Below are 115343 nucleotides of genomic sequence, written 5' to 3'. Positions count from 1 at the left end.
GACTGCGGGCCTCGCTGGCGCTGGTGCTGGGGCTGGGGCTGTGCGGGGTTCCGTATTCGGGGCCGGATGTGGGCGGGTTCGACGGCTCACCGTCGCCGGAGTTGTATCTGCGGTGGTTCCAGCTGGGTGCGTATCTGCCGTTGTTCCGTACCCATGCGGCGATCGACGCGGGACGACGGGAGCCGTGGGAGTTCGGACCGCAGGTGCTCGATCATGCGCGGGCCGCGCTGGAGGAGCGGGAGCGGCTTCACCCGTACTTCGTGACGCTGGCGCAGCTGGCCCGGCTGACCGGTGCGCCGTATGTGCGACCGGTCTGGTGGGGTGCGCCCGGGGAGCGGGCATTGCGGGAGTGCGAGGACGCGTTCTTGCTGGGTGATGCCTTGCTGGTGGCGCCGGTGCTGGAACGTGGCGCCGATCGCCGGGCCGTGCGGTTGCCGCGGGGGCGTTGGTACGACACGGCGACGGGTGAGGTGTACGAGGGGCCGGGGCAGGTGTTGCTCGATGCGCCGTTGTCGCGGGTGCCTGTGTTGGCGCGGGCGGGTTCGGTGCTGCCGGTGCGGGGAGCGGACGGCGGTGTGGAACTGGAGGTGTGGGCTCCGGCCGCGGGGCGCAGTGGGGGCGGTCTGGTGGTCCGGGATGTGGGTGACGGCTGGGAGCGGGCGGAGGTCGAGCGGTATACGTCGCGGCTGGTGGACGGGGAGGTTCGGGTGGCGCGGGAGGGCGGGGAGGGGCCGGTGGACCACCCCGTGCGTGTGCGGGGGTTGTAGGCCGGGTCGTGGTGTGCGGAGGGGCCGTCGGGCCGGTCAGTGGTAGCCGCCTTCGAACCACGTGCGGGCGGCCCGGGTATGCAGGGGGAAGGCGAGCTCGGTGGGTGTGCGGAGCAGCTGGAAGCCGGAGGTCTCGTCGGTCGGCCCGGAGAGCGGGAGGCCGGCCGCGGGGCGTTCCGGAAGCAGGCCGAAGAGGAGTAGGTGGCCGTCCGCGGCGCTGAGGGCATCGGCGAGGCGGACGTCCCGTTCGTCGGCCTCGATGCCGGTCTCCTCGTGGAGTTCACGTACGACGGCGTGTTTCCAGTCCTCGTCGTGGTCGATGAAGCCGCCGGGGAGGGCGAGACCACCGCGGTGGGGCGGGATGGTGCGGGTGATGACGACGAGTCCGGCGCCGTCCCGGTCGGTGACGGGGAGCAGAGCCACTGCGACCGGCAGCGGGTTGCGGTAGGTGGTATCGCCGCAGACGGTGCAGGTGCGGGGCCAGGCTGTGGGGGACACCGAGGCGACGTACGGCGCTCCGCAGGTGCCGCAGTGGGAGTCCTTGACCGGCTTGTCGGGGTTGCTCATGGGCGCAGACACGCGCGGACTGTATCCGATCGCCTGCCGGCCTCCCCCACATTGTTGAATTATGTGCTCATGACAAGTCTCGCTTCCGCTCTCCGTGTCCTGGCAGCCGCTGCCGCCACCCTGCTCGCCGTCACCGCCGCCGCCCCCGTGGCGCAGGCGAAGCCCGAGCCGAAGGCCCCCGAGGAGTTCGTCGCCCTGCGTTCGGTGGACCCGACGATCATCCAGGAGATGCGCTACCCCACCGCACACAACTTCATGGGCGTTCCGGTGGACGGCTACCGCCAGCCGCTCTGCATCCTGACCCGGCCGGCGGCCCGTGCCCTGCACCACGCACAGACCCGGCTGCTGAAGCAGGGCTATTCGCTGAAGGTGTACGACTGCTACCGGCCACAGCGGGCGGTCGACCACTTCGTACGGTGGGCGAAGGATCTCGACGACGAGACCATGAAGGGCGAGTTCTACCCCCGGGTCGACAAGACGCGGCTGTTCGCCGACGGTTACATCGCGGAGAAGTCCGGGCACAGCCGCGGCAGCACAGTGGACCTGACGCTGGTGAAACTGCCCGCCGCACCGACCGGACCGTACCTGCCGGGCCAGAAGCCGGTGCCCTGTTATGCACCCGAGGCCGACCGCTTCCCGGACAATTCCGTGGACATGGGCACGGGATTCGACTGCTTCGACACGCTCTCGCACACCGATGACCCGCGCATCCAGGGAACTCAGCGCGCCAATCGGCAGTTCCTGAAGAAGACACTCACCGACGCCGGGTTTGTGAATCTGGCCGAGGAATGGTGGCACTACACCTTCAAGCCCGAGCTGTTCCCGGACACCTACTTCGACTTCCCGGTGGCCAGGAGGTCCGTCGCGGGGCACTGACGGGAGCGCGGAGAACGGGCGGCCGGGACCACCCCCGTGGGTTCCGGCCGCCCGTTCTTCTTCTCGGACGTGGATCGGCCGTTTCCGGTTGCCGCTCAAGCCATTACGGTGCCCGTATGTCACAACAGACGTTCGATTCATACGAAGAGTTCTGGCCGTACTACGTCGCGATGCACTCCAGGGCCGCCACCCGCTGGGTCCATCTGACGGGCACCCTCACCGGTCTCGCGGTCACCGCGTACGGCCTGGCACGGGGGCGCAAGAGGTACGCGGCCGCACTGCCGCTGATCGGGTACGGGACCGCCTGGCCCGCGCACTTCCTGATCGAGAAGAACAATCCGGCCACCTTTGGGCATCCCGCCTGGTCACTGCGTGGCGATGTACAGATGATCCGGATGATGCTGGCGGGCCGCGATCGGGAGCTGGCAGAGACCGCCGCCAAGTGGCTCGCCGACAACCGCTGACCGTGGCACACTTCTGACGCTCCGTCAGATTTTGTTGCCGGGGAGGGGTTTTGCCACAGACGCGCACACCAATGGTGGCCGGATGGTTCACCGGGGACGGCACCGACCACGAATTCCGGCTGCTGGGCACCCGCTGTTCTGCCTGCTCGTCGGTCTTCTTCCCGCGTCAGGACGTCTTCTGCCGCAATCCGCGGTGCGCGGGCGGTGAGCTGGCCGAAGTGCCGCCCTCCCGGCGCGGCACGGTCTGGTCGTACACGGACGGCCGCTACCGGCCACCTGCCCCCTACCTCTCCGACCCCGACGTGCCCTGGAAGCCGTACACGCTGGTGGCCGTCGAGCTGGCGGCCGAGCGCATGGTGATCCTTGGCCAGACCGCACCGGGGGTGGGCGTCGCGGATCTGGCGGTCGGCATGACCGTCGAGGTGGCGCCGGGCGTGCTGAGCGGGGGCGCCGCCGCCGGAACCGATTCGGCCCCGGTGTGGACGACCTGGCACTGGCGACCGGTGCCGTCCCAGGGCCCCGGCGGGGCCCTGGGCGGTGCGGCATGACCGGAGAGGTGGCCGTCCTCGGCGCCGGGATGCATCCGTGGGGCAAGTGGGGGCGCAGCTTCGTGGAGTACGGCACGGTGGCGGCCCGGACGGCACTCGGTGACGCGGGGATCGGCTGGCAGGACGTGCAGTCGGTGGTCGGCGCGGACACCGTGCGCGGCGGCTACCCGGGCTATGTGGCCGGTGCGACATTCGCGCAGGCACTCGGCTGGCAGGGGGCTAGGGTCGCCAGCGTGTACGCGGCATGTGCGTCGGGTGCCCAGGCGATCAACACCGCCAGGGCGCAGATCCTCGCCGGTCTGGCGGAGGTGGTGCTCGTGGTGGGCGCGGACGCCGCGCCCAAGGGGTTCTTCGCCCCGGCGGGCGGCGACCGGCCGGACGACCCCGACTGGCTGCGCTTCCGGGTGCTCGGCGCGACGAACCCCGCGTACTTCGCGTTGTACGCCCGCCGACGCATGGCCGTTATCCCGGTCAATCCGAGCGGCGGACTCGCCTCCTTCGGGGAGGCCGTGCCCGCGCAGGCCATCGCCCAGGTCTGCGAGCTGACCTGGCAGCTGCCCGGCACTGCGGACCGACGGCAGGTTCCGGGCGCGCGGGTCGGGATCACGGCGAATCAAGGGCTGTTCGGCCATGGTTCCGCAGTCGTCGCGGTCCGCTGAGCGCTTTCCCGGCCGTTTTGCAGTGCGTGACGGTCCGTACCACACCTGTCGTGAACAGCGCTTGCTGTCGACAGCCTTGACGACCCATCACACAGGGTGAAAAATCCTTGCCCAGTCAGACAACAACGCGCGGCCCGTACCCCGGTCGGCGGGGGTGCGGGCCGCGTTCCCGGCGCTGTGTCGGCCGATGGGCCTACGTCGTTGCGCGCTCGCGGGGACGCTCCGCACGGGCCACTGCGTGCTCGACGACCGCCACCAGTACGTCCCGTGCGGAGGAGCGGTCGCGTGCGTCGCAGATGAGCACCGGCACCTCCGGGTCGAGGTCCAGCGCCGCCTGCACCGTCTCGGTGGGGAACTTGTCGGCTCCCTCGAAGCAGTTGACGGCGACAGCGAACGGAATCGCGCGGCGCTCGAAGTAGTCGACCGCCGCGAAGCAGCCCTCCAGCCGCCGGGTGTCCGCGAGCACGACCGCTCCCAGCGCGCCCTGGGCGAGTTCGTCCCACAGGAACCAGAAACGGTCCTGCCCCGGGGTGCCGAAGAGGTACAGCACCAGGTCCTCGCGGAGTGTGATCCGGCCGAAGTCCATGGCCACGGTCGTGGTGGTCTTCGCCTCCACGCCCGCCAGGTCGTCGACCGGGCGGCCCGCCTCGCTGAGTCTCTCCTCCGTACGCAGCGGCCTGATCTCGCTGACCGCGCCGACCAGAGTCGTCTTGCCCACTCCGAAGCCGCCCGCCACCAGGATTTTCAGGGTAACGGGCTCAACGGGCCGCCTGTTGCGGCTAGAGCGCCCGAAGGCCATTGATCACCTCGCGAAGAATGTTCACGTCCGGCAGCTCGGCCGGCGGAACGGGACGGGTTACGTGCACCAGCTCGTCCTCGACGAGATCACCGACCAGCACCCGGACCACCCCGACGGGGAGATCGAGGCCGGCCGCGAGTTCGGCGATCGACTGGGGCATGCCACTGCAGAGTTCGACGATCTCCACATGTTCCGGGGAGAGCGTCTGGTCCCGGCCGGGATCGTCGGCCGCGGGTTCCGGGACGACGATCGCGATCAGGTCGAGCCGATGACGGGAGGCGCTGCTGGTACGGCCCCGGGTCATCGCGTACGGACGGACCACAGGGCCCGCTTCGGCGTCGTACCAGCGCGATGCCTGCGGGTCCGTGGGCGTTGCCGGAGATCTGGAGGAGTCAGCACTCATGCCGTCCACTCACCCCCCGGCGGTCAGACCGGTCGTCCGGGGTGCGTTGGCCAGGTGGGCGCCGACGCGCTTGACCATCAGCGTCATCTCGTACGCCACCTGGCCGACGTCGGAGTCGGCGTCGGCCAGCACGGCGAGACAGCTGCCGTCACCGGCCGCGGTGACGAAGAGGAACGCCTCGTCGAGTTCGACGACGGTCTGGCGGACCCGGCCCGCGTCGAAGTGGCGTCCCACGCCCTTGGCGAGGCTGTGGAATCCGGAGGCGACGGCCGCCAGATGTTCGCTGTCCTCGCGGGTCAGGTCCTTGGACGTGCCGGTGGCGAGGCCGTCGCTGGAGAGCACCAGCGCCTTGTGGATGCTGGCGACGCGGTCGACGAGTTCGTCGAGCAGCCAGTTGAGCTGGCCTGAGCCCTGGCGTGCGGCATTGGGTGCTGCGGCGTTCGGTGCGGTCATCGACCGTCCCCTCCCGGAGTGGTTCCTTGTGCTGTTTCACCGGGACCGGTCACGTCCTCGGCGTTCTGCCGACGGCCGCGCTGCCAGCCGCGTTGGAGCGAAGCCATGCGGCTGCGTACCTCGTCCGCATCGCGCTCGAAGTCCTGAGACGGTTCCGCTGCTGCCGGCTCCGCATCGCGGCCGCCGGAGACTTCGCGAAGCTGCGGGGCGAGGCTGGCCTGCCGGATGCGTCGGGGCAGACCACCCACGGTCTCCCGGGCCGCGCTCGGCGCTGTCGGAGGCGCGGGCTCAGGAGGTGTGGCCGGCTCGGCGGGTTTCCGGAAGCCGGTGGGCTGCCGGGGTTCGGTGGGGTGCCGCGGCTCGGTGGGTCTGCCGGTGTCGACGGCGGAGGGCCACGGGACGACGCCCGGCGGCCTGATCCCGGCGTCGCTGGAGGCACTGCCGGTTTCGGCCGGACCGGGTGAGGAGCCGTGCTCGGCGGTTGCGGGGTGGGTGCGGCCCGCCTCGTCGACCCGGCGTCCGTTGTCGGCGACCAGGGTCGGCGGTTTGCGGCGGGGCAGCGGAACCGGGCCGCCGGGGCGCATCGCCCGTACAACGGCCGCGGACTCCCCTGCCTGGTCGGACGCCTGCTCGTGCTGTTCGCGGTCGCCGTCGCGCCGGGGGTCGCGTGCACGGAAGATGCCGCCGCGTTCACTCTCGGTGTCGTCGATGTCGGAAGCGTCGCCCAGCAGAGGGTCGATCAGGGGATCGAGTACGGGGTCGTTCTCGAAGCCCAGCGCTCCGACGGGTCCCTCCAGCTCGACGGGCCCGTCCAGGAGGGCCGGGTCCACGAGACCGGTGGGGACGGGGGCGAGGCCGGAGGGCCTCCCGGCGGCGCGGCGGTCCGGCACGCCGTCCCTACGACCCTTGTCGCTGCCCGGCCTTTGGCCGGCTGCCCTTCCGCCGCTGCCGATCGCCTTCTCGGACCGGCGGTCGAGGCGGAAGCCGGTGCCGTGCGTCTCCGGGGCGTCGGTGAGCAGCGCCCCCGGGATGAAGACGACGGCGGTCGTGCCACCGTACGGAGAGGTCTGCAGTGAGACACGGACGTTCTGCCGCTGCGCGAGGCGGCTGACCACGAAGAGACCGAGCCGGTCGGTGTCGGAGAGTTCGAACTCAGGGGTCTCGGCGAGTCTCAGGTTGGCGTCGAGGAGGACGTCGGGAGCCATGCCGAGACCGCGGTCGTGGATTTCGAGCGTGAAGCCGTTGGAGACGCGTTCGCCGTGCACCTGGACCCCGGTGTGCGGCGGCGAGAACACGGTGGCGTTCTCCAGGAGTTCGGCGATCAGATGGGTGAGGTCGGCGACGGCGGGCCCGCCGACACCGATGCGGGGCAGTCGGCGGACCTCGATCCGCTCGTAATCCTCGACCTCGGCGACCGCTGCCCGTACCACGTCCATCAGCTGGATCGGCTTGCGCCACTGACGGGACGGTGCGGCACCGGAGAGGATCACCAGGCCCTCGGCATGGCGCCGCATGCGGGTGGTCAGGTGGTCGAGGCGGAAGAGGTCCGCGAGTTCATCGGTGTTCTCGGTGCGGCGCTCCATGGTGTCAAGGAGCGTCAACTGCCGGTGCAACAGGACCTGGTTGCGGCGGGCGAGATTGACGAAGACCTCGGAGACCCCGCGGCGCATGTCCGCCTGCTTGACCGCGGCTTCGACGGCGGCCCGTTGCAGGGTGTTGAGGGCCTGGCCGACCTGGCCGATCTCGTCCCGTTCGTACTGGAGGTGCGGTGCCTCGGTCTCGACATCGACCTGTTCACCCGCGGCGAGCCGGCGCATCACGCTCGGCAGCCGTACGCCGGAGACCTCATGGGCGTCCTTGCGGAGCCGGGAGAGGTCACGGATCAGCTCGCGGCCGATGCGTACGGAGACGAACACCGAGGCGAGCAGGGCGATGAATCCGAGGACGCCCGCGACCCCGGCCTTGATCAGGACGCTGTAGCCGGCGGGCTTGCCGCGGTCCTGGAAACGGTTGTTCATCTCGGTGGAGTCGTTGGCCAGCCGGTCCAGGACCGGCGGGGCCACCTCCTGCCAGCGCTCGGCGTCGACCGCTCGCGGGTCCTGGGTGGGACCGCCGCTGATGAGGGTGTTCTCCGCGGTCCTCAGCGCTTCGCTGTCCGGGCTCGACCAGTACTGCTCCACGCGTTGGCGCTCCGACGAGGGCAGCATCTCGCCATTTATCTCGTAGAGCAGCTTGCGATTGGCGACGAGGTCGGAGACCTGGCGCAGTTCGGAAGCGGTCAGCCGTCCGGCGATGAGTGACGAGGCGACCAGAGCGTCTTCGCGGGAGAGCATTTCGCGGGCTCGCGAGATGCCCACGAGTGCGCGGACCTGCTTGTCCATCGACACGTTCTCCATCGTGCGGAGGCCGGTCAGAAAGCGGTAGCAGGGGTCTATGAGACGGTCGTAGAACTCCATCGCCTTGAGGCGGTCGATGGTGCGTTTCTCGACCGAATCGCGGAGTGCGCCCAAGCCCTCGACCGTGCCGAGGACCGCGTTCAGCTGGGATTCGTCCTCGGGCCGCAATGCATCGCGGATGTCCTTCTGCCGTGCGCTGTCCCTGACATCCGCCACGACACGGTCGGTGGCTGCTCGTTGGCGCTCCAGCAGGGGCAGAGCATCGGAGGCCCTGGGGTCGGCAAGGAAGACAAGGGTCTGACGACGCTCGTCCTGAATGGCACGGACTGTGCCCTCCAGAGGATGACCGACCTTCTCCACGATGGTGCTCGCACTCATCAGGTGGCCGGCCTCGCGCCCCGTCAGGAAAGTGGCGAAACCCCAGAGTCCCGTGAGGGAGACGAGCGGCACCAGCAGCAACGCCACGATCTTCCTGCGGATGGACTTCCCGCGAAAGCGCATGGCCTCCTCCAGCCCGGCCCCACGGGGCGGTGGTCGTGTTCCGTCAATAAACGGCGCGAGCCTACTACCGACAGAGAGACAACTCGAAGGGATGTCCGGACGATTTTCAGCCGCACTCCCCGGCGTTGATCATGGGTTGTCCCGGTATTCCGGGCAATGAAATTCGCGAAAGCGGCAGAAGAGACCTGTCAGAGCATCACACTGTTCGGCAGGGCAGTTGGCTGGAATTCTTCGTTCGGTGACGGGTCGAGGGAATCCTCACAGCTGGTCACTCGTCTCTCTGTACGGGTCAGGGGAACATGGGAAGCGCTCAGGGCAGGACGGTCCGGTCCGCTCGCGTAGAAGCGGCGCATGCCGGGCAGCAACCCTGAGGTCGGACAGCGGTGGGGAGTTGAGAGTCCTTGGATACGGAAGAGCGTCGGAGTCCGGTGTCGTCGGCACCGGCGGCGACGGCGGTCTCGGCGGCGACCGGCGGGGCGAAGATCCCGCGCCAGCAGCACCGGCAGCTCTGGGTGGAAGAGCCTGCGATACGACGGCGGATGCCGGACCCGGTCCGTAAGGCTGCCGTGCGTGCCGTGCTCATCATGTCGCTGACGATCATCCAGGCCATGGTGGCGTTCCTGTGCACGCTGGCAGGGTCCTGGCTTGCCTTTCCGATGGTGCTGAGCAGTGTGGGCAGCACAGTGGTTACGACCTGGTCGGTGCTGGATGTCTGGGTCACCCGGCAGGTCTGGAATCAGCGCAACGGCGTGGTGTCCGTACCGAGCAGTTCGGCGCGGCAGTTGCGCCGTGAGCGGCGCAGAGCCCGGCGGGCGGCGCGGACCGCGCAGCGGGACGATGCGCGGATACGCCGCCGGGGCGCGGGCCGCCTCTCGCGGGCCTGAGCGCCGCCCGGCCTCCCATGGATCGAGCCGGGCTCTCGCGGCCTGCGGCCGCGTCGGCTCCCTACTCGTCGTTCTGCTCGTCGTCCCTACTCGTCGGACGGGCCCTGAGCAGGAACCCGGGCGGTGTCGGGCGGTGTCATGGCACGCTTGAACATGCGGGTGGCGGTGATCTCGCCGTGCACCGTCTCGCCGTTCGGGTCCTGCTGCGGCAGCCCGGGGCGAAGGTGCTCCTCCACGCTGATGTACTTCAGCCCGGCCCGCAGGTCCGCGTCATTGCGCAACCGGATGACCAACGGGAATTCAGCGAGCGCCGTGGTGTCGAAGAGTCCGGTCGTGTAGAGCAGTTGTACGCCGAGGGCGTCCGACACCGCTCGCTGGAGCTCCAGCAGATAGGTGGCGTTGGCCCGACCGATGGGGTTGTCCAGGAACAGCGTGCCCGCGTGCCGGTGCTGATGGCGGTCGCGGCCCCGGTCGTTGCTGCGCAGTGCGGCCATCGTGCAGTACAGGGCGATGGCGGCGGTGAGCAGCTGACCGCCGGAGAAGACGTCACCCATCTGTCCGACCGGGACGCGTTCGGCACGGAGCACCGCGTCCGGCTTGAGGATCTCCACGGCAATGCCCTTGGGCTCCAGCGCCGCCTGCACACCGCGCAGCAGGAGGGACATGCCGTCCCTGCGCAGATCGGAGTTCTTCTTCAGGGCGGCGCGGGTGGCCTCGTCGATGACCTCGCCGAGGCGCTCGGTGAGCGTCGCCTGATCGGGTTCCTCGAAGCGGATCCGGAGGAACTCCTGGCCTGACCACTCCCCCAGTCCTTCGGGGAGCTGGGAGAGCCGCTGGGCGGAGCGGAGGGTGGTGAGCGCGGACTCCACGAGGCCGCGCAGCCGGTCGACGATGGAGTCGCGGTTGCGCTCCAACTGGGCCAGCTCGTCGGTGAGGACACGGAGCCGGGGTGCGAAGGCGGCGGCCCACTTCTCGGCGTGCTCGGGCAGTGCCGCAGCCGGCAGTTCGCGGATCTGCTGGCGGGCGGGGGTGCGGACCTGTTCGTAGCGGGTGGAGTTGGCGTGCCGTACGAGGACGTCGCTCGCTTCCCGTACGGCGCTCTCCGAGGCGGACAGGTCAGCGGCGCAGCCGCGCAGTGAACGGCGAGCCTCTGCGGCGGACTGCCGGGCCTCATCGAGGCTGCCCGGGTACGGCTCGGGGGTCTCGGTGTCGTCGTCCGCGCCGTGATCTCTGAGGAGGTCGCGCAGAAGTGCCGCGGTCTCATCGAAGCCGCCTGCGGAGTCCTCGGCGGTGCGGTGGGCGTACAGCAGCTCGGCGTGGGCGGCGCGGGCGGTGTCCAGGGTTGCGGTGGCGGATGCCAGTTCGGCCGTGGCGGTACGCAGGAGGGCCTGGGCCTGCTCGGCGTCGGCGGGGACCAGCTCGTCGGGGAGTTCGGTGTGATGGGTCTCGCCGTCGACCGGGGCCAGGCGCTCGGCCTCTCCCCGCAGCCGGCCCAGCTGCTCGCTCGCGGTGGAGGCCCTGGTTTCCAGGAGCTGGACCAGGGATTCGGCGCGGGCGGCGGCTGCCTGCCTGGAGGGGCCGTCGGCGCCGTCGGTGCCTTCGAGAAGCTGGGCGGCCCGGGTGCGGACCTTGTTGGTGAGCCGGTCCAGCTCGGCAAGGGCGGCACTCTCGTCGCTCTCCGCGCGGGCCTGTTCGGCGCGCAGGTCGGCGCCGACGCCTACCTTCTCGTACAGCTGGGATGCGGCTCGGTAGGCCTCCCGCAGCGCGGGAAGCGCGGGGCGTGGGGTGTCGCCCTCGGGCTCCGGGAGGTGCTCGGGGGCACCTGCGATCTCGGCACGTTCGGCACGCAGGGCGCGGGCGGTGCGGCGGGCGTCGTCGGCGGCGCGCTGAGCGGCCCTGCGGTCTTCGTCGGCGGCGCGGGCCCGCTCCAGGCAGACGGTGGCGCGGGCCTCGGACTCGGCTGCTTCGTCGATCAGATCACGCAGTTTCGCCTGCCAGCCCGCGCGTTCGCGGAGTCGGTGGGCGAGGCCCGCGAGGGCGTCGGCGGCGCGACGGGCGCGCTGGGCGGCCTCCTGGCGTTCATCGCGGACGCGGGCGGTGTCCGCGGCGGCCTCGTCGGCCTCGGCACGCACGGTCCGGGCTTCGGCGAGTGCGGCCTCTGCCGCCTCGGCGGCCGAACGGGCGGTGCGGGCTGCTTCGGCGAGCTCGGCGAGCATGCCGGGCGGGCAGTCGGCGCGCCAGGAGCCGATGCGGGCAGCGAGGGAGCGGTCGGCGGTGAGGCGGGCCGCGAGGGTGCGGATGTCCTCGTCGCGGGCGGCGGCCCTGCTCCTGAGAGCCTGCCGCTCCTCGTCGGCCGCGTGTTCGTCGTGCATCGCCGGGTTCGGCGGAACGAGGAACACCCCTTCCGTGCTCTCGGCCGAGCCCGTGCCGGTGGCCGGGACGGGGGCGAGGAGCGCGGCGGCGGTGCCTACAGCGACGGCGGAGCGCGGCAGAAGGGCGGCGCCGCTCAGGACGTCGCGGGCGCGGGCATGCGAGTCGGGGTCGGTGATGACCACGCCGTCGACAAGTTCGGGACGAGCGGCGAGTACAGCCGCGTGGTCGGCGGGGTCGACGGCCTGGGCGAGGTATCGCCAGCCGGGAAGGGCGGGGATACCGTGCTCGCCGAGGTATTCGACGGTGGCCAGGACATCTGGGCCGGGCGGCAGCAGTCCGCCGTCGCCGAGTGCGCCGAGGATGCGGGAGTCGTCGGCGGCCGCGGTGCGCAGTTCGAAGAGGCGGCGCTCGGCGGAGGCGATGCCCTGGTCGAGCAGCTCCCGCAGTTCGTCGGCGCTGCGGTCCAGCTCCTGGGCGGTGAGCGGCTGTTCGTGGGCGGCGGGCTGTTCGGCAGTGACGGTGTGCGTGGCGTGGGCGGTCCGGTCCGGCCGGCCTGTCTGGCCTTCTTGACCCGCCTGGCCTGCCTGTTCCTGGTGCCGGTCCTGGGGGTCCTGACTGTGCGGGGCGTCCGGGTCCGTCTCCGTTGCGGCCGCTCCGCGGCGGGGCCGGGGCACGCCTGTGCCGTGCGTGGCGGGCAGGCCCAGCAGGTCGGCCAGACGGTGGTCGGCGGCGATCGACTCGGCGGCCCTGAGCTCGGCCTCGTGCGACTGATCCGCGGCCTGTGCGGCATCTGCGGCGCGCGCCGCGGTGAGTTCGGCACGGCTCTCGGCGGCTGCGGCTTCCCTGGCCAGGTCGGCCGCCGAGCGGGCGGCCTCCCTGGCGGTGTCCCATGCGGCGACGGCGGACTGCTCGGCGTCGCTCGCGGCGAGTGCGGCGCGCGCCGGATCGGCGTCCGGCGCGGTGTTGTCGAGCCAGCCGGCCCGTACCGCCTCTGCCGTCTCCTGCTCGACCTCGGCAAGGCGCTGGCGCAGATGTCCGGCCTCGCTGCGGGCGCGCTGGGCCTCGGTGGCTGCGGTGGTGGCATCGCGATGGGCGGTCTCGCCCGCCGTCTGGAGGGTGTCGGAGCGCTCCTCCTCCTCGTTGGCCAGGGTCTCGCCGGCCTCCGCCGCGGTGTGCAGGGCCCGTACGAGATCGGCGGCGGCCTCGGCGCGGGCGGCGAGCGCAGGCGCGGCGTCGCGCTCCGCCTCGCGGATGGCCACGGCTACACGTGCGGAGCGGTCGGCGGCGGCGCGGTGTCGCAGTACGGCCTCGGCAGCCTGCCAGGCGGAGTGCAGGGTGCGGGCGTCGACCAGTTCGCGGCGCTGGGCGGCAGCGCGCTTCTCCGCCGCGGTCAGGGCCAGGGAGGCGTGCCGGTAGGCCAGTTCGGCCGCAATCAGGGCGCTGCGGCTGCGGGCCTCCTCGGCGGTGGTGACGGTGTGCGCGGCGCCCGTCACCTGCTGGGCGAGCTCGGCGGTCCGGCCGCGCTCCTGGCCGGCGCGGGCGGAGAGCCTGCGGGCGAGCATACGGGTGCGGCGCTCGGCGCCCGCGTGGATGTCCCGGGTGCGGGACCGGGTGCCCGCGGCCTCGACGATCCGGCCGAGCAGATCGACCGAGCCCGCGGTGAAGTCGCGCTCCGCGGTCAGCTCGGCTCGGCGGCCAAGCTTGTTGCCGAAGCCGCTCACCAGGTCGGCGAGCCCGTCCGTGTCACGAGTGTCCGTGACGGCGCGGAGTAGGAGATCGGTGAAGTCGGAGTCCTTCTTGACCGCGAAGAGGCCGGCCGCCTCGCCCTCGTCAGCGTTCATCTCGCGCTGGTAGCGGAAGAGTTCGGGGTCGAGACCGAGGTCACCGAGGTGCTCGTTCCAGCGGTCGTGGATCTCTTCCCAGTGCACATCGAGGTGTTGGTAGAACTTGCCCGCCTCGGTCAGGGCGTCGCGGAAGCCCTTCATCGTGCGCCGGCGGCCCTGCGCGCCGGAGACGCCTTCGACGGGGCGGTGCACGGAGGTGGCCTCGGCGACCGGCAGGGAGTCCAGGCTGAGACCGGGCCCGGGGCGGAAGGAGTACCAGGCCTCCGCGAACTTCCGCGGGTCGTTGGAGACCTGCCGTCCACGCCACTCGCTGACCTTGCCGACGACGACGCACTCGCCGGTGAGGGTGTGCTGCCACTCCAGGGCGACATGACCGCAGTCGTCGGCGAGCAGGAACTTGCGCAGTACGCCGGAGCTGGCGCCGCCGAGGGTGTTGCGGTGGCCGGGCAGCATCACCGAGAAGATCAGCTTCAGCAGCACCGACTTGCCGCCGCCGTTCTCCAGGAAGAGCACACCGGCAGGGGCGGGGCGGCGCGGCGGGCCGACCGGCTCCTCCTCGAAGAACTCCGCCTGTGCCGGGGCGGGGTTGGGCACGGGATCGCCCACTCCACGCAGGTCAAGCACGGTGTCGGCATAGCGCGCACCGGCAGGCCCGATGGAGTAGAGGCGGACCCGGGACAGCTCGTACATGGCGGCGGACTCTCGTCGTTCAGGCAGCGGGGGGAGACGGCGGTGATGGGGCGGGCCGGTCAGGCGTGGAAGGGCAGACCGGCGTCGGCGACCAGCTCCAGGTCGTCGGGGTCGGGCGGCGGCAGCAGTGTCGCCGTTCCGTCGGTCACCGGTACGACTCCGAGTTCCAGCAGTTCGGCCATGGCGGCGCTACCGGCCATGTCGCGGACCTGGAGTTGGTAGCGGGCGGTGGTACGGAAGGCGCCTCCGGCGTCGTCCCCGGTGCGCTGGAGGAAGCCGGAGTCGGTGAGGAAGGCGACGGCCTTGCCGACGATGCCGGTGGTGGAGCCGGCCAGCCTTCGGGCGTCCTTCGTGGCTCCGGTGGAGCTGCGGCGGGCGTAGATCCGCCAGGCCGCCTCCAGTCCGGGGGCGTCGGTGGCCGGGTCGGTGTTGTCGCCGTGCTCCTCGGCGCGCTCCTCCAGGCGGTGGCACGCCTGGCGTACGAACGAGTCGACGCCGTTGACGGTGATCCGGCCGATGTACGCGTCGTCGGCGAGGTCCTCGGGGCGGGGGAAGGCCATCGCGGCGACGGCGAGGTGCGCGAGCCCGTGCAGGAAGCGGTCGGCGGAGTCGGACGAGGCGCGGCGGGCGTAGTCGCCCATGCGGACGGCGAAGACCGAGTCCTCACCGGCGGTCACGGCCATGCCGGCGCGGGTGGACACTTCCAGGACGACCAGGCCGAGTCCGGTCGCCACTGCGTCGGCGAGCCGGGCGAAAGTGGGCTCCTCCCGGTAGCGGCGGAGCAGTTCGGCGTATTCGGCGTCGCGTGCGGGCAGCAGTTTGGGCTGCAGCCCGAAGGCGACGAGCCGGGCGGCGTCGGCTGCGTCGGCCGGGGTGACGGGTGCGGTGGCGGCTGTGGGCCCTGCCGGGTCGGCGGGCGTCTGGCTCTCGGTCGCGTACGCGGCGGTCGGCTCGCTCCACGCGTCGGCATGCTGTGCGCGGTGGTCGCTCACGACTGTCGCTCCTCGATGCGGAATCTCTTCGGTACGGGGTGGACTGCGCCGGTTCTCGCGGCATCCGTCCTGGGCGGCGCGGTCCTGCCCGCGCACACCGCGTGGGCGGGGGCAGGCCGGCGACGTCCATGGCCGACGTGCGCCGACCGGGCCGGCGCGGCATGTGCCTCACGGGGCGCGCCGCTCATGACGCCTCGGAGCGGTCCGCGGCCATTCCGGCCGCGTCCAGCAGGGCCGTACCCACTATCAGGTCCGCACCGCCGAACTCCGGGTCGTCGAGCTGTGTCCCGTCGTCGACGGAGAACAACAGGCGCTGCTCGCCCTGCCGGTAGGCGGTGCCGACCGGCGGACTCGCGGCGTGCACCGCGAGCAGAGCGACCAGATAGGGCAGTTCGGGATCGCGGCGCCGGGCCTCCGCGAGGAGCCCGGAGAGCCGGCGCGGGGCGTCGTGCTCCAGGTCGAGGAGTTCCATGGCGCTCGCGAGCTGCTCCTCGCTGAACCTGCTGTCGTCCGGGGTGGCGATCAGATCGGGTTCGGGCATTTCGGCGCCCAGGTGTTCCCGCTCCAGGGGCGGGGTGAGCAGCATGTCGACGAGGTCGCCCACCCGTACCGAGGTAGGCGTGCGCAGCCCGGTGCCGTGGGCGAAGAACGCGTCCGTGACGCGGATCGCCTGTTCGACGGGGAGCGGCAGCAGCGGGGCGACCAGCTGACCGTAGAGATCGAGGCCTGTGCGGGCCGTGGGGGTGGCGAACGCCTGCCGGTCCTGTTCGGCGCGGAAGAGCGGTCCGGCTTCCAGCAGGCGGGACTGCAACTGGGTGTGGCGGCGGATGCAGTCCTTGACGATGTCGACGAGCTCGGCGGCGCGCCGCTTGTGCTCGGGCTCCTCGGCCTCGTCACGCGCCTTGCGGATATTGGTGAGGATCGCGTTCTCGTGGCGGTAGCGGTCGGCGACGTGATCAAGCGCTTCGGCGATCATGTCGGGTACCGCGTTGAGCCAGTCGACGGCCCGGACGTTGCGCCGGGTGGCCTCCAGCGTCTTGCGGAGGGTCTCCGCGTACTGCACGGTGCGGTAGCGGGCCTGCTCGGCGGCGAGCTGTGCGTCCGCCAGGCGGCCCCGGCTGATGAGGACCTCCAGCTTCACCTCGGCGGCGATCTGAGCGCTGGTGACGTCCGTGTCGAGGGCGCCGACCAGAACGTTGACCGCCTCGTCGGTGGCCCGGAGATAGACGGTGCCGCCGTATCCCGGGACCTCTTCGATCAGCTTGAAGTCATAATCTCGGCGGACATACACCCCATCGGAGCCGAAAGTGCCGTACACCGCACGGAATCCGCGGTCGACGCTGCCGACATTGATCAGGTTCTCCAGCACCCATCGGGCGACCCGCTCGTGCTCGGCGGCCGGGCGGCGCGGGGCCTGCGCGGCGACGCGGGGAAGCAGTCTGGTCACTATCTGGTCGTGATCGGCACCCGTATCGAAGTCCATGTTGAGGGTGACGTGGTCGATTGCGGCGAGTGCGACCTCGGCCATCGCGTAGACGGTGTACTCGCCGGCCAGATTCGCCTTGCGCACATCGAGGTCGTGCAGTGGCGCCGTGCAGGCGAGCGCGCGCAGCCGCCGCGAGAGCCCCTCGTCGGCGGCCGGGCCCGGGGCAGGCCGCGGCCCCGCGCTGAGCTGGGGCGCAGCGTTGTCCGTGTAGGCAGGCGAAGTCACGCTGCACAGATTAGGTCCTCACACTGACAACGGTCGAAACGGCGCAGAAGCGACCCCTTGCCCGGAGCCGGCCGGCGCCGACTTCACAGCCGTTCCCCGGCGCGTTCCGGGCGGTCGTTGCGGCCCGGCTCCGGGGCTCCGTAGCCCCCGCCGCCCGGTGTGCGGAGCACGAGTACGTCCCCCCGCTCCAGCTCGGCCGTGTCACAGCCGCGCAGTGGTGTGACCGCCCCGCCGTCGGAGCGCTCGATGTGCTGCTCACCCAGCGCGCCGGGTTCACCGCCCGCCATGCCGTACGGCCGGACCCGGCGGTGGCCGGAGAGCAGCGCCAGGGTCACGGGTTCGAGGAAGCGGATTCTCCGCTCCACACCGCAGCCGCCGTGCCAACGCCCCGCACCCCCGCTGCCGTCCCGTACCCGGAAGCTCTCCAGCAGCACGGGGTAGCGCCATTCGAGGACTTCGGGGTCGGTGAGGCGGGAGTTGGTCATATGGGTCTGTACGGCGTCGACGCCGTCGAAGCCGTCGCCCGCGCCCGAGCCGCTCGCCACGGTCTCGTAGTACTGGACCCGTTCGTTGCCGAAAGTGAGGTTGTTCATGGTGCCCGACCCTTCGGCCTGGATACCGAGCGCCGCGTACAGAGCACCGGTGACGGCCTGGGACGTCTCCACGTTTCCCGCCACGGTGGCCGCCGGATGGACGGGGGACAGCATGGAGCCCTCCGGAATTCTGACCTCCAGGGGCTTGAGGCAGCCACTGTTGAGCGGGATGTCGTCCGCGACCAGGGTCCGGAAGACGTACAGGACCGCCGCCATCACCACGGATTTCGGTGCGTTGAAGTTACCCGGCTGCTGCGGTGAGGTGCCGGTGAAGTCGACGACTGCGCTGCGGGTGGCCTTGTCCACGGTGAGGGTGACCTCGATGACCGCGCCGTTGTCGGTCTCGTAGCGGTAGGCGCCGTCGTGCAGTTCGGCGATGATCCGGCGGACGGACTCCTCTGCGTTGTCCTGTACGTGTCCCATGTACGCGGCTACGGCCTCGGACCCGAACTGTTCGACCATGCGCCGGAGTTCGGCGATCCCCTTCTCATTGGCGGCGATCTGGGCGCGCAGATCGGCGATGTTGGTGTCCGGGTCGCGGGAGGGGTACGCGGCGGTGGTGAGCAGCTCGCGCGTCTCGGCCTCGCGGAGTCTGCCGTCCCGTACCAGCAGCCAGTTGTCGAACAGCACTCCTTCCTCGTGGATGGTGCGGCTGAAGGCGGGCATGGAGCCGGGGGTGATGCCGCCGATCTCGGCGTGGTGTCCACGTGAGGCCACAAGGAAGCGCAGCTGCGGCTTCTCACCACTGGTCTCGTCGAACACGGGTGTCACAACGGTCACATCGGGCAGATGCGTGCCCCCGTGGTACGGATCGTTGATGGCGTATACATCGCCCGGCCGCATCACGCCACTGTTGCGCCTCAGCACCTCTTTGATCGACTCCCCCATCGAACCGAGGTGCACGGGAATGTGCGGGGCATTGGCGATCAGATTGCCGTCCGCGTCGAAGAGGGCGCAGGAGAAGTCGAGCCGCTCCTTGATGTTGACGGAGTGGGCCGTGTTCTCCAGGCGCACGCCCATCTGTTCGGCGATCGACATGAAGAGGTTGTTGAAGACCTCCAGCATGACGGGGTCGACCCGGGTACCGACGGCCGTGCGGTCCGGGCGCGGGCTGACCCTGGTGAGCAGCAGATGGCCGGTGCCGGCGAGAGCGGCCTGCCAGCCCGGGGCGACGACAGTGGTGGCATCCGCCTCTGCGATCACGGCAGGGCCGGTCACGGTGTCCGCAGGGTGTAGTTCCTCGCGCCGGTGGAGCGGGGTGTCCTGCCATCGGCCGCCGGCGAACATCCTTACGGTGTCGTGCGGTTGAGGTTCTGCGCTCTCATGGGGTGTGCGGTCGGCCGGGCGCGGTTCGTGCTGTCCCGCCGTTCCGATCGCCTCGACCGACACCGCCTCGACGACCAGGGGTTTGTCCATGGTGAACGCGTAGCGTGCGCGGTGCTCCTCGGTGAACGCCTCGGCCATGGCGGGTGCGCTGTCCAGGCCGACGGGCAGGCTCGAGTCCGTACCGGCGTAGCGCAGGAGCACGCGGGCGTGCGTGCTGATCGCGCTGTCGGGGATGGCGTCGGCGCGCAGTTCGGCGCGAGTGCGGGCGGCGAGTTCGTCGCAGAGTTCGCCCAGCGCGGTACGGGTCGCCTCGTTCAGTTCCGCCTCGACGGACTGTTCACGCATCGCGGTGGCGTCGGCGAGACCGATGCCGTACGCGGAGAGCACGCCGGCCAGGGGCGGTACGAGGACCGTGTCGATGCCCAGGGCGTCGGCAACGGCGCAGACGTGCTGGCCTCCGGCGCCGCCGAAGCCGGTCAGGGCGTAGCGGGTGATGTCGTGTCCGCGCTGCACGGAGATCTTCTTGACCGCGTTCGCCATGTTGAGCACGGCGATCTCCAGGAACCCGGCGGCGACCTCGGCCGCCGTGCGCCGCATTCCGGTGGCGCGCGCCACGTCCTCGGCAAGCGCGTCGAAGCGCTCACGGACGAGATCCGCGTCAAGTGGAAGGTTGCCGTCCGGTCCGAAGACGGCCGGGAAGTGCGCGGACTGGACCCGGCCGAGCATCACATTGGCGTCGGTGACGGTCAGCGGCCCGCCGCGGCGGTAGCAGGCCGGGCCGGGGATCGCGCCCGCCGAGTCCGGGCCGACGCGGTAGCGCTGGCCGTCGAAGTGCAGGACGGAGCCGCCGCCGGCGGCGACGGTGTGGATGTTCATCATGGGGGCGCGCATCCGCACACCGGCCACCTGAGTGCCCAGTTCGCGCTCGAACTCGCCCGCGTAGTGCGACACATCGGTGGAGGTGCCGCCCATGTCGAAGCCGATGACCCGGTCGAATCCGGCCTGTCCGGACGTACGGGCCATGCCGACCACGCCACCGGCGGGGCCGGAGAGCACCGCGTCCTTGCCCCGGAAGTGGGAGGCTTCGCGCAGCCCGCCGTTGGACTGCATGAACATCAGCCGGATGCCGTCGAGTTCGCGGGCGACCTCGTCGACGTACCGGCGCAGGATCGGCGAGAGATAGGCGTCGACGACGGTGGTGTCGCCGCGTGGTACGAGCTTTATCAGCGCGCTCACCTCGTGCGAGCAGCTCACCTGGGTGAAGCCGGCCTCGCGGGCTGCGGCGGCCACGGCGCTCTCGTGTCCGGGGTGGCGGTAGCCGTGCATCAGGACGACCGCCGCGCTGCGCAGTCCGTCGGCCCGGGCCGCCATCAGTCGCTCGGCCACCGCATCCCGGTCGAGCGGTGTGACGACCCGGCCCTGGGCATCGATCCGCTCGGGGACCTCGATCACCCGCTCGTACACGGCCTCGGGCAGCAGGATGCGGCGGTCGAAGAGTCTCGGCCGGTTCTGGTACGCGATGCGCAGCGCGTCGCGGAAGCCTTCCGTGATGACCAGGACGGTCCGCTCACCGCGCCGCTCCAGCAGGGCGTTGGTGGCGACCGTCGTGCCGATCTTCACCGTGCCGACCCGGTCGGCGGGGACCGGGCCGGTGGGGCCGAGGCCCAGCAGCGACCGGATTCCGGCCACGGCGGCGTCGCGATAGCGGTCCGGGTCGTGGGAGAGCAGCTTGCGGGTGACCAGGTGCCCATCGGGATCCCGGCCCACGACGTCGGTAAATGTCCCGCCACGGTCGATCCAGAAATCCCAGCGTCCGGTCATCCCTCCATACTGACTCGCGGCACGGACAACGTCCCGGACGGCACGGCCTGTTCCCCGCCGGCCGGCGCACCGGCCGGCTGTACGGCGGCCAGCGCGCTCCGCAGCGCCGCCTCGGTCGACGCAGTGGAAGCGTGCGGCCCCGGGATGCCTGACAGCACCGACGCCCCCTTCATGTCCGTACCCCCGCAACCCCTCCCCGGTCCGGCACATCGTGCGCGGCCAGGAACGCGGCCACCGAGCGGTCCCAGCCGAAGAGCTCGGCCCGCTGCCTCGCCTCGGCGCGACGCCCGTCCTGCGGGCGCCCGAGCAGCTCCCGTACCGCGGCGGCGAACGCCTCACCCGTGTCCGCGGCGGCCACTCCGGCACCGCCGATCACCTCCGGCAGCGCGGAACTCGCGCTCGCCACCACCGGGGTGCCGCAGGCCAGTGCCTCCAGGGCCGACAGGCCGAACGTCTCGGCGGGTCCGGGCGCCAGGCAGATGTCGGCCGCCGCCTGCAGATCCGCCAGAGTCTCCCGGTCCCGCACATGGCCCAGGAATTCGACCGGCAGCCGCTGCGCCCGAGCTCTGCCCTCCAGGCCCGCACGCAGTGGCCCGTCGCCCGCGACGACCAGCGCCGCGCGCACCCCCCGACGCCGCAGCTCGGCAATCGTCTCCAGGGCCCGGCCGGGGCGTTTCTCGACCGAGAGCCGCGAGCACAGCAGAAGCAGCACGTCCCGGCCGTGCAGGTGCCGGGCGCGCAGCACCGTACTGCGCCGGTGGGGGCGGCAGCGCCGCAGGTCCACGCCGAGCGGGGCGCGCACCACATTGCGGGCGCCGATGCGCAGGAACTCGCGCTCCGCCCATTGCGTGGTGCACACGATCCGCGTGTACGCGTGGGCGCTGCGCGCGTTGAGGCGGTCGGCCGTACGTCCGGCCGCGCCGGCCGGGACGCCCCAGGTGCGCAGCACCCCGTCGGCCGTCTCGTGGGAGACCATCACGGCGGGCACCCTGGCACGGCGCGCCCACTCCCCCGTCCATCGCAGCGTGGTCCGGTCGGAGACCTCAAGACGGTCGGGCCGCAGCGTTTCCAGGAGGTGGCGGAGGCTGCGCCGGCCTGCCAGTACGCGGTAGCCTCCGCTGCCCGGCAGGACCGGCCCGGGGAGCGTGATCACCCTCCCCTGCTCCGTACGCTCGTCGCTCCGTGTGTCGCCGGGAACGATGAGCACCGGCTCGTGCCCGGCCGCGAGATAGCCGCGGCCGAGTTCGTCAAGGGCGGTACGCAGTCCGCCCGACGACGGGGTGATGAAGTTCGCCAGCCGGACGATGACCGTCCGCTGTTCGCAGTCGGTCATGCCGCCACCGCCGTCCGGTCGCGCAGCACCTCGTCGTAGTGGTCCAGGAGTTGATCACCCACGGCCTGCCACGTCCGGCCCTCGACCGTGGCCCGGCCGGTGGCGCCGTAGGCCGCCGCGAGCGCGGGGTCCGCGGCGAGTGCGCCGACTGCCGCCGCCACGGCACCGGTGTCGAGCGGCGGGACCAGCAGCCCGGTCCGCCCGTGGTCGACGAGGTCGAGCGGTCCGCCCGCCGCCGGGGCGATCACGGGTACTCCGGAGGCCATGGCCTCCTGCACCGTCTGGCAGAACGTCTCGTACGGCCCTGTGTGCACGAACATGTCGAGCGAGGCGCAGAACCGGGCGAGGTCGTCCCCTGTCCTGCGGCCGAGGAAGACCGCGCCGGGCAGGGCGGTCCGCAGCGATGCATCACTGGGGCCGTCCCCGACGACCACGACCCGGACCCCGGGTATCGCGCAGGCCCCGGCGAGGAGTTCGACGTGTTTCTCCGGGGCGAGCCGTCCGACGTACCCGACGATCCGCTCCCTGCCGGGGGCGAGACGGCGGCGCAGTGCCTCGTCCCGCAGTCCGGGCCGAAATCGTGCGGTGTCGACGCCGCGTGGCCACAGCCGTACCCGGGGCACGCCGTGTTCGATGAGGTCGCGGACGGCGGCGGTGGACGGGGCGAGCGTGCGGTCGGCGGCGCTGTGCACGGCGCGCATCCGGCGCCAGGCGGTGTTCTCGCCGGTGCCGAGATACGTGCGTGCGTAGCCGGCCAGGTCGGTCTGGTAGACGGCCACGGTCGGCAGCCCGAGCCTGGTCGCGGCTGCCATGCCCCGTGCGCCGAGCACGAAGGGTCCTGCCAGATGGACGAGTTCGGCGCGGTGCGCGGTGAGGGCGGCCGTCAGCCGCCGGCTCGGAAGTGCCACCCGGACCTGGGGATAGCCGGGCAGGGGAAGTGAGGGGACCCGCACCACGGGGCACGGTGCGTCGGCTTCGAAGGCGTCGGAGTGGTCCGAACGGGATGTGGTCGTCGCGCCGGCCGTGGCCGGGGCGACGACGAGCGGGTCGTGGCCGCGGCCGGCGAGATGCCGGGCCGTCTGCAGGGTGCAGTGGGCCACGCCGTTGATATCGGGCGGGAAGGACTCGGTGACGATGACGACACGCATACCTGTGTTGTCGCCACGCCGGACGTGTCCGGGCCGACTTGGATCTTTCCGCCCGGGGAACGTCCCATGAGCGTTTGAGCCGAGCGCGCCCCCGACGCGCTGCTCGCCCGTTCGCACCGCGCGCCCCCGACGCGCGCCGCTGTGCGTACTCCGGTCAGACCGCTGGGGTGTCGGGCCCGATCCTGCTGCGTACCGCTGTCTGCACCTCGGCCTCCTCGGCCGGGTCCGCGGCGAGTCGGCGCAGTCGCTCGGCGACCCTGATGTCGCCGGTCTCGGCGTGGAGTGCGGCGACTTCGCGGGTGGTCTCCTCGCAGTCCCACAGGCATTCGACGGCGAATCCGGTGGCGAAGGAGGGGTCGGTCACGGCCAGTGCGCGGGCCGCTCGGCCGCGCAGGTGCGAGGAGGACGTCTCCCGGTAGACGTGGCGCAGTACGGGGGCCGCACAGGCGATGCCCAGCCTGCCCGTGCCGTCGACGAGGGTCCACAGGCGTGGTGCGTCCGGGCCTTCGCCCCGCACGGCCTCGCGGAGTGCTCCGAGGACCAGTGAGGCGTCCTGGGCACCGCCCCGGCAGGCGAGCACACCGGCCGCGGAGGCGCCGAGCGCGTCGGGCCGTCGGGCCCAGCGCCTGGCGCGCTCCACCGCCGCGTCGCCGCACATCCGCTCGAAGGCGGCGACAGCCGCGTCGGCGACGGTGCGCGAGGCGCCGACCGCCGCGATCTCGATCAGGTCGAGCACGGCAGGATCCCTGGCCTCGGCCAGAAAGTGCAGGGCGGCGCAGCGTGCGCCTTCCGGGCCGCTGCGGGCGGCCTCGGTGATCGTGGACCGGTCCTCGGGTCCGGCGACGGCGGTGAGGCAGCGGGCGGCCGGGACATGGAGGATGCTGCCGCGTTCGAGTCCCTGCTGGGCCCAGTCGAGGACGGCCTGGACGCTCCAGCCGGGGCGGGGGCCGCCGGGCCGCATCTGCCGCTGCCAGCGGTCGAAGGAGCCCTGTTCGGAGGCGGCCCTGACCCTGGCGCCGACCTCTTCGCGCGGGTCGTCCGCCCAGAGCCGCCAGGGGCGGGGTTCAAAGGCGTCCCGTACGGCGGCGGCCAGCTCGGCGGCGCCCTCCTCGGTGGCCGGGAACCGGCCGAGCACGGGTACGGCGAGGGCTCGGAGCCCTGCGTCGTCGTCACGCAGGGCGAGCTCGTCGAGGGCCCAGGCCCAGTTGGCCCCGGTCGCGGCGTACCGCCGCAGCAGGGCCAGGGCGTCGTCCCGTCCGTACGAGGCGAGGTGGCCGAGCACGGCGAGAGCCAGCCCGGTGCGTGAGTCGTCGGTGTCGAGGTGGTCGTCGGGATCGCACAGATGGCGCTCGATCTCTTCGATACCGCCGTCGAGGTCGAGATACAGGCGTGCGTAGTAGAGCGAGCGGTTCTCCACCTGCCAGTCGTGACGCGGATCGCTCAGGACGCAGTGGTTGAGAGCCGCCAGGGCCTCGGGGCGTGGTGCGGCGAGCGCGTGGAGCGTGCCGTCGCCACGGCCCCTCTGCAGCAGGCCGAGCAGGGTGCCGCTCGGCGCTATGAACGGATCAAACATGGAAAAAGCCTCACATCAAGCTGTCGACGCAACCGGGACTGTGCAGTTCCAAGTGCCGGGTGGGGCACTACGCCGCGCAGCAACATGATCGGCCGACCGCCGTCTTCTGCTTGGTGTAGACCATCTTCCTCTGCCTCTCGTCGGTGGCCCGAACCGGGCCCGCGACGTCATGATGACCCAGCCATTTCGCCACCGCGACCACATTTACGGCGTACCCGGTCAGCGGGAGCCGAAGAGTTCCAGCAGGTCGGCCTTACCGAACATGCGTGCAGTGTCCAGTGCGGAGGGTGTTCCGGCCGCCGGGTCGGCCCCTGCTGCGAGCAGCGCCTCGATCACCGCGTCCTCGCCCTTGAAAACGGCTCCGGCGAGCGGTGTCTGTCCGCGGTCGTTGGCCCGGTCCGGGTCGGCGCCACGGCCGACGAGGGCGGTGACCGTGGCGGTGTGCCCGTGATAGGCGGCAAGCATCAGCAGCGAATCGCCCCGGTCATTGGTGAGGTTCGCGGGAACACCCGCGTCGACGTAGGCCACGAGCGCTTCGGTCCCACCGCGGCGGGCCAGATCGAAGACCTTCGTCGCCAGCTCGACCACCTCGGGATCGGGGGTTTCGCTCATCGGACGGACCGCCTTCCATCAACCGTTTTCACACTGTCGACCTGCTGGGGCGTACGGCGTCGGGGCCGTACGAGTGAATCGACAGAGTACTGCTCAACCGCGCACATGACCCGGTCCACCCATGTCCAGAGATCACGTCCGGTGACGGCCGGAACAGCGCGTGACATCAAGGTTTCCGTCCTGTCGGCACTCCCACATGGGCCAATCAGGTGAAAATACAGACTTTTCACCCACATGCAGCTTTTATCGTATAGATACTTCCGGTGAACCTGGAAGGACTCATGGTGACTGTCCCCTAACCAGGAGAACCTCTCATGATCCTGTCCATGTCAGGCGTAGTCATCCTCGGCATCATCGTCTTTCTGTTCTTCAGGAAGGACGGCCTCAAGGCATCGCACGCCGTCGTCACTGCCATGTTCGGCTTCTATCTGGCAGGCACCGCCATCGCACCGAGCATCACCGCGGGCGGCGCGAGTCTCGCCGGCCTCTTGGGCGGGATCAAGTTCTGACCCTCCGCCACCACTCCCACCCCGTCAGGAGACCGACGTGGCCCGGCGACCACTCCCCCGCATTCTGAGCAGCGGCAGCGCCTCGATCACTCGCAGTCGCGAGTTCGCGCGCACGGCCGCCGACAACGCCACCGACGTCCTCCATCCGCTGATCATGATCACTCGTGGTCTGCGACTGCTGGCCGGAGCCGGACGGCAGAAGTGGGCCGCGACGCCCAAGGACAAGCGTGGTCCGACGCTGTTCTCCGTCGCGGCCTGCGTATTCGTGGTCGCGCTCATCCCGTACGGGTCCGTGCTCGCCCTGGTCACGGTGATGGGCGCAGCCGCATGGAAGGGCCGGGAGCGGACTCCCGCGAAGACCGGCCCCGACGAGGCGCAGACCGGGCGGTTGCGGTCCCTGTACGAGGCACTCGTGCCGTACTTCTCCGTGGCCGACGACCCAAGTCCGCTGTTCGCCCACGGCGGCGACTGGGACAAGGTCTTCAGCGGTTACGAGTTCGACGGCAACGGGCGCCTGACACGTCTCCAGGTGACGTATCCCGCTTACTTCACCGACGGCGAAGCCGCCTCCCGCATCCGGATCGAGCAGCTGCTCCACGCAAAGTCGGGCCGTGGCCGCGAGTACCACTTCGCCTGGGACGAGGAGGGCAATCGGCTCGTCATGACCGTGCTCGACGCCCTGCCCACCTCGATCGGGGCCCAGCGCTTCGTCACCGCCCCCGGCGAGACCGTGCTGGGTTTCACCGACGGCGACGCGGTGCAGCGCACCGTTCCGGTGAACGACGGCGACCAGACCCGTGACGCACCCCCGGTCGTCTGGCGGACCGGCGCCCGCTCCACCGAGCCGCATCTGCTGGTCGTCGGACAGCCCGGCAGCGGTACCACCACGCTGATGCGCTCCATCGCCCTGCAGGCGCTCCAGCACGGCGACATCCTGATCATCGAAGGCAGCGGAACCGGTGAGTACGCCTGCATGACCGGGCGCGACGGCGTACTGGCGGTGGAGTGCGGCCTGGCCGGCGCGCTGGCGGCCCTGGAGTGGGCAGCCCACGAGACGGAGCGACGGCTGATCGCGGCGAACCGGGCCCGGCAGTCCGGCCACCCCGCCCCCGACGACATCAAGCGCCCGCTCTGGATCCTGCTGGACCGGCCCAGCGTCCTCGGCCACCTGGCGGCCGCCGACGGCAAGCCCGACCCCCAGGAGCTGCTCCAGGTGCCGCTGCGGCACGGCAGGGCGGCCAACGTCACCGTCGTCATGGCAGATCAGTTCGACAGCCTGGACACCCTCGGCGAGACCGTACGGACCCACACCAGAGCCCGGGCCGTGCTCGGCCACTGTTCCCGCGACCAGGTCGAGTCGGTGCTCGGCACGGAGCCGCACACAACGCCGACACCGGACGTCCCGCCCGGCCGGGGGTACGCGCGGCTCGGCACCGGTCCCGTACTGCGGCTTCAGGTCCCGGCCACACCTGATCCGTACGACGAGGCGACCAGCGAGGCGCAGCGGCAGGCGGTCCTCGGTCTGCTCCCCGGGCTGCAGGCGCCGGCCGAGGAGACCGCACCGGTCGGGGCGAGCGTCCCTGACCCGGCGACGCCGCGCACCGTGACAGCGGCCGTGGCCGTGGCCGTGGAGAGCATGGTGGTCGGCGACTGAACGGACGGCACAGGGCTGCTCAGGCGACGAACGTCCGCGGCGCCTCCACTCCCGCGACCGCCCCCGAACCCACCAGCTGCGCCGCCGCCGCGAGCCGTACCGCCGCTTCGTCCGCGACCGGCCCGGCGACCGTGAACGGCAGCCGTACGTACCCCTCGAAGGCGCCGTCGACACCGAACCGGGGGCCGGAGGGAACGCGTACGCCGACCCGCTCCCCCGCCACAGCGAGCCGGGAGCCGGAGAGACCGCCGGTACGCACCCAGAGGGTCAGACCACCGCGCGGAACCGAGAACTCCCAGTCCGGCAGCTCCCGGCGGACCGCGGCGACGAGCGAGTCCCGGTTCTCCCGCGCCTGTTCGCGCCTGACCTGCACGGCCTGCTCCCAGCCGCCGGTACGCATCAGCCAGTTGACGGCGATCTGCTCAAGGACGGGCGTCCCCATGTCGGCGTAGGCGCGGGCGGCCACCAGGCTGCGGATCACATCCGGGGCGGCGCGCACCCAGCCGATCCGCATGCCGGCCCAGAAGGCCTTGCTCGCCGATCCGACGGTGAGCACGGTGGAGCCCGCCGGATCGAAGGCGCAGACCCGGCGCGGCATCTGCACATCGGCGTCGAGATACAGCTCGTTCATGGTCTCGTCGACGACCAGGACCGTACCGGCGGAGCGGGCGGCTTCCACCAGGTCACGGCGCCGGTCCTCGTCGGCCAGCGCACCGGTGGGGTTGTGGAAGTCGGCGACGACGTAGGCGAGCCGCGGCGCCGCGTCCCGCAGTACCTGCCGCCACCGGTTCATGTCCCAGCCGCCGAGCCCCTCCTCCATCGCCACCGGCACCAGCCGGGCGCCCGCCTCCCGCATCAGCTGCAGGATGTTGGCGTAGCTCGGGGACTCCACCGCGATCCGTTCGCCGCGGCCCGCGAAGAGGTGGCAGATCGCGTCGATCGCGCCCATCGCCCCGGTGGTGACCATGATCTGTTCGGGCATGGTCGGGATGCCGCGCTCGGTGTAGCGGTCGGCGATCATCTGCCGCAGCGCGGGCAGACCGGCCGGGTAGTCGCCGTGGGTGTGGGCGTACGGTGCCAGCTCCTCCAGGGCGCCCTGGACCGCCCGGGTCAGCCACGGTTCAGGAGCGGGCAGCGAGGCGCAGCCCAGGTCGATCATCGAACCGAGCGACTCCGGGGGAAGCGGTTCCAGACCGCGTGCGGGCAGCGGATTGCCCGCGGGCACGGCGGTCCAGCTGCCGGCACCCCGGCGGGACTCCAGGAACCCCTCGGTCCGCAGGGCCTCGTACGCGGCGGCGACGGTGGTACGGCTGACGGACAGGGCGAGCGCCAGTTCACGCTCGGAGGGGAGCCGGGCGGCCACCGGCACCCGGCCTTCGAGGACAAGCAGACGGACTCCGTCGGCCAGCGCACGATAGGCGGGCGGCCTGCGGGCACCCGGGCCGGCGGGCCGGGGCTGTTGGGCCTGGAGCTGCCGGGCGAGCTGTGCCGCACCGACTGCCGAAGTCCACTGCGCCATGAAAATCAGTCCACCTTCCTCGGATTGGCCATAGTTGGCAGCCAATCCCCTGCCACAGAGTGACATGCGGCAGTCCACTACCACCACTCCAGGGGGCACTTCTTGTCCATCACCCCTGTCCCTCGCGGGACGCACCTCACTCGAAGGCTGATTCAGCTGTACGTCGGCCTTGCGCTGTACGGGGCGAGCTCGGCGCTCCTGGTCCGCGCCGGTCTCGGCCTCGAACCCTGGGGGGTGCTGCACCAGGGACTCGCCGAGCGCACCGGACTGTCCATCGGGGTCGTCTCGATCATCGTCGGCGCCGCCGTTCTCCTGCTGTGGATACCGATCAGACAGCGTCCCGGCCTCGGCACCGTCTCCAATGTCTTCGCCATCGGCGTCGCCATGGACGGCACGCTGGCCCTCGTGCCCGATGTGCACGGCCTCGCCGCGCAGATCGCCGTGATGGTCGCCGGCATCGTGGTCAACGGTGTCGCGACGGGGCTGTACATCGCGGCGCAGTTCGGCCCGGGACCGCGCGACGGGCTCATGACCGGCCTGCATCTGCGTACCGGCCGCTCCATCCGGCTCGTGCGCACTCTGATCGAGGTGGCAGTCGTGGTGACCGGCTTCGTGCTCGGCGGCTCGCTCGGCGCGGGCACGGTGCTCTACGCCCTGGCCATCGGCCCGCTCGCCCAGTTCTTCCTGCGCTTCTTCGCGATCGGCGCGAAGCCGGCAACAGCGGCCGCCGCCGGGTCCGATGACGAGGCCGCCGTCGCATCCGAGTCGGACGGCGTCGACACCACCGTCACCGCCCGGATAACGGAGCAGGCCATACTGCCGCAGTGACCTCCGCACGCCACCCCTATCTGGACCATCCCGCGACGATCCCCTTCGCCCATCGAGGCGGTGCCGCGGACGGGATCGAGAACACCACGGCCGCGTTCCGCCGGGCCGCCGATGCCGGGTACCGCTACTTCGAGACCGATGTGCACACCACGGCGGACGGCCGTCTGGTGGCCTTCCACGACGCCACTCTGGACCGGGTGACGGACGCCCGGGGCCGGATAGCCGAGCTGGCATGGAGCGAGGTGCGGCAGGCCAGAGTGGCGGGCAGGGAGCCGCTGCCGCTGTTCGAGGAGCTGCTGGAGACGTTCCCCGAAGCCCGCTGGAACGTCGACATCAAGGCCGAGTCCGCCCTGGTCCCACTGGTCGAGCTGATCCGCCGGGCGGATGCCTGGGACCGGGTGTGCGTCGGCTCGTTCTCGGAGACCCGGGTCGCCAGGGCCCACCGTCTCGCCGGGCCCCGGCTCGCCACCTCCTACGGCGTCCGCGGCGTGCTGGGCCTGCGGCTGCGCTCGTACGGAATTCCGGCGGCGCTGCGGGCCGGCGCGGTGTGCGCGCAGGTACCGGAGAGCCAGAACGGCGTCCGGGTGGTCGACCGGCGCTTCGTACGCGAGGCACACGCACGCGGACTCCAGGTGCACGTCTGGACGGTGAACGAACCCGAGCGGATGGCAGCGCTCCTCGATCTCGGTGTGGATGGCATCATGACCGATCACATCGAGACGCTGCGTACGGTGCTGAGCGAGCGGGGGGCCTGGGCCTGACGCCGGCCGTGCGAGGTCTCCACGGGGAGAGACGAGGGGGTGCGGGTTGAGCGCCGAGACCGCGGACACCGCTGAGCCGACTGGACTCACGACGGGTTCCGCCGATGCCGCGAGCCGCAGACGTGAACAACACGGCTGGTATTTCTACGACTTCGCCTGCTCCGTCTATTCGACGAGCGTCCTGACGGTATTCCTCGGCCCCTATCTGACGTCGGTCGCCAAGGCGGCCGCCGACGCCGACGGTTTCGTGCATCCGCTCGGCATACCGGTGCGCGCAGGTTCGCTGTTCGCCTACGCGGTCTCCGTGTCCGTCGTGGTCGCGGTGATCGTCATGCCGGTCGTGGGCGCCGCCGCGGACCGTACGGGGCGGAAGAAGCCGCTGCTGGCGGCCGCCGCCTATGTGGGGGCCGCCGCGACCACCGGCATGTTCTTCCTGGACGGCCACCGCTATCTGCTGGGCGCGTTCCTGCTGATCGTGGCGAACGCCTCGATCTCGGTGTCGATGGTGCTCTACAACGCCTACCTGCCTCAGATCGCCGGACCGGACGAACGGGACGCGGTCTCGTCGCGCGGCTGGGCGTTCGGATACACCTCGGGTGCACTCGTCCTCATCCTGAATCTGGTCCTGTACACGGGCCACGACTCCTTCGGCCTCTCCGAGTCCGACGCGGTGCGGATCTGTCTCGCATCGGCGGGCGTCTGGTGGGGCGCCTTCACCGTCGTACCACTGCGACGGCTGCGCGACCGGCGGGTGACGCCGGGCGGCGAGGGGGCGGTCGGCTCGGGGTGGCGGCAGCTGATGGCCACCCTGCGCGACATGCGCCGCCATCCTCTGACGCTCTCCTTCCTGCTGGCGTACCTCGTCTACAACGACGGCGTGCAGACGGTGATCTCCCAGGCCTCGGTATACGGCTCCGAGGAGCTGGGCCTCGACCAGACGACGCTGATCACGGCCGTGCTGCTGGTGCAGGTGCTCGCGGTGGCCGGAGCGCTGGGGATGGGCCGACTGGCGCGGGTGTACGGCGCGAAGCGCACGATCCTGGGCTCACTCGTCGTCTGGACGCTGATTCTCGTCGCCGGCTATTTCCTGCCCGCCGACACGCCGGTCTTCTTCTATCTGCTGGCCTCGGCGATCGGTCTGGTGCTCGGCGGCAGCCAGGCGCTGTCGCGCTCGCTGTTCTCCCATCTGGTGCCGCACGGCAAGGAGGCCGAGTACTTCTCCGCGTACGAGATGAGCGACCGCGGACTGAGCTGGCTTGGGCCACTGGTGTTCGGTCTCGCGTATCAGCTGACCGGGAGCTATCGGGATGCGATCATCTCGTTGGTGATCTTCTTCGTGGTCGGTTCCGTACTGCTCGCGAGGGTGCCGATCCGACAGGCCGTGGCGGCTGCGGGGAATCCCGTTCCGGAACGGATTTAGACGTTGAAGTGAAAGGCCGGTAGTGTACGCCTTTGGCCTGCCCGGAGGACCGTTACTGCGAGCGGAAGAAGCCAAACCGTTGGGTGACAACTTCCGCCAGATGTGACAAACCGGGCATTGGCGGGTACTTGGACCCTGGGAAACCTGATAAAGCAGCGGCACGACGGGCGACGCATGACCGGCAACGGGAATCTTTACCGCCGACCGAACGTTGACCGGATGACGACGACAGCGACACCTGTCCTGTGGGCGACAAGCCCGGGAGGCACGATTCATGAGTGAGCGAGCTCTCCGCGGCACGCGACTCGTGGTTACCAGCTACGAGACGGACCGCGGCATCGATCTGGCCCCGCGCCAGGCGGTGGAGTACGCATGCGAGAACGGACATCGATTTGAGATGCCGTTCTCGGTAGAGGCGGAAATTCCGCCGGAGTGGGAGTGCAAGGCGTGCGGCGCCATGGCACTCCTGGTGGACGGGGATGGCCCCGAGGAGAAGAAGGGCAAGCCTGCGCGTACGCACTGGGACATGCTCATGGAGCGGCGCACACGCGAGGAGCTGGAGGAGGTGCTGGCCGAGAGGCTGGCGGTTCTGCGCTCCGGAGCCATGAACATCGCCGTGCATCCGCGGGACAGCAGGAAGTCTGCCTGACCGCGTAACACCGCAATACGACAGAGCCGCGGGCTGTGACACACCGAGCGTGTGTCACAGCCCGCGGCTCTGTCGCGTCACGGTCCGGTATCAGGGGGTCAGCGGCGGCCGGGGGCCCTCGTCGGGGCGGGAACCCGGCTGTGTGCCTTCCTGGCGGATGACCTCACCCTGCACGATCTTTCCGTCCGGCCGGTGAATACGGGCCTGCTGGAAGGCGTCGGAGAGGCCGCCGGAGTTCGCGGCGCGCATGCGGCGCTCCAGCGACCGCTCCGCGTACCGGCCCGTCATCGAACGGACCGGCGGCACGAGCAGCAGAAGCCCCGCCACGTCCGAGATGATCCCCGGAATCATCAGCAGCAGCCCGGCCAGCATCAGGAAGCCGTTGCCCTTGCCGCCCGAGGGTGCGGCCTGCGGAGCGGCGGCCCCGGGCTGCCCCGGCATCTGCTGGAGCGTCTCGGTGAGATTGCGGAAGGCCCGGCGGCCGGCCCGCTTCATCACCGCGGCCCCGAGCACGATCCCCGCCACCAGGAGCAGCAGCACGGTGAACCCGCCCGCTGTATCGGCCACGACGGTGAGCAGCCAGATCTCCAGCACCGCCCAGGCGGCGATGGCGAGGGGGACGAAGGTACGGGCGCGTGAGCGCCTGGGGGCGGTCTGGGGCGGTGTGCCGGTCGTCATGGTCCCCAGTGTGCCCGTACAGGCGTCCGATCGGCGTATGGGGGTGATCACGAGCGGCGGACCGACGCCCGCCGCCTTCGGTGGCTCAGGTCGCCTTGCGGCCGAGGACCCGGTTCGTACGGGAGGTGACACCCCAGGAGGTGACCCGCCAGAGCGCCTCGACCAGGATGTCGCGGCTCATCTTCGAGTCGCCGATCTCGCGGTCCACGAAGGTGATGGGGACCTCGACGACGTGATACCCGGCGTCGATGGCGCGACGGGCCAGGTCGACCTGGAAGCAGTAGCCCTGCGAGGCGACCTGGTCGAGGCCGATGCCCTCCAGGGTCTCGGCGCGGAAAGCCCGGTAGCCACCCGTGACGTCCCTGGTCCGCAGCCCGAGGAGGAGCCGGGAGTACGTACTGCCGCCGCGGGAGATCATTTCCCTGGACTTGGGCCAGTTGACCACCCGCCCGCCCGGCACCCAGCGGGAACCGAGCACCAGGTCGGCACCCTTGAGCGCGGTGAGCAGACGGGGCAGCTCCTCGGGCTGGTGGGAGCCGTCGGCGTCCATCTCCACGAGCACGCCGTAACCGTGCTCGATGCCCCAGCGGAAGCCCGCGAGATAGGCCGCGCCCAGCCCTTCCTTGCCCTTGCGGTGCAGCACCTGGACCTGGTCATCGGCCGAGGCGAGCTCGTCGGCGATCTTGCCGGTGCCGTCAGGGCTGTTGTCGTCGGCGACAAGGATGTCGGCTTCCGGCACAGCGGCGCGCACCCGGCTCACGATCGGCTTGATGTTCTCGGCCTCGTTGTAGGTCGGAATGATCACCAAGGTTCTGCCGAGCGGGCCGTATCGCCTCTGACCGCCGTCGTTCACTTACTGCCCCTTAAGTCCGTACGCAGGTGCACACCATATCCAGCGGGCGGGGGCCCGATACCGACGCGGTCGGGCGGGAGCGGACACCGCCACGGACAGAAGGAGGGAAGTACGGACAGACCCCCTGACGGGAACCCGACGGGAACTACGGATGGGGGCCCAGCGCCCTTCGGGCCGACCTGGGACCCGCTGGCTGCGGGTCGACCTAGAGCCGTTGTCTACTGAACGTCCGGGCCCCACCCGGGTCGCACCTACCGTCCGGCTGAAACCTCCCCTCGCCCCCGAGGCGCGGGCGCTGAACCTGGCTGTCAGTGGTGGTGCGCCGGTGCGGCACAGCACCCCATGACCCAGCGGCGTTCGACGACTGCGTGGAGGTTTAACCGGTCGGACGTCCTGTGGTGGACTCGGCCGAACCTACCGGCCGATGGGCGCGTTCTGTCAATAGGTGCCTGACCTGCAATGTTTACGGAACTTGCCTGGTCAGTAGCGAAGATCCGCAGGTCGCGGCGGAGCGGGGACGTCTTCGATCGGCGGTACGAAATGTCCGGACGTCACTCGTTCGGCCGTACGTAGACATTTTGTCCGAAGACCGCGGTGCTCAGGCAGACCGGGAGCTCGGCACCCGGGGTGAGGTCCGGCAGGCCGGGCGTTCCCGACCTCGGGTCGGTCGACCAGCGGGCGACCCGGTCGTCCGGGGCCTGGACCACCAGGTCAGCGGTGCGCCAGATCGCATAGTCGGCCGGGGCGCCGGGTACCAGGATCCCCGCGTCGTCGCGGCCGACGGCCCGCCAGCCGCCCCTGGTGTGGGCGGTGAAGCCGGCCCGTACGGAGATCCGGTGCTCGGGCGTGCGATGGAATGCGGCGGCCCGTACGGTCCCCCACGGGTCCAACGGGGTCACGGGGCTGTCCGAGCCGAAGGCCAGGGGCACACCGGCCCGCAGGAGCGCCGCGTACGGGTTGAGGGTCCTGGCCCGCTCGGCGCCGAGCCGATGCGCGTACATGCCCTCCTCGCCGCCCCAGGCCGCGTCGAAGGCAGGCTGTACGGAAGCGGTCAGACCCAGCTCCGCGAAGGCGGCGACGGTCTCGGGGGTGAGCATCTCGGCATGCTCGATACGGTGCCGGGCGGCCCGGATCCGGGCCAGGCCGAGCGTCTCGGAGGCGGCCCGGACGCCCTCCACCACGGCGGAGACCGCCGCGTCGCCGATGGCGTGGAAGCCGGCCTGCAGCCCGGCCTCGGTGCAGGCGGTGACATGGGCGGCGATCCGCGCCGCGTCCAGGTGGGCGGTGCCCGTGTGTCCGGGCGGACCGTCGGCGTACGGCTCGTGCAGGCAGGCGGTGTGCGAGCCGAGCGAGCCGTCGACGAAGAGGTCCCCGGCGGCGCCGATCGCACCGAGTTCCCGGATGCGGCGGGCGTCCTTCTCGTCGCCGACCTGCTCGGCCCAGTAGCCGAAGACCCGTGGACCGCTCTCCGTCGCGGCGAGCTTGAGCAGCGCGACGAAGTCCTCCTCGTCGGAGATGTCCGGGCCGCCGCACTCGTGGACGGTACCGATGCCGAGCGACGCGGCGCGGCGCAGAGCGGCGCGCTGGGCGTCGGCGCGCTGCTGCGGCGAGACGGCGCCGTGGGCCGCGGAGCGCACCGCGTGGTGGGCGGCGCCGGTCAGCGGGGCGTCGGGGTGGTACCCGGTCAGTCGGGTGACGCCCGGGACCAGATCGAGCAGGGCGGTGGTGACGACCGCGGAGTGCACATCGATACGGGGCAGGTACACCGGCCGTCCGCCGGCGGCCGCGTCGAGCTCGCCGCGCGACGGCGGGCGTTGATCCGGCCAGCGTGTGGCGTCCCAGCCGTGGCCGAGGACGACCCGGTCCGCGGGGTGCGCCGCCCCGTACGCGCGCAGGAGACCGAGCGCCTCGTCGAGGGTCCGGGCACCGGAGAGGTCGAGGCCGGTGAGGGCCAGGCCGGTCGATGTGGTGTGGACGTGGGCATCGGTGAACGCGGGGGTGACCAGCGCACCTTCGAGGTCGATCACTTCGTCGACGCCGCTCGCGAAGGCGTCGGCGGCCCCTTCCGAGCCCACCCAGGCGACATGGCCGCGTTCGACCACCATGGCGGTGGCGAAGGGGTCGGCGGGGCTGTGGACGTCTCCACCGCGCAGCAGCACGGTGCGGTGTTCGCTCTGGGGGGCGGTGCTCTCGGTCATGGGACCAGTCTCGCGCCTGCCCGGACCCGTGCGTTCCGCGGCCCCCTCAGATCTGCGGGGGCCGGGCCTCGTACGGCGTGGAGAGTACGACGGTGGTCCGGGTGGAGACACCGGCCAGCGAGCGGATCCGGGTGAGCAGGTGTTCCAGCTCCAGCGGGGTCGCGACACGCACCTTGAGGATGTAGTTCTCGTCACCCGCGACGCTGTGACACGCCTCCAGCTCAGGGACGCCCGCGAGCCGCTCCGCGATGTCGTCCGGCGCGCTCGGGTCGAAGGGTTTCACCGAGATGAACGCGGTGAGCGGCAGGCCGACGGCCTCCGGGTCGACGACCGCGGCATAGCCCCGGATCACTCCGCGCTGCTCCAGCCTGCGGACGCGCTGATGAACCGCCGAGGTGGACAGGCCCGTGGCCTTGCCCAGGTCGGTGTAGCTCATCCGCCCGTCCTTGACGAGCAACTCCACGATCTGTCGGTCCAACTCCTCCATACGGATCAACCTATTGCCCCAGGTCCCTCCAGGCACAGCGGTGAGGGCCCCGGAAGGGCACCTGCGGCGACCATGTGACGAATGCCACAGGTTTACGGGTGGGTAGTCGACCCCCTCGTGGTTACGGCCGATGCGCGACGGGAAGTGCTTGCTGTGGTCGAGGCCGTGGCGCCTTGTCGGCCCACCTGAGGGGGGAATTTCCCATGCAGAGCCTGAAGCTCACCGGACGTACCGAACCGGAGCCCGTTGATCCGGTCGAGGACACCGCTCCCGACGCGTACGACATGTTCGAGATGTACCGGGTGATCTGCCCGGACTGCGCGCAGCCGATCGCGCTGCTGGCGGACGAGGACGTACTGCCGGAGCACGCGCTGTGCCCGACTCCGTGGAATCCATTCGTTCTGACGGTCTGTGCCGGCACCGGCCGCGCGGCGTCCCAGGCGCGGCCCGCCGACGAGTCGCTCGACCTGCAGGAGCAGGAGACGGCCCTGCTGTTGACGCTCCCCCAGGGACTCGACTGGCGCATGCAGCCGTTCTCGCATGCCGGCGGCCCCGGCTCGCGCCCGCTGCGGGTTCCGCAGATGCGCCGCGACGCCGCCTGAGGGCCCTTCCCGCACCCGCGCGGGACCGCCCGGACGCATCAGGGCTCATCCGGCACATCTGCGCTGCACCACGACGGCCCGGCCGACGTGGTGCCCGCTGTCGATGAAACTCCGCCGCCCGGGGACCCGGCGAACGGGCTCTCGAATCGGCCGGGCAGTGACCCGGGCCCGCCCCGCACCGTTGGCCAGGCATGACCCTGCTGCACTCAACGGCCGGCCCCGGTCGCCGCCGTCTCGCCGCTCCGACCGCCGAAGAATCGGTTCCGCAGCCCGGTTCACAGCCGGTGCCGCAGCCCATGGCTCCCCGGTCCACGCCGCGACCGGCGTCGCACTCCACCGACCCGCCCATCTACCGGTCCCTGTTGCGTCATTGGGAGGGCACGGGACGGACCCTGCCGGGCCGCCATGACCAGGAGTGGAACCGGATCATGACGACGCCCGTGTGGTCGGAGCGACCGCTGCGGGTCAGCGCGTCTCAGGACCCGCGAGGTGGCGCGCGATGACCATCCGCTGGATCTGATTGGTGCCTTCGACGATCTGCAGCACCTTGGCCTCGCGCATCAGCCGCTCGACGGGGAAGTCGAGGGTGTAGCCGTATCCGCCGAGCACCTGGACCGCGTCGATGGTCACCCGCATGGCCGCGTCCGTGCAGAACAGCTTGGCCATGGCCGCCTGGCGCGAGAAGGGCCTGCCCTCGTCGCGCAGCCGGGCCGCCTCCAGGTAGAGCGCCCGGCCCGCCTCGATCTGGGTGGCCATGTCGGCGAGCATGAAGCGCAGGCCCTGGAAGTCCGCGATGGGGCGGCCGAACTGCTGTCGCCCGGTGGCGTAGGCGACGGCCTCGCTCAGGGCGGCCTGGGCGACGCCGATCGCACAGGCGGCGATGCCCAGGCGTCCGGAGTCGAGTGCGGACAGGGCGATCGCGAAGCCCTGGCCCTCCTCGCCGATCCGGCGGGCGTCGGCGACCCGTACGCCGTCGAAGTTCAGCTGGGCGGTGGGCGAGCCCTTCATGCCCATCTTCTTCTCGGGGGCGGCCGCGTTCAGCCCCTCGGCGTCGCCGGGGACCAGGAAGGCCGTGATGCCGCGGGCGCCCTCGGCTCCGGTACGGGCCAGGACCGTGTAGAAGTCGGCGATGCCGCCGTGGGTGATCCATGCCTTGGTGCCGGTGATGACCCAGTCGTCGCCGTCCCGTACGGCCTTCGTACGGAGCGAGGCGGCATCCGAGCCCGAAGCGGGCTCGGAGAGGCAGTAGGCGCCCAGCAGGCCCCCTCCCAGCATCGCCGGGAGGTGTTCGGCCTGCTGCTCCTTGGTGCCGTATCCGGCGAGTGCGTGGCAGGCGAGGGAGTGGACGCTGACACCGAGACCGACGGTGAGCCGGGCGGCCGCGAGCTCTTCGAGGACCTGGAGGTAGACCTCATACGGCTGGTCACCACCGCCGTGGGCGGAGTCGTAGGGCAGTCCTAGCAGTCCGGACTCGGAGAGCAGCGTGAAGACTTCGCGCGGGAACCGGCCCGCGTCCTCCTCCTCGGCCGCCCGCGGCGCGATCTCTCGCTGGGCGATGTCGCGGACGAGCGCGACGAGCTGCCTGGACTCCTCGGTGGGCAGACGACGTTCCACCAATTGCGGGGCACGGTCGGTCATGACGGCGCTCTCCTCCCTGTCGGGCGTTGCGACGGTCGCGCGCGCGGGGTGTGGGCGGCGCCGCCGGGGGGCTTCCGGGCACGGCCCGGAGAAGCACTGCTGCCCAGCCGACGCCGGCCTCCCGGATTACGAGAGTCGCTGGCCAGCGGCTGTGGCGGCTTGAGTATGCCCGATCGGACGATATCCGTCACGGGGTGACGGAGCGACTCGGCGCCGAGCGCGACGGTCACCGGAATTGGTCCGAACCATTGACCCAACTGGTCTAGTCCATCTACCGGTTCCACCGAACCGGCCCTTCCGCGTTCATGCGAAGTCCATGAGATGGCCGGAAGCGCGCCCCCCACTACCGAGTTCCCTCCCCCACGAGGAGACAAGATGTTCGGACCGCATAACCCCCGCACCCGCCTCCGGGCGCTCACCGCAGCCGCCTGTACCGCCGCCCTCGGCGCCACCCTGCTGGGTACCGCGGGCACCGCATCGGCCGGCGCGGCCCCCACCACCGCGCAGGCCGCGGCCCCTGCAGCCGCCGACGCCACCCCCACAGCGGCCGGCGACAAGGTGGTCGGATACTTCACCAACTGGGGTGTCTACCAGCGCAATTACCACGTCAAGAACATCGAGATGTCGGGCTCGGCCGACAAGCTCACGCACATCAACTACGCCTTCGGCAATGTCACCGGCGGCAAGTGCGCGATCGGCGACTCGTACGCCGACTACGACAAGGCGTACACGGCCGACCAGTCGGTCGACGGCGTGGCGGACACCTGGGACAAGAACCAGCAGGGACTGGGGGGGCACCTTCTTCTGGGAGCTCAGCGGCGATACCACCGACGGCGAGCTGATCAAGGCGATCAACTAACCAAAGGACCCAGGAGCGGGGCGGGGAGCCGGATCGGCTCCCCGCCCCGCTCCGTCCCTCATGGGATGATCCGGGACGGCCCAACAGGCCGTGGTTCATGCGGCGTTCCCACTCCGCCCGAAGCTGCCGCGACTCGCTCCGGCATTACGGATCCGCACCCGCTCCGCTCCTGCGGCTCACGGAGGACGGCACAGCCGGCGCGGTACGGCCCGGGGGCGGACCACTGTGGCGGGCCACCCACCGACAACGCCTCGTACAGCGACATTGTGTTCAGCATCTTCCGCATCCTGGGCCACAACTTCAGCCCCCGGTTCAAGGACCTGGACGACCAAGATGAATGCGGGCCGCTGGGCACAGCGGAGCGACAGCAGGCCGGCGAGGCGATATTCGGGCTTGAGGGCGTCGTCGTGAAGCAGGCAGCGGGCCTCGGCGTCCATCGGCCGTGAGGGGCCGTTCCATCTCACGGTCCTGGGACGCGGCACGTTCTCGATCTCACGGACGTGCTGGCGCAGCTTCAGGTCGAAACCGACGAGGCTTCGGGGGCTGGCCGGCCACTGGGTCCGCGCAGACAGAACAAATGCTCAGGGGACGAGGGGATCGTGGCGCCAGGATCTCGGTCATCGGCCCCGTCCCTGCTCGTGGACTGTAGTCCATACCTCGTCGAGGAGGCTTGGATAGTCCTCGCCGTAGGCAGCGATGGCGGCGTAGACGGCATCGAGAGCGGCCTGGAGCGGATCAGCCTCCGCGGCGCCGAACAGAGCGGGGACAGCCATGTGCGGCTGGGAGACCTTGACGGGCTCCCGCAACGGGGACCTTCCTGCTGTCACGACCACCTGAGCCGAAACCTGAGGTTCACCACCCGCCTGACACGTGGCGATCAGCCGCCCCAGCCTGCGCGAGCCTCCCTCCTGAGGAGCTGACGTCGGGCAGCTTCCTTCAAGGAGCGTCGGCGGCGGCTCAGCTGTTCCTGACGGTGCAAAGTTGACGCGCCTGCGCTGTGGTGCGTCTTCTTCCGTCGAAGGTGAGGGGGCATGCTGACGCGCAGGGGGAATCGCTCGTCCGACCGTCCCTTGCGGAGCCCGGGGGTCGCTCTCAAGGAGTTCCCATACGCGTTCCTGGTCGTCGAAGGGTGGGGGAAGCGGCTTTCCCCCCTCCAGGGCCGCGAGTGCAGGGGCAACCCAGTTGAGGTGCGCGAGACCGGCCACGGTGTACGCGCGGTGGGCCGCCAGCCGTGCGACGGCGCGCTGAGAGACAGTACCTGCGGCGTCGATCGCGTGCACCAGTGCGGCGTCGAACTCCACGAGGCCAAAGACGTTGCCCTGGATACGGCGAAGGGTGTCACTCGGCAGCCGACCGCCCCATTCCGCCTTTTCCGCGGCCAGGCGCTGCCGCTCGGCCTCTCGCTCATGCTCGAGTCGGGCAACGCGCTCCACCTCAGCTTTCTCCTCCGGTGTCGGGGGAGGAGGTAGCGTCCGGGCGTGCTCGTGCCAGTAGGCGGCGATCTCGGCGGTCTGCTTCACCACCCGGGCGGGCTGCGGCGGACTCGGCCAGAACTGGAGGAGGTAACGGTCCAACTGAGGCTCCTCCTCCAGCCGGGTGTCCGCGTCCCGCCCTTCCTGCATGCCGTTGGCGCAGTACCGGACCCGATAGTCGATCTCTTCGAGATCGAGGTCCCAGGCACCCTCCCCCGCCCACTCCACCAGCACACTGTTCATCGAGAGTGGCCTGAAGGGAACTTCGACGATCTCCTCCCACGAGGTGTCCAGTGTCGGCCGTTCCTCGTGCAGCTCGATGGTGAATCCGACGCTGCCTGTGTGCAGGCCCGTCGTCAGCCAGAGCGCACCCGCGACAGCGGCACCGCACAACCCGGCCTTCTGGCCCCCGAACGCCTCGTCGAGGTCGAGACCACATACCTCGGGATCGCTCTCCACGTAGATCTGTCCGTAATGAACATGCACCTCGCCGTTCACGAGTGTCCTCACAGCGCACTCCCCCTTGTCCGAAGCAGCAACTGACCCCGGCTTCCCCGCGGGCCCGAATCCGGGGGAATCATCTCGGCTCCCACTGACAACGCCGACACGTCCCCAACACGCTCGCCTCAAGCTGTGGGCCGACCGGCCGGCTTTTGCGCTGTTCCTGCTGTCAGCGACGCGTGTGCCCACCCGGCCGTCCCGTACGGCGTATCGGGAGGAGGAGCATTGAACCGACCGTTCCGCGGCCTCGGAGCATTGGTGTTCAACGGCTCAATCGGCTCGTCACAGTCCCGGCCGACCCGTAGCATCCGCCTATGAGGGACAACATGACAGGTGATCAGGTCGCAGAGACGGACAGAGAGCCGTGCTGGCGAGGAAGGAAAATCGGTCTCGCGCCCGTCGACGTCGACGACGCCGAGTTGATACACAGCTGGCGCTCCGACCCCGTCGCCGCTCATGAGATCGGCTTCTGGCCTCGTTCCCTCTCCGCCCTCCGAGAGCGTGTGGAGCGCGACAGAGATGATCAGGACCGTGACGACTTCCTCGTCCTGCTTTCCGACGGCACACCGATCGGCCACATCGCCCTCGTCGACCAGGACATTGCCGACGGTACGGCGGAAGTCCATCTGCTGCTGGACTCGCACTACCGAGGGCAGGGATACGGCACGGACGCGCTCGACGCGCTGGTCGATCTCGCCTTCGGCGAACTGCCCATGCACCGCGCCCAGGCAGTCACCCACACCGCCAACACCGCCGCGCTCACCGTCCTGGCCAAAGCGGGATTCGTCCAGGAGGGAGTGCGTCGCTCAGCATGTCTGCACCGGGGACGCCGCTATGACCTCGCGGTCCTGTCCTTGCTCCGCGACGAGTGGGAGGCGCTCGCACGCCCGAAGTCCTGGGACATCTGAGCAAGGCGGAGAGTTGAGAGGTGCCCTGCCCCGATCCCGGTCTGTTGGAGACCGATTGAGCCGTTGATGCCGCTTCTTCGAGCTGTGCGGCGAGCAGGGCGGCGCCTTGCCGCGGCCGCGCGGCGGCTCCTCGGTGGGGCATCGGACCGTCCAGGCACGACCGGGTGCTCTCGGGCGCGAGGGAACCCGCCCCCGCATCCCCGGACCACGCACACGATGCGTGCCGCCCGGACACGGAGCCGACGCGGGAGCCGGCGTGCCCCAAACCGTTCGAAGCACGCGGCTGCGCATGAGTCCGGAACGGTAGCGGTTGAACTGTGCCGGCCGGCCCGACTCGCTGGATCAGTCGGAGCGCCGGGCGGACCAGAGCAACGCCCCGAGCCCCGGCAAGGGGTGCCCGGGGCGTGTGATGCCGCAGCCGCGGGGGGCACCGGCGGTCCCTGCCAGGCGCTCCTGGTTATGCGAACTGGCCGGGCCGGTAGTCGCCGGCGGGCTGTCGGACGATGACGTTCAGGCGGTTGAAGGCGTTGATGAGGGCGATGGAGCACGCCAGAGCGGCGAGCTGCTCCTCGTCATAGTGCTTGGCGGCATTCGCCCAGGCCTCGTCCGTGACGCCGCCGGCCGCGTCGGCGATGCGGGTGCCCTGCTCCGTCAGCTCCAGGGCAGCGCGCTCGGCATCGGTGAACACCGTGGCCTCCCGCCAGGCCGCGACCAGGTTGAGGCGCGTCGAGGTCTCCCCGGCGTGCGCGGCGTCCTTGGTGTGCATGTCGGTGCAAAAACCGCAGCCATTGATCTGACTGGCGCGGAGCTTCACCAGTTCCTGCGTCGTGGCCGGCAGCGTCGAGTCCGCAAGCACCTTGCCCGCAGAGACGATGTGCTTCCCGAACTTGGCTGCGACCGGGCTGGCGAAGAGATTCAACCGAGCTTCCATGGTGCGCTCCTGTGTCGTGGTTGATGGTTACACCCTCTTGGACGGAACAGCTCCCGCAAGTTGTGACACGAACGAATGTGACCTGCGTCTCCCCTCTCGCGCCGCAGCAGGGATCACCTACGACGACGTTCAGGTCTACTGCCGAGACGTGACCCCTGGCCCCGAACATCCCCAGTCATCCTTCAGACCCGAACCACGAAGGCGTTTCTGGCCCACACCCGCCCGACACCGCCCCGGCCCAGCACGGCCGAGCACCTGGTTTCCCTGCCCGGCATCACCGTCCTTGATCTGGATCTCGCTGCCGCCCTCGCCTTGACCACGTCTCTCGCCAATGCTTTGACCAGGAAGGCTCGCCGGGTCCGGACAGGCGATACTCCGTGCGGACGCCTCTGCCGGCGGATACCGTCATGTTCACGATGAAGGGGAGCGTGATCATGACAGACCGTGCGATTCCGCCTCGCGTGGTGGCGGCAGAGCGTGTCGCCTCCGAAGCGGGATTCAAGAAGAGTTGCATCCCTGAAGTGGGCAGGTTGCTCAGGCTGGCCGCTGCTGCGAAACCCCACGGAATCATTGCGGAGAGCGGCACCGGCTCGGGAGTGGGCACCGCCTGGCTGCACAGTGGCCTTGGCGCCGGTGCACGCCTGGTCACCGTGGAGCGTGACGAGGAGCTGGCCCGTCGAGCGGCCAGTGTCTTCGCGGACGACAAGCGCGTCAGCGTTCTCACTGGGGACTGGCGACTGCTTGAACAGCATGCCCCCTTCGATGTCTTCTTCTGCGACGGCGGGGGCAAGCGTGACGACCCCCAGGGGGTCGTCGAGCAGCTTGCTCCCGGTGGCCTGCTCATCCTGGACGACTTCACCCCCTCGCCCCATTGGCCGCCTCGTTTCGGCGGCGAAGTGGATGAGCTCCGCCTCTTCTACCTCACTCATCCAGCCCTGGACGCCACTGAGATACTCACAACACCAGCCAGTTCAGTGGTTGTTGCGGCACGCCGCCTCTAGGGCGTGTCTTCAATTGATCTTGAGTAGTGGATCATGGTCGGGTGATTGTTCGCCATGAACTGTCCGATGCGGAGTGGGAGTTCCTCCGTCCGTTGCTGCCCCAGTCCTTGCGCGGACGGAAGCGGCTGGACGACCGAACCGTGCTCAACGGGATCGTGTGGAAGTTGCGGACGGGCACGGCCTGGCGGGACGTGCCGGAGCGGTACGGCTCCTGGCACACGCTGCACACCCGCTTTCGCCGGTGGGCCCTGGACGGCACCTTCGAGCGGATGCTCCGGGCTGCCCAGGCCCGGGCGGACGCGGCGGGCGAGATCGACTGGGTGGTGTCGGTCGACTCCACCGTCGTACGCGCCCACCAGCATGCCGCCGGAGCCCGAAAAGGGGGCTCCGCATCCCTGCACTCGGATGCTCCCGGGGCGGCCTGACCAGCAAGATCCACCTGGCCTGCGATGCCCTGGGGCGCCCGCTCGGCTTCGTACTGACGGGCGGCAACACGAACGACTGCACGCAGTTCACCGCCGTGATGGAGGCGATCCGGGTGCCCCGCCTCGGGCCGGGACGGCCCCGGCTGCGGCCCGCTCATGTACTGGGCGACAAGGGCTGCAGCTCCCGCGCGATACGCACCTGGCTGCGGCGGCGCGGCATCGCCCACACCAATTCCCGAGCGGGCCGACCAGAAACGCAACCGGGCCCGCCGCGGCAGCCGAGGCGGACGCCCGCCCCGCTTCGACAAGCAGCTCTACAAGCAGCGCAACGTCGTGGAACGGTGCTTCAACCGCCTCAAGCAGTGGCGTGGCATCGCGACCCGCTACGACAAGACCGCCGAGTCCTACCAAGCGGCCGTCACCCTCGCCTCGCTCCTGATGTGGGCGTGACATTTGAAGACAACTCCTGCCGGGATCAGCGGCGCACTTCGCCGCGCCCGCTTGGCGCCGTAACCCGAAAAAGCAGTGGCCGCGCGGGCTCGGGGCCACATACGTTCGCCTCCATGGTTGACGCAACTTTCGGGCATCCGCGCCTCGCCGCCATCTACGACCCACTCGATCCGGACCGCAGCGATCTCGACGCGTATCTCGCGATGGCGGAGGAGTTCGGCGCGCGGTCTGTGCTGGACATCGGGTGCGGTACGGGCGTGTTCGCGCTGCTGCTCGCAGAGCGCGGGATGACGGTCACCGGGATCGATCCCGCGCGGGCGTCCGTCGACGTCGCGCGTGGCAAGCCGGGCGCGGAGCGGGTGCGCTGGCTCGACGGCGACGCGGGGGACCTGCCGCCCATGCAGATCGACCTGGTGACGATGACCGGGAACGTCGCCCAGGCGATCGCCGAGCCGCAGGCGTGGCGTACGACGCTGCGCGGCGCGTACGAGGCGCTGCGGCCCGGCGGGCGGCTTGTCTTCGAGACGCGCGATCCGGCGCAGCGCGTGTGGGAGGAGTGGGCGGAGTGGACGCGCGAGACCACGTACCGTATGACGGACATCGCGGGCGTCGGCCACGTCGAGACCTGGGCCGAGCTGACGGACGTGAGCCTGCCGCTGGTGAGCTTCCGGGGTACGCACGTGTTCGCTGCGGACGGGGACGAACTGACCTCGGAATCGACACTTCGCTTCCGCGAACGTACGGAGATCGAGCGGGACTTGCACGAGCACGGCTTCGTCGTCGAGGACGTACGCGACGCACCCGACCGGCCGGGCAGGGAGTTCGTGTTCGTGGCGCGGCGCGGTACCGCGGAGCCCGTCCCTCCCGGAATGCCCTAGGGAGCGTGCGCACCACACAGCGCCGGGCAGACGGGACTTTGAAGACACTCCCTAGCCAAGAAGGCCTGCAGGGTTCTTGATCACGCCGCGAGGGGCGGTATCGTGCCCGTCCTCCGGGCGCAGCCCCGGGGCCTCGTCGGTCACGGGGTAGCCGTACGGGCCCTTCTCCCAGTCCGCGGCACCCCACTTCTCCCCGATCTTGCCCCACACCGGGTGCGCGCCGGTGGAGCGGCTCGGGTGCCAGTAGATCGTGCCACCCTCGTACTCTTGGCGCTTGCCGACACCGTCCGAGTTGGTGAATTCGTCGCTCTTCGGGAATCCGAGCGCGCCACCTTCCCAGCCCAGCCGGCCCCGCTTCTCCCTGATCTCGCCCCACACCGGATGAGCCCCCGTGTCAGAGGTCCAGTAGATCGAACCGCCGTCGAAGGTCGTGAACTTGCCACGCCCGTTCGGGGTGGTCTGCTCAACCGACGTCGGGCATCCGAGCGGACTGTCGGGGCCGCCCATCTCGTCGTACTTGGTCTGGATCGCGCCGAGAACCCAGTACGGGCGACCGCAGTAAGTGTTCCGGGCGGTTGGAACCGCCCGGAACACTCACGACACCAGAGCGCAGCGGCCTTACCTGGCGAGTTCGGCCAGTTCGTCGAGCCGCGTCAGCTTCCGCGGGTTTCGCACCACGTAGATCCGGGTGACCCGCCCGTTCTCCACCACGAGGCTCACCGCAGCCGGCTCGCCGTCCATCTCGATCCGGCCCGCGGGCGCGCCGTTGAGCCACACGGCCGTCGTCTCGAACGCGGCCACCACCCGGCTCGCGCGCGCGAGCAACGGCGCCACCAGTTCGGCCCCGTGGATCGGTTCCAGAGCGGCGGCCACAACCCCGCCGCCATCGGCGATCATGACCACGTCCGGCGCCATGACCTCCATCAGCTCCTGCAACTGCCCGGTTCGCAGGGCGAGCAGGAACCGCTCCACCACGGCCTGCTGCTCCGACCGGCTCACCTGCGCCCGCGGCCGCAGTGCCGCCACGTGCTCGCGTGCCCGCCGCGCGATCTGCCGCACCGCGGCCGCGGACTTCCCGATGGCCTCGGCGAGCTCGCCGTACGGCATATCGAAGACCTCGCGGAGCACGAACACCGCGCGCTCGGTCGGCCCGAGCGTTTCCAGGACGGTCAGCATCGCGATCGAGACGCTCTCCGCGAGTTCGACGTCCTCGGCGACATCAGGGCTGGTCAGCAGCGGTTCCGGCAGCCACTCGCCAACGTATTCCTCGCGGCTGCGCGAGAGCGTACGCAGGCGGTTGAGCGCTTGCCGCGTAACGACCCGGATGAGGTACGCCCGCGGGTCACGCACCTGCGAGTGGTCGACGTCGGCCCACCGCAGCCAGGACTCCTGCAGCACGTCCTCCGCATCGGCCGCCGACCCGAGCATCTCGTAGGCGACCGTGAACAGCAGGCTGCGATGGGCGACGAACGGGTCCTCGGTCATGCCGTCGACGCCACGCCGGAACTCTCAGGGCGCCCGGCCAGCGGAATCTCGCAGGCGTCGGAGTAGCCCTGCGACGTGATCCCGTGCGCCGTATTGCACCTGGCCGCCATGTTGGCGAAGCCGATGAACACGGTGAGCTCGACCAGCGCCGCGGGGCCGAGCCGGTCGAGCAGACGCTTCGACAGCTCGTCGGTGACGGTCGGTGGCGTGGTCGTCATGGCCTCGGCGTACTCGAGCACGTCGCGCTCCAGCGGCGTGAACACCTCCGACTGCCGCCAGCGCGGCACCTGGCTCGCCTTGGCCAGGTCCAGGTTCTGGTTCAGCGCGTGGAAGTAGTTGATGTCGAGGCACCAGCTGCAGCCGACCTGTGCCGCGACGGCCATGTGCGCGAACGTCTTGAGGCTGGCGTCGGCCGCGTCCCACGCGCCCACCTTGGCCGAGAACTCCTGGTTGGCCTCGGCGAGTTTGGGGTTGTTCCACAGCACCTCGACAGGCTCGGGCACGACCCCGAGCTGCTTGATCATGCTTTCGCGGAGCTCGGCGGCGAGCTCGGCCTTCGGGACGCGTAGCGCCATGGTGTTCTCCTTGTACGTTTGCCTGTTTGGCCGTTCGGCATGAAGACACCGCCGGACCCGCGCATGTGACAACCGCCGCCACCCCGCATGGATCGTCGGCGCAGGGGGCCGCCGGCAACGCCCTGACCGCGGTCGAACTGCTCACACCGTGCCGTGCTGCGGCCCTCACCGGTGCGTCCGAGTCGGGGGCCGTACTCTTCGCCGCACTCGCCTGCGCTGGATTCATCTGCTCCGGTATCGGCAGCCACCTCGCACCGCCGGCCACCCGGCTTGCGGGCAGTGGCGGGCGTGCGGTCGTGGTGAGCCCGGGCACCAGCGCGAGCGGCCTTCTGCTGCTCGGCGCCACCACAGCGTCCACAGGACTGGGCTCCATAGTCCTCGCCGCCAAGTCCTCCGTGCCCGCCGACGTCAGAAGCCGCCCGGCGGAGCACCCGGAGCCGTCGGTCCGGTGCGGGGTCGCCGCGAGCGTCCCGGACGAACCGCCGGGGTTACCGGCCCCGGTCGGTGGACGATCCGGATCCCTCCGTGAGGCCGTTTCCCGCGATGAACGACCAGCTGCCGCCCGGAGTTGCTGACCCGCCTGGCCGCAGACCCGGAGCCCAGTGCGCGGTCGTCGATCATCCATCACCGGCGCGATGCCCCGGACTGGAGCGAAAGAAGGCGAGTGGCGCGATGTACCCGCGCCCGCTTTCCTTCAGCCCTTCGTCGATGGGCTTCGGGTCCGCAACGCGAGTGGCGGGCTGCCGTACCCCGGTCTCCTGCGTGAGTCGTGGGATCGGGCCGTCAAGCGGCTCGCGCTGCCTGAGTACAACCCGCACGACTTGCGGCACAAATGGACCACCGTGACCTTGACGAGCGGCGTGTCCATCCACGAAGTGTCTCGCCGGCTCGGGCATCGCTCGATCAAGGTCACGGTGGACAAGTACGGCCACCTCGCCCAGGACGGCCAGGAACGCTGCCGTCAGGTGGCCGAGGCGGCCATAGCGCCACACATGCTCACAACAGGCCGAGCGACTTCAGAACCCGGTGCTGCCTCGGTGCCGGGTCAGCGGGCCAGTAGATGTAGCAGACACCGCCCGTACCGCTTCTGACCTTGCCGTTCGCGTCGTAGCGCTTGGTGCGGAGCCAGATGTTCTCCCACTCCTGGCGCTTGTAGACCCGCCGCACGGCCTCGTTGCTCGGCGAGGCCGGGTCGTTCGCGATCACATCGCCGTCCGCGGTGAACCCGATCACGGTCATCAGGTGGCCGGAGGTCCCGTACCCGGCGCCGGTCAGCTCCTCCTTGAGGAACGACTGCGACGTTATGACCGGGATGCCCGCCCGGATCAGCTTCTCCACGTCCGTCAGCGAGCCGAGCCGGGTCACCGCCGCGCTCATGTCGTCGTACGTCGCGGCGTACGCGGCGTTGAACGGCCAGTTGCCGCAGCCCTCGTACTGGTAGTCGTACGTGAACCGGGCGGCATGGCAGACCTGCGGGTCGGCCAGACCCGGCTTGACCCAGGCAAGCTCCTCGGCGGTGGGCCTGCGCCCCCAGTACTCGATGATCATCTGCGAGGAGGTGGGGCTGCACCAGGCCTCGCCGCCGTTGTCGTACTCCGGGTACTGGCCCGCGTGCACATTCTGCGAGTAGCGCGGCACCGACAGCTCCCGGGCGAGGCCGGGGGTGCTGGCGGGCACGGTGAAGCGGTCCGGGACGTCGGAAGCCATCGCGCCGAGGCGCCGGACGGTGGGCGTGAGGCGGCTGCCCGGGGGGCGGTAAAGCGTGAGCCGCAGCCGGTAGGACACCAGCCGCAACCCGCTCGCCGCGTCGTCCACCGAGAAGGTGTCGGTCCAGATGGAGCTCTTGCCGTCGGTCTGGTCGTCGACGGACGTCCTGCGGATGTCGGCGTCGCCCGCGGCCCAGCGGCCCATCACGTACCAGGGTGTCGAGGTGGCGTCCGAGTAGCGGCCCTGCAGCTCGATCTGGATCCAGGTGCCCGCCGGGGTGTCGGCGTTCCAGGAGGCGATCACCTCGGTCGCCGGGACGGCGGACCGGTGGACCGGCGAGGTCCAGGTCGCGTACTCCCAGTCGGCGGTCTGACCGGTGTGCGGATCGGTGTAGTGGGTGACCCCCATTGCGTGGCCGATCACCAGACCGTGCCGACGCCCCGCGACGGCACGCGTCCCGGCGCCGCAACCGCTGCGCCAGTCGGTGTACGTGTGCCAGGAACGGTTGTCCACGAGAGAAGCGGCCGGCGAGGGGGCGGGGAGCGGGGCGGCGGGAACGGCGGCGGTTGCTGAGCCGGCGGACGACACCGTGCCGGCGGCGGCCGCCACCGCGAGCGCGGCGGTCAGCATGGTTCTGCGCGAGGTCGGTCTGTTCATGGGCGAGACCCCCGGTCGTAAGCGGAATGGGGCTGCAAGTGCACGACAGTGGGCCAACTATTGCGGGTAGTGGCCGGATTCGGCCAGGGATTCGGCGTGCGTCAATAAACCAATATTGGTCTGGTCCACTGGCGTGACCTGCGATTGCTTCGGATCGGCTCGTAGGCTGGGGCGCATGAACGACCTCTCGCTCCTCGCCGCGCGGCTGCGCACCCTGGCGCCGTCCTGCGGACCGGTGCGGCTGATCGCCGTCGACGGCCATGCGGGATCGGGGAAGAGCACCTTCGCGTCCCGCCTCGCGGCCCTGCTCGACGACGCCCCCGTACTGCATCTGGACGACCTGGCCACCCACGAGTCCTTCTTCACCTGGGTGGACCGGCTGAGCGAGCAGGTGATCGGGCCTCTGTCACGCGGTGAGTGCGCGCGCTATGCGCCGTACGACTGGACCACGCGGACGTTCGCGGCACCGCGCACCCTGGAGTCCGCACCGGTCGTCCTGATCGAGGGGGTCGGGGCGGGCCGCCGGGCGCTGCGGCCCCATCTGGCGCGGCTGTTGTGGATGGATCTCGCTGCCGCGGAGTCCTGGGAGCGGGGCCGCCGCCGGGACGGACCGGCTCTTGCGGCCTTCTGGGACGGGTGGACGGCGGCCGAGGCGGAACATTTCTCGGCCGATCCCTCGCGCTCCCACGCCGATGCTCTGGTACGGCAGTTGCCTATGGGGTACGAGTGGCTGGAGGGGCCTGACGCAGCAGCAGGAGCGAACCGTTCCGTCACAGAACGTGATCACATCGCACCGCCGTACTGAGTGGTGAGAAATCGGCCTGGAAGTACCTCAACTCTGCTTGACCCGAGGGCGGTACAGGTCTTACGTTCTCAATGTGCGGCTTTTCGGAGCCCTCGCGGACACGAAGCCCCCGGTTGTTCCCCCGTGATCGGGGGCTTCGTTCTGCCCTCGCACCCTCTTTCCCACACCGGTTCGGCGGATTCCGCTCACCCTCGGTCACGGTCTCCCTTCCGCCTGCGTTGCTCTTAGTCGCACACTCCCTGCGCAGGTACGATGCCTCTCGGTGCGGTCAATTCCCGTCCGTGGCACAGTGATTCAGCGCGCCTCGGCGGGCAGGTCGTGCGGCGGGACATCCTGGGGCACGTTTTGTGGGGGACCAGATGGACATCGGCACGCAGGGCGCACAGGCCCCGGCCGACCTCGCCTGGCTGCGCGGCGTGGACGCCTACACCATGGGCGCCTACCCGCAGGCCGAAGAGGAGTTCAGGGCTGCGGTACGGATCGATCCCGGCATGGCGGACGGCTGGCTCGGCCTCCATGCGCTGAGGGCAGACACCACGACGGCGCTGCTGCGCATGTACCGCCATCGCGAACGCTTCGGCGAACAGCGCACCCGCCATCGGCGCACGCTCAACTCCTGGTACTGGTTGGGCTGGTGGGTTCAACCGGTGCTGGAGAGCTCACGCGATCTGCTCCTCGCGCACGCCTCGCACTGGCTGGACGGGCGCCATGTCCCCGAGCTGGACCGTGCGCTGGCCGGCCTGCCGCCGGTGGACGCGGACCCCCAGGTGCGCTTCCTGCACGCCTGCCGCTCCTATCTGGTCAAGGACTGGGAGCAGCTCGTACGCAACACCGAGCAGCTGATCGACGACCCGATGCTCGGTATCGAGGCGGGGCTGTTCGGCGGGATGGCGCGAGTGCGGCTGGAGATGTACGGGCAGGCCGAGCCGCTGCTCTCCGCCGCGCTGATGCGCTGCCGCAGCGAACAGCCGCAGCGCAAGGAACTGCGCTACTGGCTGGCCCGCGCACACGAGGGCACCGGCCGCAGCGCGGCCGCCCTGCCGCTCTACCGGGCGGTGCACCGGATCGACCCGGCGTTCATGGACACCTCGGCGCGGCTCGCGGCGATCGCGGACTACGACGGCCTCGAAGGCACCGACGAGGCCGCCGGTCTCACCGCCGTGTCGCTGGCCGGATTCGGCACGGACGCCGTGGCGGAGGCGCAGCCGGACGGGGATTCGCTGCTCGGCACCGATCTGGTGGACGGCCGGGAGCTGCGGCCGGGCGGCGAGACCCCGGGACTCGTGGGCATCGGGGTGCCGCCGTCCGACGGGGCACGGCGCAAGACCGCGGTGCCCGGCCAGCCGACAGCCCCCTTCCCGGCCGGGCCCAGCGATCCGGTGCTGCTTGCCGAGGCGCTGGCGGAGCTGGAGCGGATGGTCGGCCTGGAGCCCGTCAAACGCCAGGTCAAGGCGTTGTCCGCGCAGCTGAACATGGCCCGGCTGCGGGCCGGCCAGGGGCTTCCCGTGCAGCCGCCGAAACGCCATTTCGTCTTCTCGGGCCCCTCCGGCACCGGCAAGACCACGGTGGCCCGCATCCTCGGCCGGGTCTTCTACGCTCTCGGTCTGCTCGGCGGTGACCATCTCGTCGAGGCCCAGCGGGCGGATCTTGTGGGCGAGTTCCTCGGCCAGACCGCCGTCAAAGCCAATGAACTGATCGACTCGGCGCTCGGCGGGGTGCTCTTCGTCGACGAGGCCTACAGCCTCTCCAACACCGGCTACAGCAAGGGTGACGCGTACGGCGACGAGGCCCTCCAGGTCCTCCTCAAGCGCGCGGAGGACAACCGGGACCATCTCGTCGTCATCCTCGCGGGCTATCCGGAAGGGATGGACCGGCTGCTGGCCACCAATCCGGGGCTCTCCTCACGCTTCACCACCCGGGTGGACTTCCCGAGCTACCGGCCGCTGGAGCTCACCTCCATCGGTGAGGTGCTGGCCGCGGAGAACGGTGATGCGTGGGACGAGGAGTCCCTGGAGGAGCTGCGCTCCATCAGCGGCCATGTCGTCGACCAGGGCTGGCTCGACGAGCTGGGCAACGGGCGGTTCCTGCGCACCCTGTACGAGAAGAGCTGCGCCTACCGCGATCTGCGGCTCTCCGGCTATGCGGCCGTGCCGAGCCGGGACGATCTGGCCACGCTGCGGCTGCCGGATCTGATGCAGGCGTACGGCGAGGTGCTGTCCGGCCGGGGGCCGGTGGGCCGGGGGCCGCAGGAGCCGCCGCCGTTGTGAGGACGGGCTGCCTCAGTCGCCCGGTGGCCGTTGTCCTCGACCGCCGGGCGGGCCGAAGATCAGCCCGCCCGGCGGTCGATACCCTAATGGACCGACGCGGTGAGTTCGCTGGTGCCTGCGGCCATCGTGTCCGTCGTCCGGCGCGGCACCGAGACCCGGTGGGCCGGGTCGCGTACCTCACCGACCAGCATCTCCAGGACGTCCTCCATGGCGACCAGGCCGAGGACCCGGCCCGATGCGTCGGCGACCTGCGCCAGATGCGTCGCCGCGCGGCGCATCACGGTCAGGGCGTCGTCCAGGGGCAGCTCGGCCCGCACGGTCGCCATCGGGCGCCACACGTGCTGGGGGACGGCCCGCTCGCCGTCCTCCAGGTCCAGGACATCCTTGACGTGCAGATAGCCCATGAACGGGCCGCCGCCCTCCGCGCACACGGGAAAGCGCGAGTAGCCGGTCCGTACGGTCAGCTCCTCGATCCGGTGCGGGGTGACGGAGGGGTCCACCGTCACCAGGGAGGCCCGGCTGAGCAGCACATCGGTGACGGGCCTGCTGCCCAGCTCCAGTGCGTCCTCCAGCCGCTCCTGCGCCTCCGGCTCCAGCAGTCCGGCCTGGCCGGAGTCCTCGACGAGCCGGTTGAGCTGCTCGCTGGTGAAGACGGCCTCCACCTCGTCCTTCGGATCGACGCCGAAGAGCCGGAGCACCAGCCGGGCGCAGTTGCCCAGTGCGGAGGTGACCGGACGGCAGACACGAGCGAAGCCGACGAGGCCGGGGCTGAGCCAGAGCGCGGTCTTCTCCGGCGCCGCCATCGCCAGGTTCTTCGGGACCATTTCGCCGATGACGAGATGGAGGAAGACCACGAAGACGAGCGCCAGCACATAGCCGAGCGGATGGATCAGGTCCTCGGGCAGGTGAACCGCCTGGAAGACCGGCTCCAGCAGATGGGCGACGGTCGGTTCGGCGACGGCGCCGAGGGTCAGCGAGCAGACGGTGATGCCGAACTGGGCGGCAGCCATCATCTGCGGCAGGTTCTCCAGGCCGTACAGCACCTGGCGGGCCCGGCCCGACCCTGCTGCCGCGAGGGGTTCGACCTGGCTGCGCCGTACGGAGACGAGGGCGAACTCGGCACCGACGAAGAAGCCGTTCGCCAGCACGAGGAGCGCCGCGAACAGCAGCTGGACAAGGCTCATCGCACGGCCTCCAGGACGCCGTGGGCCACCGGTGCCTCGGTGACGGGGTCGGTCACCTCGGCCGTGCGTACGAAGCGGACCTTCTCGGCGCGGTAGTGGCCGACCTGGCGGACGGAGATCCGCCATCCGGGCAGTTCGGCCCGGTCGCCAGGGGCAGGGATGCGGCCCAGCAGATCCGCGACGAGCCCGGCCACGGTCTCGTACGGTCCGTCGGGGACGTCGAGCCCTATCCGGCGCAGGGTCAGGACCCGGCAGCTGCCTTCGGCGTCCCAGGCCGGGCGGCCGTCCTCGGGAGCGGCGGAGGCCAGTTCGGGCCGGTCGGCGCCTTCGGCGTCGTGCTCGTCCCTGACCTCGCCGACGAGTTCCTCGATGATGTCCTCGAGGGTGACGACCCCGGCGGTGCCGCCGTACTCGTCGACGACCACGGCGATCGGCTGCTCGTTGCGCAGCCGCTGGAGCAGCTGTTCGACGGGCAGTGTCTCCGGCACCAGCAACGGCGGTACGGCGATCCGGCCCGCCGGCGTGCGCAACCGGTCCTGGGCGGGCACGGCGAGCGCGTCCTTGAGGTGGATCATGCCGACGACCTCGTCGATGCGCTCCCGGTAGACGGGGAAGCGGGAGAGGCCGGTGGCGCGGGTGAGGTTGAGGACGTCCTGCGCGGTCGCCGAGGACTGCAGGGCGCTGACCTTCACCCGTGGGGTCATGACGTGCTGTGCGGTGAGTCCGGCGAGCGACAGGGTCCGTACGAAGAGATCCGCGGTGTCCTGTTCGAGGGTGCCGGCCTCGGCCGAGTGCCGGGCCAGGGAAACCAGTTCCCCGGGGGTGCGGGCGGAGGCCAGCTCGTCGGTGGGCTCGACACCCAGCAGTCGTACCAGCCGGTTGGCGACGGTGTTCAGCAGGCTGATCACCGGCCGGAGCGCGGCGGAGAAACGGTGCTGGGGGCCGGCGACGAACCGGGCGACCTGGAGCGGCCGGGAGACCGCCCAGTTCTTGGGCACGAGTTCGCCGATCACCATCTGGACGGCGGAAGCCACCATCATCCCGATCACCACGCTGATGCCGGATACGGCGCCGTCGGGCAGACCGGTCGCGGTGAGGGGGCCGTCCAGCAGCTGGGCGAGTGCTGGTTCGGCGAGCATGCCGACGACCAGCGAGGTGATGGTGATGCCGAGCTGGGTGCCGGAGAGCTGGAAGGAGAGTTCACGCAGGGCTTCGACGACGGTGCGGGCCCGCCGGTCGCCCTCGGCGGCGGCGCGCTCGGCGTCCGGCCGCTCCACCGTGACGAGCCCGAACTCGGCTGCCACGAAGAATCCGTTGGCGAGGATGAGAAGGAATGCTGCGCTCAGAAGCAGCAGGGGGGTGGTCATGCCGCCGCCTCCTGGGAAGGGGCGGCGCAGGTACTACCGGACGATCCGTCCATTGCTGGAAGGAGTCACTCCTTGGGTCGCAGGAAAGCCCCGCAGGCCTCATGGACCCTCTTGTGCGGGGCGGGGCGCACGGGGCGCCGCCGTCCTCCAGAGTAATCAAGAAGAGGCCGTACGGGGCAGGGGGCTCAGCCGTTGTCCGTGCCGGTGCCGTGGTTCTCGGCGAGGGCGCGGAGCGTATGGGCGTCGCGGATGGCCTGCTGCTTGGCGATTCCCGGCTGGATACCGAGGGCGGGCATGCTGGTCCCGTCGCTCAGGTCGAGAAAGACCCAGGGGTCGCCGACGCGCAGGTTGACACGGAGAATCTCCGCCCAGGACAGTCGGCGCGTTCGAGTGAGATTGACCACCGTCACCCCGTCCTCGTTCGCGACGATCTTCGGGCGGCTGAGCAGCGCGAGCACGCCGAAGAACAGCAGCGCGGTGAAGATGAAGCTGGACCGCTCCCCCGCGCTCAGCTGCTCCAGGGTCAGGGCGATGACGGTGATGACGACGAACATCGCCGCCCCCACGGTCAGCAGGACCACCCGGGTTCGGGTCGGCCGGAACGTGACCGGGAGCGTGGGGAGTTCGGACCGGGGCGCGGGGGCGGACATGGTGTTCTTCTGTCTTCCGGGTGGTCGCCCGGCCGTCAGAGGCGGCAGGCGTGGATGGCGGTGGTGAGGATGGCGCGGGCGCCGAGGTCGTACAGATCGTCCATGATCCGCTGGGCCTCCCGGGCGGCGACCATGGAACGGACGGCGACCCAGCCCTCGTGGTGCAGCGGGGAGATGGTCGGCGACTCCAGGCCCGGGGTGAGGGCGACCGCGCGCTCCAGGTGCTCGACGCGGCAGTCGTAGTCCATCATCACGTAGCTGCGGGCGACCAGGACGCCCTGGAGGCGGCGGAGGAACTGCTGCACCTTCGGGTCGTCGTCCGGTGCGCCGGTGCGGCGGATGACGACGGCCTCCGACTTCATGATCGGCTCGCCGATGACTTCGAGTCCGGCGTTGCGCAGGCTGGTGCCGGTCTCCACGACATCGGCGATGACCTGGGCGACACCGAGTTCGATGGCGGTCTCGACCGCGCCGTCGAGGTGGACGACGGAGGCGTTGACGCCGACATCGGCGAGGTGCTTGGCGACAATGCCCTCGTAGGAAGTGGCGATCGTCTTGCCGTCGAAGTCCTGCGGCCCCTGGGCCGTGCCCGGCTTGGTGGCGTAGCGGAAGGTGGAACGGGCGAAGCCGAGCTGGAGGATCTCCTCGGAGTCGGCGCCGGAGTCCAGCAGCAGGTCGCGGCCGGTGATGCCGATGTCGAGGCGGCCGGAGCTGACGTAGATCGCGATGTCGCGCGGCCGCAGGTAGAAGAACTCGACCTCGTTCTCGGGGTCGACGAGGACGAGCTCCTTGGACTCCTTGCGCTGCTGGTAGCCGGCCTCATGGAGCATCGCCATCGCAGGCCCGGAGAGTGAACCCTTGTTGGGGACGGCGATGCGCAGCATGAGGCCAGGTTTCCTTTGCGAGGAGGGAGTCTTGTGCGGATATGCGGATGTACGGAGTGCTACGTGGTGCTCAGAGGTGAGCGTAGACGTCGTCGAGGGAGATCCCGCGGGCGACCATCATCACCTGGACGTGGTACAGCAGCTGGGAAATCTCCTCGGCGGCGGCGTCCTTGCTCTCGTGCTCGGCGGCCATCCAGACTTCGGCGGCCTCCTCGACGACCTTCTTGCCGATGGCATGGACACCCTTGTCCACCAGCTCGGCGGTACGGGAGGTGGAGGGGTCGCCGTTGGCGGCCTTGAGCTGCAGCTCGGCGAAGAGCTCTTCGAAGGTTTTGTTCGCCATGATGGTCCTTAGAGTACGGGGTCCACGCCCCCCACTCAGCGCCAGGGCTCGCTGACCGTGCGCAGCGTGGCGGCGGTGGCGACGGCCGCGGTGACCGCTTCGTGCCCCTTGTCCTCGTTGGAGCCTTCCAGTCCGGCCCGGTCGAGCGCCTGCTCCTCGGTGTCGCAGGTGAGTACGCCGAAGCCGACCGGGACTCCGGTGTCGACGGCGACCTGGGTCAGGCCGTTGGTGACGCCGTGGGACACGTACTCGAAGTGCGGGGTACCGCCGCGGATGATCACGCCGAGGGCGACGACCGCGTCGTAACCGCGACCGGCGAGGACCTTGGCGACCACCGGGAGCTCGAAGCTGCCGGGCACCCGGAGCAGGGTCGGCTCGTCGATGCCCAGCTCGTGCAGGGCGCGCAGCGCGCCGTCGACGAGTCCGTCCATGACCTTCTCGTGCCACTGGGCGGCGACGACCGCCACACGCAGGTCACCGCAGTTGCGTACGGACAGTTCGGGTGCACCCTTGCCGCTCATGTCTCTCCTACCGCTCGTTTCCGTGATCGTTACTGGTTGCCGCAGGTCGACGCCGTGGCGGCGTCGAGCCAGGGCAGGTCGTGCCCCATGCGGTCGCGCTTGGTGCGCAGGTAGCGCAGATTGTGTTCGCCGGCCTGGACGGGCATCGGCTCGCGGCCGGTGACGGCCAGACCGTGCCGCAGGACCGCGGCCGTCTTGTCGGGGTTGTTGGTCATCAGCCTGAGGCTGTGGACGCCGAGGTCCTTGAGGATCTGGGCGCCGGCCGCGTAGTCCCGGGCGTCGGCGGGCAGGCCGAGCTCAAGGTTGGCGTCGAGCGTGTCGCTGCCGCGCTCCTGGAGTTCGTAGGCGCGCAGCTTGGACAGCAGGCCGATGCCCCGGCCCTCGTGGCCGCGCAGATAGATGACGACGCCGCGGCCCTCTTCGGTGATCCGGCGCATGGAGGCGTGCAGTTGGGGCCCGCAGTCGCAGCGCTGCGACTGGAAGATGTCGCCGGTCAGGCACTCGGAGTGGATCCGCACCAGGACGTCGCCGCCGTCCCCGATGCCGCCGTGGACGAGCGCGACGTGCTCGACGCCGTCGGTCGTGGAGCGGTAGCCGTAGGCGGTGAATGCGCCGAAGCTCGTCGGCAGCCGCACCTCGGCCTCGCGGCGGACGGTCGGCTCCGAGCTGCGGCGGTAGGCGATCAGGTCCTCGATGGAGATGATCGTGAGGCCGTGCTTGCGGGCGAACGGGACCAGCTGGGGCAGTCGCAGCATCACGCCGTCCTCGCCGGCGATCTCGACGATCGCGCCGGCGGGCCGCAGTCCGGCGAGCCGGGCGAGGTCGACGGCGGCCTCGGTGTGGCCGTTGCGGACCAGCACGCCGCCGGAGCGGGCACGGAGCGGGAAGATGTGGCCGGGCCGTACGAAGTCGCCGGGGCCGGCCTCGCCGCCCGCCAGCATCCGGAGCGTGGTGGCCCGGTCGGCGCCGGAGATGCCGGTGGTCACTCCGTGCGCCGCCGATGCGTCGACGGAGACGGTGAACGCCGTGCGCATCGATTCGGTGTTGTGGGCGACCATCTGCGGCAGTTCGAGCCGTTCCAGCTCGTCGTTCTCCATGGGCGCGCAGATCAGACCGCGGCATTCGCTCATCATGAACGCGACGATCTCGGAGGTGGCCTTCTCGGCCGCGATGACCAGGTCGCCCTCGTTCTCCCGGTCCTCGTCGTCGACGACCACGACGGGCCGTCCGGCGGCGATGTCGCGGATCGCCTGCTCGACGGGGTCGAGGGTGAGGTCCTCGACCACGCTTTCGTGTTCCCGGTGCAACCAGGTGGGCTGGGCAGTCATGCCGTGGCTCCTTCCAGAGCGGGTGTCCGCGAACGCAGCCACCAGTCGCGCATGCCCCACAGGACGAGGGCGCCGTACACGACGTAGATGAGACCGGAGAAGGCGAGACCGCTGTGGAAGTTCAGCGGTACGCCGACCAGGTCGACGAGGAGCCAGGCGAACCAGAACTCGACCATGCCGCGGGCCTGGGCGAGCATCGCGACGAGCGTGCCGGCGAATATGTACGCGTCCGCCCACGGGCTCCAGGAGAGTGAGGGGAACGCGGTGAAGAGGCCGCCGACCGCGAGGGTGCCGAGTGCGGCGCCGCCCAGCAGATAGCCGCGCTCGCGCCAGGTGGCGAACCGTACGGCGAGGGAGCCGTCCTGGGCCTGTCGCTTGCCCCGGGTCCACTGCTGCCAGCCCCAGACGGCCACGGCGATGACCACGAGCTGCTTGCCGACGCTGCCCGCCTGGTGCACGGAGACATTGGCGGCGACCAGGACGACGCCGGACAGGAGTTGGGCGGGCCAGGTCCAGATCGAGCGGAGCCAGCCCAGGGTCAACGCGATCAGACCGACCGTGTTGCCGATCATGTCGGACCAGATGATGTGCTGCCCGAAGACGGTGAACGCCTCCGAGTTCAGCCAGTTCAGTGAGGTCACTTCGCCGGCTCCTCGGGTTCCTGCGCGGTGTTGCCGAGCAGCCGCTCGACGTACTTCGCGATGACGTCCACCTCGAGGTTGACCGGGTCGCCGGGCTTCTTGATGCCGAGCGTGGTCAGGGCGAGGGTGGTGGGGATGAGGCTGATCGTGAAGTAGTCGGGTCCGGCGTCCACGACGGTCAGGCTGACGCCGTCGACGGTGATCGACCCCTTCTCCACCACGTAGCGGGTCAGGTCCGCGGGGAGGGAGATCTTCACGATCTCCCAGTTCTCGGAGATCTTGCGCTCGACGATGCGGCCTGTGCCGTCGACATGGCCCTGGACGATGTGGCCGCCGAGCCTGCCGCCGACCGCCATGGGACGCTCCAGGTTGACCCGGGAGCCGACCTCCAGGGCGCCGAGGCTGGACCGGTTCAGGGTCTCGGCCATCACATCGGCGGTGAACTCGTGCTCGCCGAAGTCGACGACGGTGAGGCAGACGCCGTTGACGGCGATGGAGTCGCCGTGCTTGGCGTCTTCGGTGACGACGGGACCGCGCAGGCGGAAGCGGGAGGCGTCGCCGAGCTTCTCGACAGCGGTGACTTCGCCCAGTTCTTCGACAATTCCGGTGAACACTCAGTTTTCCTTCCGGGCAGGGCCGGGGACGGCGCTGATGCGCAGATCGGGGCCGATACGGACGGTCTCGGTCACATCGAGGCGCAACGCATCGGCGATGGTGGAGATTCCGGCGTCGGCGAGGGCCGCGGGGCCGGCGCCGAGGAGCATGGGGGCCAGATAGCCGACGACCTTGTCGATCGTTCCCGCCGCGACGAAGGCCCCGGCCAGGGTCGGGCCGCCTTCGAGGAGTACGGAGCGGATGCCTCGCCCGTGCAGGGCGGTGAGGAGGGCGGGGACGTCCAGGCCGGGGCCGGTGGCGGCGCGCGGCAACCGCAGAACGGCCCCTTCGGGGAGATGGCGGGCGTCGGCGTCGTCGGCGACGGCGATCAGAGTGGGCGCGGTGTCGTCGAGGACGCGGGCGCCGGGGCGTACGGCGGTGGCACCGGTGTCGACCACCACCCTCAGGGGCTGTATGGCGCCTTCGACGCCCCGTACACCGAGTTGCGGGTCGTCGGCACGGGCGGTGCCGGAGCCGACCACGACGGCGTCGGCCTCGGCGCGAAGCCGGTGGACGTCGGCGCGGGACTCGGGGGAGGTGATCCAGCGGCTCGTGGCATCGGCGGCCGCGATCCTGCCGTCGAGGGTCGCCGCGTACTTCCACAGGACGTACGGGCGGCCCAGGCGCACCGAGGTCAGCCAGGCCGCGTTGCCCGCCTCGGCCTCGTCCTCGAGGAGCCCCTGCTCAGCTTTGACCCCGGCCGCACGCAGGGTGTCCGCACCGCCGGTGGCCTGCGGGTTCGGGTCGCCGACGGCGTAGACGACGCGGGCGACACCGGCCTCTATGAGCGCCTGGGCGCAGGGGCCGGTGCGGCCGGTGTGGTTACAGGGTTCGAGGGTGACGTAGGCGGTGCCGCCCCGGGCCCTGTCGCCTGCGGCGCGCAGGGCGTGGATCTCGGCGTGCGGCCCACCGGCGCGCTGATGGAATCCTTCACCGGCCTGCCGGCCCGCGGCGTCGAGAATGACGCAGCCGACGATCGGGTTGGGGCTGGTGGAGCCGAGACCGCGCGCTGCGAGTGTGATCGCTCGGCGCATGGCGGTGATGTCGGCTGCGGTGTCCACCGGGTCCTCCTGCCTCTTCGGGCACGGACTCCGGGGCCTGTCGACGACGACAGATGAAACGGGAACGCAACAGGGGAACGCCGAATGCCGAATACACGGATGGATCGGTTGCCCGAAGACCATCCGCCGACGGCGGCGTACCCGTGAAACGGCCCGCCGCGCACTGCCTCCCATCCGGACTTTAACCGTCGGTCCAGGAATCTCACCTGGTCAACCGGCCGCTGGATGCGGACGGGTCGCGGACTATAACCGCCGGTTCGGAATTACACCGACCCCGGAGTGCGCTGCTGCTGGTACACGATCAGTGTGCCACGCCTGCTCATGGGCCATACGGACGAGCGCCTGTGGAGTGGCTCACAAGAATCTCCGGACGGGGCGCACAACGGGACAGTCGAGCCTTGAAGCTCGACCGCGCGTCCGCCGCCGACGGCAAGTACTACCTGCTGAGCGTGGCCGCACGAGTACGGCGCCGGTACGACGGTCAGCCACGGCTCGCACCAGTGGAAGGCCAAGTGGTGGACGAAGGGTGAGAGGCCCGGCTCCACCGGTGACCGGGGTGTCCGGCAGGACCTCGGGGCCTGCTGACCCTCCCCCGACCGCCCGGCGGTGACCGGTCCGCCCCCGGTCACCGCCGGGCTCGCCCGCACTCTGAGAGGGTGGACGCATGACGACGATTCTGGTGACCGGCGGAACCGGAACACTCGGCCGGCAGGTCGCGGACCGGCTGCGCGCGGGCGGGCAGGACGTACGGGTGCTGAGCCGCCGCTCCCGGCCGTACGCGGTCGATCTGCGCGACGGCAGGGGAGTGGACGCGGCGGTCGAGGGCGTGGACGCGATCGTGCACTGCGCCTCCACGCCGCGCGGCGGCGACGACACGGCGGCCGGACATCTGATCGAGGCCGCGCATCGGGCGGGCGTCCCCCATCTGGTCTATATCTCCATCGTCGGTGTGGACCAGCTGCCCCTCGGCTACTACCGGATCAAGCGCCGGGTCGAGCGGATGATGGAGCAGTCGGAGGTCGGCTGGACGATCCTGCGGACCACCCAGTTCCACGACCTGGTCCTGCGCGTCCTGGCCGCAGCGGCCAGGATGCCGGTGATGCCGCTGCCCGCCGGGGTACGGATGCAGCCGGTCGGCTCCGGTGAAGTCGCGGACCGACTGGCCGGGTTGGCTCTTTCCCGACCGGCGGGCCGGGTGCCGGACGTGGGCGGACCCGAGATCAGGGCATTCCCCGAACTGGCCCGCGCCTATCTCCGGGCGACCGGAAAGAAGCGGCCCCTGATGCCCGTACGACTGGCGGGCAAGGCGTACGCCGGATACCGGAACGGAGACCATCTGAACGCCGAACGGGCCGTGGGGAAGGTGACGTTCGAGGAATTTCTCGCCGAGCGGTTCAGCCGGCCGGAATGAACACCTCGCCCGAGCCGCCTCCCGAAGGGTTCAGCCGGCCGGAGTGAACAGCTCGTCCTGAGCCGCCTCCCGGGCGGCGAGCAGCGCGCCGCGGAGCACCGCGGCGCCGCCGAGCCGGCCGGCCCTGACCTCGGTGCGAAGCGGGGACATCATGGCCAGCCGCTCCTCGACCCGTGCCGCGAGCGCGTCACCGCCCGCGTGGCCGACCTCGCCCGCGAGCAGCACACAGCCCGGGTCGAGGACGGAGGCGACGGCGGCGGCGCCGAGCGCGAGACGTTCGGCGAGGGCGCCCAGGAAGGCCTCGCTCTCCCCCTCCCCCGCCAGCGCGGCCCGTACGACGAATGCGGCGCCCGGCTCCTTGTCCCCTTCGGTCGCGCCCGGGGGCACGTATATGCCGTGGGCGGCGGCCAGTTCGCATACCGCGGCGGAGCCCACCAGCGAGTGGAACCCACCGTCGCAGTTGACCGCCGACGGGGTGCCGATCGTGCCGGGCACCGGCAGGAAGCCGATCTCGCCCGCGCCTCCCGAGGCGCCGCGGCGGAGCTTCCCGTCCAGCATGACGGCGGCGCCGACGCCGTGGCCGAGCCAGAAGAGTACGAAGGTGTCACGGTCGCGGGCCGCGCCGATGCGCTGCTCGGCGACGGCGGCGAGATTGGTCTCGTTCTCGACCAGCACGGTGGCGGGCAGCCGCTGCTGCAGCACCCGTACCAGTCGTCGGTGCCAGGCGGGCAGCCCGGTGGTGTCGCGCAGTTCGCCGGTGACCGGGTCGATCAGGCCGGGCGCGCCGATGCCGACGCTGTGCAGCCGGGCTGCGCCCGCCCCCCTCGCGGTGCGTTCCAGCAGCGCGGCGGCCTGTTCGGCGGCGGCCTCGGTATCGGTGTCGCTGCCGATGGGCAGGGTGGCCTCAGCGAGCGTGGCGCCGAGGAGATCGGCGACGACCACGGCGACGCTGCCGGTGCGTATGTCGAGCGCGGCAAGGTGGGCGCGGTCGGCGGCAATCCCGTACAGCCGGGCGTTGGGGCCGCGGCGCTCGGAGCCGGCCTCACCGACCACTCGGATCAGACCGGCCCCCTGCAGCCGTTCGACGAGGTCGGCGACGGTGGGGCGGGAGAGTCCGGTCAGAGTCTTGAGCTGTGTGGCCGTCAGCGGGCCGTCCTGCTGGAGCAGTCGGAGGGCGAGCCGGTCATTCATGGCCCGGGCGGTGCTCGGTGATGCGGGCATGCCGGGATCCTTCCAGATCACTGCCACACGGAGACGAAATCTTGATGGTCTATTTATCAGGCAGGGTTCCTGATAGTTTACGGCCCGCACCGTGGAGACGGGCGCCGGGGTCGCCGGTGACAGAGGATTCCCAGGGGAGGGCACGGCGGTATGACAACGGATTCCACAGAGACGGCCTTCGGCATGGAGCAGGTGAGGCGGGCCAGGTTCGCCGTCGCCGCGGTCTTCGCCGTGCACGGCGCGGTGACCGGCAGCTTCGCCACCCGGGTGCCCTGGATCCAGGACCACGCGGGGGTCAGCGCAGGGCAGCTCGGCCTCGCCCTGGCCTTCCCGGCGATCGGCGCCTCCCTCGCCATGCCGCTGGCCGGTGCGATCAGTCATCGCTTCGGCGCCAGGACCGCGCTGCGCGGACTGCTCGCCCTGTGGACGCTGGCGCTGATCCTGCCCGCGCTGGCACCCAACCTGCTGACGCTGTGCGCCGCGCTCTTCGTGTACGGGGCATCGGCCGGCATGTCGGATGTGGCGATGAACGCCCTCGGTGTCGAGGTGGAGAACCGCCTCGACAAGTCAATCATGTCCGGGCTGCACGGAATGTGGAGCGTGGGCGCCCTGGTCGGTTCGGCTGCGGGCACGGTGGCCGCGCATCTGGGCTCCGACGGCCGGCTGCACCACACGATCGCCGCTCTGGTGCTCACGGCACTCGGGCTGATCGCCTGTCAGGGCGTACTGGATCTGCGCAGCGAGCCGGACGAGGAGCCGCCGCCACGCTTCACGCTGCCGCCGAAGTCGGCGCTGATCATCGGCGCGGTGGGCTTCTGCGCGGTGTTCGCGGAGGGCGCCAGTCTGGACTGGTCGGCGGTCTACCTCCGGGACATCATGGACACTTCCGCCGGGCTCGCCGCGGCGTCCACGACGGCGTTCGCGCTGACGATGGCGGTCGCCCGGATCGCCGGTGACAAGGTCGTCGACCGCTTCGGGTCGGTCCGGACCGTACGGGTCGGCGGCGTCCTCGCGACGGTCGGCGGACTGCTCGTGGTCGCGTCGCCGAACGCGGTACTGGCGATGTGCGGTTTCGGGCTCCTCGGCCTCGGTGTCGCCGTGGTCGTCCCGCTCGCCTTCGCGGCGGCCGGACGCAGTGGCCCGAACCCGAGTCAGGCGATCGCGGGCGTCGCCACCATCACGTACACCTCCGGGCTCATCGCCCCGTCCGCGATCGGTTCGCTGGCCGAGGCGACCTCGCTGGTCGTGTCGTTCGGCCTGGTGACGGTGCTGGCGTTCGGCCTGGTGCTGGGGGCCGGGGTGCTGCGGGCGGGCGACCGCAGGGCCGTGCCCTCCTCGGCCGCCGCCGCTCCGAGCGCGGCGGCGGCCGAGCCGCGCCCCTGAGCCGGCGGCTGTTGCGGGGCGCGGCTGACGGTTCAGCCGTCGATCGAGTCGAGCTGTTCCGCGGCGGGCCGCGGCGCCCACCGGTCGCCGCCGGGCGGAGTCTCCAGCTGCCCGACGGCCGCCTCGGCCTTCGCGTCACCGGCGTCGGCGGCCGCGTGCACGATCTCACTGGCCGCGACCGGTAGAACTCCAGCTCCGAGTGGGGCCAGGGGGCGGCCCCGGTCGCGGCGGGCAGCGGATGGTCGACCGCGTTGAACAGGCTCTGCCCCTGCGGCTCTTCGTACGACCAGAGGTCCACGCCGACCTGCCTGCCGATGGCGGCGAGCCCGCTGTAGGCGACCAGGTCGATGGTCGAGTAGTGCCGGCTGCGGGTGCGTGCCAGCTCCTGCGGCTGGGTGCCGTCGCCCGCGATCTGCTGGTCGATCCGCAGCACACGGGCGTCCAGGACGACCTTGCGGGCGAGGGCGAGGCCGGCCCGCGGTCAGGGCGACCGCGGCGGTGAGGAGAGCGCCCGGACGCCGCGTGGTCTTCCACTCAGCGCAACACACCCACCAATCATGCACATGAACTATGTTCACACCCAAGACCGTGCAAGCGTAGGGCCGCCTGTTCGAAGTGACAATGCTTCGCGCACGATTCATGCATGGGATCGGGATGGAGTGCTTGCGCCCACAGCCCGGCCACGAGCGCGGCGCGATCCGGCATTACCATGACGCTGATCATTTCTGCGGTTTGCGCCATGCCGGGCAAGGCACTGGACTCCGCACCTACACACAGGGAGCGACCATGGGCCTCGGCGTGCGCTGGACCTTGCACGGCGACGGGAAGACCCCCGCGCCGGGGGCAGTGGTCCGGCCGGACGAACGGCTCTCCTGGCCCCGTACGTTCGGACTCGGCGCCCAGCACGTGGTCGCGATGTTCGGTGCGTCGTTCGTCGCCCCGGTGCTCATGGGCCTGGACCCGAACCTGGCGATCATGATGTCGGGTGTCGCGACGGCCATCTTCCTGCTGGCCACGCGCGGCCAGGTGCCCAGCTACCTCGGCTGTTCGCTCTCCTTCGTCGGAGTCGCCGCGACGATCCGGGCGAGCGGCGGCAGCAGCGCGGTGGTCACCGGTGCGGTCTTCGTCGTCGGCGTGGTGCTCTTCCTCGCCGGTCTCGCGGTGCAGCGGTTCGGCGCGCGGATCATCCATGCGGCGATGCCGCCGGTGGTCACCGGCGCCGTCGTCATGCTGATCGGCTTCAACCTGGCTCCCGTGACCGCGTCGACATACTGGCCGCAGGACCAGTGGACGGCACTGCTGGTGATGCTGTTCACCGGATTGGCCGTCGTGTGCCTGCGCGGATTCTTCTCGCGTATCGCGATCTTCCTGGGCCTGGTCTTCGGATACGCGCTGTCCTGGGTCCTCGACCGGATCTTCGGCAAGATCCACTCCCCGGCGGGCGGCGCCGAGGCCGTCGACCACTGGCGGCTCGATCTGTCGGGTGTCGGCAAGGCCGACTGGATCGGTCTCCCGTCCTTCCACGCGCCGAGCTTCGAGTGGTCGGCGATCCTGGTCGCCCTGCCGGTGGTCATCGCGCTGATCGCCGAGAACGCCGGCCATGTGAAGGCCGTCGGCGAGATGACCGGCGCCTCGCTGGACGACAAGCTGGGCACCGCGATCGCCGCCGACGGCGCCGCGTCGATGCTGTCGACCGCGGTGGGCGGCCCGCCGAACACCACGTACTCGGAGAACATCGGCGTCATGGCCGCGACCCGCGTCTACTCCACCGCCGCGTACTGGGCCGCCGCCTGCTTCGCTCTGCTCTTCGGCCTCTGCCCCAAGTTCGGTGCGGTCGTCGCCGCCATTCCCGGCGGTGTGCTCGGCGGTATCACCGTCATCCTGTACGGCATGATCGGCCTCCTCGGTGCCCAGATCTGGCTGCACGGCAAGGTCGATCTGCGCAATCCGCTGAACCTGGTCCCGGCCGCCGCGGGCATCATCATCGGTGTCGGCGGGGTCAGCCTGAAGATCACCGACAACTTCGAGCTGAGCGGCATCGCCCTGGGCACGATCGTGGTGATCACCGGCTATCACGTACTCCGTGCCTTCGCCCCGGCGCACCTCAAGACCCAGGAACCCCTGCTGGACTCCGGGACGTCGGCGTACGACGAAACGACACCGACGGACAAGGCGTAGTACCGAAGCGGGGGCTTCCGGCTGCTCGCACGCCAGGCACGGTGCGGTGCGCCTCGCAGCCGTTCCCCCGTTCCGATGAACCCTCGGCAGGTCTGCACCGTGGCGCACTCATGGCTGGGACGCTGCCCCCATGGCGCAGTCCGAACAGTTGCAGAGCAGGACTGGTGGGGCGCTGTCTGCTCACTCCCTGTCGCTGACGGCGTCCCGGACTCGTAGAAGCAGTCGCCGTACCGGTCAGAAGCAGTCGCCGTACCAGTGGACCGCACCGGGCGCCGTCACAGTGGCCCGGACCGAGTCGGCGGTGGCGTGCAGCGGGCGCGCCATGCCCACGTATTCGTCAACCGTCCGGGGGTCCGCCAGCAGGGCCGGCAGTGCTGCCCGGACCCCGGGGCCGTCGGGAATCCGGACCCGGGCCCGGTTCAGCCCCGCGGCCCGGCCCCGTTCGCCGACGGCGGCGAACAGCTCGCCCAGGCACTCGGGGGCGCCCGCGAATTCGCGTACCTCCACGCACTCCCTCTCGTGCTGGGCCACCATCCAGCCGACGAGCGCCCCCGACCCGGGGTCCTCCGCCACGAGCGACCGGTCGACAGGGCCGTACCAGGCGGGCACGCGCACCGCCCAGTCCTCCGGTGCCCGCAACGAGCTGAGTGGTCTGTTCACGTTGTACGCATGGTGCAGGGCAGCCACCTCCACGGCGTCCTGTGCGGTGGCCTCGCGGACCCGGAACGCCCCGGGGTCAGCCGGGGACGCGAGCGCCCCCTCGGTGTACGCACTGCAGAATTCCTGCCATCCCGAGCCCCGGTAGACCCCGGGTGTCCCGGTGAACAGCAGTGACCAGGCGCACTGTTCGGCCATCATGGTGCGCTCCGCCTCCACCAGCAGCCGACGCACCAGCCCCTGCCCCCGGGCCTCGGGACGGGTGGCGACGCTGCCGATGCCGCCGACCCGCTGCGGGGTGCCGAGTGCGTCACGGATCAGCCTCGGTACATAGACGACGACCGCGTCGATCCCGCCCCCCGGACCGTTCTGCGCGACGAACGTATGGCGGTGGCGGTCCGGGTCGAGGGCATGGAGGGCGGCGATCTGCGGGGCGTCGAAGCACCGCTGCCACAGGGCGGCCAGGGCCGGTTCATCGGCCGCCGTCGCGGTCCTGATGACGGTGGTCACAGCGTCAGGTTCCCGTCCGTGCGCACCGAGTCGCTGTTCGCGGGCATCGCGCCACGCTTCGTACCGTCCTCCACGCACGCGGTGTGCAGGGCCGAATCGAGTGCGTCCGGGGCGAGGTGGAGCGTGCCGCCGGTGAAGCGGCTGCCGGTCGCCGCGTAGTGGTTCGTGCCGTCGGCGATGCGCACATGGGCGGTGTCCGGTCCCGAGGCGGCGCTGCTGAGCGCGTTGATGTCCCAGGTCACCTTCCCGGGGCCGGCTGCGCGGCCGAGAAGCACCTTGGCCTTGTTGCTGCCGGTGAGGCGGGTGCCGCCGGTGACGGTGATCCGCTGGTCGCGCACGGCGCTGAGTTCGATGCCGGTGTTGTCGTAACTACCGCCGTCGATCCGCAGATCCGCCGATCCGACCGAGAGCGGGGCCGCGTTCTCGGCGCCGGTGACGGTGCAGTCGGTGAAGTGGACGGGCCCGGCACCGCGCAGGATCGCGCCGTCGACGCCCTTGAAGGTGCAGCGTACGAAGTGGACGGGAGCGGTGACCGGGGTCTGAACGAGAACGGCGCCCGCGGGCGGCTCGAACGAGCAGTCGCTGATGGTGGTCGGCCGGGTGGAACGGGCGGAGCGCTGGGCGACGGCGAAGGTCCTGGCGGTGCAGCCGCGCACCTGGGCTCCGTCGGCGTTGACGGTGAGGGTGCCGGCCTGGTCGAAGGTGGGGCGCGCGATCACCGTGATGTCTTCGAGGGTCAGATCGGTGATCCTGGTGTTGGCGGTGAACCAGGAGCAGACATGTCTGCGTACGGTGATCCGCTTCGCTGAAATCCCCCACTGCGCCCCGGAGTTGGCTATGTCCATCAGTCCGGAGTTGCCGTCGAAGAGGAGATCGTGCTCGTACTGCCCGTGTGTCGTGAAGGGGTTGCCGCCCGCGTCGTCGCCGTCGCCGTGGCAGTTCACGACGGTGCAGTAGGCAGAGGCGGTGAGGTCGTTGAGATGACGGACATTGCTGGTCGTGCAGTCCGCGACCCGCCCGTACAGACAGTAGATCTGCTGGGTGAGGTATCCGGCGCCGCCGTACTCGACGGTGGGCGGGTTCTTCAGGGAGCACTCCTCGGTACGGAACCGGGTGCACCAGCGGCGCATGATGACCGGCCAGAAGGAGCCGGTGGCATGGATCCCGGAGACGTCGCAGCCGACGGCGTACTCGAAGCTGACGGGGTGGGAGCCGGTGTACTCGTCGGGGCCGGCGCCCTCGAAGACCAGATTGCGGATGTGGGTGCCCTGGACCGGCTCGATGCGGGTCCAGGTGAGGGTGCGGCCCGCGGCGAGTTCCCAGCCGTTGAGGTAGCCGATCCGGATGTGGTCCGCGTCGATGATCTCGGTGATCTCGACCAGCTTCTGCAGCTCGCGTTCGTCACGGCCGCCGCCCGCGACCGGATCGACCTGCACGGCCCACCACTGGCCGACCCCGAACGCCTTGGCGTCGGGGACCGGGAAGGTGTCGGTGAGCTCGATGACCTTGCCGGAGAGCGCGTGCTGGACGGTGGTGTCGGTGACGGTGCCGCGGAAGGAGAGGACGGCGCCGAAGGGGTTGTCGTGGGTGTTCTTCTCGATGCCTTCGGTGCGCATGTGGTGGCCGCCGAAGTCGAGTTCGATGTGGGAGCGGTTCCAGAGGTGGCGTCTGGTGAAGAGGAGGTCGGTGTGGGCCTCGATGCGGTGGACGCTGTTGTCGGCGATCATCGCGTCGAGGGCGGCGTCGGCGGGTTCTTCGGCGTCGAAGTGGCCGAAGGTGCGGAAGTCGAGGGTTCCGGTGTGGAGCTGGAGCCAGCGGCCGGTCCTGTTGGCGGTGGGTGCGATGACCGTTCCGCCGTTGTGCGCGGCGTCGGACTTGTGGTCCCAGCGCACGGCCATCGCGCCGCCGTCGCCGGGGGCGTGGTAGCCGGCGACCAGGACCTGGGTGCCGTCGTCGAGCGGCTTGGTGTTCAGCGCGCGCAGCTCGGCGACCGTGTCGACACGCAGCACATCGCCTGCGTGCGACGGTGCGGCCTGCGCCGAGCCGGAAGCCACGGCCGAACCGGCCATGACCAGACCGGCCAGCCCCGAAGCCCGCAACAGACTACGACGGGACGAAACAGAGGACTTGGCTGGGGACGATGCATTGACGGACATGGCGGAGGTACTCCTCGCGTTGTCGATGCGTGCTCAATGAAGACCGGTCGGTCGCGGTCAGATCGTGTTGCGGTACGGCGGCATGAATCGCATGCGCGGCATCTGGTCGGCGAGGACTCCCCCGTCGACGACGATGCGCGCCCCGGTGAGGTACGCCCCGGCGTCCGAGGCGAGCAGCAGCAGTGCGCCCACGCATTCGTCGGGCTGCGCGTACCTGCCGAGCGGGATGCGCTCGCGGTACGCGGATTCGAAGGCCTCCCGGTCGAAGGGGAATTCGCCGTCGATGGGGGTCTCGACCATGCCGGGGGCAAGGGTGTTGGCGGTGATGCCGTGCGGGGCGAGTTCGACCGCCAGGGTCTCGGTGAGCAGTTGGGCGGCGGCCTTGGAGGCGTTGTAATGGGCCAGGCCCGCCTCCGCCACCAGGGCGTTCTTCGACGTGATGGTGATGATGCGGCCGGCGACGGAGTCCGCCGTCATGTGTTCGGCGATGCGCTGGCTGAGGAAGAAGACGGCGTCGACGTTGACCCGCATGATGTGCGACCAGCTTGCGGGGGTGATCTCGTTGAAGCGTTCCAGTGCCGCCGTTCCCGCGTTGTTGACCAGGATGTGCAGCGGTCCTGCCTCGGCGCGTACGGCATCGACGAAGCCGGGCAGCGCGTCGATGTCCGCGAGGTCCTGGCCGAAGGTGCGGACCTGTCGGCCGAGCGCCCGGGCGGCCGCCGCGGTCTCGGCGACGCCGTCGGCACCGGGCAGGTCGACGAGGACCAGATCGGCGCCCGCCTCGGCGAGCCCGACGGCGAAGGACCGGCCGAGGCCCCGCGCGGCTCCGGTCACGACCGCGGTGCGGCCGGTCAGGTCGAAGCGGTCACTGCCGCGGGGCGGGACGGCTGCGGTCATGGCGGGTGTTCCTCCAGGCGGAGAGGTACGGAGAAGGGTGTGGGCCGCCGCGCAGGGACACAGAGTGGGAGCGCGGCGGCCCGGCTGCCGGTACGGCGCCCGGGTAGCAGGCGGGCGACCCGTGCGCCGTACCGGCAGGTCCGTGGGGAAGGCCCGGTCAGCCGTTCAGGCCGAGCAGGTCCAGTGACGGCCGGTGGATGATCTCCTCCACCGCGTCCACATCCAGCGGCGGCAGTCCGGGGATGCCGGGGATGCGGGCGATCTCCCGCAGCCCCTTCACCGAGTCGTCGACCGTCGTGAACGGGTAGTCGCTGCCGAACATCAGCTTGTCGAAGACCCCGTAGTCCTGGACGAGCCGGAGGCTGTGCCACAGCTGGAAGGGCCGGTAGTGCAGGGCGCTGATGTCCGCGTACACATGCGGGTGCTTGCGGATGACCGCGATGCACTCGCCCTCGAAGGGGTGGCCGAGGTGGGCGAGGACCATCCGCAGTTCGGGGTGGCGGATGGCGACTGCGTCCAGGTGGCGGGGCATCGCCCATTCCAGCGGCGCGTTCGACACAAAGGTCGTGCCGGTGTGGACGAGGAGCGGAAGGCCGTGCCGTTCGGCGTAGCCGTACAGCTCGTCGTACTCCTCGGCGGCCGGGTCGAAGCCCGCGTACATCGGCATCAGCTTGATGCCGCGCAGTCCCAGTTCCTGGTGGCCGTAGCGGAGTTCTTCCTGCCAGCCGGGCTGGGTGGGGTCCAGGGAGAGGTAGCCGATCAGCCGGTCCGGGTGCTGTCCGGCGTACGAGGCGACGGCGTCGTCGTCGACCCAGAGGCCGCTGCGGCGCGCCTTGCCCCCGACGACGATCGTGCGGGTGCCCTCGGGTGCCGTTGCCGCGTACTCCTCCCACTTCACCGTGAGGTCGACCTCGCCCGCGTGGGCGCGGGCGGAGTCGGACTTGAACGGGTCGGTGAAGTCGTGGCTGTGCCGGAAGAGATGTGAGTGGACGTCGACGATCATGTCCGGTTCCGCTTCTCCCAGCCGTCCGCGAACATGTTCCAGAAGCGGTGGCTGGGCGGGTGTTCCTCGAAGACCTCGTCGACGAGCTCGACACCGAGGCCCGGTGCGGTCGGCAGACCGATGCGGCCGTCGACGATCGGGAGGGTGCCCTTGAGCGCGTCGAAGACGTAGTCCTCAAGGAGTCCGTCGAAGGTTTCGAGGATCTTGAAGTTGGGGATTCCGAGCGTCGCGTGCACCGAGACGGTGGTGCAGAGCGGCGAGTTGGAGTTGTGCGGGGCCACGAGCATGCCGTGGGTATCGGCGGTCGCGGCGAGCTTCCTGACCTCGGTGAAGCCGCCGGCCATGGAGAGGTCGGGCTGGATGATGTCGACCGCGTTGGTGGCGAAGAGCTGCTTGTACTCGTAGCGGTTGTGGAAGTGCTCGCCGCCGGAGATCGGGAACGCGGCGCGCTGGCGGAGTTCCGCGTAGCGCTCGATGTGGGTCCACGGCATCGGCTCCTCGAACCAGCCGATGTCGAAGGGTTCCAGCTCCCGCACCAGTCGGGCAGCGGTCGGCATGGCGAACCGGGCGTGACCCTCGATGAACAGGTCGACGTCCGGCCCGATGGCTTCGCGGACGGCGGCCACGAGAGCGATGGAGCGGCGCAGTTCGGCGCGCTCCAGCTCGTGCAGCCCGGGGCCGAAGGGGTCGAACTTGAGGGCGGTGAAGCCCTTCGCCACGGTCTCCTTCGCCTTGGCCGCGAAGGTCTCGGGCTCGCGTTCGCCGGTGTACCAGCCGTTGGCGTACACGCGTACCTCGTCCCGGCAGGCGCCGCCGGTCAGCCGGTATGCGGGGACGCCGAGCGACTTGCCCATCAGGTCGTACATCGCCTGGTCGAGGCCGGACAGGGCGATGCCGCCCATGTCGCCGCCGCGCAGGAAGTCGCCCTGGTAGACGCGGAGCCAGAGCTCCTCGATGTCGAAGGGGTCGGCGCCGATGAGATGGCGCTGTGCGAGGGCCTCGGTCAGGGCGCAGACCTCGCTGACCCGGTAGGGGTGGGTGATCTCGCCGATGCCGGACAGGCCCTCGTCGGTGTGGACCCGGACATAGCCGAAGTCGCGCCAGGAGGTGCCGAGCATCAGGGTCTCGACCCGGGTGATCCGTCCGGCGGGGCCCGCGGGGCGGGTGCGGTTGACAGTGAGCATCAGCGGGTCGCTCCGCCCATGGTGGAGGTGTTCTCCAGGTCGCGTGCGCCACCGTCGGCGAGAACGGCCTTGACCGCGGCCTCGGTGCCCTCGATCAGACGGTCCACGTCGGCGTCGGTGTGGGCGTAGCTGATGTGGCTGCGCTTGAGGTTGAGCGGCAGCTCGAACAGGCCGTGGTCGAGGAGCTTGCGACGGTAGCCGACGAACAGCGAGGCGTCGTTGTTCAGCAGGTCCGCGTAGGTACGGGGGGTCTCGCCCGGCATGAAGTAGCTGACGAAGACGGAGCCGTAACCGGTGACGACGGCGGGGACGCCGAGGCGCTCGTACAGTCCGGTCAGTTCGGAACGGACACGGTCGCCGAGCCGGAAGACGTGCTCGTGGACCGGCTCCTCGCGCAGCTTGCGCAGAGTGGCGAGGGCGGCGGCGACGACGGACGGGTGGCCGTTGTACGTACCGGCGAAGAAGGCGGGGGCGCCGGGGCGGGTGGAGAAGAGGTCCATCAGGTCGGCTCGGCCGCCGATCGCGCCGACGGGGGCGCCGTTGGCGATGGCCTTGCCGAGGGTGGTGAGGTCTGGGGTGACGCCGGAGATCTTCTGCCAGCCGCCGATGTCGTGGCGGAAGCCGGTGATGACCTCGTCGAAGATCAGGACGCTGCCGGCCCTGGTGGTCTCCTCGCGCAGCGTGGTGAGGAACTCCTGGTACGGCAGGAGCGCGCCGACGTTGTGCGGGACGGGTTCGACGATGACGGCGGCGATGTCGGAGCCGTGCTCGGCGAAGGTGCGGCGGACGGCCTCGCTGTCGTTGAAGGGCAGGACGAGGGTGGCTTCGAGGACCTCGGGCAGGATGCCGGTCGAGATCGGGTCGTGGCCGCCGACCATCGAAGGGGCGGAGATGACGTTGAGGCTGACCGCGTCGTGCCAGCCGTGGTAGCAGCCCTGGAACTTGACGACCAGGCGGCGGCCGGTGGCAGCGCGGGAGACGCGCAGCGCGTGGAACGTGGCCTCGCTGCCGGTGCTGGTGAGCAGCACCTTCTCGATCGACGGGATCAACTCGGTGAGCTGTTCGGCGAGGAGGACCTCGCCCTCGGTGACGCCGACGCCCATGTGGCCGAGGGTGGCGCCGGCCTCGGCGGTGGCACGGGCCACGTCGGGGTCGTTGTGACCGAGCAGGGGCGGGCCGAACGCTGAGTGGAAGTCGGTGTACTCGCGTCCGTCGGCGGTACGGAACCGTGCGCCGTCGGTTCCGGTGACGACCAGATCGGTCAGTCCGGGAACGCTGCGCTGACCGCTGTTCACGCCGCCGGGTACGACCTGGCGGGCGCGCTCGGCGAGTCGGGCTCCGGATTCGTTGCCTACCGGGCCTGAACTCATATCGCTTGCTCCTTGCGTCGAGAGTCGTCGGTTTTCGCAGGCCCTGCCCGGCCTGTGAGTCCCTGGCGCCATCCGCCCGGCAGTCGCCGCAGGAAGAGGGTGATCCATGGTGCTTGGGTGGTGCGTTTTCGCTTTTTCTGAACACTGTTCTGTAGAGCAGAACAGTGCCTGGATATTACGTGCGGCACCAGGGCCGGTCAACCCCTTTTCGGACACCAGGAGGCCCATTCCCAGGCTTTCTTCACAGAAAAGCGCAACCTGGCCCCCTGGAGGCACTAGGCTGTTCTGCTATGACGAACAGTGCTGCCCCAGAAGAACCGAAGTACTGGGTCAAGAGCGTGGCCAGGGCAGCGGACATCCTCGAAGCGCTCGCCGCCCCCGCGCAGGGGAACGGCCTGAGCGTCACGGAGGTCGGCCAGGCCTGCTCCATCTCCAAGAGCGCCGCCTTCGGCATGCTCCAGACCCTGCGTGCCTACGGCCTCGTCTCGGACGACGGCGAAGGCATGAACCGCCGCTACCGGCTCGGCATGAGCCTGGCCCGGCTCGGCGACCGGGCCCGCTCCCAGGTGTCCCTGCGCGGAGTCGCCCACCCCGTCCTGCGCGAGCTCACCCGGACCACCGGCATGGCGTCCAGGCTCGCCGTGCCCGAGGACGGCCATGCGGTCGTCGTGGACCAGGTCGAGCTCGACCAGCGCGTCCGGCTCGATCTGCGGATGGGGCAGCGCGAACTGCCGCACTGCACGGGCCTGGGCAAGGCGCTGCTCTCCGCCGTGCCGCAGAGCGAGGCCGCCGCGGTCGTCGAGCGGTTCGGGCTGCCCCGTCGTACGTCCCGCACGATCACCGACCCGGCCACCTTCCTGTCGCATCTGCGCGACATCGCCCGGGTCGGCTACGCCCTGGACGACGAGGAGGACGCCGAGGGCATCATCTGCATCGGCGCGCCGGTCTTCGACGACCGCTCGGTGTGCGCCGGAGCCATCTCCATCACCGGCCTCAAGCTCGGCCTGCCGGCCTGGCGCTACCAAGAACTGGGCGGCCAGGTACGGGATGCGGCGCGGCGAATCAGCGTCTCGCTGGGCTGGGTCGACGACGCGGAGGACGACACATCCGACACCGGCACATCACATTCCGACGGATTCGGGTCTTGACCAATCGGCGTAACCCGCCGTAGGTTCCCTGCCAACCGCAGTGACGCCCGTTCGTCACCGGCGATTTACCCCTTCCGGTCCGCTTCCGACGCCTGCCCACCGCGTCGTGAACATCCGACGGCCGGACCTTTTTCAGCCATCCGCCTCATGGCAGTCCACCGCAGGAACGCTCCCTCATTTTCGGCACTTCTCGGAAGGCGAAGTCCGCATGAGCGTTCCGCACCCACACACCTCCGTTTCGTCCCGTCGTAGTCTGTTGCGGGCTTCGGGGCTGGCCGGTCTGGTCATGGCCGGTTCGGCCGTGGCTTCCGGCTCGGCGCAGGCCGCACCGTCGCACGCAGGCGATGTGCTGCGTGTCCACACGGTCGCCGAGCTGCGCGCGCTGAACACCAAGCCGCTCGACGACGGCACCCAGATCCTGGTCGCCGGCTACCACGCCCCCGGCGACGGCGGTGCGATGGCCGTGCGCTGGGACCACAAGTCCGACGCCGCGCACAACGGCGGAACGGTCATCGCACCCACCGCCAACAGGACCGGCCGCTGGCTCCAGCTCCACACCGGAACCCTCGACTTCCGCACCTTCGGCCACTTCGACGCCGAAGAACCCGCCGACGCCGCCCTCGACGCGATGATCGCCGACAACAGCGTCCACCGCATCGAGGCCCACACCGACCTCCTCTTCACCAAACGCCACCTCTGGAACCGCTCCCACATCGAACTCGACTTCGGCGGCCACCACATGCGCACCGAAGGCATCGAGAAGAACACCCACGACAACCCCTTCGGCGCCGTCCTCTCCTTCCGCGGCACCGTCACCGACACCACCGTCCAGCACACCCTGAGCGCGGCGATGCCGGATCTCTCGGATCTCTTCGAGGTCGGCGACTCGGCGAAGTTCTCAGTCGGCCAGTGGTGGGCCGTGGAGATCAACGCCCTGTCGGGGAAGTACGAGAAGGAGATCCAGCGTCTCGTCCAGGTCACCGATGTCGTCGACCCGACGCACATCCGGGTCAACTACCAGATCGGCTGGGACCTGGCCGCCGGCCGCACCCTCACCTGGACCCGGATCGAGCCCGTCGACCGCGCACACGTCCGCAACCTCGTCTTCGAGGGCTGGGGCGAGGACGAAATGACCGGCTCGCACCCGGTCGCATACGAGTACGCGGTGCGCTGCGACGTCTCCGGAATCGAGGCCATCGGCACCTTCTGGCCGGTGGTGATGCGCCGCTGGTGCACGTACTACCGCACCGAGCAGTGCTCGCTGACCAACCCCAAGTCCGTCACATACGGCGGCGCCGGATACCTCACCCAGCAGATCTACTGCCTGTACGGGCACGTCGAGGACTGCCACACCTCCAACGCCCGTCATCTCAACGACTTCACGGCCTCCGCCTACTGCTATGTCACCAACTGCCACGGCGACGGTGACGACGAAGGCCCGTTCGTGACGCACGGGCAGTTCGAGCACGACCTCGTCTACACCGGCAACTCCGGCCTGATGACCTTCGCCAACTCCGGTGCAGCGTGGGGCGGCAGGGCCAAGCGGATCACGGTACGCAGGCACGCCTGCTCCTGGTTCGTGGCCCGCGTCAAGATCACCGATCTGACGCTGGAAGACGTACTGGTCATCGGCAAGAAGTCCCTGGCCGGCTCGGGAATGCTCTGGGTCAACGCCGACGGGGTGCAGATGCGCGGCTGTACGGCCACCGGTCCGCTGATCGTCTCCCGGGCCTCGGACCTGTCCGCCCGCCCCAATGTGATCGCCGACTCCTCGTTCGCCTTCGCGGCGGGCGCGGAGATAACCCAGGCCAATGTCACCGTCCCGCTGACCCTTCAGCGCAGCACGCTGAAGGGCGTCGACGGCGCGGTCTTCAACGGCACCGGTCCGCTCGTCCTGGACCAGTGCGCCCTGACCGGCTCCAAAGACACCGCCCCGGTCTCGCTCGCACACACCGACATCACCGTCCTCGGCGGCGAACTCCGTGACACCGGCCTCAAGTTGACCTCGGCGAAGAACCAGCGGCTGCGCATCGACGGAACGCGCCTGACCGGCACCAACAAGGACGGCGCCCTGCTGGCCCGTACCGGCTCCGGACGGACCGTCGACTGGCAGCTCACCGGCCTCGACTCGACCGCCCCCGAGGGCACCGCCCATGTGCTGGTCACCGAGGGCCCCAACCGCTACCGGGCCACCGGCTCCACCTTCACCGGCGGCCGGCTCGAACTGCGGCCGGCGGCGTTCAGCGGCAACTCCAGCCATCTGCTGCACACCGGCTGCGTCGAGGACGGCACCGAGCGCACCGCGCTGCCGGACGAGGGCGGCCGCGTCGCCCACACCGCCGCCACGCTGCGCTTCTGACCACCTTGGGACCGCTCGCTTGGATCATGCCGGGCTCGCGGGGTCCGGCCTGATCCAAACGAAAGACCCCAACCCATCGAGCACCAGGGATTCCCCGTGTCCACGCATACCCCGATCACCGGCCGGCCCATACGGGTCGCGCTCGTCGGCGCCGGCAACCGCGGTCTGACGTACGCCGAGTGGATCAAGGCGCACCCCGAGCGCGCCGAACTCGTCGCCGTCGCCGATCCGCGCCCCGCGGCGCGGGCCGCCGCCGGTGCACCCGTCGAGTTCGACGACTGGCGGCCGCTGGCCGAGAACCGCATCGCCGACGCCGTCATCGTCGCCACCCAGGACCGTTTCCATGTGGAGCCGGTGCTGGCCCTGGCCGAGGCCGGATACGCGATCCTCGCCGAGAAGCCCCTCGCCCCGACCGAGGACGAGACCCGGCGGATCGTCGAGGGTGTGGAGCGGGCCGGGGTCCTCTTCGCGGTGTGCCATGTCATGCGATACACCCCCTACACCGACCTGGTGAAGGAGGTCGTGGACTCCGGCGTGCTCGGTCAGCTGGTCTCCCTCGACCATCTGGAGCCGGTCGGCTGGTGGCACTACGCCCACAGTTATGTGCGCGGGCCGTGGCGCAGCGAGAAGGACTCCTCCCCGATGCTGCTCGCCAAGTCCTGCCACGACCTGGACTGGATCACGTATGTCATGGGCGGACGGATCGAACAGGTCACCGGTTTCGGCGGGCTGAAGCACTTCCGGCCCGAGAACGCTCCGGCCGGGTCCGCCGACCGCTGTCTCGACTGTGCGGTCGAGTCCGGCTGCCCGTACAGCGCACTGAAGTTGTACATGCCGACGCTGCGCGAGAAGGGCGCGGTCTGGCCGGTCACCCATGTCACCGAGGCGTCCGACGAGGCCGGGCTCGTGCAGGCGCTGCGCGAGGGACCGTACGGCGTCTGCGCATACCGCAGCGACAACGACGTGGTCGACCACCAGGTGCTGGCGATGCAGCTGACGGACGGGGTGACCGCGACCTTCCAGATGGTGGCGTTCACCGAGCAGACGCATCGGCAGACCCGGATCTTCGGCTCGCACGGCTGGCTGATCGGTGACGGTGAGCGGGTCACCGTGCAGGACTTCCGGACCGGCGGGAGCACCGTCCATGAAATCGGCGCCTCCGGTTCGAACGCGGCCGACGGGCACGGCGGCGGGGACGCCGCGCTCGTCGAGGCGTTCGTCACCGCCGTCGCCACCGGTGACGCCGGGGCTGTCCGCTCCGGTCCCGCCACCTCGCTCGGCAGCCATCTCGCGGCGTTCGCCGCCGAACGCGCCCGGCACACCGGCACCGTCCAGACGGTGCCGGCCAAGTGACACCCCCTCTCCCCCGCCCCACCCTCACGTCCTCGGAGGACCACCTCATGTCCCGTCTCCTCACCCGCCGTTCCAGAGTGCGTGCCGTCGCCGCCCCCGTCCTCGCCACCGCGCTCGCCGCCGGTGTGCTGGCCGGCTGTTCCGGCAGCGGCAGCGACGACAACACCGTCACCATGTGGACCTACCCGGTCATCTTCGACGAGGCCAAGAACAAGGCGTACTGGGACGGCCTGGTCAAGGCGTTCGAGAAGGAGCACTCGGGCGTCAAGGTGAAGGTGGAGACCTTCCCGTGGGCCAACCGCGACACCGCGCTGGCCACCGCGATCGCCTCCGGCAAGGGCCCGGACGCGGTCTACCTGATCCCGGACCAGCTGCCGAAGTACGCCAAGAGCATCGTCCCGGCCGACGACTACATGCCGGCCGACGCCAAGTCGGACTACACGGACTTCGCGCTGAAGTCCGTCACGGTCGACGGCAAGGTGCTCGCCACGCCGATCCTGACCAGCGCCAACCCGCTGATCTGCGACAAGCGGGTGTTCGCCGCGATCGGCGAGAAGAACTACCCGACGAGCTGGGCGGACCTTCAGGCGCTGGCCCCGAAGCTGAAGAAGAAGGGTTACTACGCCACCACTTACTACGGCGACACCCAGCAGACCCTCAACATGACCTTCTACCCGCTGCTGTGGCAGGCCGGCGGGGACGTCTTCTCCGAGGACGGCAAGACCGTCACCTTCAACGACGCGGCGGGCGTCAAGGCCCTGACGTACCTGAAGGAGCTCGTCGACGGCGGCTACACCGACAAGGACCTGGTCACCACCACGCCCAAGCTGGAACAGACCCCGACCGCCAAGGGCAAGATCGCCTGTACCTGGCAGAACACCCCGGCGGACGTCGAGCCGTTCTGGGGCAAGGAGAACGTCGTCGTCCAGCCGCCGCTGAAGGACGCCGAATCGGTCGGCTACGGCACCGTGGGCGCCCTGTCAATGCTGAAGGGCGCCGACAAGAAGAACACCGGCGACTGGCTGAACTTCGTCGCCGAGTCGAAGAACGCGGCCGGTCTGGAGAAGGAAGCAGGCTACTTCCCGGCCCGCAAGTCCGGCGGCGACCTGTACCCCGGCGACGCGTTGCAGACGGCGGTCGGCGCGACGCTGCCGAGCATGACCGTGGGCCCGCTCCAGGACAAGGCCCGTGAGGTCCAGGGCGTGCTGGCGCCGGAGATCCAGGCGGCGCTGCTGGGCAAGAAGAGCCCGCAGGAGGCGCTGAACGCCGCGCAGAAGGCCGCGCAGGCGATGCTCGGCCGCTGATCACATGCGGGGCCGGGGTCCGGCCGCACCCGGACCCCGGCCCCGAGCCCTCCGGGGGAGCACGCTCCCCCGGTCCCCCGCAATTCCCCCGTACCGCAAGGAGATCCCCGTGGCAGTCGTCGCGGAACCCACCCGCCGGGGCCGTCGCAGCGGGCCGCAGGCGCGCCGCGAGGCCCGGATCGGCCTGCTCTTCGTCCTGCCGTGCTTCCTGCTCTTCCTGGCCTTCCGGTTCGGTCCCGGCATCGCCGGTGTACTGATGAGCTTCACCGACTACTCCCTGACCGGCGGCGGCAGGTTCGTCGGGCTGGACAACTTCACTCGCCTGTGGGACGACCCGCTGTTCTGGCAGGCGCTGAAGGTCACCGTCCTCTACACCGTGCTCGCCGTGCCGGGCACGCTGATCGCGTCGGTGTCCCTGGCCCTGATCACCCGCCGCGCGTTCCGCGGCGCCAAGTTCTTCCGTTCGGTGTTCTTCCTGCCGGTCGTCACCTCACTGGTGCTGGCCGCCACCGTGTTCGTCTGGATCTTCTCGACCGGCGGCCCGTGGTCCACCCTGATGGGCTGGTTCGGGATGTCCGAGGGCTCCTGGCTCTCCGACGACGTGCTGGTGCTGCCCGCGCTCGCGATCGTCGGCGTCTGGTCCCGGTTCGGGTACGGGATGCTCATCCTGCTGGCCCGGATGCAGGACATCCCGCGGGAGCTGGAGGAGGCGGCCCTCACCGACGGCGCGGGCCCCTGGCAGCGCTTCCGGTACATCGTGCTGCCGCAGCTCAAGCCCGCCCTGTTCTTCCTCGCCGTGATCGAGACGACGGCCTCGTTCCAGGTCTTCGACGCGGTCTACACCATGACCGGCGGCGGCCCCGCCAACGCCAGCTACACGCTCGTCTTCCAGCTCTACGACGCGGGCTTCAAGTACTTCGACCTGGGTTACGCCTCCGCCATCGGCGTCGCGCTCTTCGCGCTGACCGTGGTGGTCGCGGTGATCCAGCGGCTCGTGATCGGGAAGGACCAGTGACCATGACCGCAGCACCCGTAGAGACCAGGACCCCGCCCGCGGACACGGCTCCCGCGACGCCCGACCGGGCCGCGCGCCGGGCCGAGCGCAAGCTGCGCAAGCTCTCGGAGCAGGACACCGTCCCGCACGGCATGCGGCCCACCCGGGCCGGCCGGATCAGCCGCGCCGTCCTGCTGACCGTGGCCGCGATCGTCACGATCTTCCCGTTCTACGCGATGGTCGTGCTCTCGCTGAAGCCCGCCGCGGCAGTCGAGTTCCCCGGCAGTCTGCTGCCCTGGCCGCTGACCGGCGAGGCGTACGACACCGTCATGAACTCCCAGGACGTGCCGCGCTGGCTGGTCAACACCCTGCTCTACTCGGTCGTCTCGGTCGTCGGCGTGCTGCTGCTCGCCTCGCTCGCCGGGTACGCCTTCGCCAAGAAGCGCTTCCCTGGCCGGGAGACGATGTTCTGGTCGTTCCTGTCGATGGTGATGGTCCCGTACCACGTCACGATGATCCCCACCTTCGCGATGATCGCGAAGCTGGGCGGCGTGGACACCTACTGGGGTCTGATCGTGCCGACCCTCGCCAATGCCCAGGCGGTCTTCCTGATGCGCCAGTTCATCCAGGGACTGCCGGACGAACTCTTCGAGGCCGCCCGGCTGGACGGCTGCAACGAGTGGCAGATCTTCTCCCGCATCGTGCTGCCGCTGCTCAAGCCGATCCTCGCCACGCTCGGTGTCTTCGTCTTCCTGTGGCACTGGAACGACTTCCTGTGGCCGCTGGTCATCGGCCAGTCCACCGACATGCGCACCCTGACCGTCGGCATCGCCTCGCTCCAGCAGCAGAACGTGCCGCTCAATGTGGTGCTCTCCGGCTCCGTCATCGCGTTCGTGCCCATCTTCGCCGCGTACATGGTGGGCCAGCGCTACTTCACCGAGGGCGTCGCCGCGTCCGGAATCAAGGGATAGCTGAGAATGTTCACCGATGAGGCCGCTCTCGAAGAGCGGCTCGCCACCCCCTCCCCCGCGCTCGTCGCCGACCTCGGCCGCCTCGAAGGCGATCTGCTGGTGCTCGGCGCCGGCGGCAAGATGGGCCCCAGCCTGTGCCGGCTGGCCCGCCGGACGCTGGACGCCGCGGGCCGTACGGATGTGACCGTGTACGCGGTCTCCCGCTGGTCGGACAAGTCCGCAGCCGACGAGCTGGAGGCCGCCGGGGTCTCCACCGTCGCCTTCGACCTGATGGACCCGGCCGCCGACCCGGCCGAGCTGCCGGACGCCGGGAATGTCGTCTTCATGGTCGGCGCCAAGTTCGGCTCCGCCGGGGCGCCTTCGCACGCCTGGGCGGTGAACGCCGCGATGCCGGACCGGGTGGCGCGCCGCTGGTCGGGATCGCGGATCGCCGCGTTCTCCACCGGCAATGTGTATCCGCTGGTGCCGGTCTCCTCGGGCGGCTGCACCGAGTCCGACCCGGTCGGCCCGGTCGGCGAGTACGCCATGTCGTGCCTCGGCCGTGAGCGGATCTTCGGCCATGCGGCGCTGACCCGTGGCACCAGGGTCGCCAACATCCGCCTCAACTACGCGGTCGATCTGCGCTACGGCGTCCTCGCCGACATCGCGTACCGCGTACAGGCGGGTGAGCCCGTCGATGTGACGACCGGTCACGCCAATGTGGTGTGGCAGGGGTACGCCAATGAGGTCGCCCTGCGTGCCCTGCTGCACGCCACCGACGGCGAGGCGTTCACCCTCAACCTCACGGGTCCGGAGACCGCTTCGGTGCGCCGCATCGCCCAGTGGTTCGGCGAGGAGTTCGACCGGGAGCCGGTCTTCGCGGGCGAGGAGGCGCCCACCGCGCTGCTCTCCGACGCGAGCCGCTGCCATGCTCTCTTCGGGTACCCGGATGTCGCTCTGCGCACCCTCGTCGAGTGGCAGGCCGACTGGCTGCGCCGCGGGCTGCCGCTGTCCGGCAAGCCCACCAAGTTCCAGGTCCGTGACGGAAGGTTCTGATCCACTCCATGTCCACTCCCTCCCTCCTGTCCACCCCGGCCCTGGACGCACTCGCCCGCGGCGCCGTGATCCCCGCTCATCCGCTCGCCCTGCACGCCGACGGCTCCTTCGACGAGCGCCGACAGCGTGCGCTGACCCGCTACTACCTCGCCTCGGGCGCGGGCGGGGTCGCCGTCGCCGTACACACCACCCAGTTCGAGATCCGCGAGCCGGAGGTCGGTCTGTTCCGGCCGGTTCTGGAGCTCGCCGCCGAGACGATCGACGCCGAGGCCGGCCGGCCGTTCATCAAGGTCGCCGGTGCCTGCGGATACACGGCGCAGGCCGTCGCCGAGGCCGAGGCCGCCGCCGAGCTCGGCTATGACGCGGTGCTGCTCAGCCCGGCCGTGCCCGGTGCGGACGAGAAGGGTCTGCTGGAGCGGGCGCGGGCGGTCGGCGAGGTGCTGCCGGTGATCGGCTTCTATCTCCAGGAGGCCGTCGGCGGACGGTACCTGTCGCCGGGCTTCTGGTCCGCGTTCACCGATCTGCCGAACACGGTCGCGGTGAAGATCGCCCCGTTCGACCGGTACCGCACCGCCGATGTCGTACGGGCGGTGGCCGCTGCGGACCGCGCCGACGAGGTGGCGCTGTACACGGGCAACGACGACGACATCATCGGTGATCTGCTCACCCCGTACGAGACGGCGGGCGGCACACCGCGCTGGTTCGCGGGTGGCCTCCTCGGCCAGTGGGCCGTGTGGACGAGCTCCGCCGTGACGCTCCTGGACGACATCCGTAAGGCGCGCGGCGGGGACCATGAGGCGATGGTGCGCTGCCTGGCGCGTCGCTCCGAGCTGACCGATGCCAACAGCGCGGTCTTCGATGTGCGCGGTGCTTTCCGCGGCTGCATCGCCGGGGTGCACGAGGTGCTGCACCGCCAGGGCCTGTTGGCCAACATCAGGTGCCTGGACCCGGCCGAGACGCTCTCCCCCGGGCAGACGGAGGAGATCAGCCGGGTGGCCGCGGCCTACCCTTGGCTGACCGATGACGCCTTCGTTGCGGAGCACCTCGATGCCTGGCTCTCCTGATCCTGCCGACCTCCCGCGGGTGGTCGTCGCCGTTCCGCCGGGCCTGCGGGCCCAGTTCTTCACCGCCGAGGTGTGGCGGGAGCTGGAGCGCGCGGCGGAGCTGACGGTCCTGGACGACCACTCCGACCGGGCGGCGGTGGCCGCGGCGCTGCCCGGCGCCCGCGCGCTGATCACCTCATGGCGGGCGCCCAAGGTGGACGCCGGACTCCTCGCATCGGCCGACCGGTTGGAGCTGGTGGCGCACACCGGTTCGGCGGTCGCGCCCTATGTCACCGAGGAGGTGTTCCGGCGGGGCATTCTGGTCACCCAGGCGGGCGACGAGATGGCCCGCCCGGTCGCCGAGGTGGCTCTCGCGTTCACGCTTTCGCTGCTCCACCGCATCCAGCGCTTCGACCACGCCCTGCGCGGCGGGCAGGAGTGGGCGGCGGCGAGCGAGGCCCCGCCCCGCCACGAGATCCGTGGCAGCGACATCGGCGTGATCGGCGCCTCCCGCACCGGACGTGCCTACATCGCCCTGGTGCGGGCGATGGGGGCGCGGGTCAGCGTCACCGACCCGTACCTCTCCGATGCGGACGCCGAGGCGCTCGGCGTCAAGTCCGTACCGCTTCGGACTCTGCTGTCGCGCAGCAGGATCGTGGCCGTGCACGCGCCGGTCACCGAGGAGACCCACAGGATGATCGGCGCCGAACAGCTGGCGCTGATGCCGGACGGGGCGGGCCTGGTGAACACCGCCAGGTCGTGGCTGGTCGACGAGGACGCGCTCCTCGCCGAGCTGACATCGGGCCGGCTGGACGCGGCGATCGATGTCTTCGACGCCGAGCCGCTGCCCGCCGGCCACCCCTTCCGCTCGCTGCCGAATGTGCTGCTCACCCCGCACCAGGCAGCGGGCAGCGTCGAGTGCCGGCAGCGGCTCGGAATGAGCGCCGTCAACGAGGTGCTGCGACTGCTCGCCGGACGCCCCCCGGTCCACGCGGTCACCGCCGACGCCCTCACCCGTCTGCACTAGCACTGCGCGGCGGATCAGGACCGGAGGGAGGCCCTGATCCCTACCCAACCCCCATACTTGTCAGGAGAGTTCACCCGTCATGCGACTGATGCGCATCGGCGAGCCGGGCCACGAGCGCCCGGTCCTCGTCTGCCCCGAGGGCCGTCACTACGACCTGTCCGGCATCACCGACGACATCGACGGCGCGTTCCTCGCCGCGCTCGCAGACAATCCGCATCTGGTGCCCGCCGAGCCGGTGCTCCCGGAGATCGACATCACCGGTCAGCGGATCGGTGCGCCCGTGGCCCGGCCCTCCGCGCTGCTCTGCATCGGCCAGAACTACGCGGCGCACGCGGCGGAGTCGGGTGCCGAGCCGCCCGAGCAGCCGATCCTCTTCTACAAGTCGCCGAACACCGTCGTCGGCCCGTACGACGACGTGCTGATCCCGCGCGGTTCGAAGAAGACCGACTGGGAGGTGGAGCTGGCCGTCGTCATCGGCCGTCGCGCCTCCTACCTGGACTCTCCCGCCGACGCCGCCGCACACATCGCGGGCTACGCCGTCAGCAACGACGTCTCCGAGCGCGCCTTCCAGCTGGAGCAGTCGGGCGGCCAGTGGTCCAAGGGCAAGAGCTGCGCCACGTTCAACCCGCTGGGGCCGGTGCTGGTGACGGCCGACGAGGTCGGTGACCCGCAGCAGCTGCGGCTGCGCAGCTATGTCAACGGGGAGCCGAGGCAGGACTCCAGCACCGCGGACATGATCTTCAGCGTGGCGCATCTGGTGCACCATCTGTCGCAGTATCTGGTGCTGGAGCCCGGCGACATCATCAACACCGGTACTCCGCAGGGTGTGGCGCTGTCCGGCCGCTTCCCCTACCTGGGCCCGGACGACGTGATGGAGGTCGAGATCTCGGGCCTCGGCCGGCAGCGCAGCGTCTGCCGGCCCGCGTAACGAGGCCGCAAGGCGTCTCAGTCCTCCGGGAGTTCGACCGGGGCGATGTCGTCGAAGACGTCGCCGGGGCCGGGGTTCGTCGCATCGGTCGCGCCGCCGAACCGGGTCATCACACCCCACACGGCGTTGAGCGCGGTCTGTACGGCGCCCTCAGCCCATCCGGCCGTCCAGGAGATGTCGTCGCCCGCGAGGAACAGACCCCGGCGGTCGGCGGGCAGCCGGTCCTGCATGAAGTGGGTGAACAGCCGCCGCTGGTAGCGGTAGTGGCCCGGCAGATTGGCCTTGAACGCCCCCATGAACCACGGCTCGTTCTCCCAGGAGACGGTCACCGGGTTGCCGATGATGTGCTTCCTGATGTCGACGTCCGGATAGATCTCGCCGAGCGACTTGAGCATGACGTCCATACGCTCGTTCGGGGAGAGCGGCAGCCACTTCAGACTGTCGTCGCACCAGGTGTACGAGAGACAGATGACGGCGGGCCGGTCGGGGCCGTCGTCCAGCAGGTACGTCCCCCGGGTCATCCGGTCGGTGAGCGTCATCGACATGGTGTCCCGCCCCGTCGGCACCCCCCTGTCGTCGACGGCCTTGTCCAGCCAGAACGGCCGGTCGACGGGCACGAAGAGCTTGGACGACTCCATGTAGTGGGTGCGCTCCATCGCCGTCCAGTGGTCGATCGGGAAGAGCGCGTCGTCGCAGTCGATCTTCGAGAGCAGCAGCCAGGACTGCCCGGTGAAGATCGCGGCGGGGTAGGTGCGTATGTCACCGGTGACGTCGGTGACGGTGATCCGGTTTCCAGCGGTGCGGTTCAGCCTGGTCACGGCGGGGCGCGGCTCGCCATTGTGCAGCGAGGACAGTGACGTGCCGAGCGGCCAGTGGACGATCTTCTGCGGTTCGCGGTCCCAGAGCCGCAGCGGGAGCTGCTGGCTGCCGCCGACGATGCCCCGGTGGTGGTCGTCCGCCTCGGTGTAGACGACGCGCAGGATCTCCAGGATGGAGTTGGGGAAGTCGGTGTCCCAGCCGCCGGTACCGAAGCCGACCTGGCCGAAGATCTCACGGTGCCGGAACGACTTGAAGGCGTCCGAGTCGCAGAGGAATCCGTAGAAGGTCTGGTTGTCGAGCTTCTGAACGAGCTTCGCCCAGATCTCCCGGATGCGGGGCACATCGCGTTCGCGCATCGCGCGATTCATGTCGGAGAAGTCCGCGCCCTCGTCCAGACACCGGTTCCAGGCGTCCATCACGTCGCGGTAGACCTGCGGCAGATCGGCGATGGTCCGCGCGTAGTGCGACTCGCCCTTGAGGTCGACAACGGTCGACGGGGTGGCCGGGGAGAGCGGGTTGGGGAACGGCTTCGTCTCCAGGCCGACCAGATCGATGTAGTGCTGGAGAGCGGTGGAGGACGGCGGGAAGCGCATCGCGCCCATCTCCGCGGTGAGTTCCGGATCGCAGCCGTCGAATCCGACAGTGCGCAGCCGGCCGCCGATCTCGTCCGCTTCGTAGACGACGGGCTTGAGCCCCATCTTCATCAGCTCGTACGCGGCCACGATGCCGGAGAGCCCGCCACCGATGACGGCGACCTCGGTGCCGTGCTCGGTCGCCGGTATCTGCCCGATCCCCGCGGGGTGCGCCAGGAAGTCGTCGTACGCATAGGGGAAGTCCGGCCCGAACATGGTGATCGGCTCAGCCGCGTCGGTGTGCTGGACGGCGTTGGGCACCGTGGACGTCATGGGGTACGGACTCCTTGCACGGAAAAGGTGGAACGAGGGGTGGCGGGCTCAGACGAGGGAGCCGTACAGACCGGGGCGGCGGTCGTTCAGATACGGGTTGGCGGCGCGCGACGCGCTCAGGAACTCGGGGTCGACCTCACCGATGACCAGTTCCTCGCCGCGTCCGGCGCGGGTGCGGACGGTGCCGTCGGGACCGGCCAGGCAGCTCAGCCCGACGAACTCGAACTCGCCTTCCGGGCCAGTCCTGTTGACGTACGCCACGTACATCTGGCTCTCGAATGCGCGGACCGGTACGACGGACTCGGCGACGAACTGGAAGGGGTGCATCTGCGCGGTGGGCACCAGCAGCAGATCGGTGCCCGCGAGTGCGTGCGAGCGGACGTTCTCCGGGAACTCGACGTCGTAGCAGATCATGATCCCGATGCGTACGCCGTCCAGCTCGGCCTGGACGACGGACTGCTCGCCCGGGGTGAACCACTCCTGCTCGAAGCAGCCGAACAAATGGGTCTTGCGGTAGTTCGCGAGCGCCGACCCGTCCGGCCCGATGAGCTGCGCGGCGTTGAAGATCTGCTCGCCCGCGCGCTCCGGGTAGCCGTAGAGGACCGCGAGCCCGTGCCGTGCGGCGATCTCGGCGACGGCCCGGGCACAAGGCCCGTCCGCCGGCTCGGCCAGCCGGGGCACGTCGGCCCCGATCGCGTACCCGGTCAGGAACAGCTCGGGACAGACGAGAAGCCGAACCCCGGCGTCCGCCGCCCGCCGTGCGGCTGCGTCGAGCACCTTGATGTTCTCGTCCACATGCCCGGGTCGTCCGGAGCTCTGGAGCAGGGCGGTACGCAACGGCGGCATGGCTGACCTCGGGCGGTGCGAGCGGGGCGGGGACGTATAGACGGTACGGTCCGCCACTCGGACCGGACAAGGCGCGACCGTTGCGCGTACACCGTCGATCCATTGCGCGCCGACGGCCTGGGGCGGCGATTCATTGCGCTCGACGTCTTTGCAGGTCAAGCAGGTGACACAGGTCTCAGTTGGACGCCTCGTCGAAGATCCGCAGCCCGGGCATCACCGGCCGCCCGGTAGCCGTCCGGCCCGTCCGGCGATTGAGGACAGGTCGGCCGCCGGACGAGCCCGGCGCCCTACTCCGGCGACCCTGACGAGTACCGCCGCAGCAACGGCGACAGCACGAGCACGGACTTCGTCCGCTCCACATACGGCTCGCCCGCAATCCGCTCGAGCACCTGCTCGAAGTGGCGCATGTCCGCGGCGAAGACCTGCACAATCGCGTCGGCCTCCCCCGTCACCGTGGAGGCCGACGCGATCTCCGGATACCGCGCAAGCCCCTGCTTGATCGCCTCCGGCGACGTATTGCGGCTGCAGTAGATCTCGATGAACCCCTCGGTCTCCCACCCCAGCGCCGCCGGGTCCACCCGCACCGTGAAGCCGGTGATCGCGCCCTCGGCGCGCAGCCGGTCCACGCGGCGTTTCACGGCGGGGGCGGACAGGCCGATGAGCGCGCCGATGTCCGCGTAGGAGCGCCGGGCGTCTTCGGCGAGGGCGTGGACGATGCGTTCGTCGAGGTCGTTCAGGCGCACTTCGGGCGGTTCACTTCTCTGCGATGGCCGGCGTCGGGGGCGGCAGGGTGCCGCCCCCGAAGTAGACCATGGCCCCGCCCCGCCGGGCGCGCTCACCGCATCCGGTGACCGGTCAGAACGGGAACTGCGAACGGCCGTGCTGCACCGAGATCCACTTCTGGGTGGTGAAGGCCTCGATCATCGACTCGCCGTTCAGCCGGCCGAGGCCGGAGCTCTTCTCGCCGCCGAACGGGACGATGGGCTCGTCGTGGACCGTGCCGTCGTTGATGTGGATCATGCCGGTGTGGATCCGCTGCCCGATCCGTACGCCGCGCTCGATGTTGCCGGTGTGCACCGCGCCGCTCAGACCGTACGGGGTGTCGTTGGCGATCCGAACCGCCTCGTCCTCACCGTCGAACGGTACGAGGAGCGCGACCGGCCCGAAGATCTCCTGGGACAGGACGGGGGAATCCGCGGCCAGACCGGTCAGCACGGACGGGCTCACCAGATTACCGTCGGCGCTGCCGTGCAGCAGGGCCGTCGCGCCGGCCTCGACGGTCTGGTCGACGAGCGATGAAATGGCCTCGGCCTGCGAGGAGTTGATCAGCGGGCCGATCTGGGTCTCCGGGTCGGCCGGGTCCCCCACCCGCAGCGAAGCGACCTTGGCGACGAACTTCTCGGTGAATTCCTTCTCCACCGAGCGGTCGACCAGGATCCGGTTCGCGGCCATGCAGACCTGACCCTGGTGCACGTACCGGCTGAAGACAGCCGCGTCCACGGCGTAGTCCAGATCGGCGTCATCAAGGACGATGAGCGCACTGTTGCCGCCGAGTTCGAGCACGGCGCGCTTGAGGTTCGCCGCGCAGACCGTGGCGACGTGCCGTCCCACCTTGTCCGAACCGGTGAAGGAGATGACCTGCGGAATGGGGTGCTCCAGCAGTGCGTCACCGATCTCCGCGATGTCGGTGATCACGACGTTCAGGAGCCCGGCCGGCAGCCCCGCCTCCTCGAACACCTTCGCCACCAGCGTGCCGCCGCAGACCGGGGTGTTCTGGTGCGGCTTGAGCACCACGGCATTGCCGAGCGCCAGGGCGGGGGCGACCGACTTCAGCGACAGCAGGAACGGGAAGTTGAAGGGGCTGATGACACCCACGACACCGACGGGCACCCGGTAGACGCGGTTCTCCTTGCCCTCGGTCGGCGAGGGCAGTATCTGCCCGGAGGGCCGCAGCGCGAGCTGGATCGACTCCCGCAGGAACTCCTTGGCGAGATGCAGCTCGAAGGCCGCCTTCAGCCGGGTACCGCCCAGTTCCGCGACGATCGCGTCGCTGATCTCCGGCTCGCGCTCCTCGACGACGCGCAGCGCCCGCTCCAGCACCAGCCGGCGGGCGTACGGATTGGTGTCGCCCCACGCCCGCTGGGCGGCCTCGGCGGACCGGTACGCCTGGTCCACCTCGTCAGCTGTGGCGACCGTGATCGAGGCGAGCTTCTCCCCGTTGTACGGATTGAAGTCGATGATGTCCCAGGACCCCTTGCCCGGCCTCCACTCTCCGTCGATGTACTGATGGGCCAGGTCGGTGAAGAAGGACATGAGATCCCTTACCGCAGAGAGGCGGGCAGCTGATTGCGCTTCATATTACTTACATCTCAATGGGGTTGGAGCGGTTCACCATGGTATCCGTGGGCCGGAATCGGACATCCCCGAGCCATGCGAGGACGCCCGGAAGCACCGTTGCCCCTCACAGCACGAACGGCCGTGAGGGGCAACGGTGTTGCGGTACTTCGGAATCAACTCCAGCTGGCGTGCAGCGGCTTGCCCTCGGCGTAACCGGCGGCACTCTGCACCCCGACGACCGCCTTCTCGGCGAACTCCTCCAGGGAGGCCGCGCCGGCATAGGTGCAGGAGGAGCGGACGCCCGCGATGATCGAGTCGATCAGGTCCTCGACGCCGGGCCGGGCCGGGTCGAGGAACATCCGCGAGGTGGAGATGCCCTCCTCGAAGAGCGCCTTGCGGGCCCGGTCGTACGCCGACTCGTCCGACGTACGGTTCTTCACGGCGCGCGCGGACGCCATGCCGAAGGATTCCTTGTAGAAGCGGCCGTCGGCGGACTGCTGGAGGTCGCCCGGCGACTCGTACGTACCGGCGAACCATGAGCCGATCATCACGTTGGACGCGCCCGCGGCGAGCGCCATGGCGACATCGCGCGGGTGACGGACGCCGCCGTCCGCCCAGACGTGCTTGCCGTATTTCTTCGCCTCGGCGGCACACTCCAGGACGGCGGAGAACTGCGGCCGGCCCACACCGGTCATCATCCGGGTGGTGCACATGGCGCCGGGGCCGACACCGACCTTGATGATGTCCGCGCCGGCCTCGATGAGGTCGCGCACACCCTCGGCGGCGACGATGTTGCCCGCGACGATCGGCACCTGCGGGTCGAGCGCCCGGACGGCCCTGACCGCGCTGATCATGGACTCCTGGTGGCCGTGGGCAGTATCCACGACAAGCGTGTCGACGCCCGCGTCGAGGAGCTGCTTGGCCTTGCCGGCCACATCGCCGTTGATCCCGACGGCGGCGGCGATCCGCAGCTTGCCGGCCGCGTCGGTGGCGGGGGTGTACAGAGTGGCGCGCAGTGCGGCCTTACGGGTGAGGATGCCGACGAGCCGGCCGTCCGCGTCGACCGCGGGGGCGAGCTTGCGGTGGGCGCCGTCGAGCTTGTTGAACGCGTCGCGCGGGTCGATGTCCGCGTCGAGCAGCACCAGATCCCTGGACATGACCTCGGAGAGCTGGGTGAAGCGGTCGACACCGGTGAGGTCGTGGTCGGTGACGACACCGAGGGGCCGCTGCTCCTCGTCGACGACGACACCCGCGCCGTGCGCGCGTTTCGGCAGCAGGGACAGTGCGTCGGCGACCGTCTGGCCCGGGGCCAGCACGATCGGCGTGTCGAGCACGAGGTGGCGCGTTTTCACCCAGGAGACGACATCGGTGACGACGTCGATCGGGATGTCCTGAGGGATGACGACGAGCCCGCCGCGGCGGGCGATCGTTTCAGCCATCCGGCGGCCCGCGATGGCCGTCATGTTCGCGACGACGAGCGGGATGGTGGTACCGCTGCCGTCCGGCGAGGAGAGGTCGACACCCTGGCGGGAACCGACCGCCGAACGGCCCGGAACCATGAAGACATCGTCGTACGTGAGGTCGTACGGGACCGAGGGGGAGTCTGTGTAGCGACCAGTGCCGGGCTCAAGAAAACGCATAACGCTCATTTTTTCATACGAAACGGAGCAGGTCGCTTCCAGGAAGACACAGCAAACGGCCCCCGCGTTCGTACGTTCCCCCAAAGGAACGGAGCGGGAGTCCGGGCAAGTAGAACCTGCCTGTCCTGCGGACCCTACCCGTACGGCATCCGAATCATTCGCGATCATCTTCCCTGGACCCGATGACAAGGGGTCGGGTAGCTTCAAACCCGCAGGTCCCGTGGGTCGCGACTACGCCCCGGAGGAACTGGCGGACGGTCACAACTTCCGTCACACGTACGACCGGAGAGGATCACGACCCACCCGTGGAGAGCGAACTGCCGGACATCTACTGCCCGTTCCCCCAGCGGACGAATCCGCACGTCGGGCACACCCGGGTCCACCTCGACAGCTGGATCCGCAACACCGGTCTGGTACACCGGGATTCAGCCAGGGAGCGCTTCGAGCAAGCGGACTTCGGAGCGTTCGTCGGCATGGTGTATCCGACTGCCGACGGCAAGAATCTCGACCTCGTCGCCGACTGGTTCGTATGGCTGTTTCTCGTCGACGACCAGCTCGACGACGGTCACCTGGGCCGCAGCCCCGAGCGGGTGCGGGACGTGGTCGCGGTGATGCGGTCCGTGATCGAGGGCACCGGTACCGGCACCCTGCCGGACGAGGACCTTCCCGCCGCCGTGGTCGCCCTGGTCGATCTGTGGGAGCGGACGACGCCGACCGCGGCCGCGCACTGGCGCACCCGGTTCGGCTGGCACCTCACCACGTATCTCACGACGGCCACCACCTGGGAGGCCGGGAACCGGGCCGCAGGGGTGGTGCCGTCCGAGGCGACGTACATCGCCAAGCGTCGCCACACCGGCGCGATACATGTCTGCATGGACCTGATAGAGATCGTGGCCGGGATCGAGGCTCCCGAGTCGATCCACAACGACTCCCGGTTCATCGCCGCACTGGAAGCGTCGTGCAATGTCGTGTGCTGGGCCAACGACGTGTACTCCTACGAGAAGGAGCAGGTGCTCGGCGAGATCCACAATCTCGTCCATCTGGTCCGGCACCACCGTGGTTACGGCAAGCAGCAGGCGCTCGAACACGTCTGCGCGGAGATCGCCACGGAGACGGAGCGGTTCCTCACCGCCGAGGCCGAGCTGCTGGCCGCGTACCCCCAGCTGTCCTGGATGCTCGCACCGTACCTGGACGGGATGCGGAGCTGGATGCGCGGCAACCTGGACTGGTCACGGCAGACCCCCCGCTACAACCCGGCCGATGTGAGCCAGTACGAGGAGCCGGAAGAGTACCTGGAGGCAACGGTCCTGGGCGTGGCCCGGAACTGAACCACCGGACTCGTCGGTCAAGGCCCACTCAATCGCCGGGCGGCAGAATCAACCCCGTCCGGCGGTTGAGGACACAGCGGCCACCGGGCGGCGACGGCAACGGTCACCGCGACCACCGCTGCCCGCCCCCGGCACCCGCTCAGGCCCCGTCCGGATCCGCCCGTTCCAGCGCCGGCCGCCGCGGCGCCGGCGACTCGGTCAGCAGATAGTCGGCCGCCGCCGTGTCCGTCACCAGGCTGGTGACGAGCCCGGACCGCAGCACCGCCCCGATCGCCGCAGCCTTCCGCTGGCCGCCCGCGATCGCCACCACCTCGGGGATCCGGCGCAGCCGGTCGGCCTCGACCGTGATGCACCGCTCCCCCAGGTCCCGGCCGACCCGCCGCCCCTCCGTGTCGAAGAGGTGCGCGGACATCTCGGCGGCGACGCCGAGCGACGCGTAGTGCGCCCGCTCCTCGTCCGTGAGCATGTCGTGGACGGTGGAGATGCCCGGCTCCCAGGAGCCGATGGACACCGCGGCGACCGTCACCTTGTCGAAGTACTCGAAGGCGCGGGCGATACCGGTCTGGTGGCGCAGCGCGGCGGCCGTGGCCGGGTCGGGCAGCAGCATCGGCGCGTAGATCGGGTGGGCCTCACCGCCGGCCACCTGGGCGGCCCGCCGGACCGCCTCGACCGAGCCGCGCTCGGCCGTCCCCGCGTCGTACACCCCGGTGAGCTGCACGACCGTGCACGGCGGCAGCCGGTCGAGCGCCGCCGCCATGTGGATGGTGGACCGGCCCCAGGCCAGGCCGAGCACATCGCCCTCGTTCACCAGTTCTCCGAGGAGATCCGCCGCGACCTCACCCAGGTTCTCCGGGTCCGGTGCGTCGTCCTGCTCCTCCGCCGGAGATTCGACGACGACCGCGTGACGCAGACCGTAGCGGGCCCTGAGCGCGTCGGAGCGCTCGGCGTCCAGCTCCGCGGGGACGCGGATCTCGATCCGTACGAGGTCGCGCTCAAGAGCCGTCTCCAGGACCCGGGCCACCTTGAAGCGGCTGACGCCGAACTCCTCGGCGATCTGGATCTTCGACTTTCCTTCGAGGTAGAAGCGGCGGGCCATGGCCGCCGCCTGCACCAGCTCCGCGGGCCCCATCCGCAGGGCGGACCGTCCCGCCGACATTGCAGACACCGCGATCTCCTCACTGCTGTTCACACTCTCGATACGCCGTTCATCCTGTCAGATCCGGCGATCCTTGATCGGTCCCGTCGGACCGCGTTCATCTGCCCTTGGCCGGGCCGACCTGCAATCGGGGGCAGGAGCGGGTTCCGGCGCCGGTTGCGGCCTCAGTGGCGGCACGCCCAGGCCGCCGAGGCGGTGGCCGCTTCCGCCTTGGCGCGCAGGGCGCGCACCGCTTCGGCCGGGTCCTCGGTCCCGTACACCGCCGAACCCGCGACGAAGACATCCGCACCGGCCTCGGCGCACCGCTCGATGGTGGACTCCGAGACGCCGCCGTCGATCTGGAGCCACAGCTCGAGGCCGTGCTTGGAGATCAGCTCACGGGTGCGGCGGATCTTCGGCAGCATGATGTCCAGGAAAGCCTGGCCGCCGAAGCCCGGCTCCACCGTCATGATCAGCAGCATGTCGAGTTCGGGGAGCAGGTCCTCGTACGGCTCGATGGGCGTCGCGGGCTTGAGCGCCATGGAGGCACGGGCGCCCTTGGCCCGGATCTCCCGCGCCAGCCGTACGGGGGCTGCCGCGGCCTCCACATGGAAGGTGACGGAACCGGCGCCCGCCTCGATGTACTGCGGCGCCCAGCGGTCCGGGTCCTCGATCATCAGATGGCAGTCCAGCGGAGTGTCCGTGGCCCGGCTCAGCGATTCCACGATCGGCACGCCGAGGGTCAGATTGGGCACAAAGTGGTTGTCCATCACATCGACATGGAGCCAGTCGGCACCTTCGACTGCCTTCGCCTCCTCGGCGAGACGGGCGAAGTCGGCGGACAGGATGCTGGGGTTGATCTGAGCCATGTGCCAAGCCTGCCATGTTCCGCGCCACTTCCCCGCCCTGGTGCGGGCCAAAGCCTCACGGGATCATTACAGTTCGCGGAATGCAGGCCTCCCGGCCGTGCGATACGGGCGTTTCAGCCCGCGTCGGGCCCTTCGGGGGCGGTACGGGGCCCTGAGGCGGTGGGCTACTGCCGGCAAGTGACGGAGAGCCCTCTGCCGACGGGCCGGCACCGAATCCGACGGGCGGCCGGTACCCGTGCCCGGTCGCACCTGCCGTCGGACCCTGGCCGCCCTGCCGGCCTGCGCGGCCCCGGCCTGCCTCAGGCGGTCCGGCGCAGCAGTGCCAGGTACATCGCGTCGGTGCCGTGCAGATGCGGCCACAGCTGGACGTCGGGACCGTCGCCCAGCGCGGGCACTCCCGGCATCAGCGGGCGGGCATCGACCCACTCCGCATCGACCGGAGGGCCGCCACGCCCCTTGAGCACGTCCTCGACGACGACCCGGGTCTCCGCGAGATGCGGTGAGCAGGTCGCGTAACCGACGATGCCGCCGACCCGCACCGCCTTCAATGCCTCACGCAGCAGACCGCGTTGCAGCGGTGCGAAGCTCTCCAGGTCCTCCGGGCGACGCCGCCAGCGCGCCTCCGGGCGGCGGCGCAGCGCGCCGAGGCCCGAGCACGGGACGTCCATCAGGATCCGGTCGAAGGTGCCGGGCTGCCACGGCGGGCGGGTTCCGTCGGCGGTGATCACCTGGTAGGGGCCGGGGTTGCCGGCCAGCGCGCGCTCCACGAGGCGGGCCCGGTGCGGCTGCTTCTCGGCGGCGAGCAGGGCGGCACCGCGTCCGGCGGCGAGTGCGCCGAGCAGGGCGGCCTTGCCGCCCGGCCCCGCACAGCCGTCGAGCCACCGGGTGTCGCTGCCCTCCAGCGGTGCGTTGGCGAGGGCGGCGGCCACCAGCTGGCTGCCCTCGTCCTGGACCCCGGCCCGGCCCTCCTGCACGGCGGTCAGCGCGCCGGGCTCGCCGCCCTCCGCCATCCGTACGGCATAGGGCGACCAGCGGCCGGGCAGGCCGTTCTCGTCACCGAGGGCGGTGAGCAGTTCGTCGGTGGTGGAGCGGCCGGGGCGGGCGACCAGGGTGACCTCGGGCCGTTCGTTGTCCGCTTCGAGGAGGTCCTCGATCCCGGCACGGCCGCCGCCCAGTGCGTCCCAGAGCGCGGACACGACCCAACGCGGATGCGAGTGCACGACCGCGAGGTGGTCCTCGGCGTCCTCGTCGTACGACGGGGCGACGCGCGCCACCCAGCCGTCGAGGTCGTCCGCGGAGACCTTCCGAAGCACGGCGTTGACGAACTTGGCCCGCCCTTCGCCGAGCACCACACGGGCCAGCTCCACGCTGGCGGAGACCGCCGCATGGGTGGGGATACGGGTGCCGAGCAGCTGGTGCACGCCCATGTTGAGCACGTCGAGGACCGGCGGGTCGACTTCGCGCAGCGGCCGGTCGATGCAGGCCGCGACGATCGCGTCGTACGTCCCCTGGCGGCGCAGCGTCCCGTAGACCAGTTCGGTCGCCAGCGCCGCGTCCCTGTTGTCGAAGTCTCCCTTGGCGCGGGCCTTCTTCAGCAGCGGAGGAAGGACGAGGTTGGCGTACGCATCGCGTTCGTCGACGGCCCTGAGCGCTTCGAAGGCGAGGAACCGGACGGGGTCCTTCTTGGGGCGGCGATGCGGCTTGGCGGGACGGCGACGCTGCTGGTCGTTCACGTGAAAGGTGCTCCGCTGATGGTGAGAGGGCGAACCCTCCCAGCGTACGTCGCCGCCCCGGCCCATGATTCCGCTAGATCCCCATCAGCTCGCCGTGGACGATGCGCACCCCGCGGGCCCAGTCCGCGGCCCGCATCGGCTTCTTGCCCTGCGGCTGGACCCAGAGCAGCTCGACGGCGTGCGAGCCGGTGCCCACGTACACATTGTTCTTGGCCGCCGACAGCTCGGCGGGCGCCAGATCGGCACGGTCCAGCACGGGCACCGCCTGGATCACCTTCAGCCGCTCCCCGCGGAACAGCGTCCACGCCCCGGGAGCGGGAGTGCATCCGCGCACCACCCGGTCGACCCGCAGGGCAGGGGCGGACCACTGCACCTGGGCGTCCTCGACGGTGATCTTCGGCGCCAGGGTGACGCCCTCGGCGGGCTGGGGTACGGCGTGCAGCGTGCCGTCCTCGATGCCGTCCATGGTCGCGACGAGCAGCCCCGCACCCGCGAACGCCAGCCGGGTGAGCAGGTCACCGCTGGTGTCGGTGGGCCGTACCTCTTCGGTGAGGACGCCGTACACCGGGCCGGAGTCGAGCCCCTCCTCGATCAGGAAGGTCGACGCACCGGTCACCTCGTCCCCGGCCATGATCGCGTGCTGTACGGGGGCCGCGCCGCGCCAGGCGGGCAGCAGCGAGAAGTGGAGGTTGACCCAGCCGCGGGCGGGCACGTCGAGCGTGGTCCTGGGCAGCAGCGCTCCGTAGGCGACGACCGGACAGCAATCCGGGCCGATCTCCCGCAGCCGCGCCAGGAAGTCCTCGTCGCGCGGCCGGGCGGGCTTGAGCACCTCGATCCCGGCCTCCTCTGCGCGCTCGGCGACGGGGCTGGCGACCAGGCGACGGCCTCGCCCGGCGGGGGCGTCGGGCCGGGTGACGACGGCGGCCACCTCGTGCCGGTCGGAGGCGATCAGGGCGTCCAGGGCGGGTACGGCTACCTCGGGGGTGCCTGCGAAGACGAGCTTCATGGGTGGCTGACTGCCTCTCGGGCCGAAACGTACGGTGACGAGCAACGCACAAGTCTATGGGCCGGGCGGCCAGGGGGCGTACGCATGACTGCGCGCCCCTTGGATATGCACACGCGCCCCTGCACCGTGACCAGATCCCCGGCTGACGCGTTGGTCAAGAGAGATTGACCGAAGCGAGCCGCCATGGTGCGGCCCGATCCCTTTTTCCATGCCGGTTCGAGAGGCTTCTTCATGGCCGACCACGCAACCCACGACGCCCAAGCGCGGGCCAGCCTGCATCTGTTGGTGCGGGACATCGAGCGGGTCCGGCGGCAGGTGGACGCGCTGCGCACGCTCACCGCCCAACTGGGCAACGTCTACCGTCCGCGCCGCTCCGGCCCGTCCACGGGCTTCGTCGTCTACGGCAGGGCCCCGGCCCCCACCGTCAGGCTGGCCCAGGAGCTGCGGGACAGTGTCGAGACCCTGGTCACCGCGGCAGTGGACTTCGACCGCTCGCTGGGCTTCTCCTGGGACGCGGTGGGCTCCGCGCTCGGGGTCACCAAGCAGGCGGTGCACCGCCGCTACGGCGCCCGCCGCAACGCCCGGCAGCCGGGAACGGCCGAGGCCGTCGCGGAGACCGCGGTGCCGCGCCCCCTGCCCATTGCGCCCGGCTCCGCCGGTGCGCCCGCGCTGCCCGCCGTACCCGCCGCACGCTCCATGCCCCCGCAGCCGTCGGCGGACCGCCCGTCCCTGCGCGAGGACGTGCGCCCGGGCATCTTCCCCGGCCCACGCAACGGCTGACCACGCCACCCCACTGCCCCCGCCGCGCCCGATGCACGGCGGGGCAGCCGCATTTCCTCTCGTCCGGCCTCACCCACCGAGCCGTCACCCGATGTCCGGCGGATCCACCCTGATCCGGACCTGCGCACCGCCTCCCCTGGACATCCGCGCCGCCTGTGCCGCCTTCAGCGCGGCCGCAAGCGCCGCCCCGCTCCCCGGCGGCACCCTGAGCAGCGCCCGCTCCCAGGACTCCCCCGGCGGTGCGTCCCAGGGCCTGCGGGGCCTGCCCGGCTCGGCGCCCGGCACCGGGACCGGGCCGAGCACCTCGGCCTCCGGCGGCAGTTCGGCGGCCGTGAAAAACGCGGCGAGCGCCTCCGGCGAGCCGGTCACCGAGGCCATCCGGGACACCGGGGGGAAGCCGAGCTCGGCCCGCTCCGCCAGCTCACGGCGGGCGTGTCCGACCGGGTCCCAGCGGACCAGGGCCTGCACGGGCCGCAGCGTCGGCTCGGCGACGATCACCACCGTGCCACCCTCCGGCTGCCCCCTCACCAGCGAGGCCGCGGCCGTCCAGCGGCGCAGCGCCTCCTCGCCGGCCCGCAGGTCGGGGCGCCCGACCATCGCCCAGCCGTCCAGCAACAGCGCCGCCGCATAGCCGCCCTCGGCGACGGGTTCGGCGCCGGGGGTGCAGACGACCAGTGCCGGCGCGTCCGGCACCGAGTCCAGGATGTGGTCGCGGCCCGACGTCCGTACCGGTACCGCGGGAAACGCCCGGCCGAGCTCCTCGGCGGTGCGGCGGGCGCCGACGATCTGGGCCCGCAGCCGACTGGAGCCGCAGGCGACGCAGTGCCAGGCACTCTCGGCCCGCCCGCACCAAGCGCAGTCGAGATCGCGCTGGTCAGGTGCCTGAAGCGGTCCCGCACAGTGCCGGCACCGGGCGGGTTCACGGCAGCGCTCGCAAGCCAGCCGGGGTGCGTATCCGCGGCGCGGCACCTGGACCAGGACGGGACCGCTGCGCAGCCCGTCCCGTACTGTCTGCCAGGCCAGGCTGGGCAGCCGGGCCGCCCTCGCGGCCCCGTCCCGCGCCAGCTCCCCGTCGCCGACCGTACGCACCAGGGGCGCCGCGATGCGCAGCTGCTCCCGGTCCGCGCGCAGCGGCAGCGCCCAGCCGCTCTCCACCAGCTGGGCGGCCTCCACGGTGCAGTTCGTACCACCGAGCAGGAATGCGCACCGGCCGTGCGCGGCCCGCAGTTCGAGCACCTCGCGGACGTGCGGGAAGGGGGCATTGTCGTCGCTGTGGCTGGAGTCCCCGTCGTCCCAGACGGCGACCAGGCCCAGATCGGTGACGGGTGCGAACATCGCGGCCCTCGTCCCGACGACCGCCCGCACCGAGCCGCGCCGAACGGCGAGCCACTCCCGGTACCGCTTCTCCGGTCCGGAGTCGGCGGTCAGCAGCGCGTGGCGGCCCTCGCCGAGCAGCTCGGTGAGCGCGGCATCCACCCGCCCCGCGGTCCGGCCGTCCGGCACGACGACGAGCGCGCCGCGCCCGGAGGCGAGCGTCGCGGCCATGGCCCTGGCGATCTCCTGGGGCCAGTGCGGTCCGGGCAGGGCGGTCCATACGGCCCGGGGCGCACCGCCCTCGGCCAGCGCCCGCAGGAACGCGGGCCCCTGGGCGTACCGCTCCCAGCTCCCCGCCGATGGCGCGGGCGGCGGTGGCAGGGGCTCGGGCGAGGGCTTGGACTCGGCCCGTCCGTTCCGGGGCGGCACGGCGAGCTGCAGCACATCGGCGAGGCTGCCCGCGTAACGGTCGGCGACGGCCCGCGAGAGGGCCAGCAGCTCCGGTCCCAGCACCGGTTCGGGCGATACGACATAGGCGAGCGCGGCCAGGGCTCCCGTGTAGTCCGATTCGGCGAGCCGCTCGATGAGGAACCCGTCGATCAGGCCGCCCCCTTCGCGCCGCCCGCCGCGGACATTGCGCCCTCCGGCCCCGAATCGCACCCGCACCCGCACTCCGGGCTGTGCGTCGGCGTCGAGCTCGTCGGGCACGGCGTAGTCGAAGTACTGGTCGAGATGGAGCACGCCCTTGTTGACCAGCACCCGGGCGACGGGCAGCTCCTTGGCGAGCGCGGCGCCGCGCCAGGTCCGCGGCTTGGCCCGCGGCACGTTGGCCTTCCGTACCGTCTCCCGAATGAGCGCAAGCTGCTCCGGGACCCCGCCCGCGGGGTCCTCGGATCGCTCGTTGTCGCTGCTCACAGCCAAATTCCTACCAGATACCACTGACATCGGCCCCGGCGAGAGCAAACCGGCGGCCGCACGCACCGGGGCCCGGACACCGCGTGCGGCGTCCGGGCCCCGGTGTACAGACTGGGAGCGGCAGGCTTACAGCCCGGCCGCCGTGCGCAGCGCGTCCACGCGGTCCGTGCGCTCCCAGGTGAAGTCGGGAAGCTCACGGCCGAAGTGGCCGTACGCCGCGGTCTGGGCGTAGATCGGGCGGAGCAGGTCGAGGTCGCGGATGATCGCGGCCGGGCGGAGGTCGAAGACCTCGCCGATGGCGTGCTCGATCTTCTCGGTCTCGACCGCGGCGGTGCCGAACGTCTCGACGAACAGACCGACGGGCTCGGCCTTGCCGATCGCGTATGCGACCTGCACCTCGCAACGGGCGGCAAGGCCCGCGGCGACGACGTTCTTGGCGACCCAGCGCATGGCGTACGCGGCCGAGCGGTCGACCTTCGACGGGTCCTTGCCCGAGAAGGCGCCACCGCCGTGGCGGGCCATGCCACCGTAGGTGTCGATGATGATCTTGCGACCGGTCAGGCCGGCGTCACCCATCGGGCCGCCGATCTCGAAGCGCCCGGTCGGGTTGACCAGCAGCCGGTAGCCGTCGGTGTCCAGCTTGATGCCGTCCTCGATCAGCTGCGCGAGCACGTGCTCGACGACGAACTCGCGGATGTCGGGCGCGAGCAGCGAGTCGAGGTCGATGTCGCTGGCGTGCTGCGAGGAGACGACGACCGTGTCGAGACGGACGGCCTTGTCGCCGTCGTACTCGATGGTGACCTGGGTCTTGCCGTCCGGGCGCAGGTACGGGATGGTCCCGTTCTTGCGGACCTCGGAGAGCCGGCGCGAGAGCCGGTGCGCGAGGTAGATCGGGAGCGGCATGAGTTCGGGCGTCTCGTCGCAGGCGTACCCGAACATCAGGCCCTGGTCGCCGGCGCCCTGCTTGTCGAGGTCGTCCCCTTCTTCACCTGCGGCGGAACCTTCGACCCGCTTCTCGTACGCGGTGTCGACGCCCTGCGCGATGTCGGGCGACTGCGCGCCGATGGACACCGAGACGCCACAGGAGGCGCCGTCGAAGCCCTTCTTGGAGGAGTCGTAGCCGATCTCGAGAATCTTGTTCCGCACGAGGGTCGGAATGTCGGCGTAGGCCTTGGTCGTGACCTCACCCGCAACATGCACCAGACCGGTGGTGATCAAGGTCTCGACGGCGACGCGGGACCGGGGGTCCTCACGGAGCAGCGCGTCGAGAATGGTGTCGCTGATCTGGTCAGCGATCTTGTCGGGGTGACCCTCGGTGACAGACTCCGAGGTGAAGAGACGGCGGGACACATCGCTCCCTGGGGTTGCAGCGGCTGCTGGCTGATCATTTGGCGGACGGCCGGGAGCTGCGCCCGGCACGGTCCGGGGGTCAGTTTATCGGTCGCTGCCGCTCGGCGGACAACGTGTCTCGCCCTTTGGGAGTTCTGTGACCCGCGGCACGGTCCGTCTCTGTACGAAAATCGCCTTCCGAAAAAGCCATTTGCGCCCATATTTCGGGGGTTTTGGCTTGCGCGATGGTGTGAAACGAGAATTTCATCCGAGTCGCGACGACACGAGATCCCAGACCGTGTCCGCGAGCGCCTCCTTGGGACCGAACGGCACCGGGGTCTCGCCGCCGTCGGCTGCGAGGACCACCGCTTCGTTCTCCTCGGAGCCGAATGTCCTGCGCTCCCCCACCTCATTGACGACGAGGAGATCGCAGCCCTTGCGGCGGAGCTTCTCGCGGCCGTTGGCGAGCACATCGTCGGTCTCGGCAGCGAAACCGACGACGATCAGGTCCGGCCGGGCGCGTTCACCGGCGACCTCGGCGAGGATGTCGGGATTGCGGACGAGCTTGATGGGCGCGGGCTCCTGACCGTCCTTCTTCTTGATCTTCCCAGTCGCGTACTCGGCGGGACGGAAGTCGGCGACCGCCGCCGCCATCACGACCACATCGGCGTCCGCGGCGGCCTTCAGCACGGCCTCGCGCAGCTGTATGGCGGTCCCTGCGTGCAGGACGTCGGCGCCGGCCGGGTCCGGCAGACCGGTGTTGGCCTCGATGAGCGTGACCCGGGCGCCGCGGGCGACCGCGGTGCGGGCCAGCGCGAAACCCTGCTTGCCAGAGGAACGGTTGCCGAGGTAGCGCACCGGGTCGAGCGGCTCTCGCGTACCGCCTGCGCTGATCACGACGTGACGGCCGGCCAGGTCGGCTTCGACGGGCCCGCGGGCCAGCACCCGGCGGCAGACCTCGAAGATCTCCCCGGGGTCGGGCAGCCGACCCTTGCCGGTGTCGACGCCGGTCAGCCGGCCGACGGCGGGCTCGATGACGACGGCGCCGCGGCGGCGCAGCGTGGCGACGTTCTCCTGGGTGGCGGGGTGCTCCCACATCTCGGTGTGCATGGCGGGCGCGAAGACGACAGGACAGCGGGCGGTCAGGAGCGTATTGGTGAGCAGGTCGTCGGCGAGACCGTGGGCGGCCTTGGCGAGCATGTCGGCCGTGGCCGGGGCGACGACGACCAGGTCGGCTCCCTGCCCGATCCTGACGTGCGGCACCTCGTGGACGTCGTTCCAGACCTCCGTCGACACCGGGTGGCCCGAGAGCGCCGACCAGGTGGCCGCCCCCACGAAGTGCAGCGCCGACTCGGTCGGGACGACCCTCACGTCATGACCGGACTCGGTCAGCCGGCGCAGCAGCTCGCACGCCTTGTACGCGGCGATGCCCCCGCTGACCCCAAGAACGACCTTCGGCTTGTCCACTGCGTCTCCCCGCACTCGGATACGAACACCCCCATGCTGCCTCACCGCACCCGGTCCGATGCTGTCGCCCCGGACACACCACAGGCCCGGCAGCCGTGGCCGCCGGGCCTGTGGTGAAGGTGCAATACCTGCTTACTGCGCGGGGCCCTCGATGGCCTCGGAGGTGAGCAGGCCCGCGTTGATCTCGCGGAGCGCGATCGAGAGCGGCTTCTCGTGCACGTGGGTGTCGACGAGCGGACCGACGTACTCCAGGAGACCCTCGCCGAGCTGCGAGTAGTACGCGTTGATCTGGCGCGCGCGCTTGGCGGCGTAGATCACGAGGCTGTACTTCGAGTCGGTGGCCTCAAGGAGCTCATCAATCGGCGGGTTGATGATGCCCTCGGGCGTGGTGATGGAAGAGGACACTCTCTGCCTTCCGAAGGGGGTAAAGGTCAAAGAAATCTTTGACAGTGCGGAGTTCCGTACTGCCGCGCGTGTCGGCTGCGTCAGTCGCTGCCGGGACGGTGGCCGGAAACCTCCAGCATCAAGGCTAGCAGCTCACGTGCCACGTCCTCGACGGAGGTGTTGACCAGCGTCGTATCGAACTCGGACTCGGCAGCCAGTTCGATCCTGGCGGCGGCGAGCCGGCGCTCGATCACCTCGGCGGATTCGGTCCCGCGGCCGGTAAGCCGACGCACCAGCTCCTCCCAGCTCGGCGGGGCCAGGAAGACGAGCCGGGCGTCCGACATCGACTGCCGGACCAGCCGGGCGCCCTGGAGATCGATCTCCAGCAGCACCGGCTCGCCCGCCTCCAGGCGGTCGAGCACGGCACGGCGCGGCGTGCCGTACCGGTTGCCGGCGAACTCGGCCCACTCCAGCAGCTCGCCATTGGCGATCAGCTTGTCGAACTCGTCGTTGTCCACGAAAAAGTAGTGGACACCGTTGCGCTCGCCGGGGCGCGGCTTGCGGGTTGTCGCCGACACCGAGAGCCATACCTCGGGGTGGGCCTTGCGCATATGGGCGACGACCGTGCTCTTGCCGACGCCCGAGGGGCCGGAGAGCACGGTCAGCCGCGGACGTACGTCCGGGGGTACGGGGGACGTCCCCCGGGATGTTGCAGCCATGAAGCGATTATCCAGGTTCTCAGGGGTGCCTGAGAACGTCAGGCGGCGCTGCCGCCGAACTCTCGCTCCAGGGATGCGATCTGGTTGGAGCCGAGACCCCGGACCCGGCGGCTCTCGGAGATGCCGAGCCGCTCCATGATCTGCTTGGCGCGGACCTTGCCCACGCCCGGCAGGGACTCCAGGAGGGCAGAGACCTTCATCTTGCCGATGACGTCGTTCTCCTGGCCCTGCTTGATGACCTCGTGGAGGGAGGCGCCGGAGTGCTTGAGTCGATTCTTGACCTCGGCCCGCTCCCGGCGAGCCGCGGCGGCCTTTTCGAGCGCGGCTGCGCGCTGTTCAGGGGTAAGGGGCGGAAGAGCCACGCCTACGTCACCTCGGATGTCGATCTGTCGGATACGGACCGGTGAGGAAGCTGGACGCTCCACACCAGGTGAGCGACGGACAACTTGCGTACGTCGGCTCTCGACGGAGACTAGCGGCCAAGACCGCTCGAGTCAGCGAGAACCAACGAAAAGTCCTGGTCAGCCTCAGCCGACCAGGACATTTCAGGCATAACAACCGAGTTTTTTGGTCAGGATTCAGTCAACCCGCTGTTACGTGGCATGTTCACCTACCTGCGACGGCTGCCCGGACCTCGTCCGTGAGCCGTTCGGCGGCTGCGCGCAGCCCTGCCACGTCCGGTCCCTGGCTCAGTACGCCGCGGCTCACACTGGGCACCACATTGCCCACCGCGTCGCCGAAGACACCGGGCAGATCCGCGGGCGTCGCACCCTGGGCCCCGATCCCGGGGGCGAGCAGGGGGCCGTTGATGGCGAGATTGACGCCCGCGTCCCCGAGCGTGGCACCGACCACCGCGCCGACGGAGCCGAGCGGGGTGGCTCCCTCGTTCTCGGCGGCCATGTGGTCGAGCATCAGCTGGGCCAGCGAACGACCGTCGGCGGCGGTGGCGCGCTGAACCTCCGCTCCCTCCGGGTTGGAGGTCAGGGCGAGCACGAAGACGCCCGCGCCGGAGAGGACGGCCGCGTCGAGCGCCGGGCGCAGCGAACCGAAGCCGAGGTACGGCGACACGGTGACCGCGTCCGAGAACAGCGGCGACTCCTTGTCCAGATAGGTCGCAGCGTAGGCACCCATGGTGGAGCCGATGTCTCCGCGCTTGGCATCCATCAGGACGAGTGCACCGGCCGCCCGCGCCTCCTCGACGGCCTTCTCCAGGACCGCGATGCCACGCGAGCCGAAGCGCTCGAAGAACGCGGACTGCGGCTTGAGGACGGCGACCCGGTCCGCCAGTGCCTCGACGACCGTACGCGTGAAGTGCTCCAGACCTGCGACGTCGTCGTTCAGGCCCCAGGCGGTGAGGAGCGAGGCGTGCGGGTCGATGCCGACACAGAGCGGCCCGCGGGTGTCCATGGCGCGGCGCAGGCGTGCGCCGAACGGTTCCGGGATCATGCGGTGGCCTTCCTGGTTTCTGCGCCGACGGCTTCGGCGAGGGTGGCGTACGGGGAGGCGGCCAGGCGCGCGGCCAGGCCCTTGTGAATCGCCCGGGCGTAGAACGGGCCCTCGTAGATGAAGGCGCTGTATCCCTGGACGAGCGTGGCGCCGGCGAGAATGCGCTGCCAGGCGTCCTCGGCGTTCTCGATGCCCCCGACACCGACCAGGGTGATCCGGTCGCCCACGCGCGCGTACAGGCGGCTCAGGACCTCCAGGGAGCGTGCCTTGAGAGGCGCACCGGACAGCCCGCCGGTCTCCTTGACCAGGGACGGCGAGGACTTCAGGCCGAGGCCGTCCCGGGCGATGGTGGTGTTGGTGGCGATGATGCCGTCCAGCCCCAGCTCGACCGCGAGATCGGCGACCGCGTCGACGTCCTCGTCCGCGAGGTCCGGAGCGATCTTTACGAGCAGCGGGACCCGCCGGTCGGTGACGGTCCGGTCGGCTGCCTCACGCACGGCGCTGAGCAGGGGCCGGAGCGCCTCGGTGGCCTGGAGGTTGCGCAGGCCGGGGGTGTTGGGCGAGGAGACGTTCACGACGAGGTAGTCGGCGTGGCGGGCGAGCCGCTCGGTGGACTTCACATAGTCGCCGACCGCTTCGGCCTCCGGCACGACCTTGGTCTTGCCGATGTTGACGCCGACCGTGGTCCGGAAGACCGGCTTGCGGGTGGCCAGGCGCTCGGCCACGGCCGCGGAGCCCTCGTTGTTGAAGCCCATGCGGTTGATCAGCGCGCGGTCCGCCACGAGGCGGAAGAGACGCTTCTTGGGGTTGCCGGGCTGCGGCTCGCCGGTGACCGTACCGATCTCGATGTGGTCGAAGCCGAGCATCGACATGCCGTCGATCGCGACCGCGTTCTTGTCGAAGCCCGCGGCGAGGCCGAAGGGGCCGTGCATGCGCAGGCCGAGGGCCTCGGTTCGCAGCTCCTTGTAGCGGGGGGCGAGCGCGGCGGCGACGTAGGTGCGCAGCACGGGGATGCGGGCGGCGAGGCGGATCCACCGGAAGGCCAGGTGGTGCGCCTGCTCCGGGTCCATCCGCTTGAAGACCAGCTGGAAGAAGAATTTGTACATCGGGGTGTCCTCGGTGTCCTCACAGAGAGGGGGACACCGTTTCCGGTGTCCCCCTGCTGGGCCTGCTAGTCGCGCGCCGCGGTCAGATGTTCCGCGTGTTCCTGGAGGGAACGTACGCCGACGTCTCCGTGGTTGAGTGCGTCGATGCCCTGGACGGCGGCGGCGAGGGCCTGGACCGTCGTGAGGCACGGCACGGACCGGGCGACGGCCGCGGTACGGATCTCGTAGCCGTCGAGGCGGCCGCCCGTTCCGTACGGCGTGTTGACGATCAGGTCGACCTCGCCGTCGTGGATGAGCTGGACGATGGTCTTCTCGCCCTGCGGTCCGACGCCCTCGGACTGCTTGCGCACGACCGTGGCGTGGATGCCGTTGCGCTTGAGCACCTCGGCGGTGCCGGAGGTGGCCAGCAGCTCGAAGCCGTGGGCGACCAGCTCGCGCGCCGGAAAGATCATCGAGCGCTTGTCGCGGTTGGCCACGGAGATGAACGCGCGGCCCTTGGTGGGCAGCGGGCCGTACGCACCGGCCTGCGACTTGGCGTACGCCGTGCCGAAGACCGAGTCGATGCCCATGACCTCGCCGGTGGAGCGCATCTCCGGGCCGAGGACGGTGTCGACACCGCGGCCGTGGATGTCGCGGAACCGCGACCACGGCATGACGGCCTCCTTGACGGAGATCGGCGCGTCGAGCGGCAGGGTGCCGCCGTCGCCGTTCTTCGGCAGCAGACCCTCCTCGCGCAGCTCGGCGACGGTCGCGCCCAGCGAGATGCGGGCGGCAGCCTTGGCGAGCGGCACCGCGGTCGCCTTCGAGGTGAAGGGGACGGTGCGCGAGGCGCGCGGGTTGGCCTCCAGGACGTACAGGATGTCGCCGGAGAGCGCGAACTGGATGTTGATCAGTCCGCGTACGCCGACGCCCTTGGCGATGCCCTCGGTGGAGGTGCGCAGCCGCTTGATGTCGTAGCCGCCGAGGGTGATCGGGGGCAGTGCGCAGGCGGAGTCGCCGGAGTGGATGCCGGCCTCCTCGATGTGCTCCATGACGCCGCCGAGATAGAGCTCGGTGCCGTCGTAGAGCGCGTCGACGTCGATCTCGATGGCGTCGTCGAGGAAGCGGTCGACCAGGACCGGCCGGGTGGGGCTGATCTCGGTGGACTCGGCGATGTACGAGGAGAGCCGCGTCTCGTCGTACACGATCTCCATGCCGCGGCCGCCGAGCACGTACGACGGGCGCACGAGGACGGGGTAGCCGATCTCGTCGGCGATGGCCTTGGCCTCGGCGAAGGTGGTGGCGGTGCCGTGCTTCGGGGCCGGGAGTCCGGCCTCGTCCAGGACGCGGCCGAAGGCGCCGCGGTCCTCGGCGGCGTGGATCGCCTCCGGCGAGGTGCCGACGACCGGCACGCCGTTGTCCTTGAGCGCCTGCGACAGGCCCAGCGGGGTCTGGCCGCCGAGCTGGACGATGACACCGGCGATCGGGCCCGCGAGGGACTCGGCGTGCACGATCTCCAGCACGTCCTCGAGCGTCAGCGGCTCGAAGTACAGGCGGTCGGAGGTGTCGTAGTCGGTGGAGACCGTCTCCGGGTTGCAGTTGACCATCACGGTCTCGTAGCCGGCGTCGCTCAGCGCGAAGGAGGCGTGGACGCAGGAGTAGTCGAACTCGATGCCCTGGCCGATGCGGTTGGGGCCCGAGCCGAGGATGATCACCGCGGGCTTGGTGCGGGTCGCGACCTCGCTCTCCTCGTCGTACGAGGAGTAGAAGTACGGCGTCTTCGCGGCGAACTCGGCGGCGCAGGTGTCGACCGTCTTGTAGACCGGGCGGATGCCGAGCGCGTGCCGCACCTCGCGGACGACGTCCTCGCGCAGATCGCGGATCTCGGCGATCTGGGCATCGGAGAAGCCGTGCCGCTTCGCCTCGGCGAGCAGCTCGGGGTCGAGCTTGTCGGCGGCGGCCAGCTCGTCGGCGATCTCCTTGATCAGGAACAGCTGGTCGACGAACCAGGGGTCGATCTTCGTGGCGTCGAAGACCTCTTCCTGGGTGGCGCCGGCCCGGATCGCCTGCATGACGGTGTTGATACGGCCGTCGGTCGGCCGGACCGCCTCGGCGAGCAGCTCGGCCTTGTCGCCGGTCTCGCCGACGAAGGTGAACTGCGAGCCCTTCTTCTCCAGGGAGCGCAGCGCCTTCTGCAGCGCCTCGGTGAAGTTGCGGCCGATCGCCATGGCCTCGCCCACCGACTTCATGGTGGTGGTGAGGGTGGAGTCGGCGGACGGGAACTTCTCGAAGGCGAACCGCGGGGCCTTGACCACGACGTAGTCGAGCGTCGGCTCGAAGGAGGCCGGGGTCTTCTCGGTGATGTCGTTGGGGATCTCGTCGAGTGTGTAGCCGACGGCCAGCTTGGCGGCGATCTTGGCGATCGGGAAGCCGGTGGCCTTCGACGCCAGCGCCGAGGAGCGGGAGACGCGCGGGTTCATCTCGATCACGATGACGCGGCCGTCGGTCGGGTCGATGGCGAACTGGATGTTGCAGCCGCCGGTGTCGACGCCGACCTCGCGGATGATCGCGATGCCGATGTCGCGCAGCCGCTGGTACTCGCGGTCGGTGAGCGTCATCGCCGGGGCCACGGTGATCGAGTCACCCGTGTGGACGCCCATCGGGTCGAAGTTCTCGATGGAGCAGACGACCACGACGTTGTCGTTCTTGTCGCGCATCAGCTCCAGCTCGTACTCCTTCCAGCCGAGGATGGACTCCTCCAGGAGCACCTCGGTGGTCGGGGAGAGCGTGAGGCCCTGGCCGGCGATCCGGCGCAGCTCCTCCTCGTCGTGCGCGAAGCCGGAGCCGGCGCCGCCCATCGTGAAGGAGGGGCGGACGACGACGGGGTAGCCGCCGAGCGTCTCGACGCCCGCCAGGACGTCGTCCATCGAGTGGCAGATGACGGAGCGGGCGGACTCGCCGTGGCCGATCTTGGCGTTGACCGCTTCGACGACACCCTTGAAGAGGTCGCGGTCCTCACCCTTGTTGATGGCCTCGACATTGGCGCCGATGAGCTCGACGCCGTACTTCTCCAGGACACCGTTCTCGTGCATGGAGATCGCGGTGTTGAGCGCGGTCTGGCCGCCCAGCGTCGGGAGCAGCGCGTCGGGGCGCTCCTTGGCGATGATCTTCTCGACGAACTCGGGGGTGATCGGCTCGACGTACGTGGCGTCGGCGATCTCCGGGTCGGTCATGATCGTCGCCGGGTTGGAGTTGACCAGGATGACGCGCAGGCCCTCGGCCTTGAGCACGCGGCAGGCCTGGGTGCCGGAGTAGTCGAACTCGGCGGCCTGCCCGATGACGATCGGACCGGAGCCGATGACCAGGACGGACTGGATATCGGAGCGCTTAGGCACGCTGGCCCTCCATCAGGGAAACGAAGCGGTCGAAGAGGTACGCGGCGTCGTGCGGGCCGGCGGCCGCTTCGGGGTGGTACTGGACGCTGAAGGCCGGCTGGTCGAGGAGCTGCAGTCCCTCGACGACCTGGTCGTTCAGGCAGACGTGGGAGACCTCGGCGCGGCCGAACTTCGTGTCGGACACCTTGTCCAGCGGGGCGTCGACGGCGAAGCCGTGGTTGTGCGCGGTGACCTCGACCTTTCCGGTCGTACGGTCCTGCACCGGCTGGTTGATGCCGCGGTGGCCGTACTTCAGCTTGTAAGTGCCGAAGCCGAGGGCGCGGCCCAGGATCTGGTTGCCGAAGCAGATGCCGAAGAGCGGCGTCCTCCGCTCCAGGACGCCCTGCATGACGGAGACCGGGTGGTCGGCGGTGGCCGGGTCGCCGGGGCCGTTGGAGAAGAAGACGCCGTCGGGCTCGACCGCGTACACCTCGTCGAGGGTGGCGGTGGCGGGCAGGACGTGTACCTCGATGCCACGCTCGGCCATCCGGTGCGGGGTCATGCCCTTGATGCCGAGGTCGATCGCGGCGACGGTGAACTTCTTGGTGCCGATCGCGGGGACGACGTACGTCTCCTTGGTCGCGACCTCGGTTGAGAGGTCGGCGCCCACCATCTCGGGGGCTTCCTTGACGCGGGCCAGCAGCGTGGCCTCGTCGGCGATGGCGTCACCGGAGAAGATGCCGACGCGCATGGCGCCGCGCTCGCGCAGGTGGCGGGTGAGGGCGCGGGTGTCGATGCCGCTGATGCCGACGACGCCCTGGTGTTCCAGCTCCTCGTCGAGCGAGCGCTGCGAGCGCCAGTTGGAGGGCACCCGGGCGGGGTCGCGGACGACGTATCCGGCGACCCAGATCCGCTTCGACTCGGGGTCCTCGTCGTTCACACCGGTGTTGCCGACGTGCGGGGCGGTCATCACGACGACCTGACGGTGGTACGAGGGGTCGGTCAGCGTCTCCTGGTAGCCGGTCATGCCGGTGGAGAACACCGCCTCGCCGAAGGTCTCCCCCACGGCCCCGTAGGCGCGGCCGCGGAAGGCGCGG

Annotated in this window: 97 protein-coding genes, 4 pseudogenes and 1 riboswitch (2 of these 102 only partly in view); of the genes and pseudogenes, 39 read left to right on the top strand and 62 right to left on the bottom strand. The window is 70.4% G+C overall.

Annotated elements, in window-relative coordinates:
• A protein-coding gene (locus tag OG609_RS34245) for a glycoside hydrolase family 31 protein (RefSeq protein ID WP_327276374.1) crosses the window boundary here: on the top strand, nt 1-767 show its 3' portion. Its footprint begins 1585 nt before the window's first position; only the last 767 of its 2352 coding nucleotides appear in the window; the start codon falls outside the window, past its left edge; it ends in the stop codon at nt 765-767.
• Nucleotides 768-803: 36 nt separating this feature from the next.
• Here the strand turns inward: OG609_RS34245 and OG609_RS34240 are convergent, their stop codons facing one another.
• Nucleotides 804-1334 (bottom strand): NUDIX domain-containing protein, encoded by a 531-nt coding sequence (locus OG609_RS34240; RefSeq protein WP_327278284.1) that lies wholly within the window; start codon nt 1332-1334, stop codon nt 804-806.
• Nucleotides 1335-1403: 69 nt separating this feature from the next.
• Here OG609_RS34240 and OG609_RS34235 point away from each other — a divergent pair, with 69 nt between their 5' ends.
• From OG609_RS34235 to OG609_RS34220, 4 genes are all read left to right on the top strand, one after another.
• Nucleotides 1404-2210: a M15 family metallopeptidase gene (locus OG609_RS34235; RefSeq protein WP_327276373.1), complete on the top strand. Its 807-nt coding sequence runs from the start codon at nt 1404-1406 to the stop codon at nt 2208-2210.
• A 116-nt stretch (nt 2211-2326) separates the two neighbouring features.
• Nucleotides 2327-2674, top strand: a complete 348-nt coding sequence (locus OG609_RS34230) for a DUF962 domain-containing protein (protein WP_327276372.1) — start codon at nt 2327-2329, stop codon at nt 2672-2674.
• A gap of 50 nt (nt 2675-2724) precedes the next feature.
• Nucleotides 2725-3222, top strand: a complete 498-nt coding sequence (locus OG609_RS34225; protein ID WP_327276371.1) for a Zn-ribbon domain-containing OB-fold protein — start codon at nt 2725-2727, stop codon at nt 3220-3222.
• Nucleotides 3219-3881, top strand: a complete 663-nt coding sequence (locus OG609_RS34220) for a thiolase C-terminal domain-containing protein (protein ID WP_327276370.1) — start codon at nt 3219-3221, stop codon at nt 3879-3881. The genes OG609_RS34225 and OG609_RS34220 overlap by 4 nt, the downstream gene beginning before the upstream one ends.
• A 193-nt stretch (nt 3882-4074) precedes the next feature.
• Here the strand turns inward: OG609_RS34220 and OG609_RS34215 are convergent, their stop codons facing one another.
• The 4 genes from OG609_RS34215 to OG609_RS34200 are packed head-to-tail and all read right to left on the bottom strand — an operon-like array spanning nt 4075 to nt 8433.
• Nucleotides 4075-4680, bottom strand: coding sequence for a GTP-binding protein (locus tag OG609_RS34215; RefSeq protein WP_327276369.1), 606 nt, complete (start codon nt 4678-4680; stop codon nt 4075-4077).
• Nucleotides 4661-5083 carry a DUF742 domain-containing protein gene (locus OG609_RS34210; protein WP_327276368.1) on the bottom strand — a complete coding sequence of 141 codons (423 nt, stop codon included), beginning with the start codon at nt 5081-5083 and terminating at the stop codon, nt 4661-4663. Before OG609_RS34210 ends, OG609_RS34215 begins: the two co-directional genes overlap by 20 nt.
• Before the next feature lie 9 nt (nt 5084-5092).
• Nucleotides 5093-5536, bottom strand: a complete 444-nt coding sequence (locus tag OG609_RS34205) for a roadblock/LC7 domain-containing protein (RefSeq protein WP_327276367.1) — start codon at nt 5534-5536, stop codon at nt 5093-5095.
• Complete coding sequence (locus OG609_RS34200) at nt 5533-8433, bottom strand: sensor histidine kinase (RefSeq protein WP_327276366.1); 2901 nt, start codon at nt 8431-8433, stop codon at nt 5533-5535. Before OG609_RS34200 ends, OG609_RS34205 begins: the two co-directional genes overlap by 4 nt.
• A gap of 401 nt (nt 8434-8834) precedes the next feature.
• Here OG609_RS34200 and OG609_RS34195 point away from each other — a divergent pair, with 401 nt between their 5' ends.
• Entirely contained in the window at nt 8835-9317 is a 483-nt protein-coding gene (locus OG609_RS34195; RefSeq protein WP_382909524.1) for a hypothetical protein, read from the top strand.
• 86 nt (nt 9318-9403) lie between these two features.
• On the opposite strand, the gene OG609_RS34190 is transcribed toward OG609_RS34195, so the two are convergent.
• From OG609_RS34190 to OG609_RS34155, 8 genes are all read right to left on the bottom strand, one after another.
• Nucleotides 9404-14224 carry a hypothetical protein gene (locus tag OG609_RS34190; protein WP_327276364.1) on the bottom strand — a complete coding sequence of 1607 codons (4821 nt, stop codon included), beginning with the start codon at nt 14222-14224 and terminating at the stop codon, nt 9404-9406.
• 59 nt (nt 14225-14283) lie between these two features.
• Nucleotides 14284-15216, bottom strand: a complete 933-nt coding sequence (locus OG609_RS34185; RefSeq protein ID WP_327276363.1) for a hypothetical protein — start codon at nt 15214-15216, stop codon at nt 14284-14286.
• A gap of 184 nt (nt 15217-15400) precedes the next feature.
• Nucleotides 15401-16927: a hypothetical protein gene (locus tag OG609_RS34180; protein WP_327276362.1), complete on the bottom strand. Its 1527-nt coding sequence runs from the start codon at nt 16925-16927 to the stop codon at nt 15401-15403.
• 83 nt (nt 16928-17010) lie between these two features.
• Nucleotides 17011-20667, bottom strand: a complete 3657-nt coding sequence (locus tag OG609_RS34175) for a hydantoinase B/oxoprolinase family protein (RefSeq protein WP_327276361.1) — start codon at nt 20665-20667, stop codon at nt 17011-17013.
• A 169-nt stretch (nt 20668-20836) separates the two neighbouring features.
• Nucleotides 20837-22000, bottom strand: a complete 1164-nt coding sequence (locus OG609_RS34170) for a glycosyltransferase (protein WP_327276360.1) — start codon at nt 21998-22000, stop codon at nt 20837-20839.
• Nucleotides 21997-23148, bottom strand: coding sequence for a glycosyltransferase family 4 protein (locus OG609_RS34165; protein WP_327276359.1), 1152 nt, complete (start codon nt 23146-23148; stop codon nt 21997-21999). Before OG609_RS34165 ends, OG609_RS34170 begins: the two co-directional genes overlap by 4 nt.
• Before the next feature lie 154 nt (nt 23149-23302).
• The gene (locus OG609_RS34160) at nt 23303-24721 is read right to left on the bottom strand and encodes a HEAT repeat domain-containing protein (protein ID WP_327276358.1); all 1419 of its coding nucleotides are present in this window, start codon (nt 24719-24721) and stop codon (nt 23303-23305) included.
• 219 nt (nt 24722-24940) lie between these two features.
• Nucleotides 24941-25333: an ankyrin repeat domain-containing protein gene (locus tag OG609_RS34155; protein ID WP_327276357.1), complete on the bottom strand. Its 393-nt coding sequence runs from the start codon at nt 25331-25333 to the stop codon at nt 24941-24943.
• A gap of 314 nt (nt 25334-25647) precedes the next feature.
• Between OG609_RS34155 and OG609_RS34150 the strand changes: the two genes are divergently transcribed.
• Together OG609_RS34150 and OG609_RS34145 are read left to right on the top strand one after the other, a co-directional pair.
• A complete protein-coding gene (locus OG609_RS34150) occupies nt 25648-25842 on the top strand; it encodes a hypothetical protein (RefSeq protein WP_037696696.1) in 195 nt (64 codons plus the stop codon).
• Nucleotides 25843-25879: 37 nt separating this feature from the next.
• Nucleotides 25880-27496, top strand: a complete 1617-nt coding sequence (locus tag OG609_RS34145; RefSeq protein WP_327276356.1) for an ATP-binding protein — start codon at nt 25880-25882, stop codon at nt 27494-27496.
• 19 nt (nt 27497-27515) lie between these two features.
• Here OG609_RS34145 and OG609_RS34140 read toward each other — a convergent pair whose 3' ends face one another.
• The gene (locus OG609_RS34140; protein WP_327276355.1) at nt 27516-29015 is read right to left on the bottom strand and encodes an SCO1417 family MocR-like transcription factor; all 1500 of its coding nucleotides are present in this window, start codon (nt 29013-29015) and stop codon (nt 27516-27518) included.
• A gap of 102 nt (nt 29016-29117) precedes the next feature.
• On the opposite strand from OG609_RS34140, the gene yczE reads away from it, so the two are divergent.
• The 4 genes from yczE (at nt 29118) to OG609_RS34120 (ending at nt 32673) form a co-directional block, all read left to right on the top strand.
• Nucleotides 29118-29843, top strand: coding sequence for a membrane protein YczE (gene yczE / locus OG609_RS34135; RefSeq protein ID WP_327276354.1), 726 nt, complete (start codon nt 29118-29120; stop codon nt 29841-29843).
• Nucleotides 29840-30604 carry a glycerophosphodiester phosphodiesterase gene (locus tag OG609_RS34130; RefSeq protein WP_327276353.1) on the top strand — a complete coding sequence of 255 codons (765 nt, stop codon included), beginning with the start codon at nt 29840-29842 and terminating at the stop codon, nt 30602-30604. Before yczE ends, OG609_RS34130 begins: the two co-directional genes overlap by 4 nt.
• 46 nt (nt 30605-30650) lie before the next feature.
• Nucleotides 30651-32024: an MFS transporter gene (locus OG609_RS34125; RefSeq protein ID WP_327276352.1), complete on the top strand. Its 1374-nt coding sequence runs from the start codon at nt 30651-30653 to the stop codon at nt 32022-32024.
• 274 nt (nt 32025-32298) lie between these two features.
• Nucleotides 32299-32673 (top strand): RNA polymerase-binding protein RbpA, encoded by a 375-nt coding sequence (locus OG609_RS34120; RefSeq protein WP_114243432.1) that lies wholly within the window; start codon nt 32299-32301, stop codon nt 32671-32673.
• A 90-nt stretch (nt 32674-32763) separates the two neighbouring features.
• Here the strand turns inward: OG609_RS34120 and fxsA are convergent, their stop codons facing one another.
• From fxsA to OG609_RS34100, 4 genes are all read right to left on the bottom strand, one after another.
• A complete protein-coding gene (fxsA, locus tag OG609_RS34115; RefSeq protein WP_327276351.1) occupies nt 32764-33351 on the bottom strand; it encodes an FxsA family membrane protein in 588 nt (195 codons plus the stop codon).
• Between the two features lie 85 nt (nt 33352-33436).
• Complete coding sequence (locus OG609_RS34110) at nt 33437-34204, bottom strand: polyprenol monophosphomannose synthase (protein WP_327276350.1); 768 nt, start codon at nt 34202-34204, stop codon at nt 33437-33439.
• A 551-nt stretch (nt 34205-34755) separates the two neighbouring features.
• Nucleotides 34756-36402, bottom strand: coding sequence for an amidohydrolase (locus OG609_RS34105; protein WP_327276349.1), 1647 nt, complete (start codon nt 36400-36402; stop codon nt 34756-34758).
• Nucleotides 36403-36448: 46 nt separating this feature from the next.
• Nucleotides 36449-36889: an Lrp/AsnC family transcriptional regulator gene (locus OG609_RS34100; RefSeq protein WP_024493538.1), complete on the bottom strand. Its 441-nt coding sequence runs from the start codon at nt 36887-36889 to the stop codon at nt 36449-36451.
• 203 nt (nt 36890-37092) lie between these two features.
• Between OG609_RS34100 and OG609_RS34095 the strand changes: the two genes are divergently transcribed.
• Complete coding sequence (locus tag OG609_RS34095) at nt 37093-37491, top strand: hypothetical protein (RefSeq protein WP_266363286.1); 399 nt, start codon at nt 37093-37095, stop codon at nt 37489-37491.
• A 465-nt stretch (nt 37492-37956) separates the two neighbouring features.
• Here OG609_RS34095 and OG609_RS34090 read toward each other — a convergent pair whose 3' ends face one another.
• Nucleotides 37957-39129, bottom strand: coding sequence for an acyl-CoA dehydrogenase family protein (locus tag OG609_RS34090; protein ID WP_327276348.1), 1173 nt, complete (start codon nt 39127-39129; stop codon nt 37957-37959).
• A 375-nt stretch (nt 39130-39504) separates the two neighbouring features.
• On the opposite strand from OG609_RS34090, the pseudogene OG609_RS34085 reads away from it, so the two are divergent.
• Both OG609_RS34085 and OG609_RS34080 read left to right on the top strand, forming a co-directional pair.
• Nucleotides 39505-39915 (top strand): annotated as a pseudogene (locus OG609_RS34085) (chitinase); the annotation flags it as partial.
• A 138-nt stretch (nt 39916-40053) separates the two neighbouring features.
• A complete protein-coding gene (locus tag OG609_RS34080) occupies nt 40054-40434 on the top strand; it encodes a Tn3 family transposase (RefSeq protein ID WP_327278283.1) in 381 nt (126 codons plus the stop codon).
• 171 nt (nt 40435-40605) lie between these two features.
• Here the strand turns inward: OG609_RS34080 and OG609_RS34075 are convergent, their stop codons facing one another.
• On the bottom strand, nt 40606-41970 hold the full coding sequence (locus OG609_RS34075) for a hypothetical protein (RefSeq protein WP_327276347.1): 1365 nt from the start codon (nt 41968-41970) through the stop codon (nt 40606-40608).
• 305 nt (nt 41971-42275) lie between these two features.
• Between OG609_RS34075 and OG609_RS34070 the strand changes: the two genes are divergently transcribed.
• A complete protein-coding gene (locus OG609_RS34070; protein ID WP_327276346.1) occupies nt 42276-42869 on the top strand; it encodes a GNAT family N-acetyltransferase in 594 nt (197 codons plus the stop codon).
• A gap of 457 nt (nt 42870-43326) precedes the next feature.
• Here OG609_RS34070 and OG609_RS34065 read toward each other — a convergent pair whose 3' ends face one another.
• Complete coding sequence (locus OG609_RS34065; RefSeq protein WP_327276345.1) at nt 43327-43800, bottom strand: carboxymuconolactone decarboxylase family protein; 474 nt, start codon at nt 43798-43800, stop codon at nt 43327-43329.
• Between the two features lie 407 nt (nt 43801-44207).
• On the opposite strand from OG609_RS34065, the gene OG609_RS34060 reads away from it, so the two are divergent.
• From OG609_RS34060 to OG609_RS34040, 3 genes and pseudogenes are all read left to right on the top strand, one after another.
• Nucleotides 44208-44801 (top strand): O-methyltransferase, encoded by a 594-nt coding sequence (locus tag OG609_RS34060; RefSeq protein WP_327276344.1) that lies wholly within the window; start codon nt 44208-44210, stop codon nt 44799-44801.
• Between the two features lie 44 nt (nt 44802-44845).
• Nucleotides 44846-45676: pseudogene (locus OG609_RS46345) on the top strand (IS5 family transposase).
• A gap of 113 nt (nt 45677-45789) precedes the next feature.
• The gene (locus OG609_RS34040) at nt 45790-46554 is read left to right on the top strand and encodes a class I SAM-dependent methyltransferase (protein WP_327278282.1); all 765 of its coding nucleotides are present in this window, start codon (nt 45790-45792) and stop codon (nt 46552-46554) included.
• A 51-nt stretch (nt 46555-46605) separates the two neighbouring features.
• Here OG609_RS34040 and OG609_RS34035 read toward each other — a convergent pair whose 3' ends face one another.
• Genes OG609_RS34035 through OG609_RS34025 form a run of 3 tightly spaced genes read right to left on the bottom strand, consistent with a single transcriptional unit; the run spans nt 46606 to nt 48614 of the window.
• Nucleotides 46606-47148: an LGFP repeat-containing protein gene (locus OG609_RS34035; protein ID WP_327276341.1), complete on the bottom strand. Its 543-nt coding sequence runs from the start codon at nt 47146-47148 to the stop codon at nt 46606-46608.
• A gap of 24 nt (nt 47149-47172) precedes the next feature.
• On the bottom strand, nt 47173-48039 hold the full coding sequence (locus OG609_RS34030) for an RNA polymerase sigma-70 factor (protein ID WP_327276340.1): 867 nt from the start codon (nt 48037-48039) through the stop codon (nt 47173-47175).
• Nucleotides 48036-48614, bottom strand: coding sequence for a carboxymuconolactone decarboxylase family protein (locus OG609_RS34025; RefSeq protein WP_327276339.1), 579 nt, complete (start codon nt 48612-48614; stop codon nt 48036-48038). Before OG609_RS34025 ends, OG609_RS34030 begins: the two co-directional genes overlap by 4 nt.
• A 26-nt stretch (nt 48615-48640) precedes the next feature.
• Here OG609_RS34025 and OG609_RS34020 point away from each other — a divergent pair, with 26 nt between their 5' ends.
• Complete coding sequence (locus OG609_RS34020; protein ID WP_327276338.1) at nt 48641-49189, top strand: hypothetical protein; 549 nt, start codon at nt 48641-48643, stop codon at nt 49187-49189.
• Between the two features lie 60 nt (nt 49190-49249).
• Nucleotides 49250-49705, top strand: a complete 456-nt coding sequence (locus OG609_RS34015) for a tyrosine-type recombinase/integrase (RefSeq protein ID WP_327278281.1) — start codon at nt 49250-49252, stop codon at nt 49703-49705.
• Here OG609_RS34015 and OG609_RS34010 read toward each other — a convergent pair.
• Nucleotides 49611-50978 carry a peptidase C39 family protein gene (locus tag OG609_RS34010; RefSeq protein WP_327276337.1) on the bottom strand — a complete coding sequence of 456 codons (1368 nt, stop codon included), beginning with the start codon at nt 50976-50978 and terminating at the stop codon, nt 49611-49613. The two genes, OG609_RS34015 and OG609_RS34010, sit on opposite strands and share 95 nt — an antisense overlap.
• Before the next feature lie 175 nt (nt 50979-51153).
• Here OG609_RS34010 and OG609_RS34005 point away from each other — a divergent pair, with 175 nt between their 5' ends.
• Nucleotides 51154-51783, top strand: a complete 630-nt coding sequence (locus OG609_RS34005; protein ID WP_327276336.1) for a uridine kinase family protein — start codon at nt 51154-51156, stop codon at nt 51781-51783.
• Nucleotides 51784-52142: 359 nt separating this feature from the next.
• On the top strand, nt 52143-54050 hold the full coding sequence (locus OG609_RS34000) for an AAA family ATPase (RefSeq protein WP_327276335.1): 1908 nt from the start codon (nt 52143-52145) through the stop codon (nt 54048-54050).
• An 83-nt stretch (nt 54051-54133) separates the two neighbouring features.
• Here OG609_RS34000 and OG609_RS33995 read toward each other — a convergent pair whose 3' ends face one another.
• The 10 genes from OG609_RS33995 to ribD form a co-directional block, all read right to left on the bottom strand.
• Nucleotides 54134-55234, bottom strand: coding sequence for a hemolysin family protein (locus OG609_RS33995; protein WP_327276334.1), 1101 nt, complete (start codon nt 55232-55234; stop codon nt 54134-54136).
• Nucleotides 55231-56601, bottom strand: coding sequence for a hemolysin family protein (locus OG609_RS33990; protein WP_327276333.1), 1371 nt, complete (start codon nt 56599-56601; stop codon nt 55231-55233). Before OG609_RS33990 ends, OG609_RS33995 begins: the two co-directional genes overlap by 4 nt.
• 185 nt (nt 56602-56786) lie before the next feature.
• The gene (locus OG609_RS33985; RefSeq protein ID WP_327276332.1) at nt 56787-57251 is read right to left on the bottom strand and encodes a PH domain-containing protein; all 465 of its coding nucleotides are present in this window, start codon (nt 57249-57251) and stop codon (nt 56787-56789) included.
• A gap of 35 nt (nt 57252-57286) precedes the next feature.
• Nucleotides 57287-58135: an ATP phosphoribosyltransferase gene (hisG, locus tag OG609_RS33980; protein WP_093894540.1), complete on the bottom strand. Its 849-nt coding sequence runs from the start codon at nt 58133-58135 to the stop codon at nt 57287-57289.
• 70 nt (nt 58136-58205) lie between these two features.
• Nucleotides 58206-58478 (bottom strand): phosphoribosyl-ATP diphosphatase, encoded by a 273-nt coding sequence (locus tag OG609_RS33975; protein ID WP_018524273.1) that lies wholly within the window; start codon nt 58476-58478, stop codon nt 58206-58208.
• Nucleotides 58479-58513: 35 nt separating this feature from the next.
• Nucleotides 58514-58999 (bottom strand): 6,7-dimethyl-8-ribityllumazine synthase, encoded by a 486-nt coding sequence (ribH, locus tag OG609_RS33970; protein WP_093894539.1) that lies wholly within the window; start codon nt 58997-58999, stop codon nt 58514-58516.
• A gap of 29 nt (nt 59000-59028) precedes the next feature.
• Nucleotides 59029-60327: a bifunctional 3,4-dihydroxy-2-butanone-4-phosphate synthase/GTP cyclohydrolase II gene (locus tag OG609_RS33965; RefSeq protein ID WP_327276331.1), complete on the bottom strand. Its 1299-nt coding sequence runs from the start codon at nt 60325-60327 to the stop codon at nt 59029-59031.
• Nucleotides 60324-60968 (bottom strand): nicotinamide mononucleotide transporter family protein, encoded by a 645-nt coding sequence (locus OG609_RS33960; RefSeq protein ID WP_327276330.1) that lies wholly within the window; start codon nt 60966-60968, stop codon nt 60324-60326. Before OG609_RS33960 ends, OG609_RS33965 begins: the two co-directional genes overlap by 4 nt.
• On the bottom strand, nt 60965-61582 hold the full coding sequence (locus OG609_RS33955) for a riboflavin synthase (RefSeq protein WP_327276329.1): 618 nt from the start codon (nt 61580-61582) through the stop codon (nt 60965-60967). Before OG609_RS33955 ends, OG609_RS33960 begins: the two co-directional genes overlap by 4 nt.
• Entirely contained in the window at nt 61583-62683 is a 1101-nt protein-coding gene (gene ribD, locus OG609_RS33950; RefSeq protein WP_327276328.1) for a bifunctional diaminohydroxyphosphoribosylaminopyrimidine deaminase/5-amino-6-(5-phosphoribosylamino)uracil reductase RibD, read from the bottom strand.
• Between the two features lie 156 nt (nt 62684-62839).
• A riboswitch (FMN riboswitch) is annotated at nt 62840-62970 on the bottom strand.
• Between the two features lie 172 nt (nt 62971-63142).
• On the opposite strand from ribD, the pseudogene OG609_RS33945 reads away from it, so the two are divergent.
• Nucleotides 63143-63268, top strand: a pseudogene (locus OG609_RS33945) (carbohydrate-binding protein); the annotation flags it as partial.
• A 79-nt stretch (nt 63269-63347) separates the two neighbouring features.
• Complete coding sequence (locus OG609_RS33940) at nt 63348-64094, top strand: SDR family oxidoreductase (protein ID WP_327276327.1); 747 nt, start codon at nt 63348-63350, stop codon at nt 64092-64094.
• Between the two features lie 30 nt (nt 64095-64124).
• On the opposite strand, the gene OG609_RS33935 is transcribed toward OG609_RS33940, so the two are convergent.
• Nucleotides 64125-65315, bottom strand: a complete 1191-nt coding sequence (locus OG609_RS33935) for an ROK family transcriptional regulator (RefSeq protein ID WP_327276326.1) — start codon at nt 65313-65315, stop codon at nt 64125-64127.
• Nucleotides 65316-65465: 150 nt separating this feature from the next.
• Between OG609_RS33935 and OG609_RS33930 the strand changes: the two genes are divergently transcribed.
• Nucleotides 65466-66698, top strand: a complete 1233-nt coding sequence (locus OG609_RS33930) for an MFS transporter (protein ID WP_327276324.1) — start codon at nt 65466-65468, stop codon at nt 66696-66698.
• A 32-nt stretch (nt 66699-66730) separates the two neighbouring features.
• Here the strand turns inward: OG609_RS33930 and OG609_RS33925 are convergent.
• Nucleotides 66731-67164 (bottom strand): annotated as a pseudogene (locus OG609_RS33925) (alginate lyase family protein); the annotation flags it as partial.
• Nucleotides 67165-67484: 320 nt separating this feature from the next.
• Between OG609_RS33925 and OG609_RS33920 the strand changes: the two are divergent.
• On the top strand, nt 67485-68876 hold the full coding sequence (locus OG609_RS33920; protein ID WP_327276323.1) for a uracil-xanthine permease family protein: 1392 nt from the start codon (nt 67485-67487) through the stop codon (nt 68874-68876).
• A 234-nt stretch (nt 68877-69110) separates the two neighbouring features.
• Here OG609_RS33920 and OG609_RS33915 read toward each other — a convergent pair whose 3' ends face one another.
• The 6 genes from OG609_RS33915 to OG609_RS33890 form a co-directional block, all read right to left on the bottom strand.
• On the bottom strand, nt 69111-70043 hold the full coding sequence (locus OG609_RS33915; RefSeq protein WP_327276322.1) for a GNAT family N-acetyltransferase: 933 nt from the start codon (nt 70041-70043) through the stop codon (nt 69111-69113).
• Nucleotides 70040-72199: a peptidase C14 gene (locus tag OG609_RS33910; RefSeq protein ID WP_327276321.1), complete on the bottom strand. Its 2160-nt coding sequence runs from the start codon at nt 72197-72199 to the stop codon at nt 70040-70042. Before OG609_RS33910 ends, OG609_RS33915 begins: the two co-directional genes overlap by 4 nt.
• Nucleotides 72200-72256: 57 nt before the next feature.
• Nucleotides 72257-73096: an SDR family NAD(P)-dependent oxidoreductase gene (locus OG609_RS33905; RefSeq protein ID WP_327276319.1), complete on the bottom strand. Its 840-nt coding sequence runs from the start codon at nt 73094-73096 to the stop codon at nt 72257-72259.
• A gap of 157 nt (nt 73097-73253) precedes the next feature.
• Nucleotides 73254-74099 carry an amidohydrolase family protein gene (locus OG609_RS33900; protein WP_327276318.1) on the bottom strand — a complete coding sequence of 282 codons (846 nt, stop codon included), beginning with the start codon at nt 74097-74099 and terminating at the stop codon, nt 73254-73256.
• Nucleotides 74096-75283, bottom strand: coding sequence for a mandelate racemase/muconate lactonizing enzyme family protein (locus OG609_RS33895; protein ID WP_327276317.1), 1188 nt, complete (start codon nt 75281-75283; stop codon nt 74096-74098). The genes OG609_RS33900 and OG609_RS33895 overlap by 4 nt, the downstream gene beginning before the upstream one ends.
• The gene (locus OG609_RS33890) at nt 75283-76653 is read right to left on the bottom strand and encodes an aspartate aminotransferase family protein (RefSeq protein WP_327276316.1); all 1371 of its coding nucleotides are present in this window, start codon (nt 76651-76653) and stop codon (nt 75283-75285) included. Before OG609_RS33890 ends, OG609_RS33895 begins: the two co-directional genes overlap by 1 nt.
• A 290-nt stretch (nt 76654-76943) precedes the next feature.
• On the opposite strand from OG609_RS33890, the gene OG609_RS33885 reads away from it, so the two are divergent.
• From OG609_RS33885 to OG609_RS33840, 10 genes are all read left to right on the top strand, one after another.
• On the top strand, nt 76944-77801 hold the full coding sequence (locus tag OG609_RS33885; RefSeq protein WP_327276315.1) for an IclR family transcriptional regulator: 858 nt from the start codon (nt 76944-76946) through the stop codon (nt 77799-77801).
• A 208-nt stretch (nt 77802-78009) separates the two neighbouring features.
• Nucleotides 78010-80160, top strand: a complete 2151-nt coding sequence (locus OG609_RS33880) for a peptidase C14 (protein ID WP_327276314.1) — start codon at nt 78010-78012, stop codon at nt 80158-80160.
• A gap of 96 nt (nt 80161-80256) precedes the next feature.
• Nucleotides 80257-81513 (top strand): Gfo/Idh/MocA family protein, encoded by a 1257-nt coding sequence (locus tag OG609_RS33875; RefSeq protein ID WP_327276313.1) that lies wholly within the window; start codon nt 80257-80259, stop codon nt 81511-81513.
• 47 nt (nt 81514-81560) lie between these two features.
• Nucleotides 81561-82817: an ABC transporter substrate-binding protein gene (locus tag OG609_RS33870; protein WP_327276312.1), complete on the top strand. Its 1257-nt coding sequence runs from the start codon at nt 81561-81563 to the stop codon at nt 82815-82817.
• Nucleotides 82818-82926: 109 nt separating this feature from the next.
• Nucleotides 82927-83832: a carbohydrate ABC transporter permease gene (locus OG609_RS33865; RefSeq protein WP_327276311.1), complete on the top strand. Its 906-nt coding sequence runs from the start codon at nt 82927-82929 to the stop codon at nt 83830-83832.
• Between the two features lie 2 nt (nt 83833-83834).
• The gene (locus OG609_RS33860) at nt 83835-84782 is read left to right on the top strand and encodes a carbohydrate ABC transporter permease (RefSeq protein ID WP_442818021.1); all 948 of its coding nucleotides are present in this window, start codon (nt 83835-83837) and stop codon (nt 84780-84782) included.
• Between the two features lie 6 nt (nt 84783-84788).
• Nucleotides 84789-85817 carry an NAD-dependent epimerase/dehydratase family protein gene (locus OG609_RS33855; protein ID WP_327276310.1) on the top strand — a complete coding sequence of 343 codons (1029 nt, stop codon included), beginning with the start codon at nt 84789-84791 and terminating at the stop codon, nt 85815-85817.
• An 8-nt stretch (nt 85818-85825) separates the two neighbouring features.
• Entirely contained in the window at nt 85826-86881 is a 1056-nt protein-coding gene (locus OG609_RS33850) for a dihydrodipicolinate synthase family protein (protein WP_327276309.1), read from the top strand.
• Nucleotides 86865-87887 carry a hydroxyacid dehydrogenase gene (locus tag OG609_RS33845; protein WP_327276308.1) on the top strand — a complete coding sequence of 341 codons (1023 nt, stop codon included), beginning with the start codon at nt 86865-86867 and terminating at the stop codon, nt 87885-87887. Before OG609_RS33850 ends, OG609_RS33845 begins: the two co-directional genes overlap by 17 nt.
• A 79-nt stretch (nt 87888-87966) precedes the next feature.
• Nucleotides 87967-88815, top strand: coding sequence for a fumarylacetoacetate hydrolase family protein (locus OG609_RS33840; RefSeq protein WP_327276307.1), 849 nt, complete (start codon nt 87967-87969; stop codon nt 88813-88815).
• A gap of 17 nt (nt 88816-88832) precedes the next feature.
• On the opposite strand, the gene OG609_RS33835 is transcribed toward OG609_RS33840, so the two are convergent.
• From OG609_RS33835 to OG609_RS33815, 5 genes are all read right to left on the bottom strand, one after another.
• Nucleotides 88833-90539, bottom strand: a complete 1707-nt coding sequence (locus tag OG609_RS33835) for a flavin monoamine oxidase family protein (RefSeq protein WP_189276001.1) — start codon at nt 90537-90539, stop codon at nt 88833-88835.
• Nucleotides 90540-90587: 48 nt separating this feature from the next.
• Nucleotides 90588-91385 carry a carbon-nitrogen hydrolase family protein gene (locus tag OG609_RS33830; RefSeq protein ID WP_327276306.1) on the bottom strand — a complete coding sequence of 266 codons (798 nt, stop codon included), beginning with the start codon at nt 91383-91385 and terminating at the stop codon, nt 90588-90590.
• A gap of 287 nt (nt 91386-91672) precedes the next feature.
• Nucleotides 91673-92128, bottom strand: a complete 456-nt coding sequence (locus OG609_RS33825; RefSeq protein WP_114243475.1) for an Lrp/AsnC family transcriptional regulator — start codon at nt 92126-92128, stop codon at nt 91673-91675.
• 112 nt (nt 92129-92240) lie between these two features.
• The gene (locus OG609_RS33820; RefSeq protein WP_327276305.1) at nt 92241-93698 is read right to left on the bottom strand and encodes an aldehyde dehydrogenase family protein; all 1458 of its coding nucleotides are present in this window, start codon (nt 93696-93698) and stop codon (nt 92241-92243) included.
• Between the two features lie 197 nt (nt 93699-93895).
• Nucleotides 93896-95362, bottom strand: a complete 1467-nt coding sequence (locus OG609_RS33815; RefSeq protein WP_327276304.1) for a GuaB1 family IMP dehydrogenase-related protein — start codon at nt 95360-95362, stop codon at nt 93896-93898.
• A 305-nt stretch (nt 95363-95667) separates the two neighbouring features.
• Here OG609_RS33815 and OG609_RS33810 point away from each other — a divergent pair, with 305 nt between their 5' ends.
• Nucleotides 95668-96690, top strand: a complete 1023-nt coding sequence (locus OG609_RS33810; protein WP_327276303.1) for a terpene synthase family protein — start codon at nt 95668-95670, stop codon at nt 96688-96690.
• A gap of 139 nt (nt 96691-96829) precedes the next feature.
• Here OG609_RS33810 and OG609_RS33805 read toward each other — a convergent pair whose 3' ends face one another.
• From OG609_RS33805 to fmt, 4 genes are all read right to left on the bottom strand, one after another.
• On the bottom strand, nt 96830-97846 hold the full coding sequence (locus tag OG609_RS33805) for a sugar-binding transcriptional regulator (protein WP_093894494.1): 1017 nt from the start codon (nt 97844-97846) through the stop codon (nt 96830-96832).
• A 164-nt stretch (nt 97847-98010) separates the two neighbouring features.
• A complete protein-coding gene (gene rpe / locus OG609_RS33800; protein ID WP_327276302.1) occupies nt 98011-98694 on the bottom strand; it encodes a ribulose-phosphate 3-epimerase in 684 nt (227 codons plus the stop codon).
• 299 nt (nt 98695-98993) lie between these two features.
• Entirely contained in the window at nt 98994-100427 is a 1434-nt protein-coding gene (locus OG609_RS33795; RefSeq protein ID WP_327276301.1) for an RsmB/NOP family class I SAM-dependent RNA methyltransferase, read from the bottom strand.
• Nucleotides 100428-100500: 73 nt separating this feature from the next.
• Nucleotides 100501-101433 (bottom strand): methionyl-tRNA formyltransferase, encoded by a 933-nt coding sequence (gene fmt, locus OG609_RS33790; RefSeq protein WP_327276300.1) that lies wholly within the window; start codon nt 101431-101433, stop codon nt 100501-100503.
• Nucleotides 101434-101664: 231 nt separating this feature from the next.
• Here fmt and OG609_RS33785 point away from each other — a divergent pair, with 231 nt between their 5' ends.
• Nucleotides 101665-102213 carry a hypothetical protein gene (locus tag OG609_RS33785; protein ID WP_327276298.1) on the top strand — a complete coding sequence of 183 codons (549 nt, stop codon included), beginning with the start codon at nt 101665-101667 and terminating at the stop codon, nt 102211-102213.
• A gap of 84 nt (nt 102214-102297) precedes the next feature.
• On the opposite strand, the gene OG609_RS33780 is transcribed toward OG609_RS33785, so the two are convergent.
• The 10 genes from OG609_RS33780 to carA all read right to left on the bottom strand — a co-directional run.
• The gene (locus tag OG609_RS33780; RefSeq protein WP_327276297.1) at nt 102298-104442 is read right to left on the bottom strand and encodes a primosomal protein N'; all 2145 of its coding nucleotides are present in this window, start codon (nt 104440-104442) and stop codon (nt 102298-102300) included.
• Nucleotides 104443-104568: 126 nt separating this feature from the next.
• Nucleotides 104569-105792, bottom strand: coding sequence for a methionine adenosyltransferase (metK, locus tag OG609_RS33775; RefSeq protein ID WP_114243484.1), 1224 nt, complete (start codon nt 105790-105792; stop codon nt 104569-104571).
• Between the two features lie 243 nt (nt 105793-106035).
• Entirely contained in the window at nt 106036-107238 is a 1203-nt protein-coding gene (gene coaBC / locus OG609_RS33770; RefSeq protein ID WP_327276296.1) for a bifunctional phosphopantothenoylcysteine decarboxylase/phosphopantothenate--cysteine ligase CoaBC, read from the bottom strand.
• A 132-nt stretch (nt 107239-107370) separates the two neighbouring features.
• Nucleotides 107371-107643: a DNA-directed RNA polymerase subunit omega gene (gene rpoZ / locus OG609_RS33765; protein WP_003970369.1), complete on the bottom strand. Its 273-nt coding sequence runs from the start codon at nt 107641-107643 to the stop codon at nt 107371-107373.
• Nucleotides 107644-107723: 80 nt separating this feature from the next.
• Nucleotides 107724-108341: a guanylate kinase gene (gmk, locus tag OG609_RS33760; RefSeq protein ID WP_327276295.1), complete on the bottom strand. Its 618-nt coding sequence runs from the start codon at nt 108339-108341 to the stop codon at nt 107724-107726.
• Nucleotides 108342-108379: 38 nt separating this feature from the next.
• Entirely contained in the window at nt 108380-108703 is a 324-nt protein-coding gene (locus tag OG609_RS33755; protein WP_014157387.1) for an integration host factor, read from the bottom strand.
• A gap of 244 nt (nt 108704-108947) precedes the next feature.
• Nucleotides 108948-109787, bottom strand: coding sequence for an orotidine-5'-phosphate decarboxylase (pyrF, locus tag OG609_RS33750; RefSeq protein ID WP_327276294.1), 840 nt, complete (start codon nt 109785-109787; stop codon nt 108948-108950).
• Nucleotides 109784-110893 (bottom strand): quinone-dependent dihydroorotate dehydrogenase, encoded by a 1110-nt coding sequence (locus OG609_RS33745; protein ID WP_327276293.1) that lies wholly within the window; start codon nt 110891-110893, stop codon nt 109784-109786. Before OG609_RS33745 ends, pyrF begins: the two co-directional genes overlap by 4 nt.
• Nucleotides 110894-110958: 65 nt before the next feature.
• Nucleotides 110959-114267, bottom strand: a complete 3309-nt coding sequence (carB, locus tag OG609_RS33740) for a carbamoyl-phosphate synthase large subunit (protein ID WP_327276292.1) — start codon at nt 114265-114267, stop codon at nt 110959-110961.
• Nucleotides 114260-115343 carry the 3' portion of a glutamine-hydrolyzing carbamoyl-phosphate synthase small subunit gene (carA, locus tag OG609_RS33735; protein WP_327276291.1) on the bottom strand. 59 nt of this gene lie beyond the right edge of the window, so 1084 of the gene's 1143 nt are visible here — the last part of the coding sequence; the start codon falls outside the window, past its right edge; its stop codon occupies nt 114260-114262. The genes carB and carA overlap by 8 nt, the downstream gene beginning before the upstream one ends.

The sequence above is a fragment of the Streptomyces sp. NBC_01224 genome, assembly GCF_036002945.1.
Lineage (GTDB): Bacteria > Actinomycetota > Actinomycetes > Streptomycetales > Streptomycetaceae > Streptomyces.
The sequence above is the reverse complement of the archived record's forward strand: the minus strand, read 5'-3'. Positions and strand labels throughout refer to the sequence as shown.

Coding starts and splice junctions, on each gene's coding strand:
- ribH (WP_093894539.1), bottom strand. CDS start 58,999: ATGAGCGGCAAGGGTGCACCCGAACTGTCCGTACGCAACTGCGGTGAC.
- OG609_RS33990 (WP_327276333.1), bottom strand. CDS start 56,601: ATGACCACCCCCCTGCTGCTTCTGAGCGCAGCATTCCTTCTCATCCTC.
- hisG (WP_093894540.1), bottom strand. CDS start 58,135: ATGCTGCGCATCGCCGTCCCCAACAAGGGTTCACTCTCCGGGCCTGCG.
- OG609_RS33940 (WP_327276327.1), top strand. CDS start 63,348: ATGACGACGATTCTGGTGACCGGCGGAACCGGAACACTCGGCCGGCAG.
- fmt (WP_327276300.1), bottom strand. CDS start 101,433: ATGAAGCTCGTCTTCGCAGGCACCCCCGAGGTAGCCGTACCCGCCCTG.
- OG609_RS34010 (WP_327276337.1), bottom strand. CDS start 50,978: ATGAACAGACCGACCTCGCGCAGAACCATGCTGACCGCCGCGCTCGCG.
- OG609_RS34205 (WP_327276367.1), bottom strand. CDS start 5,536: ATGACCGCACCGAACGCCGCAGCACCCAATGCCGCACGCCAGGGCTCA.
- OG609_RS33820 (WP_327276305.1), bottom strand. CDS start 93,698: ATGTCCTTCTTCACCGACCTGGCCCATCAGTACATCGACGGAGAGTGG.
- OG609_RS34230 (WP_327276372.1), top strand. CDS start 2,327: ATGTCACAACAGACGTTCGATTCATACGAAGAGTTCTGGCCGTACTAC.
- OG609_RS34080 (WP_327278283.1), top strand. CDS start 40,054: ATGATCCGGGACGGCCCAACAGGCCGTGGTTCATGCGGCGTTCCCACT.
- fxsA (WP_327276351.1), bottom strand. CDS start 33,351: ATGACGACCGGCACACCGCCCCAGACCGCCCCCAGGCGCTCACGCGCC.
- OG609_RS33745 (WP_327276293.1), bottom strand. CDS start 110,893: ATGTACAAATTCTTCTTCCAGCTGGTCTTCAAGCGGATGGACCCGGAG.
- OG609_RS34030 (WP_327276340.1), bottom strand. CDS start 48,039: ATGACCGAGGACCCGTTCGTCGCCCATCGCAGCCTGCTGTTCACGGTC.
- OG609_RS34165 (WP_327276359.1), bottom strand. CDS start 23,148: ATGCGTGTCGTCATCGTCACCGAGTCCTTCCCGCCCGATATCAACGGC.
- OG609_RS34235 (WP_327276373.1), top strand. CDS start 1,404: ATGACAAGTCTCGCTTCCGCTCTCCGTGTCCTGGCAGCCGCTGCCGCC.
- OG609_RS34140 (WP_327276355.1), bottom strand. CDS start 29,015: ATGGCGCAGTGGACTTCGGCAGTCGGTGCGGCACAGCTCGCCCGGCAG.
- OG609_RS34120 (WP_114243432.1), top strand. CDS start 32,299: ATGAGTGAGCGAGCTCTCCGCGGCACGCGACTCGTGGTTACCAGCTAC.
- OG609_RS34060 (WP_327276344.1), top strand. CDS start 44,208: ATGTTCACGATGAAGGGGAGCGTGATCATGACAGACCGTGCGATTCCG.
- OG609_RS34025 (WP_327276339.1), bottom strand. CDS start 48,614: ATGGCGCTACGCGTCCCGAAGGCCGAGCTCGCCGCCGAGCTCCGCGAA.
- OG609_RS33930 (WP_327276324.1), top strand. CDS start 65,466: ATGACAACGGATTCCACAGAGACGGCCTTCGGCATGGAGCAGGTGAGG.
- OG609_RS34210 (WP_327276368.1), bottom strand. CDS start 5,083: ATGAGTGCTGACTCCTCCAGATCTCCGGCAACGCCCACGGACCCGCAG.
- OG609_RS34100 (WP_024493538.1), bottom strand. CDS start 36,889: ATGGAGGAGTTGGACCGACAGATCGTGGAGTTGCTCGTCAAGGACGGG.
- OG609_RS33890 (WP_327276316.1), bottom strand. CDS start 76,653: ATGAGTTCAGGCCCGGTAGGCAACGAATCCGGAGCCCGACTCGCCGAG.
- OG609_RS33830 (WP_327276306.1), bottom strand. CDS start 91,385: ATGCCGCCGTTGCGTACCGCCCTGCTCCAGAGCTCCGGACGACCCGGG.
- OG609_RS34220 (WP_327276370.1), top strand. CDS start 3,219: ATGACCGGAGAGGTGGCCGTCCTCGGCGCCGGGATGCATCCGTGGGGC.
- OG609_RS33975 (WP_018524273.1), bottom strand. CDS start 58,478: ATGGCGAACAAAACCTTCGAAGAGCTCTTCGCCGAGCTGCAGCTCAAG.
- OG609_RS33880 (WP_327276314.1), top strand. CDS start 78,010: ATGAGCGTTCCGCACCCACACACCTCCGTTTCGTCCCGTCGTAGTCTG.
- OG609_RS33785 (WP_327276298.1), top strand. CDS start 101,665: ATGGCCGACCACGCAACCCACGACGCCCAAGCGCGGGCCAGCCTGCAT.
- OG609_RS33840 (WP_327276307.1), top strand. CDS start 87,967: ATGCGACTGATGCGCATCGGCGAGCCGGGCCACGAGCGCCCGGTCCTC.
- OG609_RS34070 (WP_327276346.1), top strand. CDS start 42,276: ATGAGGGACAACATGACAGGTGATCAGGTCGCAGAGACGGACAGAGAG.
- OG609_RS33805 (WP_093894494.1), bottom strand. CDS start 97,846: ATGTCGGCGGGACGGTCCGCCCTGCGGATGGGGCCCGCGGAGCTGGTG.
- OG609_RS33920 (WP_327276323.1), top strand. CDS start 67,485: ATGGGCCTCGGCGTGCGCTGGACCTTGCACGGCGACGGGAAGACCCCC.
- OG609_RS34175 (WP_327276361.1), bottom strand. CDS start 20,667: ATGACCGGACGCTGGGATTTCTGGATCGACCGTGGCGGGACATTTACC.
- OG609_RS33885 (WP_327276315.1), top strand. CDS start 76,944: ATGACGAACAGTGCTGCCCCAGAAGAACCGAAGTACTGGGTCAAGAGC.
- OG609_RS33870 (WP_327276312.1), top strand. CDS start 81,561: ATGTCCCGTCTCCTCACCCGCCGTTCCAGAGTGCGTGCCGTCGCCGCC.
- OG609_RS34170 (WP_327276360.1), bottom strand. CDS start 22,000: ATGACCGACTGCGAACAGCGGACGGTCATCGTCCGGCTGGCGAACTTC.
- OG609_RS33935 (WP_327276326.1), bottom strand. CDS start 65,315: ATGCCCGCATCACCGAGCACCGCCCGGGCCATGAATGACCGGCTCGCC.
- OG609_RS34240 (WP_327278284.1), bottom strand. CDS start 1,334: ATGAGCAACCCCGACAAGCCGGTCAAGGACTCCCACTGCGGCACCTGC.
- OG609_RS33895 (WP_327276317.1), bottom strand. CDS start 75,283: ATGCTCACTGTCAACCGCACCCGCCCCGCGGGCCCCGCCGGACGGATC.
- OG609_RS34200 (WP_327276366.1), bottom strand. CDS start 8,433: ATGCGCTTTCGCGGGAAGTCCATCCGCAGGAAGATCGTGGCGTTGCTG.
- OG609_RS33995 (WP_327276334.1), bottom strand. CDS start 55,234: ATGAGCCTTGTCCAGCTGCTGTTCGCGGCGCTCCTCGTGCTGGCGAAC.
- OG609_RS34160 (WP_327276358.1), bottom strand. CDS start 24,721: ATGTTTGATCCGTTCATAGCGCCGAGCGGCACCCTGCTCGGCCTGCTG.
- OG609_RS33985 (WP_327276332.1), bottom strand. CDS start 57,251: ATGTCCGCCCCCGCGCCCCGGTCCGAACTCCCCACGCTCCCGGTCACG.
- OG609_RS33900 (WP_327276318.1), bottom strand. CDS start 74,099: ATGATCGTCGACGTCCACTCACATCTCTTCCGGCACAGCCACGACTTC.
- rpe (WP_327276302.1), bottom strand. CDS start 98,694: ATGGCTCAGATCAACCCCAGCATCCTGTCCGCCGACTTCGCCCGTCTC.
- OG609_RS33835 (WP_189276001.1), bottom strand. CDS start 90,539: ATGACGTCCACGGTGCCCAACGCCGTCCAGCACACCGACGCGGCTGAG.
- OG609_RS34065 (WP_327276345.1), bottom strand. CDS start 43,800: ATGGAAGCTCGGTTGAATCTCTTCGCCAGCCCGGTCGCAGCCAAGTTC.
- OG609_RS34095 (WP_266363286.1), top strand. CDS start 37,093: ATGCAGAGCCTGAAGCTCACCGGACGTACCGAACCGGAGCCCGTTGAT.
- gmk (WP_327276295.1), bottom strand. CDS start 108,341: ATGGCTGCAACATCCCGGGGGACGTCCCCCGTACCCCCGGACGTACGT.
- OG609_RS33905 (WP_327276319.1), bottom strand. CDS start 73,096: ATGACCGCAGCCGTCCCGCCCCGCGGCAGTGACCGCTTCGACCTGACC.
- OG609_RS33910 (WP_327276321.1), bottom strand. CDS start 72,199: ATGTCCGTCAATGCATCGTCCCCAGCCAAGTCCTCTGTTTCGTCCCGT.
- OG609_RS34015 (WP_327278281.1), top strand. CDS start 49,250: ATGCCCCGGACTGGAGCGAAAGAAGGCGAGTGGCGCGATGTACCCGCG.
- OG609_RS34150 (WP_037696696.1), top strand. CDS start 25,648: ATGATCCTGTCCATGTCAGGCGTAGTCATCCTCGGCATCATCGTCTTT.
- OG609_RS33965 (WP_327276331.1), bottom strand. CDS start 60,327: ATGACTGCCCAGCCCACCTGGTTGCACCGGGAACACGAAAGCGTGGTC.
- OG609_RS34005 (WP_327276336.1), top strand. CDS start 51,154: ATGAACGACCTCTCGCTCCTCGCCGCGCGGCTGCGCACCCTGGCGCCG.
- OG609_RS34215 (WP_327276369.1), bottom strand. CDS start 4,680: ATGGCCTTCGGGCGCTCTAGCCGCAACAGGCGGCCCGTTGAGCCCGTT.
- OG609_RS34105 (WP_327276349.1), bottom strand. CDS start 36,402: ATGACCGAGAGCACCGCCCCCCAGAGCGAACACCGCACCGTGCTGCTG.
- OG609_RS34155 (WP_327276357.1), bottom strand. CDS start 25,333: ATGAGCGAAACCCCCGATCCCGAGGTGGTCGAGCTGGCGACGAAGGTC.
- OG609_RS34040 (WP_327278282.1), top strand. CDS start 45,790: ATGGTTGACGCAACTTTCGGGCATCCGCGCCTCGCCGCCATCTACGAC.
- OG609_RS33815 (WP_327276304.1), bottom strand. CDS start 95,362: ATGCGTTTTCTTGAGCCCGGCACTGGTCGCTACACAGACTCCCCCTCG.
- OG609_RS33855 (WP_327276310.1), top strand. CDS start 84,789: ATGTTCACCGATGAGGCCGCTCTCGAAGAGCGGCTCGCCACCCCCTCC.
- OG609_RS33860 (WP_442818021.1), top strand. CDS start 83,835: ATGACCGCAGCACCCGTAGAGACCAGGACCCCGCCCGCGGACACGGCT.
- pyrF (WP_327276294.1), bottom strand. CDS start 109,787: ATGATCCCGGAACCGTTCGGCGCACGCCTGCGCCGCGCCATGGACACC.
- OG609_RS34000 (WP_327276335.1), top strand. CDS start 52,143: ATGGACATCGGCACGCAGGGCGCACAGGCCCCGGCCGACCTCGCCTGG.
- OG609_RS33850 (WP_327276309.1), top strand. CDS start 85,826: ATGTCCACTCCCTCCCTCCTGTCCACCCCGGCCCTGGACGCACTCGCC.
- OG609_RS33845 (WP_327276308.1), top strand. CDS start 86,865: ATGCCTGGCTCTCCTGATCCTGCCGACCTCCCGCGGGTGGTCGTCGCC.
- OG609_RS34090 (WP_327276348.1), bottom strand. CDS start 39,129: ATGACCGACCGTGCCCCGCAATTGGTGGAACGTCGTCTGCCCACCGAG.
- OG609_RS34190 (WP_327276364.1), bottom strand. CDS start 14,224: ATGTACGAGCTGTCCCGGGTCCGCCTCTACTCCATCGGGCCTGCCGGT.